The sequence below is a fragment of the Mucilaginibacter sp. genome (assembly GCF_039925265.1).
Lineage (GTDB): Bacteria > Bacteroidota > Bacteroidia > Sphingobacteriales > Sphingobacteriaceae > Mucilaginibacter.
Genome location: NZ_JBDSZG010000014.1, coordinates 173014 through 288356, shown reverse-complemented (window position 1 = coordinate 288356; position 115343 = coordinate 173014). Strand labels below are relative to the sequence as shown.

The 115343-nt window shown below is 46.1% G+C and carries 96 protein-coding genes (2 of these 96 only partly in view); 59 read left to right on the top strand and 37 right to left on the bottom strand.

Going from position 1 to position 115343, the window contains the following annotated elements:
* The 3 genes from ABIX36_RS07535 to ABIX36_RS07525 form a co-directional block, all read left to right on the top strand.
* A protein-coding gene (locus ABIX36_RS07535; RefSeq protein WP_348081552.1) for a phage minor head protein crosses the window boundary here: on the top strand, positions 1–906 show its 3' portion. It extends 372 nt beyond the left edge of the window; 906 of the gene's 1278 nt are visible here — the last part of the coding sequence; its start codon lies off the left edge, out of view; the stop codon is at positions 904–906.
* A gap of 94 nt (positions 907–1000) precedes the next feature.
* Positions 1001–1543, top strand: coding sequence for a phage virion morphogenesis protein (locus tag ABIX36_RS07530; RefSeq protein WP_348081551.1), 543 nt, complete (start codon positions 1001–1003; stop codon positions 1541–1543).
* A complete protein-coding gene (locus tag ABIX36_RS07525) occupies positions 1540–1983 on the top strand; it encodes a hypothetical protein (protein WP_348081550.1) in 444 nt (147 codons plus the stop codon). The genes ABIX36_RS07530 and ABIX36_RS07525 overlap by 4 nt, the downstream gene beginning before the upstream one ends.
* On the opposite strand, the gene ABIX36_RS07520 is transcribed toward ABIX36_RS07525, so the two are convergent.
* The 22 genes from ABIX36_RS07520 to ABIX36_RS07415 form a co-directional block, all read right to left on the bottom strand.
* Positions 1984–2202, bottom strand: coding sequence for a hypothetical protein (locus ABIX36_RS07520; protein ID WP_348081549.1), 219 nt, complete (start codon positions 2200–2202; stop codon positions 1984–1986).
* A 180-nt stretch (positions 2203–2382) separates the two neighbouring features.
* The gene (locus tag ABIX36_RS07515) at positions 2383–2880 is read right to left on the bottom strand and encodes a hypothetical protein (RefSeq protein ID WP_348081548.1); all 498 of its coding nucleotides are present in this window, start codon (positions 2878–2880) and stop codon (positions 2383–2385) included.
* A gap of 9 nt (positions 2881–2889) precedes the next feature.
* Positions 2890–3477, bottom strand: coding sequence for a hypothetical protein (locus ABIX36_RS07510; protein WP_348081547.1), 588 nt, complete (start codon positions 3475–3477; stop codon positions 2890–2892).
* A complete protein-coding gene (locus ABIX36_RS07505) occupies positions 3474–3869 on the bottom strand; it encodes a hypothetical protein (protein WP_348081546.1) in 396 nt (131 codons plus the stop codon). The genes ABIX36_RS07510 and ABIX36_RS07505 overlap by 4 nt, the downstream gene beginning before the upstream one ends.
* The gene (locus ABIX36_RS07500; protein ID WP_348081545.1) at positions 3866–4153 is read right to left on the bottom strand and encodes a hypothetical protein; all 288 of its coding nucleotides are present in this window, start codon (positions 4151–4153) and stop codon (positions 3866–3868) included. Before ABIX36_RS07500 ends, ABIX36_RS07505 begins: the two co-directional genes overlap by 4 nt.
* 1 nt (position 4154) lies before the next feature.
* On the bottom strand, positions 4155–4709 hold the full coding sequence (locus ABIX36_RS07495) for a hypothetical protein (RefSeq protein WP_348081544.1): 555 nt from the start codon (positions 4707–4709) through the stop codon (positions 4155–4157).
* 223 nt (positions 4710–4932) lie between these two features.
* Positions 4933–5964: a reverse transcriptase/maturase family protein gene (locus ABIX36_RS07490; protein ID WP_348081543.1), complete on the bottom strand. Its 1032-nt coding sequence runs from the start codon at positions 5962–5964 to the stop codon at positions 4933–4935.
* Between the two features lie 213 nt (positions 5965–6177).
* Positions 6178–6552, bottom strand: coding sequence for a hypothetical protein (locus ABIX36_RS07485; protein WP_348081542.1), 375 nt, complete (start codon positions 6550–6552; stop codon positions 6178–6180).
* Positions 6553–6557: 5 nt separating this feature from the next.
* Positions 6558–7067, bottom strand: coding sequence for a hypothetical protein (locus ABIX36_RS07480; RefSeq protein WP_348081541.1), 510 nt, complete (start codon positions 7065–7067; stop codon positions 6558–6560).
* A 17-nt stretch (positions 7068–7084) separates the two neighbouring features.
* Complete coding sequence (locus ABIX36_RS07475; RefSeq protein WP_348081540.1) at positions 7085–7426, bottom strand: DUF4406 domain-containing protein; 342 nt, start codon at positions 7424–7426, stop codon at positions 7085–7087.
* Between the two features lie 74 nt (positions 7427–7500).
* On the bottom strand, positions 7501–9126 hold the full coding sequence (locus ABIX36_RS07470; RefSeq protein WP_348081539.1) for a DNA cytosine methyltransferase: 1626 nt from the start codon (positions 9124–9126) through the stop codon (positions 7501–7503).
* The gene (locus ABIX36_RS07465; protein ID WP_348081538.1) at positions 9123–9293 is read right to left on the bottom strand and encodes a hypothetical protein; all 171 of its coding nucleotides are present in this window, start codon (positions 9291–9293) and stop codon (positions 9123–9125) included. The genes ABIX36_RS07470 and ABIX36_RS07465 overlap by 4 nt, the downstream gene beginning before the upstream one ends.
* Positions 9283–9477: a hypothetical protein gene (locus tag ABIX36_RS07460; protein ID WP_348081537.1), complete on the bottom strand. Its 195-nt coding sequence runs from the start codon at positions 9475–9477 to the stop codon at positions 9283–9285. Before ABIX36_RS07460 ends, ABIX36_RS07465 begins: the two co-directional genes overlap by 11 nt.
* 79 nt (positions 9478–9556) lie before the next feature.
* A complete protein-coding gene (locus tag ABIX36_RS07455; RefSeq protein ID WP_348081536.1) occupies positions 9557–9745 on the bottom strand; it encodes a hypothetical protein in 189 nt (62 codons plus the stop codon).
* Positions 9742–10386 (bottom strand): DUF3164 family protein, encoded by a 645-nt coding sequence (locus tag ABIX36_RS07450; RefSeq protein WP_348081535.1) that lies wholly within the window; start codon positions 10384–10386, stop codon positions 9742–9744. The genes ABIX36_RS07455 and ABIX36_RS07450 overlap by 4 nt, the downstream gene beginning before the upstream one ends.
* A gap of 17 nt (positions 10387–10403) precedes the next feature.
* The gene (locus ABIX36_RS07445) at positions 10404–10709 is read right to left on the bottom strand and encodes a hypothetical protein (protein WP_348081534.1); all 306 of its coding nucleotides are present in this window, start codon (positions 10707–10709) and stop codon (positions 10404–10406) included.
* A complete protein-coding gene (locus ABIX36_RS07440; protein ID WP_348081533.1) occupies positions 10706–11083 on the bottom strand; it encodes a helix-turn-helix domain-containing protein in 378 nt (125 codons plus the stop codon). Before ABIX36_RS07440 ends, ABIX36_RS07445 begins: the two co-directional genes overlap by 4 nt.
* Positions 11080–11370: a hypothetical protein gene (locus ABIX36_RS07435; RefSeq protein ID WP_348081532.1), complete on the bottom strand. Its 291-nt coding sequence runs from the start codon at positions 11368–11370 to the stop codon at positions 11080–11082. The genes ABIX36_RS07440 and ABIX36_RS07435 overlap by 4 nt, the downstream gene beginning before the upstream one ends.
* Positions 11367–11759 (bottom strand): hypothetical protein, encoded by a 393-nt coding sequence (locus ABIX36_RS07430; RefSeq protein ID WP_348081531.1) that lies wholly within the window; start codon positions 11757–11759, stop codon positions 11367–11369. Before ABIX36_RS07430 ends, ABIX36_RS07435 begins: the two co-directional genes overlap by 4 nt.
* Positions 11756–12385 (bottom strand): hypothetical protein, encoded by a 630-nt coding sequence (locus tag ABIX36_RS07425; RefSeq protein ID WP_348081530.1) that lies wholly within the window; start codon positions 12383–12385, stop codon positions 11756–11758. The genes ABIX36_RS07430 and ABIX36_RS07425 overlap by 4 nt, the downstream gene beginning before the upstream one ends.
* Positions 12385–13299 carry an AAA family ATPase gene (locus tag ABIX36_RS07420; RefSeq protein WP_348081529.1) on the bottom strand — a complete coding sequence of 305 codons (915 nt, stop codon included), beginning with the start codon at positions 13297–13299 and terminating at the stop codon, positions 12385–12387. The genes ABIX36_RS07425 and ABIX36_RS07420 overlap by 1 nt, the downstream gene beginning before the upstream one ends.
* Before the next feature lie 19 nt (positions 13300–13318).
* Positions 13319–15403, bottom strand: coding sequence for a hypothetical protein (locus ABIX36_RS07415; RefSeq protein ID WP_348081528.1), 2085 nt, complete (start codon positions 15401–15403; stop codon positions 13319–13321).
* A gap of 38 nt (positions 15404–15441) precedes the next feature.
* Here ABIX36_RS07415 and ABIX36_RS07410 point away from each other — a divergent pair, with 38 nt between their 5' ends.
* Positions 15442–15681 (top strand): hypothetical protein, encoded by a 240-nt coding sequence (locus ABIX36_RS07410; RefSeq protein ID WP_348081527.1) that lies wholly within the window; start codon positions 15442–15444, stop codon positions 15679–15681.
* A gap of 168 nt (positions 15682–15849) precedes the next feature.
* Here ABIX36_RS07410 and ABIX36_RS07405 read toward each other — a convergent pair whose 3' ends face one another.
* The 3 genes from ABIX36_RS07405 to ABIX36_RS07395 are packed head-to-tail and all read right to left on the bottom strand — an operon-like array spanning position 15850 to position 16587.
* Complete coding sequence (locus ABIX36_RS07405) at positions 15850–16206, bottom strand: hypothetical protein (RefSeq protein WP_348081526.1); 357 nt, start codon at positions 16204–16206, stop codon at positions 15850–15852.
* A gap of 2 nt (positions 16207–16208) precedes the next feature.
* The gene (locus ABIX36_RS07400) at positions 16209–16340 is read right to left on the bottom strand and encodes a hypothetical protein (protein ID WP_348081525.1); all 132 of its coding nucleotides are present in this window, start codon (positions 16338–16340) and stop codon (positions 16209–16211) included.
* Between the two features lies 1 nt (position 16341).
* A complete protein-coding gene (locus tag ABIX36_RS07395; RefSeq protein ID WP_348081524.1) occupies positions 16342–16587 on the bottom strand; it encodes a hypothetical protein in 246 nt (81 codons plus the stop codon).
* A 122-nt stretch (positions 16588–16709) separates the two neighbouring features.
* Between ABIX36_RS07395 and ABIX36_RS07390 the strand changes: the two genes are divergently transcribed.
* The 28 genes from ABIX36_RS07390 (at position 16710) to ABIX36_RS07255 (ending at position 63254) form a co-directional block, all read left to right on the top strand.
* Complete coding sequence (locus ABIX36_RS07390; protein ID WP_348081523.1) at positions 16710–17471, top strand: hypothetical protein; 762 nt, start codon at positions 16710–16712, stop codon at positions 17469–17471.
* A gap of 12 nt (positions 17472–17483) precedes the next feature.
* Entirely contained in the window at positions 17484–17930 is a 447-nt protein-coding gene (locus tag ABIX36_RS07385) for a hypothetical protein (RefSeq protein ID WP_348081522.1), read from the top strand.
* 672 nt (positions 17931–18602) lie between these two features.
* Positions 18603–19835 (top strand): enolase C-terminal domain-like protein, encoded by a 1233-nt coding sequence (locus ABIX36_RS07380; protein WP_348081521.1) that lies wholly within the window; start codon positions 18603–18605, stop codon positions 19833–19835.
* Positions 19836–19857: 22 nt separating this feature from the next.
* Complete coding sequence (locus ABIX36_RS07375; protein WP_348081520.1) at positions 19858–21510, top strand: sodium:solute symporter; 1653 nt, start codon at positions 19858–19860, stop codon at positions 21508–21510.
* A gap of 630 nt (positions 21511–22140) precedes the next feature.
* Positions 22141–25395, top strand: a complete 3255-nt coding sequence (locus ABIX36_RS07370; RefSeq protein ID WP_348081519.1) for a TonB-dependent receptor — start codon at positions 22141–22143, stop codon at positions 25393–25395.
* Between the two features lie 24 nt (positions 25396–25419).
* Positions 25420–27330, top strand: coding sequence for a RagB/SusD family nutrient uptake outer membrane protein (locus ABIX36_RS07365; RefSeq protein WP_348081518.1), 1911 nt, complete (start codon positions 25420–25422; stop codon positions 27328–27330).
* A gap of 33 nt (positions 27331–27363) precedes the next feature.
* Positions 27364–28608, top strand: coding sequence for a DUF4959 domain-containing protein (locus ABIX36_RS07360; RefSeq protein ID WP_348081517.1), 1245 nt, complete (start codon positions 27364–27366; stop codon positions 28606–28608).
* A 27-nt stretch (positions 28609–28635) separates the two neighbouring features.
* Complete coding sequence (locus tag ABIX36_RS07355) at positions 28636–29862, top strand: DUF4998 domain-containing protein (RefSeq protein WP_348081516.1); 1227 nt, start codon at positions 28636–28638, stop codon at positions 29860–29862.
* A gap of 119 nt (positions 29863–29981) precedes the next feature.
* Positions 29982–31925, top strand: a complete 1944-nt coding sequence (locus ABIX36_RS07350; protein ID WP_348081515.1) for a GDSL-type esterase/lipase family protein — start codon at positions 29982–29984, stop codon at positions 31923–31925.
* Positions 31926–32070: 145 nt separating this feature from the next.
* Complete coding sequence (locus tag ABIX36_RS07345) at positions 32071–34398, top strand: glycoside hydrolase family 95 protein (protein WP_348081514.1); 2328 nt, start codon at positions 32071–32073, stop codon at positions 34396–34398.
* 128 nt (positions 34399–34526) lie between these two features.
* Positions 34527–36554 (top strand): alpha-galactosidase, encoded by a 2028-nt coding sequence (locus tag ABIX36_RS07340; RefSeq protein WP_348081513.1) that lies wholly within the window; start codon positions 34527–34529, stop codon positions 36552–36554.
* Between the two features lie 538 nt (positions 36555–37092).
* Positions 37093–38340, top strand: coding sequence for an HlyD family efflux transporter periplasmic adaptor subunit (locus tag ABIX36_RS07335; protein WP_348081512.1), 1248 nt, complete (start codon positions 37093–37095; stop codon positions 38338–38340).
* Positions 38341–38344: 4 nt separating this feature from the next.
* Positions 38345–39802, top strand: coding sequence for a TolC family protein (locus ABIX36_RS07330; protein WP_348081511.1), 1458 nt, complete (start codon positions 38345–38347; stop codon positions 39800–39802).
* A 154-nt stretch (positions 39803–39956) separates the two neighbouring features.
* Complete coding sequence (locus tag ABIX36_RS07325; RefSeq protein WP_348081510.1) at positions 39957–40622, top strand: ABC transporter ATP-binding protein; 666 nt, start codon at positions 39957–39959, stop codon at positions 40620–40622.
* Between the two features lie 25 nt (positions 40623–40647).
* Complete coding sequence (locus tag ABIX36_RS07320) at positions 40648–41877, top strand: ABC transporter permease (RefSeq protein ID WP_348081509.1); 1230 nt, start codon at positions 40648–40650, stop codon at positions 41875–41877.
* A 32-nt stretch (positions 41878–41909) separates the two neighbouring features.
* Positions 41910–43091, top strand: a complete 1182-nt coding sequence (locus tag ABIX36_RS07315) for an FtsX-like permease family protein (RefSeq protein WP_348081508.1) — start codon at positions 41910–41912, stop codon at positions 43089–43091.
* A gap of 17 nt (positions 43092–43108) precedes the next feature.
* Complete coding sequence (locus ABIX36_RS07310) at positions 43109–44482, top strand: sigma-54 dependent transcriptional regulator (protein ID WP_348081507.1); 1374 nt, start codon at positions 43109–43111, stop codon at positions 44480–44482.
* A complete protein-coding gene (locus ABIX36_RS07305; RefSeq protein ID WP_348081506.1) occupies positions 44466–45767 on the top strand; it encodes an ATP-binding protein in 1302 nt (433 codons plus the stop codon). The genes ABIX36_RS07310 and ABIX36_RS07305 overlap by 17 nt, the downstream gene beginning before the upstream one ends.
* A gap of 220 nt (positions 45768–45987) precedes the next feature.
* Positions 45988–46740, top strand: coding sequence for a hypothetical protein (locus ABIX36_RS07300; protein WP_348081505.1), 753 nt, complete (start codon positions 45988–45990; stop codon positions 46738–46740).
* Between the two features lies 1 nt (position 46741).
* Entirely contained in the window at positions 46742–49513 is a 2772-nt protein-coding gene (locus ABIX36_RS07295) for a TonB-dependent receptor (protein ID WP_348081504.1), read from the top strand.
* Positions 49514–49527: 14 nt separating this feature from the next.
* Positions 49528–50694: a DUF4249 domain-containing protein gene (locus ABIX36_RS07290; RefSeq protein WP_348081503.1), complete on the top strand. Its 1167-nt coding sequence runs from the start codon at positions 49528–49530 to the stop codon at positions 50692–50694.
* Positions 50695–50850: 156 nt separating this feature from the next.
* Positions 50851–52017, top strand: coding sequence for a DUF4249 domain-containing protein (locus ABIX36_RS07285; protein WP_348081502.1), 1167 nt, complete (start codon positions 50851–50853; stop codon positions 52015–52017).
* A 39-nt stretch (positions 52018–52056) separates the two neighbouring features.
* Entirely contained in the window at positions 52057–54444 is a 2388-nt protein-coding gene (locus ABIX36_RS07280) for a hypothetical protein (RefSeq protein WP_348081501.1), read from the top strand.
* Positions 54445–54527: 83 nt separating this feature from the next.
* Positions 54528–55001 (top strand): DinB family protein, encoded by a 474-nt coding sequence (locus ABIX36_RS07275; RefSeq protein WP_348081500.1) that lies wholly within the window; start codon positions 54528–54530, stop codon positions 54999–55001.
* A gap of 791 nt (positions 55002–55792) precedes the next feature.
* A complete protein-coding gene (locus tag ABIX36_RS07270; RefSeq protein WP_348081499.1) occupies positions 55793–57334 on the top strand; it encodes a flavin monoamine oxidase family protein in 1542 nt (513 codons plus the stop codon).
* Positions 57335–57356: 22 nt separating this feature from the next.
* The gene (locus tag ABIX36_RS07265; protein WP_348081498.1) at positions 57357–58529 is read left to right on the top strand and encodes a histidinol-phosphate transaminase; all 1173 of its coding nucleotides are present in this window, start codon (positions 57357–57359) and stop codon (positions 58527–58529) included.
* 169 nt (positions 58530–58698) lie between these two features.
* Positions 58699–59697, top strand: a complete 999-nt coding sequence (locus ABIX36_RS07260; protein WP_348081497.1) for a hypothetical protein — start codon at positions 58699–58701, stop codon at positions 59695–59697.
* Between the two features lie 170 nt (positions 59698–59867).
* Positions 59868–63254, top strand: a complete 3387-nt coding sequence (locus tag ABIX36_RS07255; protein WP_348081496.1) for an SNF2-related protein — start codon at positions 59868–59870, stop codon at positions 63252–63254.
* A 236-nt stretch (positions 63255–63490) separates the two neighbouring features.
* On the opposite strand, the gene ABIX36_RS07250 is transcribed toward ABIX36_RS07255, so the two are convergent.
* Together ABIX36_RS07250 and ABIX36_RS07245 are read right to left on the bottom strand one after the other, a co-directional pair.
* A complete protein-coding gene (locus tag ABIX36_RS07250) occupies positions 63491–64513 on the bottom strand; it encodes a cytochrome d ubiquinol oxidase subunit II (protein WP_348081579.1) in 1023 nt (340 codons plus the stop codon).
* Between the two features lie 15 nt (positions 64514–64528).
* Positions 64529–65854 carry a cytochrome ubiquinol oxidase subunit I gene (locus ABIX36_RS07245; RefSeq protein WP_348081495.1) on the bottom strand — a complete coding sequence of 442 codons (1326 nt, stop codon included), beginning with the start codon at positions 65852–65854 and terminating at the stop codon, positions 64529–64531.
* Positions 65855–66115: 261 nt separating this feature from the next.
* Between ABIX36_RS07245 and ABIX36_RS07240 the strand changes: the two genes are divergently transcribed.
* The 5 genes from ABIX36_RS07240 (at position 66116) to ABIX36_RS07220 (ending at position 74423) form a co-directional block, all read left to right on the top strand.
* Positions 66116–68731, top strand: a complete 2616-nt coding sequence (locus ABIX36_RS07240; RefSeq protein WP_348081494.1) for a hypothetical protein — start codon at positions 66116–66118, stop codon at positions 68729–68731.
* A 3-nt stretch (positions 68732–68734) separates the two neighbouring features.
* Positions 68735–69772, top strand: a complete 1038-nt coding sequence (locus tag ABIX36_RS07235; RefSeq protein WP_348081493.1) for an FAD-dependent oxidoreductase — start codon at positions 68735–68737, stop codon at positions 69770–69772.
* A 134-nt stretch (positions 69773–69906) separates the two neighbouring features.
* A complete protein-coding gene (locus ABIX36_RS07230) occupies positions 69907–71697 on the top strand; it encodes a gliding motility-associated C-terminal domain-containing protein (RefSeq protein WP_348081492.1) in 1791 nt (596 codons plus the stop codon).
* Complete coding sequence (locus ABIX36_RS07225; protein WP_348081491.1) at positions 71698–72672, top strand: type IX secretion system membrane protein PorP/SprF; 975 nt, start codon at positions 71698–71700, stop codon at positions 72670–72672.
* 8 nt (positions 72673–72680) lie between these two features.
* Complete coding sequence (locus ABIX36_RS07220; RefSeq protein ID WP_348081490.1) at positions 72681–74423, top strand: OmpA family protein; 1743 nt, start codon at positions 72681–72683, stop codon at positions 74421–74423.
* A 119-nt stretch (positions 74424–74542) separates the two neighbouring features.
* Here the strand turns inward: ABIX36_RS07220 and ABIX36_RS07215 are convergent, their stop codons facing one another.
* Positions 74543–75733, bottom strand: a complete 1191-nt coding sequence (locus ABIX36_RS07215; protein ID WP_348081489.1) for an aspartyl protease family protein — start codon at positions 75731–75733, stop codon at positions 74543–74545.
* An 81-nt stretch (positions 75734–75814) separates the two neighbouring features.
* Positions 75815–76564: a hypothetical protein gene (locus ABIX36_RS07210; RefSeq protein WP_348081488.1), complete on the bottom strand. Its 750-nt coding sequence runs from the start codon at positions 76562–76564 to the stop codon at positions 75815–75817.
* Positions 76565–76750: 186 nt separating this feature from the next.
* On the opposite strand from ABIX36_RS07210, the gene ABIX36_RS07205 reads away from it, so the two are divergent.
* Positions 76751–78061: a hypothetical protein gene (locus tag ABIX36_RS07205; protein ID WP_348081487.1), complete on the top strand. Its 1311-nt coding sequence runs from the start codon at positions 76751–76753 to the stop codon at positions 78059–78061.
* 159 nt (positions 78062–78220) lie between these two features.
* Here ABIX36_RS07205 and ABIX36_RS07200 read toward each other — a convergent pair whose 3' ends face one another.
* From ABIX36_RS07200 to ABIX36_RS07185, 4 genes are read right to left on the bottom strand one after another with little or no spacing between them, the layout of a single operon-like run.
* Complete coding sequence (locus ABIX36_RS07200) at positions 78221–78877, bottom strand: response regulator transcription factor (RefSeq protein WP_348081486.1); 657 nt, start codon at positions 78875–78877, stop codon at positions 78221–78223.
* A 10-nt stretch (positions 78878–78887) separates the two neighbouring features.
* Entirely contained in the window at positions 78888–79676 is a 789-nt protein-coding gene (locus tag ABIX36_RS07195; protein WP_348081485.1) for an ATP-binding protein, read from the bottom strand.
* The gene (locus tag ABIX36_RS07190) at positions 79643–80302 is read right to left on the bottom strand and encodes a hypothetical protein (protein WP_348081484.1); all 660 of its coding nucleotides are present in this window, start codon (positions 80300–80302) and stop codon (positions 79643–79645) included. Before ABIX36_RS07190 ends, ABIX36_RS07195 begins: the two co-directional genes overlap by 34 nt.
* 21 nt (positions 80303–80323) lie before the next feature.
* Positions 80324–80890: a hypothetical protein gene (locus tag ABIX36_RS07185; protein WP_348081483.1), complete on the bottom strand. Its 567-nt coding sequence runs from the start codon at positions 80888–80890 to the stop codon at positions 80324–80326.
* A 478-nt stretch (positions 80891–81368) separates the two neighbouring features.
* Between ABIX36_RS07185 and ABIX36_RS07180 the strand changes: the two genes are divergently transcribed.
* The 10 genes from ABIX36_RS07180 (at position 81369) to ABIX36_RS07135 (ending at position 98427) form a co-directional block, all read left to right on the top strand.
* Positions 81369–81920: a tail fiber protein gene (locus ABIX36_RS07180; protein WP_348081482.1), complete on the top strand. Its 552-nt coding sequence runs from the start codon at positions 81369–81371 to the stop codon at positions 81918–81920.
* 52 nt (positions 81921–81972) lie between these two features.
* Positions 81973–82524 carry a tail fiber protein gene (locus tag ABIX36_RS07175; protein WP_348081481.1) on the top strand — a complete coding sequence of 184 codons (552 nt, stop codon included), beginning with the start codon at positions 81973–81975 and terminating at the stop codon, positions 82522–82524.
* Positions 82525–82825: 301 nt separating this feature from the next.
* Positions 82826–90757: a cadherin-like beta sandwich domain-containing protein gene (locus ABIX36_RS07170; RefSeq protein WP_348081480.1), complete on the top strand. Its 7932-nt coding sequence runs from the start codon at positions 82826–82828 to the stop codon at positions 90755–90757.
* A 66-nt stretch (positions 90758–90823) separates the two neighbouring features.
* Entirely contained in the window at positions 90824–91765 is a 942-nt protein-coding gene (locus ABIX36_RS07165) for a PorP/SprF family type IX secretion system membrane protein (protein ID WP_348081479.1), read from the top strand.
* Positions 91766–92357: 592 nt separating this feature from the next.
* Positions 92358–92654, top strand: coding sequence for a hypothetical protein (locus ABIX36_RS07160; RefSeq protein ID WP_348081478.1), 297 nt, complete (start codon positions 92358–92360; stop codon positions 92652–92654).
* Positions 92655–92664: 10 nt separating this feature from the next.
* Complete coding sequence (locus ABIX36_RS07155) at positions 92665–95223, top strand: DUF5686 family protein (RefSeq protein WP_348081477.1); 2559 nt, start codon at positions 92665–92667, stop codon at positions 95221–95223.
* Between the two features lie 43 nt (positions 95224–95266).
* Complete coding sequence (locus ABIX36_RS07150) at positions 95267–95743, top strand: MarR family transcriptional regulator (protein WP_348081476.1); 477 nt, start codon at positions 95267–95269, stop codon at positions 95741–95743.
* A 118-nt stretch (positions 95744–95861) separates the two neighbouring features.
* Positions 95862–96443, top strand: coding sequence for a Crp/Fnr family transcriptional regulator (locus ABIX36_RS07145; protein ID WP_348081475.1), 582 nt, complete (start codon positions 95862–95864; stop codon positions 96441–96443).
* A gap of 180 nt (positions 96444–96623) precedes the next feature.
* On the top strand, positions 96624–97493 hold the full coding sequence (locus ABIX36_RS07140) for a pirin family protein (protein WP_348081474.1): 870 nt from the start codon (positions 96624–96626) through the stop codon (positions 97491–97493).
* A 79-nt stretch (positions 97494–97572) separates the two neighbouring features.
* Complete coding sequence (locus tag ABIX36_RS07135; protein ID WP_348081473.1) at positions 97573–98427, top strand: pirin family protein; 855 nt, start codon at positions 97573–97575, stop codon at positions 98425–98427.
* Here the strand turns inward: ABIX36_RS07135 and ABIX36_RS07130 are convergent.
* The 3 genes from ABIX36_RS07130 to ABIX36_RS07120 all read right to left on the bottom strand — a co-directional run bounded on the left by ABIX36_RS07130 (position 98391) and on the right by ABIX36_RS07120 (position 102875).
* Entirely contained in the window at positions 98391–100811 is a 2421-nt protein-coding gene (locus tag ABIX36_RS07130; protein WP_348081472.1) for a GAF domain-containing protein, read from the bottom strand. The genes ABIX36_RS07135 and ABIX36_RS07130 overlap by 37 nt on opposite strands.
* A gap of 39 nt (positions 100812–100850) precedes the next feature.
* The gene (locus ABIX36_RS07125; protein ID WP_348081471.1) at positions 100851–101993 is read right to left on the bottom strand and encodes a putative sensor domain DACNV-containing protein; all 1143 of its coding nucleotides are present in this window, start codon (positions 101991–101993) and stop codon (positions 100851–100853) included.
* A gap of 186 nt (positions 101994–102179) precedes the next feature.
* Positions 102180–102875 (bottom strand): phosphatase PAP2 family protein, encoded by a 696-nt coding sequence (locus tag ABIX36_RS07120; protein WP_348081470.1) that lies wholly within the window; start codon positions 102873–102875, stop codon positions 102180–102182.
* A gap of 136 nt (positions 102876–103011) precedes the next feature.
* Between ABIX36_RS07120 and ABIX36_RS07115 the strand changes: the two genes are divergently transcribed.
* From ABIX36_RS07115 to ABIX36_RS07075, 9 genes are all read left to right on the top strand, one after another.
* Positions 103012–104262, top strand: a complete 1251-nt coding sequence (locus tag ABIX36_RS07115; RefSeq protein ID WP_348081469.1) for a Pycsar system effector family protein — start codon at positions 103012–103014, stop codon at positions 104260–104262.
* 5 nt (positions 104263–104267) lie between these two features.
* Positions 104268–106310, top strand: a complete 2043-nt coding sequence (gene ppk1 / locus ABIX36_RS07110; RefSeq protein WP_348081468.1) for a polyphosphate kinase 1 — start codon at positions 104268–104270, stop codon at positions 106308–106310.
* A gap of 11 nt (positions 106311–106321) precedes the next feature.
* A complete protein-coding gene (locus ABIX36_RS07105) occupies positions 106322–107221 on the top strand; it encodes an SdiA-regulated domain-containing protein (protein WP_348081467.1) in 900 nt (299 codons plus the stop codon).
* A 55-nt stretch (positions 107222–107276) separates the two neighbouring features.
* A complete protein-coding gene (locus ABIX36_RS07100; RefSeq protein ID WP_348081466.1) occupies positions 107277–109856 on the top strand; it encodes a BamA/TamA family outer membrane protein in 2580 nt (859 codons plus the stop codon).
* 793 nt (positions 109857–110649) lie between these two features.
* Positions 110650–111585, top strand: coding sequence for a ring-cleaving dioxygenase (locus tag ABIX36_RS07095; RefSeq protein WP_348081465.1), 936 nt, complete (start codon positions 110650–110652; stop codon positions 111583–111585).
* A 7-nt stretch (positions 111586–111592) separates the two neighbouring features.
* The gene (locus tag ABIX36_RS07090) at positions 111593–112216 is read left to right on the top strand and encodes a dienelactone hydrolase family protein (protein ID WP_348081464.1); all 624 of its coding nucleotides are present in this window, start codon (positions 111593–111595) and stop codon (positions 112214–112216) included.
* A 61-nt stretch (positions 112217–112277) separates the two neighbouring features.
* Positions 112278–112565, top strand: coding sequence for a GNAT family N-acetyltransferase (locus ABIX36_RS07085; protein WP_348081463.1), 288 nt, complete (start codon positions 112278–112280; stop codon positions 112563–112565).
* Positions 112566–112569: 4 nt separating this feature from the next.
* Positions 112570–112923 (top strand): hypothetical protein, encoded by a 354-nt coding sequence (locus ABIX36_RS07080; protein WP_348081462.1) that lies wholly within the window; start codon positions 112570–112572, stop codon positions 112921–112923.
* Positions 112924–112997: 74 nt separating this feature from the next.
* On the top strand, positions 112998–113756 hold the full coding sequence (locus ABIX36_RS07075) for a DUF4352 domain-containing protein (RefSeq protein WP_348081461.1): 759 nt from the start codon (positions 112998–113000) through the stop codon (positions 113754–113756).
* 342 nt (positions 113757–114098) lie between these two features.
* Here ABIX36_RS07075 and ABIX36_RS07070 read toward each other — a convergent pair whose 3' ends face one another.
* A complete protein-coding gene (locus ABIX36_RS07070) occupies positions 114099–114629 on the bottom strand; it encodes a DUF6702 family protein (RefSeq protein ID WP_348081460.1) in 531 nt (176 codons plus the stop codon).
* 66 nt (positions 114630–114695) lie between these two features.
* Between ABIX36_RS07070 and ABIX36_RS07065 the strand changes: the two genes are divergently transcribed.
* Together ABIX36_RS07065 and ABIX36_RS07060 are read left to right on the top strand one after the other, a co-directional pair.
* Entirely contained in the window at positions 114696–115280 is a 585-nt protein-coding gene (locus ABIX36_RS07065; protein WP_348081459.1) for a HupE/UreJ family protein, read from the top strand.
* Between the two features lie 27 nt (positions 115281–115307).
* A protein-coding gene (locus ABIX36_RS07060) for a M1 family metallopeptidase (RefSeq protein ID WP_348081458.1) crosses the window boundary here: on the top strand, positions 115308–115343 show its beginning. 2370 nt of this gene lie beyond the right edge of the window; only the first 36 of its 2406 coding nucleotides appear in the window; it begins with the start codon at positions 115308–115310; its stop codon lies beyond the right edge, outside the window.

Below are 115343 nucleotides of genomic sequence, written 5' to 3'. Positions count from 1 at the left end.
ATCACCGGCGAACAGCTACGCTGGCTCAAAACAGAATATGATACCGCCATAGGCTCGGGACAGGCAGCGGCGCAATGGCTGCAAATACAAGCGGAAAAAGACACCTTCCCGTTTTTGGAGTATGACGCGGTACTGGATGACAGGACATCGCAGATATGCATACACCTGGACGGCATAATAAAAGCCGTAGACGATCCTTTTTGGGATACCTACTACATTCCTAACCATTTTGGCGAACGCAGCGTGATCAGGCGTTTACGCGAAGGAAAGGTAACGCCGGATGACGAGATAGTGCATCCTGAAAAGATGGCCGCCATTTTCAAAAATAACGTCGGCAAGAACGGCTGGGCTTTCTCTCCTGACAGCAACTACTTTGTAGACGCGCCGCCGCACGTGGTAAAAAACGCCACCCTTTACATGCCCGAAAACGACCAGTATGTTATCAGGTACAAAGGCGAAGCCGGCGTGGAGCTGTCTGTTAACCGCAAAACCCTGATAGAAAATAAACCCGATCTGCCGGATATTGAAAAAGCGGGTAAAGCACTTGTTGATAAAGGGCGGTCGGTAGATATCCTTCCCGAGATCCACGCCAAGGAAACAGATCTGCGTAAAGCGCTATTGCCGGATGTCGCTAACGGCAAGAACCCGGACATCCTTTTAGATCGCGCTGATTATGCCGACGTAAAGAAACCGCAGACACCGGCTAACTACAAGACCCTGATGCGTAACGTGGCCGGAGCGGCGCAGCAGGCCGACAGGATAATTGTTTTACTGGAGCAGGAATATGAAAGGGCTTTATTGAAACAGGTGGCCGAACAGCGCTTTAAGGATTTTCCTGATATTTTGGAGATAGGCTTTGTTACCGCCGATGGTGAATATATTGAGTTCCATAGACCTAAAAAATAAGTGAGGCAACCGAACGAATCCGGTTGCCTCACTGCGGACGGGTACGCGGCCCCTCCATTACAAATATACTAACAAATATTATTAATAAGCAAATATGAGCCAGGGGCAGGTAAACGATGTTTTTGCAAAGATCAGGGAGAGACTAAACCAAGCGATAGAGAAGCTCCCGCTGACCATCGGCAACGAGGCCGTGAATTACAGTTTAGATGCATTCCGCAACCAGGCATGGGAAGGCAAGCCCTGGGCAGCCCGCAAAAGCAAGAAGGATGCCGGCCGCAGTATTTTGGTTAAGTCCGGCCGTGGCCGCAGGAGCATCCGGGTGATCAGCACAACGGCTAACTCAGTTCGCTTCGGTACCGATGTGCTTTACATGGTGGCTCACAACAACGGTGCGCAGATCAGCCGCGCGGCCCGGTCGGAAACCTTTGTGCGCAACCGTTATACCAAAGGGCCTAAATCAAAAATGTTCGGCGGAATGGGTGCTTTTAAGAAGGGCACAACAGCCGGAGAAGGGCTTACATTCAAGGCCTCCAGCTTCAATTTACCGCAACGGCAGTTCATCGGTAAAACAGCCGCGTTTGAAACCGCCATGCGCAACGTAGTAAAAAGAGAAATAGCAAAAGCATTAGGATTATGAAAATACCATTTTTAAAAACAAGGGCCTTACTTAAGGAGATCACTTCAGTAAAGTACGCCGATGAAGATACCGGCCAGATAGACAATTACGACACCAAGCCGAGCATCCCCCCCAACAGCGTACTCATTACCATTAACCTTTTAAACACGCAGGATATTTCAGAAACCCGCCAGCTGTGCCGTGTTGCCGTGGTGATGCGCTTTTGGTACGACCCTGTTAAGCAGGAAACATCAAGCCTTGCGCCTGATGCCGCCGTTACGCGTAGCCTGGCACACAACGATACCATCGACGCGATCTATAAGAAGTTCCAGGGCTATTTTGATGATGAGATAGATACGTTCAGCAGGCAAAGCGATGTAAAGGAAACGAGGCGGGATACTCTTTGTATAAGGAAGATGGTGTACACCACCAGTTACATCGACCTGACAGCCGAAGAGTAACTAAACGGCAATTGCAAACAGGTTGAGCTGCTCTGTTTGCAATTCCGAAGGCTTCATTCCTTTGTAGTTCATTAAGGTGCGGTAGCTGATGTGGATGCCTTTCTCGGGGAGTTTTTTGGCGACAATACGGGTATCAGGCACATCAGATTCCTTTAGCCCATTATAGACCTCCAGTATTTGCGCTACCCGGCGCTTATGGTTATTGCTGTTGTATGCCACTGATACAAAAGTAGCACAGGCTTTTCAGATTATTTTCAACACTATTTTGCCGTTGGAAGCATGTAAATAGTTTGATAGGTGTGCAGCGGCTTACCCTGTTCGTGCAATGATTTGCAACCAGCACACTGATATAAAGCATCTGGTATTGGCACCAGCAGCCCCCCACACTCCGGGCAATGTTTATTCTCCATTCTTATCGGTCTCCAAATAAGTGCCAAAGTAATGTTTAAACCAGTTTTCGTTGTCATGCTGCAAATGCTTTATGCGATCCTGTTTTTCCTCGTCTGTTTGCGCATTCTTTTCGGGCCAGCCGCTGCTATAGGTACTAAGTTCCGCAATATAGTTCACCCAAATCTCAGCAGTTGCTTTTCTATCGAACGGCTCCGGCTGTTCGTCAATATCATCCACAACAACCGCGTAGCCATCATCGGTCTTCTGTACATAAAAGTCTTGCCACACCCATTCAGTACCTTTCCATGCAAAATCAATTTCAGCTTTGTAGCGTTCTACACTGCGGTATTTCCTAAAATAGCAGGTAATACTCAAGCTATCGTACATACCAATAAACGACATCGGTATTCTTTCGATGACAGACCGTGCAAGCACAGGTTTTGGGCTGTGCGGTCTCAAAGGGATATCAGCCATAAAAACTGTATCTAAGTGCCTAATCTCTTCCATAAATCAAATTTACTGTTTTTTTACCCAATCTTTTACGTCCCCATTCAACAGATACACCGGCTTTAAACCAATACTGTGCAGGTGACCTATGTAGGCAGCCCTGGCTTTACCATCCAGCTTTGATGCGTGCTTATCACTCCAGTAATCAGGATGAGCCGGTTTCGATGATTTTGCGATCTCTGCCCGCAGTTCGTTGTAATACCTTACCAGGTTACTCACGCTATGCTTATTCTTAAAGATAAAATTTTCGGAGGTGAAGTAAGCAACGAGCATCGGCTCGTCAATGGTGATCAGCTTGATCTTACCGCTGTCGGCCGGGCTAACCTTGTACTTTATCTTTTTGTACAATTCGTACAAGCGGCAAAATAGCGCCAGCTTCTGATTGGCAGGCATGGCAGCAGATACCGTTATGCCGATCTCTTCCAGCTGCCTTACCTGGTGCTCGTGTTGCGTAATGGCTGATATTAACCAGCTAAATTGTTTATCGTTTAAACCCTGTTTAATCGCTATTGAAATGCGAGTTAAAAGGCCGGAGGTATATTCCAGTTCAATGTAACCGTCCAGTTTGCCGGATGTAAGTTTATAGGTATTGTTCATTTGTTAAGCCCTCGCAGATAATCGGGGTACACTTTTGTTTCAAATACGGTTACCATTACGCCCAGTTGTTGCAGGTCAAGCTCCATCAATGGCTTTTCGTATTTCTGTTTAAGCAACCAGCCGTCGATGCTCTCCAGTATCTCGTCGGTGTTTTTACCCCACTTCATTAGTTTAGCTATGGCTATCATCTTCTTGCGTTGCTGATCGCCGGGCGGAGGTGTGTTGAACATCGCTATGCGCCGCACCAGTTCGCTGTATTCGCCATCTGTAAGCGCTCTAAGGCTGTCAGTTTGGCCAGCCGGCCTATGTTCCGTAAACTCGGCAACTACGTCTTTATAATCCTTGCCTATCTTTTTGCAGATGGCAAAAATTTGGCTGTAATCTCGTTTCATAATTGCGGCCCTTCATCGGCTAAAGGGTTAGGTTCATCAGGGTTAGTGAATATTAATGCGATAATTGGTTTTGGTATATAATCGTGTACATCCATATAATATTCCTTCTCATCATCAGTAAGGTTATGGTGCAGTATATCTATGTCGATATCGGCATAGATACCGGCAGAAGTTGGTTCACCACCGCCTTCATTTAAATTTTTAAGGTGGTCAAAAATCCTAACCTCTACCTCATCGCCGCATGGCAACTCCTGCAATGCTTTTATAAATTGTCCTTTAGTCATCTTAATATCGGTTATTAGTCCAATGAATAATTTGTCCTTTAAAATTCGGGAAGTAGTTAACGAAGCCCTCCAGGGTTTCGAACCCATCGTTTATAGCAAGCTGGTATAAACCTTCCGCATTAACATCCTCATCGTGTCCGTAGTGCAGCTGTGCGAATATCCCCCCGTCTATCAGTACTTCAAATGAAGCATGGCCGAACCTATTATTAGTCTCAAACATCTGAAGTCCTGTACAAGGAATAGCTGGTGCGAACTGGAAATGGTTCGGAGATCTGTTGCCAATAACCGGGTGGATCAAATTGCCTGCCTGCCATTGTTTATTGGCCTTTAACCCAGTTGTTTTATTTTTCCAAAACTCTCTGATGGTATGACGTTTTTCCCTGCAATCCTCCCATTCAATATCGTCCCAGTCTCGATTGAATTTTTCGTTGTAGTCAAACCTGTAATTTTGATACGTGGAAATGTCTGATAGCTCGTTTGCCACTAATCCCTTCCATATCTTCTCTACAAAGAAGTTGGGCTTGTTATCTATTTTTTCTGTAAATCCTAAATTCATAATATTTTAATTTTCAAATTTTAACCAATCGTTTTCTCTAATGATCGTCGCTTTGAACGGGAACGCCGTTTTTGGTACTTGTTCTATTTGTTCAATTAGTCCCTTTGAGCCGGTGAAAACCACATAATAGATGTCTCCTATTGATATCTGCAAATGCAGGCAGGATGTTCCTGGTTGTTGCTTGCTATCCGTTATCTTGTAGTCGTGTACGGCTATTTCCCTGTTAAGCAGCCGCTCTGTTTTTATCTTGTCGCCTTTGAAGCTTTTGTTTAATGTGTTTGTGATTATCCCCAAATCTTTGAATAGTAGCATGTAGTAGTTTTTTTTGTAAGTGGCGGCTATTGCAATGTTTAGCCCAACTGTTGTAAGATGCCATTGATGCCTGGCGGGGATTTCCGTACATCATTCGGGCATAATTTTGTTTAATTCGTTTTCGTAGGAGTACATGGGTATGATAGAATACATAGCCCACAAAGTCGATGCCTCTGGCGGCAACAGGGAACACCTGGTAATTGCTCTTAATGGTCAGCTTAAGTTCAGTTTGCAGGTATGCCCGTATATCGGCCAATAAGGCGTGGAGGTAAGACTTACTACCCGACAGTATCACAATGTCGTCGGCGTACCTAAAACAGTACCCTACGCTCTTATCTTCTTTCAGCCAGTGGTCGAATGGCGAAAGCATCAGGTTGGAAAATGTCGCGCTCAGGTAATTGCCGATAGGCAGACCCGGAGCACTGTCTATAATGCCGTCCAGCAGGTTTAACAAGCGCACATCTTTCAGTTTTTTCTTGATGATGTTTTTTAGGATGGCGTGATCTATGCTCGGGTAAAACTTTTGGATATCAAGCTTCAGGCAATAGGTAGTGCCGGCAACATCTTTCAGGGCTTCTTTTACCGCGTTAGCCGCGCCGTGGATGCCGCGCCCTTTAATAGAGCTGTAAGTAAAGGCCGTGAAAGTGGCGTTCCATATCTGTTCGGTATGCAGCATGATAGCGTGATGCACAACTCTGTCCCTGTATGGCAGTATCGAGATCTCTCGTTCTTTTGGCTCATAGATTATCTTGTGCTCGTAAGGCGATGTGCGGTAAGTGCCTGCTGCCAGCTCGTTGTACAGCTGCACCAGGTTGCCTTGCCTGTCTTTATCAAATTCCCTGATGCCGGATTGATTCCCTTTACCCTTACGGGCAATAACATCGGCTGCCCGGAGGTTCTCCAGGCTGATGATGTTATTGTATAAATTTCCGTATCGTTTCATGATGCCTTTGCTTTGTAGGTCGTTTTCCCGTTATGGTACCAACGCCCTTAAGTTTATTCGTGATTTTTTGCCATGTGGGCAGGGCCTGCGCTGCTTATTCTCTTTTGCAAATGTGGGCACCGAGGTTCGTGTTCGTGTTCGTGTAGTTCGTGTTCGAATAGACGAACGCACCAAGCGAAGGAACTACGGCTTTACAGCGCACAGCCTTTCGTTTTATCCTACCCTATGCAGGTCGTTGATCAGGTCGATGTTCTGTTCGGTGAACCGTTTTGCCGTTTCCCGTGTTTTGAACCAAAAGCGGGCACCGAGGCGCGTGTCCGTGCCCGTGTAGAACGTGCCCGAAAAGACGAACGCACCAAGCGAAGGAACCCATTGCAACCAGCCGGTAAATATCATCTGACTCATATCGTTAAAATCAGCTATCCAAACCTTGCCTTTAGTGGTATTGGTCGCCTTTGCTATTATCTCCAGTTTGTAGTCTGCGATGATGCGCTTAGCGGTGATCTGCGGCAGGCCTTCCACGCCGGGTAATAAGTTAGGGTCGGTACCTGTTATTTTGCAGGCTTTTTCAAATGTTAACTTGTCCATGGTAATTATATTTGCGGGTTTAAAAATTCGTTCCATTCCTTACTGAACTTCTTGCCGATATCGGTTCCGAAGTCGTCGTTTTCCGTGCAAAGGCGGGCACCGAGGTCCGTGCCCGTGCGCGTGCAGCTCGTGTACGAAAAGACGAACGCACCAAGCGAAGGAACCCAAACGAAATAGGGACTATACTTCCATTGATCTTTGTTCGCGTAATCTGCCTCCCATAGCTCGTTGTAGTCGTCGCCGGTGCGCTTGTTGTACTCTTCAAAAATGGTCTCCAGTTTGAAAGCCCCGTTTAACGAAACTTCCTTTTTTGTTTTTGCCTGCTGGTATGGCAGTAATAGCTGCGGGTCTATGCCGGCCGCCGCGCAGATGTCCGCCCAGCTGTCGAATAGCTCCGTTGGGTTTTGGCTGAGCACCTCCACTCCAAACAACGTACCCAGCACCCCTTTAACTTCGCCCTGTGCCTGGTTGTAGGCTTTAATGGCGTTCCCTTTGTCGATAGTAATTGTTTCCATTATTTATTGTTTAATTGTTAATCCTGTATTACACCTAAGCCCAGTTTCATGGCAAGCGCCCGTTCAACTGTTGCGCCGTCGCTATCGTGCCAGTCGGGCAACAGGCAGACGTACCGCGCACATGCGAGCGCTATTACCGATATCTTCATGGCAAGCTGCCACTTGCAATCGGAAGCTACCAGGTCGCAGGGGTTCAGTACGAAAAACCCTAACTCCTCCAGCTCTATTTGCTTCTTTTTAAATTTGGCATATACCTCGTCGTACTTAAGGCCGGTTACTTTTCCGGCGATATACACCATTACCTTGTCCTCGGTATTTTCAGCCACCTTAGCGGCTATCTTGCTTACTTCTTGTTTCATATAGTTTAATTAAGGGTTGCTGATGTTTATTCAATGAGCCAGGCCATAGGCGGCGGGGTAACGGCGTTACCACACTATTTTACCTGTGCTTTGGCATCACCTAATATTTTGTAGTCCTTGTCGAAGGCCATACCGAGCTTTACCTCATGCGCCCGCAACGTGCGGTAATAACTATCCTCGTAAACAGGTTCTTTAAAGTTGACCAACCCGCAGGTGTCTGTAGTGCCCTGTGTACCTAATGCCTTGGTGATGTGACTACTCACGTCAGAGCCGCCGTATTGATAGTCGAGGAATGATTTAAAGGACTCTCTGGTCAATACGCCGTGTGATGTGTGGGTTGTAACGCAGCTGAGCGCTTCAGCGCTGCTACGCGCATTGGATTGCCCTTTGTTCTCAACTATTACCGGCATAAGCAATCCCTGATTGATACCGCCTGCCGTAAAAGTTGACAATGGTTCTGATGCTGCTTTCGCTTTGCCGGAGCTATTCAGTTCAATGATCATCGGCTCGCCAGTGAGTATGCCCATTGTTTGGCGGGTTGCCTGTGTTTGCAAGGCTGCGTTTATCGGCTTTACATAACCCTCCTGTTGTGAGTGTTCGCCTTTTATAATTAATGGCATGGGCACCGCTAAACCGAAGTTTGCCTGTGTAGAACAGGTAGATAACACACTATCAATAGTGCCTTTTATCCGGTTATCCGCCTCATCGCTTTGCTGGTTGTTAATAATGAATGGCTGTTGTACCACGCCCTGCATCTCGTAAGTGGTTTGGGTATACAAAGCATTAGATATGCTTCTGACATCCCCACGGGCGGTATCGCCGTATGCAGACAGTATTAAAAACGGATTTGGCGCGTGCAGCTTCAGCCCTTTTTTTATCCTTCGTTGTGTGTTTTCAGCAAGCGGATTCTTTCTGTCACCTATGCGCTTGCCCGGAATGCTCCAGTCGATGCAATTGAAAGCGGCGTAGTAATAAGGTTCTACAATGGTGGTGCAGGCGGGGCAGCAATAAACATAACCTGTTTTATACTTCCAGCTTTTTTGATTGGCTTTCCAGCTTTGAATACCGTTAACGTCGCATTCGCATTTAGGGCACCTGGCCAGCGGCATATAGTTTAGGTCAGGCGCTTTGTTTCCTTTTTTCCAGAACACCACATACATCCTGTCGCGGCTCTGCGGGGTAGGCCAAAAGTGCATACTGTTTAAAAAGCATGGCTTGTGTTCGTATCCCAAAGCCTTCATAGCATATATCCATGCATCGTACATTATCCACTTACGGGCATCTACCACATTTTCGGTGATGATGATCTCATATTTGTGAAACTCAGCGAACCTTACCACATCCCACATCGTGGCCCTGCTGCGCTCGCCGGATGCATCAGCCTTGCCGGTATTAAACAGATCCATTTGCGCCTTTACCTGCTTTTTGCCATTGGCTACCGAATGGTTTGTGCATTCGGGCGAGGTGATGAGTATGTGAGTGCTCGGATAGCGCCTCGGGTCGCAGGCGGAGATATCGGTACAATCATGAATGGTATCTGGGAAATTGGTATTGTGCGTTTCTATGGCAAGCTTCCAGTGGTTAAGTGCCAACTTTACTTCAATGCCGCCGCCCATCTTACGGGAAAAATTACGCACGCCCTGGCTGCTGCCACCGGCTCCGCAAAACTGATCTGTAACTGTTAGGTAACTATTCTTCATTTTAAAACGCTTCTATCTGTTATCTCTGAATGTTCAATGTCGACCGGTATACTGTCGCGGGTTTCTTTACTGTGCTGGTAAGCGGTGTAATTGGCTACGAATACCACCAGCCAGGTAAGCATCATAGCTGCTATTACCACCACTACAAAAAATTTATTATTCTTCATGCCTGATCTCCTTTCTCAGGTCTTTAGCAGCCAGATAGAGCAGACGCACCAGGATGAATAGCAGAATGGTAAGTACGCTATAGTAACATGGCTGGAATAACTCCACGTAGCCGATGTTACTAATGCCTCCTATCAGCAGGATAGCGCAGGCTATGATCAGGACGTTTCTTGTTGTTGTACTCATTGGTTTAATAATTAGGTTTTATGAACCCGGAGGGGAAGCGAACCCCTGCCTTGCTCCAGTAGCGGGTTAATTTATTTGGTTATTTAAAAAGTTCGGGATTATGTTCTCTGCAACTCACTGTTGCTACGATTCGCTGCGCATCATGAATTGCTTTCCTGAAATCCACATCGTCATCTGGGTGAATGGTTTTGTTGGGGTCATCTTCCAACATGCACCAGGAGTTCCATGCTGATGTAAGCAAGTTCATCACCTCCTTTTCCCTCGTCATATTGATGAAAAATTAAGTTGAACACTTTTGTACTGGCCATCTGTGCCGCGCACCCAAACGCGGTGGTACTTTTTGCTGGTAGGGCGGTTGATGGCTTTATCAATAAAATCCATCGCCTTATCGTACTGTGGCTTAATATGCTCCGGCACCCGGAAAGCATGTTTCTTAAGGGCAAGCACCTTATCGGTATCCAGCTCGCCCCTTTTCTTTTCGAAGGCATCTGTTATAATTCCCTTCACCCATGTTTCGGCATCTTTTAAGGCATTACGCAAAACATCATCAAGCTCAGCCTTGGCGAGTTTGATATACTCTTCGTCGAACCGGATAGGCTCACTTACCGATACTTCCAGTTTAATAGAGCGGTCGAAATTGTAGAGCGTAACATTGCCCTTTCCCTTGCCCTGTAAGCCGTTATTTGTTTTTACAAACTCCTGGTATAGCATCTCTGCTGTTTCGTCTATAAAGGCTTTAAAAATGTTCAGCTTGGCATTGATAGCAATGGCCTCTTTGGCCAGCTTGCTAATGTTACTTTCTGCTTTCCGCTCGTATGGGGTAGTACGGTCGTAAGGGATCACGTTGCCCTGCTCGTCCAGCCATTTTTTATCTGCCGGTTTTTGTTGATTGAATGTTAATGTGCTCATATCTTAAATTTTATCGTTTATGCGTATTGTTTATCAAGTTCCAGAATATGCCTGTCTATGAAATTCTGTTCGTAAAGCCATCCAAGGCCCAAATGCCGCTGTTGAAAGTAGATGTAGTAAGCCATCGCCTCGGTGTCGGTTAACGCCAGGCTGTAACCGTCTTTAACTTTGCTTTCAAGCTTGTTTCTAAGCTTTTTAAATATTGCGGTCATTAAGTGCTTCACCAGTTTTTCCGCTACGTCGGCAGGCTCTTCCGGGTTAATTACATTGATGAAAAGATGTTCAAGTGCTTTTGCCTGGTCGTATGTTAGTTTGATGGTCATGCTGTAGCCCTTTCCATTTTTCTTAGTTGGCAATTAATCGCATTGAATTTTTGTCGGTAAGTCCTATCATATTTTATCAGGTCGTTTGCGGTATCAATCGCATATATTACCGTAGAGTGGTCTCTATTGAAAAATTCACCAATTTTCTTAAGCGTAAATTTTGGTTCATAATAGCGTATCAGCTTCATAGCCATTTGCCTTGCTTCAACTACCATCCTATGCTTGTCAATGCCTTTCATTTTATCCTCACTTATGCCGGTTTCGTTGATAACCGCCGTCATTATAGTTTCTAAATTACTGCCAGCCCTTGGTGCCACTTTATCAAAAGATGGTATTACCACTAACTGAAAAGGCGTTGTATTACAAAATCTCATTTCTTTTCCTCCATATCTGCCATGCGTTCGCCGCTGGCCTTGTATATTTTTTTAAACTCCGGGTCGTTCTCCAAAAGGTGTCCCGCCTCGTTAATGGCGTTGTAAGTGGTAGTCCGTTCAATATTCAGGGCGGCGGCTATGGCGGTATTAGCATAACCAAACTCGTCCATCAGCACAATGGCCAGGTACCTTGCATTGGTTTGCGCCAGGTTGCCCTTACGGCCCAGGTAATCTACCCGTACACCCGTTATCTCCCTCACCAGTTCAATTACCTCCGCTATGGTCATATCAGCCTCCTTACGTGTTCGTACCGTATCAAAAAAGCGTCATCGTTCAATAGCGCCTCGTGGTCATTCAGCAGGCGGTATTCTTCCAGCATCTGCCACTTATCGTATTTGATGTCGTAAGCGAATGGCAAGAACTCGTGCTGGTTCCTGTGGCTCCACTCATTGTTCCAGAACCCGCGAAACACCGGCGAGTACTCAATCTCTTTCCGCACCATCGGCCAGCCTTTGCACAGTTCCCACACAAACATCTGGTACTGGTAAAATTGGTAGTCGGTGTACTGGTCTATGGTCCAGCCAAGCAGGTCGCACACTTCGCCCATCTGGCTGGTATTGGTTTCCCTAACCTCTGCTATATGTGTTCTCCTGATTTTAAATACCTTGGTGTTCATATTCCTTTTTTCTGTTGTCCGTGATATAATTCCGCTCCTTCTTTCCAAACTACTTTTTGCCCGCCGTTCGGCCCTATGTAGCGGCCTTTGCTGAAGGCGGTGTGGCCTTCTACAAATATTTTCAGGTCTGCATCATACATTACCGATTCGGCTGCCGAGCCTTTTGGGTTTTTACCCGTTGCCTGGCTTATAAAAATGATAAGCTTATCCGGGTGCTTTTCTTTAAATAACAGGTACTTGTCGTAGTTAAGCCGCGTATACTGGAAGCTGTCAACCACCCAAAAATCAGGGCTTTTTGGCAGCGACATCCGGTAACTCATTTCGCTTATCGACTCCTTGAGCACCACCATCCGCTTTTTAACCTGCATCATGTTCGAGCGGCGTATCGCGTTCTGGAAGCTCTTTCTGCCGGCCTCTTCCAGGCTGTTGTAAGCAAGCCTGCCAAACCGGCACAGCTCTTTGCATAGCTCCATCACAAAAGTGGTTTTACCGCTGCCGCTGCTGCCCCAAATGAACCACACACCGCACATCTCCGGGTGCTCAAACGCTTCGTACCATTCCCCATCGAACTGAAAACACCTGAATTTTTGCTTATCTATATTGCTGATAGATTGCGCTTTCTTCATCAGGCCGCGTTAAGTATCAGCAGCGTTTTTGCTTGTCGCAAGCCACCTATTTTATTCCCCTCATCATCGTTAACCTCATCTGTACTCAGGCATTTTTTAATGATCCTGTTCATCAGGCGCATATCTTTCATATTCATGCTCAGCACATCTTTAACCAGCTTCTCGTAAAATAGCACCCTGTCTGCCTTACCATCGGGGGTAACCTTCATAAACTTATTCCCGTAACGGTTAAAGAACTCGCGGTAGCCGGGTACATCGTTCTTAATGCCGCGCTCTATCACCTTCCTGAAACCCTCCGCGCCCATCATATACCAACCGCAGATACCGTTAGCGGTAGCGTTCCACAGCTCCTGTAAAAACTGCACTATCGCCTTGTTCACAAAGCCGCCTTCATCTATGATCACCATAGGTTTATTGAGTACCGAAAGCGCGTATTTAATGCGTTGTACAACTTTAATCAGGCGGTCGGTATACTTTACACCTATCACCTTTGCCAGCGTCCGCACAAAGGCATCTTTCTGCCCGCACTGGCTCAGGTCTATGTAAAAGCAGTTCTCCAGTGTTTTACTGCAATTTTTGCCGGTGAAGGTTTTACCTATGCCGCAATCATCTACCATGATCATGGCCTGCCCTTGTTCCTTGCAAAATTTGATATCATTGCTGATAGCCTCGTATACTTCTGTTTCGGCCTTTATAAATTCAAAGCCGGCGTTGCTTACCTCCAGATCCTGCCCCATGGTTATCCACTGGTCTTCGCTGATCACTTTGTCTATCTCTCCATTTTTAACGCGGCTCCATACCGAGCTGTTAATGTCCCATTGTTTGGCAAATGCCGCGTCGCTGCCACCGTATAGCTTGCGTGCCTCTTTCAGGGCAGCTACCACTTTTAGTTTGTAATCGTTCTCCAGTTTCATATCAATAGGGTATTAATTGTTAAAATCTGCTCGCTGTGTCCAGCCTGTAGGTTGCTTTCTTTTCCATCACTTCCACATCATCTACCTGTGCCACTTCCAATGCACCGGCAGGCTCACCGTTTGGTATATACCTTTTCACGCCTGGCATTTTAAATCGGGTTGATACCGGCTGCGGCCTGTCTATAATGGTGATGCGTTCTATCTCGGCAGCGTTCCTGCGTATGTAACCCTGCACAGTAGCGGCATATGCGCTGGTTAGCGTCCTGTTTTCAAGGTCAGAATCTGTTTGCTCCAGCGTAGCCCTGCTGTATTCCAGGTCGCTAAGCAACTCGCATATAAGCGAACCATCTTTCAAGTCATACACAAAAGACTTTAGCACATCGCCGTCGTTGTCTTCCATCCATTTTATCATTACGCGCTGTCCCTCAATTCTTTTCATTACGGCAATAAGTGTTTCGCCAAGGGCAACCTTGCCATCAAAGCCTACAACCCGGTGTTTACCTTGCAACTCTATTCTACCGGCTTTCATTGTTGATTTTTGCGATTCTCCAAGGTGAGGGAGTATGCCTGCCCAATTGGTTGCTACAAGGTTAGGGTGTTGCTTATCCATAAACACATCCCATCGCGTCATACCAGGGTGCAGTTCCTGGTCGCTGTGCAGAGAATTGTTCCAGGTTTGAATATCGATCAGGCAGCCCTCTATAATTTCTCTTTTGGTTAAATACTCCTTTTTACCATTATGCGCCTGGTTGCTTTCGGCTAAGGCAAACGGCCTCGCCAGCCAACCCATGCGCAGTTTCTCCAGCCCGTATCTTAGTTTCTTGTAAAAAGATTCTATCTTTTTACCCCTCGCGTTATTGGCCTCGATACGCACCCGCTGGAACATAGCGCCATTCTCTAAAAAGGTAGAGGTAAACGAGCTATTAAGCGATGCCTCTCCCTCCAGCTCATGCGGCATAGGCACCTTAAACTCGGCGTAGTTCTTCACCAGCTGCTTGTAGAAATCAAGTATGATGCCTTCCTTGGTTTCGCCGTAAACCCAGCAGGTAAACGCTTCGCTGCCCAGGTCAATAGCATTGTAAAACCACATGCGTTTACCGGGCGCGTATTCAAACGGCGGCTGCCTATCATCCACGCTGATGATACTTCCTGCAAACTCCGGTTGTTTCAGTTTATGGTACGGCTCGTAAATGCCTTTAAATTTCTGCCGGTCGCCGCTCCGCAGGCTATGCGTTACCGCCCTGTTTTCCCATAGTTCCTGGTAGCTATAAACCGTTCCTTCGCTGGCCGCCCTATAGCATTCGGCGGTATGGTCGTAAACTTCGCCGGTAAGGTTGTTGATGATATCCGCCTGCCCGGCTAAAAACTGGTTGTATTTTACCGATACCTCAAAGTAGGTTGGCTTGTGGTTTTTCTGCCCGGCGAAAATGTCCTTCCACAGTTTTATCATCTCTGGAGTTACCACCTGGGCGTTGGTATTGTTGTTCCTGCCATCAATCAAAGCGTCATAACTGCATTTTAAATAGGCATTAAACCGCCTTGCAAGGCTGCGCTGGTTATTGGGTAAGGTGTGTTGAATATTATGCTTGCTTTTAAGGTAATCGTTAAACAGGAGCGTATCTTGTGTGAGTGAGCGCCAAAGTCCTTTCAGGCTGCCGTTCTTGCTTCTGCGCTGTCCCTCACGGTTTATTTTAAGTGCCTTCAGCGCGTTCAGTACCGACGCGTTAATGCTGTACCGCTTCTTTTGAGCAGGGGTAAGATATTCTCCGCTGCCCTCAAACTGAAACTGGTCGTAATAGCGTTTTGCTTCGGCATCCATCGTAAAAAACCTGCCCATAGGGCTCGTCTCAGGCATCGGGTTACCAAATCGGGCAATGCATTGCTTTTGCCAATCATCAGGCATCCTGTCCCAGGCGATCAGCACTTCGTTACCAGGACCTAAACCAGCTCGCAGCTTGAAGTCTTTGCACCGGTCTACTTTGCTTTTATAAGCTGTATAACTCATCACCGCCAGGCTGTTATCGGTACACCTGTCCATATCGCTTAGCAGGTAGCTTAGCCTTACGCCTATTTTGTTATTGTAATGCTCGTATGCGCTTTGCATGGGTGTATTAATTAGGGGGATTATTATATATTTACCTTATGGATAAAGATTTACAAGAAGCTCAACGGCTTTATAGCATTGGCGATAAAGCAGAGGCCTTAAAACTGGGCCTATCATTCATCAGAAGCAGCCTTACGCCGCAACAGCTTGACCCTATTGAGGATATTGAACCGGCCATTCGCGCCGCTTTTGATGTATCTGGTGCCGATATCAGCCAGTTTGTTCTTGAATTTATTAAGCTGGCTAAGCATAACCGCATAAAAAAACGTAACGGGTAGGTATGGTACGCCTATTACTTCTTTGAATGCCTCCGGGGCTATATCATAGAACCTCGATATGATTTTCATGTTCCGGTACCAGCTGCGGGTTAGTTCTTGCTTTTTCATTGTTAAATTTTTGCTCCCGGCAGGCTGCGATCACCTGCTTACGCATTCGGGCTGGGGTTACTATTGTTCTTTTATTACCATCACTGCCTCGTGCAGATCGGCGAAGTTTTCGCCAAAAAAATCGCTTTCGGTTTCCGTGTTGAAGTCAAGGCGGGCACCGAGGGTCGTGAACGTGTACGAGGAGTCCGTGCCCGAAAAGACGAACGCACCAAGCGAATTGAATACAGGAAACCAGTGACGGTCTTTAGGGCCAGGGTGCTTCCCCCCTTTAATGGCCTCGGCGATGATCAGCCGTTTATTGGCAGCTAAAGTGTATGCCTGCAAATGCTCCGGCATCTTGCTTACATCAGGCAATGCGGTTGCCTGGTCGTAGCCTTGCATTTCGCAGGCTTGTTCAAATGAGTCTGGTTTTTTCATGATTATTTTTTTAATAGTGGTGGCAGGATGATCAGGACAGCTACGTAAGAGATAGCCAATAATGACCAGGTTACAAATAGCATCTGACCGAAGGTCAGCTCGTTGTTTTTGACAGCGTTGTAAAGCTTTTTCATTTTATTGTTGATTGATGGTTTCTGATTGAACTGCATCAGGGAGACGCCAAACGTTAATGCCTTCGCCAACTTTGCCGGTTATAAACCTGTAAAGAGTTTTTTTATGAAGCTGCGAAATGATTGTTCGTACGCTTGATACATCGCCCTGCTTAACATGGAGCGCTTTATCTGATGATATGGGGAGCGATTTTAGCTGCCCTGTCTTTGTACCCGTGAAATCACCCATTTTTGCCTTGACTACTTGCATTGTATTATCGTTTTGTATCTTTGTTAAGTTTGATTAAACAAATGTAGATATTAATTCTACACTTCCAAATCAAATGTATAATTAATTGTATATTTTTTTTCAACAGAATTTAACTGTAGATAATGCACGATGGGATTGTTCTAAAAGATTTTATAGAGTCAAATAGTGTTGATGTTACTGATCTTTCAAAAAAGTTAGGTATACACAGGACTACTATTTACTCTCACTACAATCGTGATGAGTTTAAAAGAGAGTTGAAAAACAAGTATACATCTACGTTTGGTGTAGATATTTTCTCTACTAAAATAACTACACTCCCTAAAAGATCAATTCCAAAATTACAAGCTAAGCCCTTGCACCTGGCAGCGGACCCCAGCGATTTCGATAATGATGGTTCACGTTTTGAAGAACTCGGAGATGGAACGCTCAGGATGAGGGTTCCAATTATACCTCAACGCGCTTTTGCTGGTTACTTGGTAGGCTTTCAAGACAAAGAATATTACGAAGACTTAGAATACACATCAATTGAAGTATTCAAACAACATCGCGGTCACTATTTGGCATTTGAAGTAAGCGGCGACAGCATGACTACTTTAGAGCCTGAACATTTTAGACGTAGTATTTTTGATGGTGTTAAAGTGGTTGGAAGAGAACTTCCACAGCATCAATGGAAGTACAAGTTACATACTCATAATTGGGGAGCTTGGGTTATTGTACATAGAACAGAGGGAATATTAATTAAGCAGATCAGTAAGCACGATGTAGAAAATGGTATTATTACCATACACTCATTAAACCCTGACAAAGACAGATTCCCTGATCAGGACTTGCATCTTGATGATATTGAACAAATTTTTAATATAGTAAAAAAAATTGACGACTAATAAATCTATAAAATGAAACATATTTATTTTCTTATTGCAGTAATTACGCTTGCAACTTCTTGTAAAAAGGATGGGAGTTATAATGTTAAGACTACCCTTTCGGCCACTGCTTATATAACAGATTATAAGGGAGAAACTCGCCGGGCACTTGTTGACATGTATCTAATTAAACCAGAAGATCGAGGCGACTTAAAAAATGTAAATACTGTTTCCGAAAACTGCCCTAACCATTCAATAATTGCGTTTACCAGTCGTGCCACCTCTTACTACAAAAATGACGTTCCTACCGGAGATTATATATTGGTTATGCAAGTATCACCGCTTGAAGAAGATTGGAACTGGTTTCGATATAGCTACAAAGAGATTTCTATATCCAAAGGTGATGAATTAAATGAAGTAATGGTATTTTCATACGGAGGCAAAGCAACAAGTCCAGAACCCTGGAATAGCAATAAATAAAAAAAACAGCCAACGCCTTTGCACGCATTTTAGGTCAAAAACAACCTGAAAATGTGCCTCCATAAGGTGCTTTGTTGTAAGAATAATAAAAAAATAAAATAAGGCAATTTTACAAAAAACTAAAAATCAGTTAGTTATCTATATTTACTATACTTTAAACGCATATTAGGGGGGGGGCTATAGTGCCAAAAACAGCGTTTAAACCGCTCAAAAATGGTATTACGAGGGGGTGTATAGCCACTTTTTAAGTACTGTTTTGCAACCCTAACTGCAACCCTAATAGCCACCCTAATTACAACAAATTGCAAAAAAAGGCTGCTTTAAACGCAACTAAGCCCCGAAAAAGTTATATCCTTTGCGGGGCTTATGCTATATTTAACCGGCTATTAAAACAGCTTTAAATGGCGTTTAAAGGCCTTTTTTTCTATATTTATAGTAGTAATCCAGGCAATACAGCCGGTTGCTGTACATTAAGCGGTAAGTAAATGGTAAGTAATGGTAGCTGTATTTTTCGTTTGTTAAACCACCATGCTACAAAACACAACAAAAACAGCCTCCACGCTATCAAAAACGCCGTTTTTTCTCATTTTGCCGTTTTCTGTCCTATGTACTTTTAGTTTAACCCCCTATAGATGGGATTGTATTACCTATAGATACAAAAGCTAATGAACTATGATCAGGAAGATAACTATTGATGATGTGCGCTTTCCGCTGGAAGGCAATGCCGGCAGCGACGCCATTCATCGCGACCCTATATATTCTTATGCGGTAACCCGTCTGCACGATGACAGCGGCATTACCGGCACCGGCTTTGCCTTCACACTGAGCGAGGGAAATGATTTGGTTTGCAAAGCTGCCGAGTATTACACCAGGCAGTTACAGGGCAAGGATATTGAAGAAGTGATGGCTAATTTTGGCGACCTGTTTAAACAGCTCAGCAACGACCAGCAGTTCCGCTGGCTGGGACCGCATAAGGGTATAGTCCATTTGGCGCTGGCATCGGTTACTAATGCCTGTTACGATCTTTGGGCAAAAAAACGCGGTGTGCCACTTTGGAAATTGCTGATAGACCTCTCGCCGGAGCAAATCGTCAACACGCTGGACTTATCCTATTTAGAGGATGAATTAACCACCGGGCAGGCGTTGGATCTGCTAAAAACACAGCAATCCACCAGGGCGGAGCGAATACCGGTTTTAGAACAAGGCTACCCCGGTTACGATACTTCAATAGGTTGGTTTAATTACCCCGATGAGTTAGTGCGCGAGAACTGCAAAAAAGCATTGGCCGAAGGCTTTACCGCCATGAAGCTAAAGGTTGGTTCTGCCGATCCGGAGCGCGACATCCGCCGGGCACACATCGTACGCGAAGTTGCCGGGTCCGATGTAAAGGTGATGCTTGATGCCAACCAGCAATGGAACCTGCCGCAGGCTATCCAAATTTGTAATCAACTAAAAAGCATCAACCCATACTGGATAGAAGAGCCCACTCACCCGGATGATGTAAACGCGCATGCCACGCTGGCGAAAGCCATAGCTCCCGTTAAATTGGCGCTGGGCGAGCATGTGCCTAATAAGATCATCTTTAAAAATTACCTGCAATCGGGCTCCGCTTCGTTTATCCAAGTAGATGCTGTAAGAGTAGGCGGTGTAAGCGAGTTTATTACCGTGAGCCTGCTTTGCAAAAAGTTTGGCGTACCGGTGGTGCCGCACGTAGGGGATATGGGGCAGTTGCACCAGCACCTGGTATTGTTTAACCACATTGCCATGGGCCACGATGCTTTGTTTTTGGAGCATATCCCGCACCTGCAAAAGCATTTTGTAAACCCAGCGCAAATTATAAGCGGCGTTTACAAAACACCACAAGTACCCGGCAGCAGTTGCGACCTCCTTGTTTTAAAAGATTAATTTTACAGTAGTATATATTATCATGATAGGTTCTTTTGATGCCACGGTGAGTATTTTATATGTGCTGGTGATATTGGCCATTGGCTTGTATACCGGGCTGCGGCATCGTTCGGCAAATAAAAAGAACGCGGCGAGCAGTTACTTTTTGGCCGGCAAAAGTTTAAAGTGGCCCATGATAGGGCTGGCCCTGTTTGCCACCAATATTTCTTGCGTGCATTTGGTTAGCCTGGCCCAAAGTGGTTTTGATACCGGCCTGCTCAACGGAACTTTCGAGTGGATGGCATCGTTCACGCTGATCTTATTGGCCCTGTTCTTTGTGCCTTTTTATATCAAATCGGGCGTATCAACGCTGCCCGATTTTTTGGAGAAACGCTATAACCGCGCCAGCAGGGATTGGCTGGCTTTTATCTCCATACTTTCAGCCATTATCATTCACATTTCCTTCTCCTTATTGGCGGGTGGCATTGTATTGCAAACGCTGTTTGGGGTAAACATGTACACCAGTGTGATCATCATAGCAGTTATCACCACAATTTATACGGTTGTGGGGGGATTGAAAGCGGTAGTAGTTACCGAATCGATACAAACGGTTGTGCTATTATCGGGTGCGGTGATCATGAGTGTGGTTGCCTATCAAAAAATGGGCGGCTGGGACGATATGGTACACGTGCTGCAACAGAAAAACGAACTGAATAAACTCTCGATGATGCGCCCGCATGGCGATGCAAGCGGCTTACCCTGGTATGCCGTACTATTAGGTTACCCCGTGCTGGGTATCTGGTACTGGTGTGCTGATCAAACTATTGTACAACGTGTATTGGGCGCTAAGGACGAGAACCACGCCAGGGTAGGGCCTTTGTTCTGCGGTTTTATTAAAATATTACCGGTATTTATTTTTGTGATGCCCGGCCTGTTCGCGTACGCGTTGTATCAAACCGGGCATTTAGATGTGGGCAGCCTTAAAACGGTTGATGCCGCAGGTAAAGAGGTGGTGAACAGTAAAGGCATATATACCCTAATGATACTACAGCTGATTCCAAAGGGCTTGGCCGGTGTATTGGTAGCCGCCTTATTATCCGGGTTAATGAGCCAGATCTCGGGCGCGCTAAATTCCATCTCCACCCTGGCCAGCTACGATATTTATAAACGCTATAAACCCGGAGCCAGCGACGATAAGTTGGTGCGCGCCGGTAAAATAGCCGCGGGCATCTCTTTTATCGTGTCCTTATTATTATTACCGCTATTAAATAACTACGAAAGTATTTTTAACGGACTGAACGATATCATAGCCCATATTGCGCCGCCCATTACCTGCGTGTTTTTATTAGGCGTATTTTGGAAAAAAGCTTCAGCGATATCGGCACAGCTTACCTTATACATTGGCTCGGCAGCCGGTGTTTTGATCTTTATCTACAGCAAAACTTTACCGCACTCTGTAATTGGACAGGTACCTTTTATGATGATGGCATTTTACCTGTTCGTTTTTTGTGTTTTACTGCAGGTGTCGCTCTCCTTTATCTACAAGGTGCAGCATACCGCCGAAAGCGACGTGCTCTACTGGCGATCGCCCCTGGAATCGCTTAATAGTCCGGGCTGGGCAGGAGTGGGGAATTACAAATTTCTTTCGCTGCTGCTTATTGTAATAATGGCTGCTTTATTCTGGCTCTTCCGGTGATAAAATAATATCAGTTCCTGCATCCCTCCGCCGGTTACAAAAAAAGGTGCAATTACAGCACTATTTGCCAACATGGAAACAAATTACGCCTAAAATCACCTGTGTTGTAAAAAGCAATCCATTGCTTTTTAAGAGGTTGTCAGGACAGGCTATAATATGTCAAAAATACAGTTGTTTTTGTCCATACAATATCGCTGAATGCTTGGATAATAACATAAAATTATCGTTGGTGCAGATATATGTTATTTGTAAAAGCCAATACAAAACTCAAAGGAATAAATAATACGATTGTCCATCACCTTTAAAGGTTTATCCATTTTAAAGCCGTTGTGAACATTCTAAATTTATCCAACCAATTAACCAATTCTTATAATTATGAAACATTATTACAAAACGCAGGCAGCAAAACTGCTTTCCCCGTTCAAGGCGAAGGATAAGCCCCGATCCCGCCCATCTTCCAAAAGGTTATTTCCCAGGTCCCTGCAGCTGGCATAAACACGCTTTATAATCAGCGTATTTTACAACTGGGGTTTGTGATTTTTTACACTGAGATACGGTGGGTGGATACCTATGCCTCCTAAAAAATCAAAAACGATTCAACGAACTAAAACCAATTATGACAAAATATTTATGAGACCATTTTACGAACGCATAAAAAGCCATTGGTTACCAAAAAATGTTCAGGGCAAACTGGCTGCGATATGTTGCATAATAGTATTATGCGGCATCAGCAGCACGGCATCGGCACAAACAAAGGTGACCATTACCGGTACAGTAGCAGATACTACGGGCCTGAAAATTATAGGCGCCAACTTAACCGCCGAAAACCGCAAGAACACTGGTACGGTGACCGATGTTAACGGTAACTTTGTTATCAACGCAGAGCCGGGTACCGTGTTTCGTGTTACCTATGTGGGTTACAAAGAAACCACCTTTACTGTTTTGGCAGGTAAACTTGTTTACCCCATAATTATAAGGGAAGCTAAGAACGAATTTAGCGACGTAGTTGTTACGGCATACGGCCGCAAGCAGCGCAAGGAAGCCGTAGTAGGATCGGTAACCACCGTAACGCCCGGCGATCTTAAAATTCCGGCGAGTAACTTAACCAACGCTTTAGCAGGCCAGGTTGCGGGTGTAATTGCCTACCAGCCAAGCGGCCAGCCCGGGCAGGATAACGCTTCCTTCTTTATCCGCGGGGTTACCACTTTCGGTTACAAAAAAGACCCATTGATACTGATAGATAACGTGGAACTTTCCACATCAGATCTTGCCCGTTTGCAGGTAGATGATATCGCCAGCTTCTCTATCCTTAAGGATGCCAGTGCTACAGCCCTATATGGCGCGCGTGGTGCAAACGGTGTTATTTTGGTTACCACCAAAGAAGGTAAAGTAGGCAAACCGGTGATAAACGCGAGGGTGGAGAACTCTACATCACAATCGATAAAAAACCTCGAACTGGCCGATCCTATTACTTATATGCGTCTGTTTAACGAGGCTACTATCGCCCGCCCGCCGTATAGTAAATTGCCTTTCAGCCAAAACGATATTTTAAACCGCGAGGCTACAATAGCCAATGCACCGGGCAGCAACAAATATGTTTACCCCGCGGTAGACTGGATAAAAACCCTGTTTAAAGACCGCACCAACACCCAGCGTGCAGATATGAGCGTAAGCGGCGGCGGCGGTGTGGCCCGTTATTATGTATCCGGCTCGTACAATATCGATCACGGTATTCTGCGTGAGGATATTAACAACAACAATAACAACAATGTTAACTTCCGTAATTACCAGATACGCTCAAACGTTAACGTGAACCTAAGCAAAAGCACCGAACTGATTGTAAGGCTTGTGGGTAGTTTTAACGAATACAATGGCCCGCTTACGGCTGATGCATCGTTCTCTACCGATTTGTACAACATAGCTATGCACACCAGCCCGGTACTGTTCCCGGCTTTTTACCCGGCAGATGTAGCTAACCAGAACACACAGCATATCTTATTCGGTAACTCGCCCGATCCCGGCAGCAACAATTCAAACGCTACGGCCTATTTAAACCCGTATGCAGCGCTGCTAAGGGGGCATAAAAACTTCTCACAGTCGCGCATGTCGGCACAATTGGAGTTGAACCAAAACCTCGATTTTGTAACCACCGGGTTAAATTTTCACGGGTTGTTCCACACCAACAGGTTCTCGTATTTCGAATCATCAATGGGGTATAAGCCTTTTTACTACAACATTGGCTCGTACGATAAACCTACTAATGATTATACCCTCAACTGGTTAAACTCAAAGCCAGGCGATGCTACCGAATACCTTATTTATGATCGCAACGCCAATAACACGCAAGCCAATACTTACCTGTTTTTCCAGGGGGTGATGGATTACTCCAGGCGTTTTGGTAACCATAATATCAGCGGTTCGTTGATAGGCACGCAGCAGCAAACCTTATACGGCAACACCGGCGATCTGTTCAGTTCATTGCCATATCGTAACTTAACGGTAGCCGGCCGTGCAACTTACTCGTTCAAAAGCCGCTACTTTTTAGAATTCAACTTTGGCTATAACGGTACCGAGCGTTTCTCCTCAAACCACCGCTACGGATTTTTCCCAACCATCGGCGGTTCGTGGATCGTGTCCGACGAGAAATTCTGGGGTAATAGCATATACAGCGTTATCTCCCGCATGAAACTGAGGGCCAGCTATGGTACCGTAGGTAACGACCAGATAGGCTCAGAGCGTTTCTATTATCTGTCGAGGCTTGATCTCAACGGTGGCAACCCGGCTACTTTTGGTACCAACAACGGTTACAGCCGTAACGGGGTTACCATTTTCAATTACCCTAATGCCGATATTACCTGGGAAACTTCGCGCCAGCTGAATATAGGCATGGAGCTTACCCTGTTTAAAAACTGGAACATTGTGGCCGAGGTTTACAAATACCACCGCTACAATATTTTACAGCAGCGTTCGGCCATCCCAACCACTATGGGGCTGGAAGCAAACGTGAGCGCCAACTTTGGTACGGCAAACTCGAAAGGTATCGATCTGCAGACAGATTACAAACAAAGTTTAGGCGGCTCCGGCTGGATCCAGGCAAGGGGTAACTTAACCATTGCTAAAAGCGACTACGATAAATACGAAGAGCCGCAGTATGCCGAAGCTTATCGCTACCAATCGGGCCAGCCTATTAACCGTAACTACGGTTATATAGCCGAGCGTTTGTTTGTTGATGATAACGAGGCGGCAAACTCGCCAAGCCAGATCTTCTCATCCAATGGCGTACCGCCAAGGGGCGGCGATATTAAATATCGCGACTTAAACGGTGATGGTAAAATTGATGGTGCCGACCAAACATTCATCGGTTATCCAACCGTTCCGCAAATAGTTTATGGTTACGGTGTATCCGGCGGGTATAAAGGTTTCGATCTTTCTGCATTCTTCCAGGGCCAGGCGCAGGTTAGCTTCTTTATCGATCCGAGCCGTACCAGTCCGTTCATCCAAAGCCCCGATGGCGCTTACGCAAGCGGTAATACACAATTGCTTAAGGCATTTGCAGACGACCACTGGAGCGAAGATAACCAAAACCTTTACGCGCAATATCCGCGTTTAGGAGTAACCGGTAACCAGATTGAAAACAACAGGCAGGGCAGCACCTGGTGGATGCGCGATGGCAGCTTCCTACGCTTAAAATCGGTAGAGTTTGGCTACAGCCTTCCTGCCAGTTTAACAAAGAAGTTGGGCATGACCAAAGCACGCGTATACTTTAACGGCCTGAACTTACTTACCTGGAGCCCCTTCAAATTATGGGATCCCGAAATTGGCGGTAACGGTTTTTCTTACCCGATACAAAAGGTATTTAATATAGGCCTTAATGTCAATTTATAATCAGCACCATTTACACATAGTAACATGAAAAAAATATCAAAATTTGTATGCGTTATAGTAGTTCTGCTACTTGGCGGATCGTGCAAAAAGTACCTGGATGTTGCGCCGGATAACACTGGAACGCTGGAGTATGCTTTCCGCAACCGCAACGAGGCCGAGAACTACCTGTTCACCTGCTACGCAACCCTGCAGCAATTGTACGATGCAACGGCCAACGCGGGTTTCACCACCTCGGGCGAAATTGTATACCCAAACAACTTAACCAAACACCCGCTTGATGAAACCGGCTTTGCTTTGCTGCGTGGTACGCAAAATAGCAATAACCCCGGCTTAAACTTTTGGGATGGCCAAAACCACGGCCAGGCTATCTTCCGTTCTATCCGCAGATGTAATATCATGCTGGAGAACATCGATAAGCCTACCGATCTGTCCGTAACCGAAAAGAAACGCTGGATAGCCGAGGTTAAGTTTTTAAAAGCTTACTACCACTACTATTTGCTGCGCTTGTACGGACCAATACCATTAATAAAAACCAATTTGGATATCACCGCCTCTACCGAAGAAATAAAGGTAAAGCGCGCGCCATTGGATGAGTGTTTTGCCTACATCGTAAGCTTGCTGGATGAGTCGGCTGTAGACCTGCCGCCGGCAATTACCAATCAGGTGCAGGAATTGGGCCGCATAACCAGGCCTATCGCGCTATCAATCAAAGCAGAGGTATTGGCAACAGCCGCGAGCCCTCTGTTTAACGGTAACCCCGACTATAATAGTTTGAAGAATAAGGATGGCATCGCGCTATTCCCGGCTGCTTACGATGCTAACAAATGGAAGTTAGCGGCCGATGCAGCCAAGGTAGCTATTACCGAGTGCGAGGCAGCCGGTATGTCGCTGCATAGCTTTATACCACCGGCAAATATCACCGTATTGCCCGATTCTTTGCGTAAAGTGCTTTCTGTACAAACCGCCGTTACCGAAAAATGGGAGTTAAATACCGAGCTGATTTGGGCGCTTAACCCAACGTTCCCTTTCCAGGGATATGCTACGCCGCGTTTAACCAACAAATCGGTAATCAATATCTTCAGCAACCCGTCGCTGTTCGCGGTGCCGTTGGCTACACAGGAGATGTTTTACAGCGATAAAGGCGTCCCTATAAACGAGGATAAAACCTTTGATTATGCCGGCCGCTATTCCATCAAAACAGGCGACAACGCCAGCCGCTTTTACATAGCGCAGAATTACGCCACCGTAAAAGAGCACTTTAACCGCGAGCCGCGTATGTATGCCAACATTGGTTTTGATGGTGGTATATGGTTTGGTAACGGCAAGGTGAACCTGGGCGATCTTTTCCATGTGGAAGCACGCGGTATAGAAACCTTTGCAGGCCCTAAGGATATCAACACCTTAAACATCACTGGTTACTGGCCAAAAAAACTCGTTAACTATTTATCAGTTTATGATGACGGTTTTATCGAATCGAGCTACCGTTTGCCTTTAATGAGGCTTGCAGGCTTGTACCTTTTATATTCTGAGTGTGCAAATGAAGTAAACGGCCCGACAGGCGATGCCATAACGTATATAGATAAAGTGCGCACAAGGGCAGGTATACCGGGCGTAGTTAGCGCATGGACAAACTACTCTAACACCCCGGGTAAAGTAACCACAAAAGATGGTTTCCGCCAGATAGTACACCAGGAGCGCCGTATCGAGCTTTGTTTTGAAGCACAAAGCGGCTGGGACCTGCGCAGGTGGAAAGAGTTGCAAAACGTATTAAGCCAACCTATACAAGGGTGGAGCGTTTACGAAAGCCAGCCAGCCAACTATTACCAGCCGCACACCGTATTTACATCGGTATTTGGGTTGAGAAATTACCTGTGGCCTATTAAAGACCAGGACATTACGGTTAACAGCAACCTGGTACAAAATACTTACTGGTAAAATTTAAACGGAACATCTAAAAGTATTAGATATATGAAAAAGATAAACAAATATTCAACAAAAACAGGGCTTTGGGCATTGGCCATGGCGCTGGTTTGTATCATCGGTTCGTGCAAAAAGAACCATGGCTACAACAAAGAGCCGGTAAGTACCGATAAAGCAAAGCCGGGTGTGGTTACCAATGTACAGGTAAAAAACTTTAACGGCGGCGCTTACATTACGTACGACCTGCCCAACTCAGAGAACATTTTATATGTACTGGCCAAGTATAATATAAATGATAAGACCGGGCGCGAAACCAAATCGAGCTATTACACCGACACGGTTACCGTTGATGGTTTTGCCGATGTAAAGGATTATGAAGTAACCCTTACCACAATAAGCCGCGCCAACGTGGCATCAGACCCGGTAAAGGTTACCGTGCACCCCAATACGCCGTTTTACAAACTGGTAAAACCATCGGTTACCATAGCAACAGATTTTGGCGGCGTGGCTATAAACGCGCTAAACCCCAACCGGAAAGACCTGGGCGTAATATTAATAGCCCTGGATAATTCTACCAAAGCGTTGGAAGTTGCCGACCAGCATTACACCAATACCGATACCATTAGCTATACGGTGCGCGGGTTCCCTTCGATACCCACCAAGTTTGGCGTATACCTTACCGATAAATTCGGCAACCTTTCTGATACTACCATTGTAACCCTTACGCCACTGTTTGAAACCCAGCTTGATAAAACTAAGTTCTCGGTTTACAAAAAGGCAAGCGATAGCGATATTGGTTACGGCTGGGAGCTGCCCTATTTATGGGATGGTAAAACAGATGGCTACTCTAACGGATGGCATACGCAGCCGGGTACAGGCAAGCCTTTGCAATGTACATTTGGCTTAGGCGTGCTTACACAGCTGAGCCGTATCAAAATTTGGGAGCGCCCGCTGGAGTACGCGTTCTTCCATGGTAACCCTAAAACCTTCACCTTCTGGGGTTCAAGTAAGGAGTCACCTGCTGATGTAGTGCTGCCGCAATCGGCTCCGGTGGGTACTGTGGTTGGCGATTGGGTTAACCTTTCTAACTACCGTTATCCAAATCCGCCATCGGGTTTGCAGCCGGGCTTTACCAATGGTGCCGACGAAAAATTTGTTGCGGCAGGGGTAGACTTCGTGGTGCCAACATCGGCGCCGCCGGTAAAATACCTGCGCTTGCTGGTACACGATACCTGGGGCAAGGGCGATGTAACGCACTTAATGGAAGTTTCGGTTTACGGGAAACCGCAGTAGTATTCATCAATATTTAAAAAAGAAATTATGAAAAGCCTTTTTAATATTTGTCTGTTTTCCTGTGTGATGCTTGGCTTATTCAGCTGCGGAAACAAGGATAAAGACTTTAAAAACTTCCTTAACAATAAGGAAGTAACCTACCCGGGTTTGGTGGGTAAAATACACGCCAAAAGCGGTAACCTGCGCGCGGCCCTGGTTTGGAACCCAAGCCCGGATCCAAGCATAAGCAAGTATGTGATCTTTTGGAACAACAAAGCCGATTCGGTTACTTTAACATCAACCAACCATAATACAACTGATTCCATAACGGCGGTTATCCCGGGACTTAATGAGTATATTTATTCGTTCACTATTTATTCCTATGATGCAAAGGGCAATCGCTCTATTCCGTTGGATATTAACAATGTGAAGGTATATGGCCCAATTTACCAATCGGGTTTGCTAAATCGTACTTACGATGCAGCCAATCCGTTTTCGGTGAGCGATAATGGTAACATCAGGCTCAACTTTTTGCCGCGCGATACCAGCGTAGTAAACATTGGTACCGATATAAAATACACCAATCGGAATGGGGTAGAAGTGGTAAAGCAATTGAAGCCGGATAGTTTGGGCATCACGTTAACCGATTACAAATCGGGCGTACCTGTGCAATTCCGCTCGTCATTCGTACCTATTAAAAATTCCATCGACACCTTTTACGTGGCAAACTATGGCACTTTCCCGGCTATTACCGGCATAGCGCAGTGTAGCAAATCGTTATTCAAAGAGAATAAGTTATCGGGAGATGCCGGTACTTACGAAGGGCAAACCAGCGTAAGCAAACTCTGGGATGGTTCTAACGGTCCGCAGGGTTATCCAAATATCTTCCATAGCGATGGCGACCACGGCATGCCGCATACCATCACTTTTGACATGGGTAAGGTTTATAAAAAACTTACTTCGATAGAAGAAACGGGCCGTAACTGCTGTAACAACCCGGATCAGTTTGAAATTTGGGGCATAGCCGATATCAGCGGCGCAGCCACAAACCTATCGCCACACGATGGCGGCTGGTCGGCAGAGATGGTTGCCAAAGGCTGGACACTGTTGAAAGACATCAAACGAACCGACGATGGCCAGCAAGCTCAGAAATACGATTTTGGGACGGTGCCACCGGTAAGGTACATCCGTGTGCGTATCAAACACGTAACCACCGGTGATGGTAACTACAGTAACATCAGCGAGATGACTTTCTGGAACGACGTTCTTAACTAAACTTATCATTGCCAATACAAATAGCAATAAACCATTCTTTGCAAAAGGGATGGTTTATTGGTTTTAAACATCTTATTTTCGTTGATACATGGCCGCCATTCAGGCCAAACCACAAACCGATGTTGAAATACTATTTTACTTTTTGTGTTTTACTTTGTTTTATGCTGTCGGCCAAGGCGCAGCAGGCTAAACCCGCCCATACCAAATGGAAGGGGTTTGAGCGGGTGAATTTTGCTATTGACGGGCATGCCGCGTACTATGTAAAACCAAATAGACCCCTGCCGGGCAATCCATGGGCCTGGCGTTCCTCGTTTGCAGATTGGCATACCGACGCGGATAGTATTTTACTTTCGCGCGGCATGTATGTGGCTTATATCGATGTAGACGATCAATACGGCAGTCCACAGGCCATGCAGGTTTGGGATAAGTTCTACGCGTATTTGCTAAAAAACGCGTCGTTCAGCACAAAACCGGCGCTGGAAGCCGTGAGCCGTGGCGGTTTATACGCCTATGCATGGGCTAAGCGCAATCCCGATAAAGTGAGCTGCATTTATGGCGAAACCCCGGTTTCCGATATTAAAAGCTGGCCGGGAGGGAAGGGAACAAGCATGGGCGATACCACATCATGGAAACAGTTTAAAAAGGTTTTTGGCTTTACCGAGGAGCAGGCTTTGGCCTTTAAAGATAACCCGATCGACAATTTGGAGGGACTGGCAGCTTTCCATGTGCCCATACTACATTACATCAGCAACGCGGATAAATTAGTGCCCGTTACCGAGAACTCCAACGTCCTCGTAAAGAAGTATAGAGTATTGGGCGGCCCGGCTACCGAGGTAGTGATAGATAAGCAGCCACAGGAATTATCCGGCCATCATTTTATCATAGAACACCCGGAAAATATCGCGGATTTTTTGATGAGTAACGCTTATCCGGTGAAGTCGGTTTTGCCTTATGCCGATTATTATAAAGTGAGGGGAGGGGTAAACAATTTCCTGTTCAACGTTAATAAAAAGAAAAAAGCGACGGTGGCCTTTTTAGGTGGTTCCATCACTTTTAACCCCGGCTGGCGTGATAAGGTAATGTATTACTTAAGAGAGCGTTACCCCAATACACAATTCAGGTTTATTGCCGCAGGCATCCCATCGTTGGGGAGTTTACCGCATGCCTTCCGCCTGAAACGCGATCTGCTGGATTCCGGCAAGATAGACCTGCTGTTTTTAGAAGCGGCTGTTAACGACCGGGCAAACAGCACCGATAGTTTAACCCAGGCGCGCGATCTGGAGGGCATCGTGCTCCATGCAAAACGCGTAAATCCGCAGATCGATATTGTAATGATGTCCTTCGCCGATTCGGATAAGAACCGGGATTATGCATCGGGCAAAACTCCTGTGGAAGTGGCTAACCACGAGTTGGTGGCATCACGCTATGGCCTGCCATCCATTAATATTGCCAAAGAGGTTTACGATAAAATTAAGAACAAGGAATTTGATTGGGATAAGGATTTTAAAGACTTGCACCCCGCGCCGTTTGGGCAGGAGTTGTACTTCGCTAATATAAAGGCCCTGCTGCAGGCGTGTAGCGATAGTGTTAATAAACGTCTCCACCCGGAGCTTCACCCTAAAAGATTGAACGCGGTCAGTTTTGTAAAAGGTAATTATTACAACATTAACAATGCAAAACTTGATGCCAATTGGAGCATTAACCCAAATTGGACACCTAAAGATGGTTTGGGTACACGTCCCGGCTTTGTGAACGTGCCTGTCCTCTCCGCAGAGAAACCCGGCGCGGAACTAACATTGAACTTTACAGGAACAGCAATTGGTATAGCCATCGTTTCGGGTGGTGACGCAGGTATGGTTTCTTATATGATAGATGGTAGATCCTATAAAAATATCGACCTGTACACCCAATGGAGCGGCGGCTTGCACCTTCCCTGGTATATTTTGTTCGATGGTGATTTAAAGCCGGGAAAACATGTGTTGAAACTGAAAATAGCAGATCAGCATAACGCAAACAGTAAGGGCCATGCCTGCCGTATCGTCAATTTTCTGAGGAGTGAATAATCCATTCTTTTTGTGGTTTTATCCATTTTATAGCCGGGGATAAGCGTTTATTTTTAATGCAGCCAATAGAATTAAACAAATGTTAAAACAGCCCTGCTAAAGCCGCTTGTTTTAACCGCCCGCTGAGGGCGCTAAGCCAAAAAGAATGAAAAGATACTGCTACCTGCTTACACTTGTTTCTGTTTTTATAGCATTTAATACCTTCGCGCAAAATAAGCCGCTAAGGCTTTGGTACGATAAACCCGCCGCCCGCTGGGAAGAAACCCTGGCATTGGGTAACGGCCGTTTAGGCATGATGCCCACCAGCGGTGTCGGTGAAGATAACATCACCCTGAATGATATAACCCTGTGGAGCGGTGCCCCGCAGGATGCGAATAACTACGAAGCCTATAAAAGCCTGCCCGAGATTCGCAGGCTGCTGGCCGAAGGGAAAAATGATGAAGCACAAATGCTGGTTGATAAGAATTTTATATGCAAGGGCATTGGCTCGGGCGGTGTACCGTTTGGCTGTTACCAAACCCTGGGCAACCTGCAATTAAAATTCAACTACGCCGATGATAAAGCAGTCCCTACAGATTATAAACGCGAACTTTCTTTAGATAACGCGGTTGCTTCTGCATCCTTTAAAGTAAACGGCGTTTTATATAAACGCGAGTATTTCACCAGCTTTGGCAGCGATGTGAGTATTATTAAACTCAGCACAGATCATCCCGGGATGCTTAATTTCAGTATCAACTTATCCCGCCCCGAGCGCGCAACCATCAGCGGGCAATTCGACGAATTGGAGATGGCCGGTCAGTTAGCCAGCGGCATAGATGCAGGTGGAATGAAATACCTGGCCAAAGTAAAAACGGTGTTAAAAGGCGGTGAGCTTAGTAACGACGGCCATCAAATTACCATTAAAAACGCCACCGAAGCTATCATCTACCTATCGGCAGGTACCGACTTTAAGGGGGCAGATTTTAAAGCGAATGTAAATACCAAACTCAACGCCGCTTTAAAAACGCCATACGCGACAGAAAAGGCCAGCCATATTGCTAAATATCAAAAATTATTCAAAAGGGTTTCGGTTGATTTAGGTGTAAACACATCTCCCGAAGAAACTACTGATAAGCGTTTGCTCACTTTCCATCAAAACCCCAATGCAGATAAACTTTTGCCTGTACTGTTTTATCAGTTTGGCAGATATTTAAGCATTTGCAGCACCCGGGTGGGGCTGCTGCCACCAAACTTGCAGGGCCTTTGGGCAAACCAAATTCAAACCCCATGGAACGGTGATTACCACCTCGATGTGAACATCCAAATGAACCAATGGCCGGTAGAGGTATCTAACCTGTCCGAACTAAACCTGCCCCTTGCCGACCTGGTAAAAGGTCTGGTAAAACCCGGCGAGCGTACCGCAAAGGCCTATTACAATGCAGACGGCTGGGTGGCGCATGTGATCACTAACATTTGGGGCTTTACCGAGCCAGGCGAAAGTGCGTCATGGGGTGTAACCAAGGCAGGTTCGGGTTGGTTATGTAATAACTTGTGGGATCATTACGCTTTCTCGCAGGATAAAAAATACCTCAACGATATCTACCCCATACTAAAAGGCTCGGCGCAATTTTATAGCAGTATGCTGAATAAGGACGAGAAAACCGGTTGGCTGGTTACCTCGCCCTCCTCATCGCCCGAGAATACCTTTTACCTGCCCAATGGTAAAACCGCCAGCATCTGCGTAGCGCCAACCATCGATAATCAAATCATCCGGGAACTTTTTGGTAACGTAATTACCGCATCTAAACTCCTGGGAAAGGATGATGCCTTCGCCAAAACTTTAGCCGAAAAATTAAAGCAGCTGCCACCCGCCGGGCAAATAGCCAAAGATGGCCGCCTGATGGAATGGCTGGAAGAGTACAAAGAAACCGACCCGCAGCACAGGCATATCTCGCATTTATACGGGCTGTATCCGGCATCGCTGATCACGCCGGAAGCCACGCCCGCATTGGCCGAAGCCTGCAAAAAATCCCTGGACGTGAGGGGAGACGACGGACCAAGCTGGTCGATAGCCTATAAATTATTGTTTTGGGCACGCCTGAAAGACGGCAACCGCGCCTATAAACTGTTTACGGAGATCATGAAACCCACCACACGTACCGATATCAACTACGGCGCGGGTGGGGGCATCTATCCAAACTTGTTATCAGCAGGGCCACCGTTCCAGATAGACGGCAACTTTGGCACGGCCGCCGGCATAGCAGAAATGCTGATACAAAGCCACGCCGGTTTTATTGAGCTGTTGCCGGCAATACCCGATAGCTGGAAAGCATCGGGCCAGGTTAAGGGTGTGAAAGCCCGGGGGAATTATATAGTAGACTTTAGTTGGTTAAACGGGAAGGTGATTAGCTGTAAAATAATCTCTTCCCACCCCCGGAAAGTGAAGATAAAGATGAATGGTTTGCTAAAAACGCTTAATACGGTAAAAAGCTAAGCGCTTATTTTAGCCTCATCTCAACCCTTCTCCAAAAGAGAAGGGCTAAGAAATAAAACATAAAGCCTTTTAGGCCCTCTCCTTTGGAGAGGATTTAGGTGAGGCCAACTAAAAACCAAAAATACATCATGCTTAAAATTTATATCTGCTACGTAGCAAGCATCCTGTTTGCCTTTGTTTTTATATTTAACGCAGGGGCAAAAACGCCCGTGGTTGTCAATATCGCTTTTGGCGATGCTGGCAGCATCCGTTACAATTTAAAAACGGGCACGTTCAACGTTATCCAAAACGGGCACGAGGTGTTTATGGATATTTACGCCGTTGCTACCGTAAATGCCGATACCCTCAGTACAAAAAACTACGAGATACGGCAGTATAATAAAATAGCCATAGCCGATGGTTTTGGTAAAGGCATAAAGCATACTATTGTGTTAACTGCAGCCGGCAAGCCCATGATGAAACAAGTGTTTTATACCTACACAGGCCGTAATTATTTCCTTACGGAGATCTGTTTTACGGGCGCACTGCTAAAAACTAATTATATGATGCCGCTGATAGGGCATTTTAAGCCGCTTACGAGAAGCGATCTACGTAGCCTTTTTGTGCCTTTTGATAACGATACCTTCATTAGCTATAATTCAAAACCGTTTACCACGACGGCGGGAATGAGCGCCGAAGTTGGGACGGTTTACGTTAATGACAGCCGGAACGGTATCATAATCGGCTCGGTAGAGCATGAGGTTTGGAAAACCGGCGTCGAAACCCAATCGAGCGCCACAGCAGGGCAACTCAAAGTTTGGGCCGGTTACACAGAAGAGTCCGTTACCCGCGATAAAATTCCGCACGGCTTCATTAGCGGTAATACGGTTAGGTCGCCAAAGATATTTGTAGGTAGTTTTGGCGATTGGCGCAGCGGTATGGAAGCGTACAGCAAGGCGAACCGTATTGCCGAGCCACCTTTTGTTTTTAACTGGACCAAACCAACCCCCGTAGGGTGGAACAGCTGGGGCGTGATACAGGAGCACATTAACTTTGATAAAACCGTTAAAGTCGCCAATTTTTTTGCCGATAGCATCCCTGCCTTCCGCACCGGGAATGCGGCCTATATCGACCTGGATTCATACTGGGATATGATGGTGTCGCATGGCGATTACAGTAAACTAAAAGAACTTGCCGATTATTGCAAAAGCAAAGGGTTGGAACCCGGCGTATACTGGGCACCCTTTACCGATTGGGGCCATGGCGGCGGGCCGGACAGGATTGCCGATGGAGGTAACTACAAATTTGGCGATATGTGGACAAAAACCGGCAACGGCTACCACGATTTGGATGGTGCCCGCGCGCTCGACCCAACCCATCCCGGTACCAAAGCGCGCATTGCCTTTGTTATCGGCAAGCTAAAGGCCTGCGGTTTTACGATGATCAAAATTGATTTTCTGGGCCATGGCGCTATCGAGGCAAACCACTTTTACGACCCTAAAGTAACCACTGGGATGCAGGCCTATAAAGCCGGCATGGAATACCTGATACAACATTTGGGCAGCCAGATGCTGATTTATGCTGCCATATCGCCAAGTATGGCCTCAGGCCGTTACGTGCACATGCGCCGCATTGCCTGCGATGCCTTTAAGAGTATTGATAACACACAGTACACGCTCAACAGCGTAAGCTACGGCTGGTGGCAAACCTATTTGTACAACTACATTGATGCCGACCACGTGGTATTTAACGACGAAAAAATTGGCGCCAACCGTGCGCGCCTGTTATCTGCCCTGGTAACCGGCACCTTGATCAGCGGAGATGACTTCTCCAAAACCGGGCAATGGACCGAGCGCGTAAAAAAATACTACCAGGATAAAGACCTGCTGGAACTGGTAAAAAACGGTAAAGCGTTCCGCCCGGTGGAAGGGAATACCGGCACCGGCGCATCGGAGGTGTTTACTAAACAGGTGGGTAAGACACTGTACCTGGCGGTGTTCAACTATTCTAAAAACGAAAAGGCTTATGCGCTCAACTACCAGCGTTTAGGATTAGTGGCCACCAAAATTACCGCGGTAAAAGAGGTTTTGCAGGATAATACGATCGGGTTGAATAACAGTATCGACCTGAAACTTAATGCGGAAGATGCCGCGTTGTATAAGTTTACGCTGAAGTAGGTTATAATGATAAAGCGCTCGGCGAGTGGACTCAGCCCGGGTACGCTTCGCTGCCCGACCCTCTCTGCTTCGCAAAGAAGGTAAGAAATTAGAAATAAAAAGATCCAACCGCTACACTTACCTCAAGCGGCTGCAATTGAACTGATTTAGGGGGCTCCGCTGGAGCCTGAGAGGCTTGTTTTTGTTTTCTATAAACACGATGCTCCTAACGGGGCGTTTTGTTCTCGTGAAAAAGCAAATTGGCTCCAGCGGAGCCACGTGTTTATAGAAGAAGTTTGTTGAGGTTTTTAGGCTCCAGCGGAGCCTCCTAACAACGATTGATTTTGAAGAAGTCGCCAGTTAATACGAGGCTAAAGTGGATTTTTTGTTAAAATCAAATTTACCCTTCCTCTAAAGAACACCATTCTTCCCGCTATTGAAATGCTTTGTCCGATATCGGGCACTTTTTTATAGCTTGTTTTTTATAATATCCTTATTATCAATATTTTAACTTTGGTACAGCCATTGCAAAGTCCTGTGCATATAACATTGTCACAAAATGGATCAGCTGATAGAACAGGAAGTAACCGCCCGTAAAAAGAAAAAGGGCATTTTAATAGGGGGCATCGCCATACTGGCGCTGGCCGCATCAGTTTGGCTGCTGCGCACCACGCTAAAATCGAGCATAAAAAGAGCCGACATTACCACCGCTGTCGTGGAGATCGGCAGCGTAGAAAATACGCTGAACGCCACCGGCGAAGTACTGCCCGAGTTTGAAGAGATCTTAACCAGCCCCATCAATGCCTCTATCAAAAATGTGGTGATGGATGCCGGTAATAAGGTGAATGCGGGTCAGTCTATCCTCACCCTGGATAAATCGGCATCGCAAACGGAGTTTGAGAAGATCAACTTCCAGATGCAGAGCAAACGCAACGAGATTGCCAAGCTAAAACTCGACCTCAACAAAAGCTTTTTCGATATCCAATCCAACAATGATATCAAACAACTGCGCATCAGCAACCTGGCCGATGCCGTAGAAAACGCCAAACGCCTGTTTAAAGCAGGCGGCGGTACCCGCGAAGGTATTGAGCAGGCAGAATTGAACCTTAAAGTTGCCCAACTGGAAAAGAAACAGCTGGAGAACGAGATAAAAAGCAAGCAGCAAACCATGCAGATAGAGATAAAGGAAGCCGAAATTGCTTTGGCCATCCAACAGAACGATCTGAACGGTTTGCAGCGCAAATTACAGCTGGCCAGTATTATTGCAACCCGCAGCGGGGTGGTTACCTACGTTAACAAAAACATTGGCGCAACCGTGCACGAAGGTGACGCCCTTGCCCGCATTGCCGATCTCAGCAGCTTTAAGGTGAATGGCAGCATTTCTGATAGCTATATGGATCAGTTGCACGCCGGAATGCCGGTTGTTGTCCGCATAAACGAGGTACAGATGAAGGGCCACGTGGTGAACGTGTACCCATCGGTACAAAATAGCATTGTAAGCTTTGATGTGCAGTTGGATGAGCGTAACAACAAGCAACTGCGCCCCAACATGAAGGTGGATGTTTATGTGGTTACCGACGTGCGCAGCAAAACCATACGCGTAGCCAACGGTGCGGCGTTTAAAGGCCCGGCAGAGCAGGATATTTTTGTGCTGAACGGCGGCAAAGCCGAACGCAGGGCGGTACATATCGGCTTAAGCAATTTCGATTTTGTAGAGATAAAAGACGGTGTAAAACCCGGCGACGTGGTGATCACATCTGACATGAGCGAGTATAAGAACACCAAAGAGCTCACTATTAAAGATTAAGGCCATGAAATATTTATATATACTCATCTGCATATTTTCGGGCATCAAAGCCTCTGCCAACGCCGGCGGGGATACCGTAAGGCTGAGCTTACAGCAGGTGGTTGATATGGCCAAAGGCAATTCTATAGCCGCTAAGCAAGCCGTTACTCAGCGCGAAACCAAATACTGGCAGTGGCGTACATTTAAATCAAACTATCAGCCACAGCTATCTTTAAGCGGTATTTTGCCGGGCTACAGTAAAACAACACAGCCTGTATTGCAGCCCGATGGTACTATCATTTTCCAGCCGGTGCATAACGATAATTCGTCGCTACAACTCGATTTTAGCCAAAGCATTACCGCGACAGGCGGCACGGTGTACGGCACTACCTCCATGCAGCGCTTTTACGATTTCGACAGGAAGAACGAGCTGTTTAACGGTGTGCCATACGCCATTGGGTACAGTCAGCCGCTTTTTCAGTTTAACGCTTTGCGCTGGGATAAAAAGATAGAACCCCTGAAGTTTAACGAGAGCAAGCAGGCTTACATCGAATCACAGGAGCAGATCTCCATTACAGTTACCGGTTACTTCTTCGATCTGCTGCTGGCGCAGGTGAACTACCAGATGGCCCAAACTAACTTTACCAATACCGAGAAGATCCTCACCATTGCCAAAGTAAAGTTCGACTTGGGGAAGATCTCTAAAAACGAGATCCTGCAGCTACAGTTAGAGCGCCTTAACGCCCAAAAAGCTGTAGGTACCGCTAAGCGCGATATGGAGATAGCCACCCTGAACCTGCGTACCTATACCGGTGCGGAAGGGGAGGATAAGATAGCGCTGGAGCTACCAGGCTCAACTATCAATATGGAGGTATCTGCCGATAAGGTTTTGGCAGAGGCTTTTGCCAACCGTAGCGATGCTATAGCATTTGTCCGCAAAATTGCGGAGGCCAAACGCGATGTGGCCAAAGCCAAGGGCCAAAGTGGGTTGGTAGCAACCTTAACCGCAAACATTGGTTTTTCTAACACGGCCAGGAACATCCCCGATGTTTACCGTAACCCGCAAAACCAGCAACTGCTGCAATTGCAGTTCAGCATCCCGGTGTTGGATTGGGGGCGCTCTAAATCGCGCGTGAAAACGGCCCAGGCCAACGAGCAATTTATTGAATACGCGGTGGAGCAGGATAAGCAAACTTTTAAACAACAGATAGTAACCCAGGTAACGCTGTTCAATATGATGAAAGACCAGCTGGTGTTCACCGCGCAGGCCGACAGCATCGCTTCAGAAAAATACAAAATAGCCCGCGATCGCTACGTATTAGGCGACCTGAGTATCACCGACCTCAGCATCGCCTTCCAGGAGAACGACCAAGCCAAACGCGATTACGTAGCCGCCCTGCGCGATTTCTGGGGAGCGTATTACCAGTTGAGGTACCTGAGCCTGTACGATTTTGAGAGGAAAGAAAAGATAAATTATAAATAGAGCGGCCTCACCCCAACTCTCTCTAAAGGAGAGGGGGCACATAATTTAAAAGTCCTCTCCTTTGGAGAGGACTTAGGTGAGGCTGAAAAAGCGACTAACAAACAACAAAATAAACAACATACAAAAATCACTAAATCAATAATTCACAACTAAAATGATACGATTACAAAACATTGAAAAGGTGTACCGTACAGACACCATCCAAACTTTAGCATTAAACAGCATTAACCTTGATATAGAAAAAGGCGAGTTTTTGTCCATTATGGGCCCATCGGGCTGCGGCAAAAGTACGCTGCTGAACATTATGGGTCTGCTGGATATGCCTTCAAAAGGCAGCATCAACATCGATTCGCAAATTACCGACAATTTTTCTGATAAGCAGCTGGCGGCGTTCCGTAATAAAAAGCTTGGGTTTATCTTCCAGAGCTACCATTTAATAAACGATCTGCAGGTGCTGGACAACGTGGAATTACCGCTGCTTTACCGCGATACCACGGCAAAGGAACGTAAGCAACTGGCTACCGAGGCTTTGGAAAAGGTCGGCCTTAGCAACCGCATTAAACACTTCCCTACGCAGCTATCGGGCGGGCAGCGCCAGCGTGTGGCCATTGCAAGGGCCATTGTGGGCAGGCCGGAGATCATACTGGCGGATGAGCCAACGGGTAACCTGGACAGCGCCATGGGTAATGAGATCATGGATATCCTTTTACAGCTTAACCGCGACGAAGGCACTACCATAGTAATGGTAACACACGATGAGCATATGGCTAAAAAAACGCATCGTTTGGTGAGGTTGTTCGATGGGTCGCAGGTTCAATAATTTATCAGCCTAAAACATTAATATCATGCTAAAAAATTATTTCAAAATAGCCATAGCGGTGCTCAAACGCCGCAAGTTCTTCACTTTTATCAGCTTGTTTGGCATCAGCTTTACACTCACCATATTGCTGGTGATGACCGCCTTTATAGATAAAGTGGTGAACGATGATTACCCCGATAAAAAGCGCGACCGCTCCCTGTACATCAGTCACATCGAGCTGCGCGGAAAAGAATCTATGAACTCCAGCGGCTTGAGTTATTCTTATATCAGCCGCTTTGTAAACAAAATGAAAACGCCTGTTAAAATCGCTGTTTCATCAGGTTTCGGCTCCACCAACACTTATGTAAATAACCGTAAGATAGTGATCAATTACAAGTACGCCAATGCCGCATTTTGGGAAGTGCTCGACTTTGAATTTGTAGAGGGCAAAGCCATCAGCAAACAACAAACAGATAATGCCGAGCGGGTTACGGTGATATCTGAAGATATGAAAAAGGAGTACTTTGGCGACGACAACAGCCCGGCTGTGGGCAAGTACATTGAGGCCGACAATATTAAATACCGGGTATGCGGGGTTGTAAAAAGCCTGCCAATAACCTCTTACACGCTTTATTCGGATATATACCTGCCTATCACCACCTCCAAAACAAAGCTGGATGCAGATAAGGGTTATATGGGCAATTACTCGGCTATCGTACTGGCAGAAAACAGCAGCGACGTGCCAAAAATGAAAAAGGAGTATGATAACATTGTAGCTAAACTACCCATCCCCGGTAAGGAGTGGGACCACCTCTACAGCCACGCAGATACCTATATTGAAGGTTATGTGCGTACCGGGAATGAAAAAAGTTCGGGCATGGTGTACGCGTTTACAGCCATAACGCTGTTTGCCCTATTTGTGATGCTGTTGCCTACCCTCAACCTGGTGAACGTAAACATTACCCGTATTATGGAGCGCTCATCAGAAATTGGAGTGCGCAAGGCTTTTGGGGCATCATCAAAAACACTGGTATACCAGTTTATTGTAGAGAACCTGATCCTGACGTTTTTGGGTGGGATAATAGGCGTGGTGCTCTCAGTAGTAGTAATGTATTTCATCAATGATGCTAAGCTGATTGCCAACCTTAATTTAAGCCTAAACTTTACGGTACTGGCTTACGCGCTGTTTACCTGTGTGTTTTTCGGCCTGCTATCGGGTGTTTACCCTGCCTGGCGCATGTCTAAACTCAACATCGTACTGGCTTTAAAGGCCTAAATAATTTTATCAACCTTAAAATTCAACATATTATGTTCAAGCATTTATTTAAAATGATCTGGAATAAAAAGAAGCAAAACTCCCTGCTTATTGTGGAGATCTTGCTTTCGTTCATGGTCATATTTGGGGTGTTCAGCTTCGCGCTCAACTCCTATAACAACTACGCCAAACCCATGGGTTTTAATTATAACCACGTTTGGGCTATCAGTTATAATCATACCTTAGAAACCCAAAACCCCGATTCGGTTACTTTAGTTTACCAAACCCTGCTGCGCAACATCAAATCGATGCCGCAGGTGGTAAATGCCGGGTATCATAGTGGTAACGTTCCGTTCGCTAACAATCACAGCACCACTGGCCTAACGCAAAAAGGCGTAGAGGTTACCGGCATAAACAACTTTTTTGCAGATGAAAATTACATAAACACCATGGGCACTACCATGTTCAGTGGTCGTTGGTATAATAAAACCGATCCTGTGATCAAGTCGGAAGTAATTGTTATCAATAAAATGCTGGCCGAAAAACTTTTTGGCAAGGCCGATGCCGTTGGCAAAATGCTTGGCGATAACGTTAAAACCAGGCAAAGGATCATTGGTGTAATAAATGATATAAAAACCGATGGTGATTACCAGCGCCCTGCCTACGCGCTTTATAACCGGCATGATACGGCTGCTTACAAATGGATGGGCAAAATATTGGTAAAAGTTACGCCAGATGCCGATGCTGCTTTTGAGGGGAAGCTTTACAAGCTGATGGCGAACACGTTTAAAAACTCTAATATCGAGATAGAGCACCTGGATAATAGACTGGTGGCTTATAACAAGTTTACACTGGTGCCGCTTATCATCCTTTCTATCGTAGCCGCTTTCCTGATCATCAATGTAGCGCTGGGCATATTCGGCGTGCTTTGGTACAACATCAACAAACGCCGGGGCGAAATTGGCTTGCGCAGGGCAGTAGGAGCCCCGGGAGCCGCGGTATCTTTACAGCTGGTTAGCGAGGCCATGATCCTGGCAACCTTGTCGCTTATTATCGGGGCGTTCTTCGCGGTGCAATTTCCTTTATTAAACGTATTTGATTTACCTGCAAGTGTTTACCTGTTTGCTATGTTGTTCGCGGTTATATTTATTTACCTGTTGGTGCTGGTATGCTCACTTTACCCCGGCAAACAGGCCGCGGCAATTTATCCCGCGGTTGCTTTACATGAGGAATAAAAATTTAGCTTTGGCATATGATACTGGTTATTGATGATGATATTGCGGTACGCACCTCGCTGCAGCTTTTGCTGAAAAGCGAGGGTTACGCCGTAACCGGTGCCGAAACGCCGGGCGAGGCTTTGCGTATCATAAAAGAGGATGCCCCGGAGCTGATCATCCTCGACCTTAATTTTTCTATCAGCACTACGGGCGAGGAGGGGATGCATCTGCTGGGCGATATTAAAAAGCTGAACGCTGCTCTCCCGGTGATACTGATCACCGGTTGGGGGAGCATAGCGCTGGCCGTGCAGGGAATGAAAATGGGCGCGAATGATTTCATCAACAAGCCCTGGGATAACGGGCATTTGCTGCAATCGGTAAAAACCTTGTTAGACCTGCGCGAGGACGCCGCCGTAAACCGTACCCGCAAACAGTTGGATAAAGAATATAATTTTAAACACATCATAGGAGAAGATCCGCAGATGCTGCAGATATTGGAAACTATTGGTCGTGTGGCCGGTACCGATGCCTCTATCCTGATCATGGGGGAAAGCGGTACCGGTAAGGAGCTGATAGCCGAGGCCGTGCATCATAACAGCCTCCGCCGCAACCGGCCATTTATAAAAGTAAATTTGGGCGGCATCTCTACTTCTTTATTCGAGAGTGAGATGTTCGGGCATATCCGCGGGGCCTTTACCGATGCACGGTTTGACAGGGCGGGCCGCTTCGAGATGGCCAACAAAGGCACCATTTTTTTAGATGAGATAGGTGATCTGGATGCCGGGAGTCAGGTGAAATTGCTTAGGGTACTGCAAGACAGGACCTACGAGGTATTAGGTAGCAGCCGCACAAAAACAGTGGATGTGCGTGTAGTTTGTGCCACCAACAAAAACCTTACAACTATGGCCAATAGCGGCACTTTCAGGGAGGACTTGTTGTACCGCATCAACCTGATAACCGTAACCCTGCCCGCCCTGCGCGAGCGGCCGAAAGATATTCCTTTACTGGTGGAGTTTTTTATCAACAACCTCAAGCAGATCTACAACCGGCCCGAACTTACGGTAAGTAAAAGCGCCATGAAGTGGCTGCAGCAGCTACCGCTGCCGGGCAATATCCGCCAGTTAAAAAACCTGGTGGAGCGTTCTATCCTGGTAAGTAAAAAGAACGTGCTGGAAATAGATGATTTTAAATCGCAGTTGGAGCTGTCGCCGCAAAAGAACGGCAACACCAAATGGCCGGGTGTTGGTACCGTAACGCTGGAGGAGATGGAAATTGAAATGATAAAACGTGCCATGGCCTTCCATAAGAACCGGGTAAGCAAGGCGGCAACGGCATTAGGCTTAACCCGTAGCGCGCTATACCGGCGGCTTGATAAATTTGAGATCCCTTACGATGAAGCTGAGGACTAAGTACATCATATTTGTAGTAATACTGCACGCGCTCGCGCTTGCGCTCAGCTTTTATATTTTCGATAAAGACAGGGTTTATTTTATTGTTTCGGAGGTGTTTATTATCATCTCGGTGATTATTGCCGTGCAGCTTTACCAGCAACTGATACGCCCCATAAAGATGCTGCTGCAAGGGATAGAAGCCATAAAGGACCAGGATTTTAATGTGAAATTTTTGCCAACCGGCAAACACGAAGTTGATGAACTGATAAACGTTTATAACCACATGATAGACGCATTGAGAGATGAGCGGACCCGGCAGGAAGAACAGCACTTTTTTTTGGAGAAGCTGATTCACACCTCGCCAACCGGCATTGTAATACTGGACCATGATAACCGCGTACAGCAGCTTAACCCCAAAGCCGCCCAAATACTCGGCCTAACCGAAAAGGTACTGATAGGGCAGGAGATAGGCCTCATGCAAAGCCCGCTGTTAACACAGGCCGCAAGCCTTAAAGCTGGGGAAACCATCACTGTAAAACCCGATGGCATTAATACCTACAAATTGCAGCGCTCACATTTTGTGGACAGGGGTTTCCAACGCGGGTTTTTAATGATAGAAGAACTCACCGCCGAAATATTAGCCGCCGAAAAGAACGCTTACGGTAAAGTGATCCGCATGATGGCGCACGAGGTGAACAACACCATTGGCCCGGTTAATTCTATTTTGCAATCGGCCCTGCGTACCGATAGCCTTTGGCAAACACAAACCGACGGCCAACTGAACAATGCCCTGCAGGTAGCTTTCGACCGTAATCAAAACCTGAACCACTTTATGCGCAACTTTGCCGACCTGGTGAAGCTGCCGCCCGCCAACAAAAAGCAAACCGACCTTAACCTGTTGCTAAAAGCGGTTATTGAGCTGATGCAGATAAAAGCGCTGGGCAAAAATGTGCAGCTGATATTTAACCCCGACCCCAAACCCCGCATTATTAGCGCTGACGTAGAGCAATTGGAGCAGGCCCTTATCAACATCGTGAAAAATGCCATCGAAGCCATTGAAGCAGGTGGTGAGGTAAGTTTTAATGTCGATGCAAAAAAACGCCTGCTCACCATCACCGATAATGGTAAAGGCATTACCGACGAAGAAAGCGCCCAGCTTTTTTCACCCTTCTTTAGCACCAAAAAGGACGGACAGGGGATAGGGCTCACCCTCGTTCGCGAGATCATGCTGAACCACGGCTATGAGTTTTCCCTAAAAACTATTGGCGAGCGCCGTACGGTTTTTTCCATCAATTTTAATTGATACCTATATAATATCCCGTCTCCCCGGGAGGCTAACTCACCGCTTTTCAATCTATTACAAAAAAATCGCTTCGGAATTTTTCGGTGATACCTGTCGTGTTTTAAATATCTGATTCGTAATAAAGTCGTTACAATTAAATTATTAGCTGATTTTTCGGGTAACGCATTGATTTTTAACTAAAACTATGTAAATTCAAATTCCAATATATTACCCAAATTCAATGACCAGAACCTTATACCAAAATGCACTTGGCTGCTTTGCCTTCCTTGTGATCAGCATAAACAGTTTCGGGCAAAATGCCGATAGCGATACAAGTGCCAGGCAAACCCAGATAGACAACGTAGTTGCCGGATATTACAAGAACATTGGTGAGCAATCGCGGCTGTTTAACGGTCCCGAGTATAATTTTTACTCCAAAATGCTCAAAGGCAGCGCCTACTTTACCGAATCGCCGGAGTTTACCAACGGTACCGTAGAGTACGATGGGTTTGTGTATAAAAACCTGCAAGTGATGTACGACCTTTATAAAGGATCGGTAGTGATGCAGCTGCCCAGCAAAATTGCGAGTATTGAACTGCTAAGTAACAGGGTGCAGAGTTTCGACGTATTTGGGCACCACTTTTTTAGGATGGACGCCGTAACGCAGGTAAAAGGCCCCAACCTTATCGCAGGCTTTTACGACCTGATGTATAATGGTAAAACGCAATTTATCATCCAGCGCGAAAAAACCATCCAGTCCAATACTTCGGCAACGCTGGATAGCTATTTTACAGACGAAGCACGAAAAATGTATCTCAAAATGAGCGATGGCACTTATCGGATCTTCAGCAGCCAAAAATCGTTACTCGAAGCTTTGAAAGATAAAAAGCCCGAATTGAAAAAATTCATTAAGGATAATCACGTCAGTTTCCGCGACGAAAAAGAACAGGCAATGGTTAGGGTAATAGCCTATTACGACCAAATAAATAACTAATATGAAGAAATTTTACTTGTTTGGCATCTGCTGTTTATTTATTGCACAATATGTAAAAGCGCAGCAGTCGGCCGGCTCTGTCATTAGCGTAAATTTTCAGCAGGCAACTATACAAACCGTAGTTGCCGATATTGAAAGTAAAAGCAATTATCATTTTTACTATGATGCCGCTCAGTTTGATAGCCTGAAGGTAACCCTGCAGGCCACGGATAAAACCGTACCGGCTATATTGGACCTCGCTTTTAACGGCACCGATTTCCATTACGCGCTAAACGGGCAGCAAGTGTTCCTAACCAAGGGAAAGATTTTGCAAACAACGCTGGCACCGGGTTTCTTTGGTATCAAGGCAACGCCGGGTGTTCCGGTTGCTGCGGTTAACACGGTAAGCGCTTTTGTTAGTGAGGGCGATAAAATAATTCCGGAGGCTACTACCGAAAATAAGCTGTACGAGATTGGGGTTAAAACCAATACCATACAAACGGGCAGGGCAACGTTGTCCGGTTATATCCGCGATATTAAATCTGGAGAGGCCGTTACAGGGGCCAGCATTTACATTACCGCGCAAAAAACCGGCGTGGCTACAGACCAGTATGGCTATTTTACCATTAGCCTGCCAAAGGGGCGGCATTTGCTTAGCATCCGCGGCGTGGGCATGCGCGATACCCGCCGCCAGATCATTCTGTATTCTGATGGCAAGATCATCATAGAGATGATGGAGCAGGTTACCAGCTTAAAAGAAGTAAAAATATCTGCCGATAAGGTTGCCAATGTAAGGTCGGTTGAGCTTGGAGTAACAAGGTTGGATATTAAAAGCATAAAACAGGTGCCAACCGTATTTGGCGAGGCCGATATATTAAGGGTGGTTTTAACCCTGCCCGGTGTGCAAAGCGTGGGCGAAGCCTCAACAGGCTTTAACGTTCGCGGTGGCTCGGCAGATCAGAACCTTATCTTACTGAACGATGCTACCATTTACAATCCATCGCACTTTTTTGGCTTCTTCTCAGCCTTTAACCCCGATATTGTAAAAGGGGTGGAGCTGTACAAAAGCAGCATCCCCGAAAAATTTGGCGGCAGGGTATCATCTATATTGGATGTTACCGATAGGGAGGGTAATAAAAAGAAATTTGCCGGTAGCGCGGGTATAGGTTTAATAACCAGCAGGTTTAACATAGAGGGGCCTATTATTAAAGATAAGACCTCCTTTATCTTCGGCGCCCGTGGAACCTATTCAGACTGGCTGCTTAAACTGCTGCCCGGGGCTTACAAAAATAGCCAGGCGTCCTTTTACGATTTTAACCTGGATATAAGCCACCAGATAGACGATAAGAACAACATTTACATCACCAGCTACATCAGTCGCGATAAATTTAAACTGAACAGCGATACATCTTACAGCTATAGCAACCGCAACGTAAACATTAAGTGGAAGCATAATTTTAATAATAAGCTATTTGGCTTGTTTTTGGCAGGCAGCGACAGGTATCAGTACGATATAGCCAGTTTTGATAACCCGGTAAATGCCTACAAGCTCAAATTCGATATCAACCAAACCAACTTTAAGTCGGATTTTACCTACTACCTCAACACCAGCAATACCATTACCTTTGGGTTAAACAGTATTTATTACAAACTGCACCCGGGCAGCTACGGGCCAAACGACCCTAAATCCCTGGCCTTGCCTGATGTGGTACCGGCTCAGCAAGCCTTGGAGAGCGCCTTGTACCTGGGCGATAAATACGACGTGAACGACGACTTATCGGTAAGCTTTGGCGTACGTTATTCCTTATACAACTTCCTTGGCCCGCAATCCGTTAATAACTACGCGCCGGGTACACCACGCAGCAGCACCAGTCTTATTGATAGCACCAACTACAGCAGTGGCAAGATCATTAAAACCTATGGCGGCCCGGAGATAAGGCTATCAGCTCGTTACAACCTGGGCGATAATCTGTCTATTAAAGGCGGGTACAATACACTCAGGCAGTATATCCACCTGTTATCAAACACAACGGCCATTGCACCTACCGATGTTTGGCAGTTAAGCAACCCCAATATTAAACCTCAATACGGCGACCAGGTGTCGCTGGGGATCTACAAAAACTTAAAGTCAAACACTATCGAAACTTCGGTAGAGGTGTATTACAAAAGGCTGAAAGACTACCTGGATTACCGCAGCGGCGCTACATTGGTGCTAAATCACCACATCGAAACGGACGTGATCAATACAAGGGGCAAAGCTTACGGTGTTGAATTTATGATCCGCAAGAACACAGGTTCGGCAAATGGGTGGATCAGCTACGCTTACTCCCGCACATTTTTAAAACAGGATGACCCTAACGTTGGCCAGCCGGTAAACGGTGGCAGCTTTTACCCGGCTAACTATGATAAGCCGCACAGCTTTAACTTTGTGGGCAACTACCGCTTTACACACCGTTTTAGCCTGTCGTTAAACGTAACTTATAGCACCGGGCGGCCTATTACCTTGCCAACCGGTAAATACTACTATGCGGGTTCGGAAAGGGTATATTATTCCGACAGGAATGCCTATCGCATTCCCGATTATTTCCGCAGCGATTTTTCGATGAACATTGATGGCAACCACAAGGTGCACCAGTTAACGCATAACTCGTTCACCATTGGTGTTTACAACCTTACCGGCAGGCAAAATGCCTATTCAACCTATTTTACACAGGAGGCCGGGGTGATCACCGGGTATAAGCTGTCCATCTTTGCAAAACCAATTCCGTTTATCAATTACAATATAAGGTTCTGATAACAATGTGCGATATGAAGGGGCGTAACATTTGTATTTGTATTTTAGGTTTAGGGGCGGCTGTTGCAGGCTGCAGGAAAACCTATGCCCCTCAGGTTGTATCCAGCGGTAATACTTTACTGGTAGTAGAGGGAGTAATCGATCCGGGGAGCGATTCTACCTTCATCAAACTCAGCCATACGGTAAAAATATCCGACACCACCAAGGTAGCAGCCGAAAAGGGGGCCACACTAACTGTGGAAGGTAACGGCTTGTCCGTCCCGCTTACAGAGCTGAGGCCGGGCGTTTATGCTTGCCCGCCTTTAAATGCAGATGCAACGCAAAAGTACCGTTTACGTGTAAAACTAAGCAACGGTAAAGAGTATCTGTCAGACGATGAGGAGGCGAAAGTTACACCGCCGATAGACACCATAACTTACGAGCCGACTTTTAGGGGCTTAAAAATAAGCGCAAGCGCGCACGATCCTTCGGGAAAAACGCGCTACTACCGTTGGGACTATGACGAGGACTGGCGTTTTAATGCAAAGTTCTTTTCGAGTTATAAAGTAGTAAACGGAGTAATTTTTCCACGTACGCCTGCAGATTTAAGATTCTCTTGCTTTTCGAGCCACGCTTCAACGGTTGTTGTTTTAGGTTCATCGGTAAAACTCGCGCAGGATGTGATATCAGATCAACCGATATTGACTATCGATTCAACGTCGGAAAAAATAAGCATCCGGTATAGTATACTTTTAAAGCAGTATGCCCTTTCCAAGGCAGCATTTGGTTTTTACGAGAATATAAAAAAGAACACCGAGCAATTGGGGAGCATATTTGATGCCCAGCCATCAGAAATTGCCGGTAATGTGCACAGCACTACTAACCCTGCCGAACCGGTTATTGGGTATGTAAGTGTATGCACAGTTCAATCGAAAAGGATCTTTATAGATAAAACAGAACTACCGGCAAAATGGATAACCAAATACCCTTACGATTGCAGGCAGGACACAACCTGGTTTAGTAATCCCATTACCGGCGCACCAGAAGTGAAGGCCTTTATTTTAACAAACCTTACACTACCCACCCAGGAAATTGCTGGCGTAGGCACGGCACTTTTAGGTTATTACAGAACAGATTTTATTTGCGGAGATTGTACATTAAGAGGCACACAAAAACGCCCGGTATTTTGGAAAGATAAATAATGAGGGTGGGGGAATATATATCGGGAGGCACTTATGCAGCTGTTTGCTGGATCTGTCCCGTTTTGGGCGAATTGAAGGAGTTTGATCATACCAGATCCTTTCACGCAGATTGTGCTTCGAAAGGTCTTATAAAAGAATTACTATTTTAGAATGAACATGCTTAAAAATATAAAACATCTTACTTGTCTGGGTTTATTGCTGGTAGCTTTTAGTTGTAAAAAACCTTATTACCCGGTTTTAGCGGCTAACGAAAGCAATTATCTGGTTGTGGAAGGATTTATCGATAGTGGTAACGATTCTACCTTTATCAAACTCAGCCACACCGTTAAACTTACCGATTCGGTGGGTATAAGCGCGGAGCGGAACGCCGGTGTAACGGTGGAAGGGAATGGCAAAACCTATCAGTTGAACGAAATAAGGGCCGGCGTATACTCGGCTTTGCCGCTGAATTTGGATGGCTCGCAAAAATACCGCCTGCGTATAAAATTAACCAGCGGAAAAGAGTACCTGTCTGATGAAGGCGAGGTGAAGGTAACCCCTCCGGTAGATACTATTACCTACCAAACAAAAAACGATGGACTACACATTAACGTCAGCGCTCATGATCCAACCAGCAAAACGCAATATTACCGCTGGGATTACGATGAGACCTGGAAGTTCCACAGCCGTTATATTTCAAATTATAAAGTAGTGAATGGCGATATATTGCCCCGCCAGGTAGAAGACCAAATATTTACTTGTTTTGCCAATCACGCTTCGAGCACAGTTTTACTGGCATCTACGGCAAAACTTGGTTCAGCTGTGGTTAGCGAAGCGCCTATAACCAATATTATACCCAGTTCAGAAAAAATTAGTATGCGTTACAGCATATTAATAAAGCAATATGCCCTCAACAAAGAGGCGTTTGATTTTTGGGAAAATTTGAGAAAGAACACCGAATCGTTAGGAAGCATATTTGATGCTTTACCTTCAGAAATTAAGGGTAACATTCATAACACGGCAAACGCCAACGAGCCGGTAATTGGCTTTATCAGCGTAGGTACCATGACCTCTAAGCGGATCTTTATTAATAAAGAGGAGTTGCCTAACGAATGGATCTTACAATACCCGTACGATTGCCGCCAGGATTCCACCTTGTATAAAAATCCAATAACCCAGGCTAACGATGTTGCCTCTTTTATTATCAGCGGTATATATCTGCCCACCTATGTTATAACAGGCCCTAAAGGAGGCCCGGCTATCGGGTACGGCAGGTCGAGCCCCCAATGTACCGATTGTACATTGAGAGGCGTTAAAAGACGCCCCGATTTTTGGAGGGATTAATAGAATGTGCTGTACCAACAAAATAACCATTTGAAAAAAATGAACAGTAAAAAAAAATTGAACATGCTTAAAAATACGCTACTTGCATCGGTAGCATTGCTTGCGTTTGTTTCGCAAAGCAATGCGCAGGACTTGCAGCAGGTGCAAAATGCCTTTAATAAGTACAGCCAAACGGCGCTGCAGGAAAAGGTATTTGTGCATACCGATAAAAGCACCTACCTGGCCGGCGAGATCATCTGGTTTAAAATTTACTGTGTAGATGGTGCCCTCAACAAACCGCTTACGCTAAGCAAAGTAGTTTACGTTGATATTTTAGATAACGCGCAGGTAAGCGTTATGCAGGCAAAAATTGCCATGATAAACGGCATGGGGAGCGGCTCGCTGGTGATACCGCCATCGGTGGCTAATGGTAATTATAAACTACGGGCATATACCAACTGGATGAAGAATTTTGGCCCCGAGAGCTTCTTCGAAAAAAAGATAACGATTGTTAACGCCTTAAGATCGCCGGATGCGACGGCCAAAGCCAAAACGCCAGATTACGACATACAGTTTTTCCCCGAGGGTGGTTATTTGGTTAGCGGCCTGGCCGCCAATGTAGCCTTTAAAGCAGTTGCCAAAAATGGCTTGGGTATAAGCTTCAAAGGCGCTATTGTGAACGACGATAACGATACGGTGGCCCGCTTTCAACCATTAAAGTTTGGGATGGGACATTTTACATTTACACCGGCCGCAAATAACACCTATAAGGCCATTATAAAAATTGGAAGCGATAAACCCATAGTTACCAACCTGCCTGCCGTAAAAAGTAACGGCTATACCATGCAGGTAACCGATGGCGGTAATGGCGGCATCAATGTAAAGGTAAACAGCAACACCGGCGACCAGCAACTTTACCTTTTTGCACATACCAGGGGAGTAGCCAAATTAGTGCAGACCGCTGTGAGCAGTAACGGGGCAGCACAGTTTGCGGTTAGCAAGGATAAGCTGGGCGAAGGGATCTCGTACCTCACCATATTTGATGGCGGCAAGCAGCCCGTTTGCGAACGATTGTACTTTAAACGGCCTAAGCAATCCTTATTTATTAATGCAGATGCCGATGCCAGGCAATATGCTGCCCGGAAAAAAGTAAGCGTTACTGTGGCCGCTAAAAACGCTGCCGATAAAATGATCAACTCCGGCTTGTCTATGTCGGTTTACCGGGTAGATTCCTTGCAAACGGTAGATCAGGATGATATCGCGAGCTATTTTTGGCTTGGTGCCGATTTAAAAGGGAGTATCGAATCGCCGGGTTATTACTTAAAAACCACTACCGCCGAAGCTGATGAAGCCACCGATAACCTGTTGCTTACCCAGGGTTGGAGGCGTTTCCGCTGGGACGAGATCTTGCAGCCTAATCAGGCAGCATTTAAATATCTGCCCGAGTTTAACGGGCATATGGTTATTGGCAAGCTTACCGACTCGGCAAAAAACATTGCGAAGGACGTGATAGCCTACCTGGCCGTGCCGGGCAAACGTGTGCAGGTTTATGCTGCAAAAAGCGATGCGGAAGGTAAGCTGTACTTCAATACCAAAGAGTTTTACGGCGCTAACGAAATTGTTGTGCAAACCAATACCGAGCGCGATACTTCGCATAAGATAGAGATCGTTAGCCCCTTCTCTGAGCAGTATTCAAAAACGGCGTTACCCGCATTCGGGCTTACACCGGGGATGCAGACTTCCTTACAGCAGCAAAGCCTGGGTATGCAGGTGCAAAACATTTACGCGGCTAATAAGCTTAAGCATTACTTCGAGCCGGTGGTGGATAGCACCGGATTTTTTGGGAACCCATATAAAACCTATAAGCTGGATGATTTTACCCGCTTTGTTACTATGGAAGAAGTAGTACGCGAATATGTGCGCGAAGCAAGCGTATCCAGGTCTCGTGGCAGGTCCCACATTACGCTGATAGACGAGAAGGTAATGCTCACCGGCGACCCTTTGGTTATGCTTGATGGTGTGCCGGTATTTAATATTGATAAAGTAATGGCGATAGATCCGCTTAAAGTGCAAAGGTTGCAGGTAGTGCGCAGCCGCTACTTCTGGGGCCCGTCGGCATTCGAGGGTATTATGAACTATACCACCTATAAAGGTGACCTTGGCGGTGCCGAAATGGACCCGCACGCCGTGGTGATAGATTACGAAGGGATGCAGATCCAGCGCGAATTTTACTCGCCTGTTTACGAGACCGATGAGCAGGCGAAAAGCCGTATGCCCGATTTCAGGAACCTGTTGTTTTGGGCGCCCGATATCAAAACAGGGCCAATAAGCGCCAATAAGCTTACCTTTTACACTTCAGACCAAACCGGGAAATACTTTGGAATAGTGCAGGGCATCACCTCTAATGGCGACGTAGCCTCGCAATCATTTACTTTTGAAGTGAAATAAACAGGCAACCGTCAACCGCTGGTCAATTTTGGCGGGATGTTACCAAAAATATAATTGTTGATCCATCTTTACCGAAAAAAAAGATGGATCAGCAATTGTTTGTAAAGATGGCGCTGCAGGGCTGGAACACCCAGGTAGCCCGCGCCGAAAAATATTTCAACGCGCTTAGCGAAGCCGATTTTCAAAAGACGGTAGCACCAGGTAAGAACCGTATCATATATCTGTATGGTCACCTTACCAGCTACCATGGCTTGCTGAGCGAAACCTTAGGTTTGGGTGAAGCCTTTTACCCGGAACTCGCCCCGGTATTCCTCCGCTCGCCCGATGGTACTGCTGTTAATGCCTACCCCGTAGAAAAATTAAAACAATACTGGCATGAGGTGCACGCCCGGTTAACAGAGCTATTTAACGCCCTGCCCGCCGAAGACTGGTTCAAACGCCACAACGCCATGACAGACGAAGATTTCGCCGACGACCCCACCCGAAACCGCCTCAGTGTACTACTAAGCCGCACCAATCATATTGCCTATCATTTTGGGCAGTTGGTTTTGGTGTAATCGCAGGATAATTTACACCAAGCGTTTATCGTCCTAAGGCGCATGGTCCTCTGCCGGGAGACCATGCGTGGGCAAAAAATTGCTGAAGGCGCGGGAGCTAAGCAGCTTATAATTCCCTCCCGGGGGGAGAACAATAGCCCATCAGAAGACAGTGGTTGTTAAATTTCCTTGCGGTTTCGTAATAAAGATTTAGGATTTATGGTGACCTTATTATGGGAAAATATGTTAACCCTGTGTTTTTTTTATGTTGCTGATTATCAGGTTTTTAAAAAATATTTATTGAAATTGTGTTAACTTTTGTTAACCCTAAATCCCACGTGTAATTGAGGTGCAAAGCAATCTCATAACCGTACATTGCCGACCGTCCTATCTGGAGATTGCTTCGTGCCTTGCAATGGTGGGTTTGTTTAATGCGCGGCAAACTCTCCACTACGTCATCCTATGCAAACATAGGATGACGTAGTGGAGAAGCTAAATAAATAACACACCTCCTTACCCACCTAAACCCGATGGCAGCGGCACAACGTAAAGCGAACAGCGGGGCTGCCGCAACCCAAAACGCACCATGCCCTGCTTTTCTCACAAAAAGGTGTATCATTTTTATGGATGTTGATAATTTAATTGGCTTTCTTTTAAAAAACAGGTAAATTCCCGCTGTAAATGGTCTTTAATGCTTTTTGGACTATTTATCTCTTATGGATCTTTTAAAAAGGGCGCTACGGAGCAATCACCTATCACTGATCGTTACATTGGAAAATTTAACCCGCAGAAATTTTTTAAGCAAAGGGGCCATGCTGGCAGGAGGCACCTATCCGGCTATGCTGGCACTGGGCATGCTCAAATCTGCACCCGCGCACGCCTTTAACCTTACCGGCAGCGGTAACGGCAAACACATTATTATTTTAGGCGGAGGATTGGCCGGGATGGCATCGGCATACGAACTGAATAAGCTTGGCTATAAAACTACCATTTTAGAGGCACGTGAAAGGGCAGGGGGGCGATGTTGGAGCATCCGCAATGGGAGCACCAATACCGAAACCGGGATGCCAACCGCTACCGCTAAATTCGACGATGGGCTGTATTTTAACGCGGGTCCATCGCGCATACCCCACCACCACCAGCTTACGCTGCACTACTGCAAAGAACTGGGCGTACCCATACAGGTTTACAACAACGTAAACGAAGGCGCGTACTACTTCGCCGAGGGCAAGGGCCCGCTATCCAATAAAAAGATCCGTGCCCGCGAGGTACACAACGATGTACGCGGCTACATGGCGGAGCTGCTGAGCAAAAGTGTTGACCACAGCGCTTTAGACGCCGCCCTCACGAAAGAAGATACCCAAAAAGTACTGGAATACCTGGCTGCCGAAGGTGGTTTGGATATTGATAAGCTCTACAAGGCATCTGCCCGCAGGGGGTATGCCGAATTGCCGGGGGCGGGAAACAAGCCCGGCAAAATAGCGGAGGCGAATAAACTGGCGGATATAATCCAGTCGGGCCTGCTGGACCCTGATTTTTACAACGTGGCCGAATATACCTACGAGTTGCAGATGACGATGTTCCAGGCCGTAGGCGGGATGGATATGATTGCCAAAGCGCTGCAAAAGCAGGTGGCACTTTCTCTTAAATTAGGCGCCGAGGTAAGCAATATTACCAACCTCGCCGAGGGTGTAAAAGTAACATATAAGGACGCCACCGGCGAACACGTTTTACAGGGCGACCTGTGCATTTGCACCTTGCCGCTGCCGGTGCTCAGCAATATTAACAACAATTTTTCGGGCGATGTAAGCCGGGCTATCGATTATATCGGCTACATCCAAACGGGCAAAATAGGCTTGCAGTTTAAGCGGAGGTTTTGGGAGGAGGATGATCATATTTACGGGGGTATCACGCACACCAACAATGATTTAACGCAGATATTTTACCCGAGTTATGATTATTTAAGTAAAAAGGGTATCTTAATAGGATATTATAATTTTAACGAAAAAGCACTACGCACGGGCGACTTAAGCTACGCCGAACGCGAAAAGCTTGCCCTGCAAAAAGGCAGGCTGATACACCCGCAGTACGATACGGAGTTTGAACGGTCGTTCTCGGTAAGCTGGCACAAAACCAAGTACAATTTAGGCGGATGGGCGCTCTATAATAACGAGACCCGTAAAACCCAGTACCCGGTTTTGTTAAAGCCCGATAAGCAGGTGTATTTTGCCGGCGAGCATTTAACATACCTCAACGCCTGGATGGCGGGGGCCTTTGAATCGGCAAGGAGCGTGGTGGCGCAGGTACATGCCCGTGTAACCGAGCAGCGGGTGAGCTACCCGGCAAATAAGTAAGAGAAAACTAAAATTAAACGATATGTCAAATTCACTAAACCGCAGAAACTGGATAAAAAGCAGCGCCCTGATGGCAGGCGGCGTGGCTTTTTTAACAGGTACGATGAATAAGCTGGCTGCGATGCCGGTTATCGGCAAAATGCGCGCAGGCAATACCATGCTTGCCGAAGAAGCCGCGATAATGCAGGCACCTGCCGGACTCAAAGCACGCCTGATGGCTAACGAAAACCCTTTCGGCCCATCGGCAGCTGCAAAAAAAGCGATAATCGATTCATTGGATACAGGTTACCAGTACACTTTCGCGTCAATGTTTACCATGCGTGGTAAAATAGCTACCTACGAGGGTGTTAAGGGAACTAATATACTGATGTCTTCGGGGTCGTCGCCATTGCTGCAGGCTGCTGCCATGTATTATAGCAAAGGCGGTAAAAGCATCATCACTGCTGACCCGTCATACGATGACCTGCCTACCCAGGCTGAGCACTTTGATGGCAAATGGGTAAAAGTGCCTTTAGCGGCAGATTACAAGCTGGATCTCGACGCCATGGAAGCAAAGGTAGATGGCAACACCGGGCTGGTTTATATTTGTAACCCCAATAACCCTACGGCTACTATTGTAGATACGGAAAAACTGAAAGGCTTTTGCGAGCGCGTATCTAAAAAAACGGTTGTTTTGGTGGATGAGGCCTATATTGATTATTTGCCCGACCCTAAAGCATCCAGCATGATGGATTGTATTAAAGCCGGGCATAATGTGATCATCGCGCGCACGTTCTCTAAATTATATGGTTTTGCGGGCTTACGCTTTGGCTATATGGTGGGCCAGCCCGATACGCTTAAAGAACTGGGCATGTATACACCGGCCTGGGCCTGTTTATCATCTACCGCGCTTGCGGCGGCTCTTGCATCATACCGCGAAACCGACTACCTTGCAGATGCGCTGAAGAAAACTAACGCATCGAAAGAGTTTTTATACGAAACGCTGAAGAAGGAAAACTATACCTACATCCCGTCGTCTGCAAATTTTGTGATGTTTCAACTAAAGATGGATGGTAAAAAATTTAGTGAGGAGATGAATAAACGCGGTGTGGCCCTGCGCGACTGGAAACTGAACGGCCAGGATTGGTGCCGCATCAGCATCGGCCGTATGGACGAAATGGAAGCCTTTGCCGCTGCGTTTAAAGAGATATCGTAAACTAATGAAAAACTGTTGTTGGTGACAACACCAAAAGCGGTAAATAAATAACAAAGGCCCGTCATCCCGAATTTATTTCGGGACCCCACCGGACAAGTTTGCCGAGCGATCGCAAACACGTGAGGTGCCGAAATAAATTCGGCATGACGATTACCATAATGTACTACTAATGCGCAAATTACTTTTTACAATTTCTATCGCCCTGCTAACCACGGCGAGCTTCGCTCAGGAAAAAACCGTTAACCCGCGCCCGCTTACGCTGGCAGAATATACCAAAGCAAAAACTTATGCCATTGCCAACCTGGACCAGGATACTTATGTAAAGTTTGATAACGCCTATGTGCTGGACAGGTACGAAGGGCGAAAACCCTACTTTATCACCGGCAGCGATAACCTTAAAAAGCGCATCGATCTTTATAAACTGGTGGCTAAAGAGGGAATGCAGGAAATTGGCACCATGGTATTCTACACCAGCGAAACCGGCAAGAAATACCAGGCCCTGGTACCAGATTTTACCGCCGATGCCAAAGTATGGGCAGCCTATTTCCAGGATATTGACGATATCAACAAGGTGGAAAAAAACTTCATCCTGAAGCTCTCCTACGTGCTATCCAAAGAACTGAGCTTTCAGCAATACAAGGTGCTGAACAACGGTAAGGATATGAAGGAAGAATCGGCCACATATGGTAACGATATCTGTTTCCCGGGTGATGAAATGGTTACCATGGGTAACGGCAGCAAAAAACTGCTGAAGGATATTAAAAGTGGCGATGAAGTGATCACCCTCGACCCGGTAACCCGCAAGCCATCTGCCACCAAAGTAAAAGAGCTTACCGTACATGCTGCCAAAAACTACGCGCTTACCCAACTGGTGCTGGTATCGGCAAAGGAAAACAACACCGCTGAGGGTACCAATGTAAACCTGCGCGTCAAAGTGTTAAAGGCTACACCAAATCACCCCATGCTGACCAAAGAAGGCAACTTTAAAATAGGGGAGATAACCCTGGGCCAGCAGGTGCTTTGCCTGAATGATAAAACCGGCAAGTATGAAGCCTACACCGTGCTCCAAAAAAACGAGCAGGCAGGCGGCGTACAAAACGTGTACAACATCGTCGCCGAAAAAGGCAGCACCATTTTGATGAATGGGGTAATGGTGATGCAAAAGTAGGGCGTAGCCCTTTGATGTAGAGACGCAATATTTTGCGTCTCTCGTATGCAAATCCATAAGCATAGCCGTCTTGCGTAGGTGCAGTATCGTCACCTATCCTACGGGAGACGCAAGATTTTGCGTCTCTACGGTTAGCAGCCTCGTCAATTTATCGTAATTTGCCGCTATCAATGGAGAACGTTTTTACCGCGAATGATGGACAAAAAAATGACGGAATTTATATCCTGAAAGATAAAAGCATCGCTCAATTAAACGCGGTGACGATCGCGCAGCATTCGCCTGTATCTGCTTATGAAGAGTTAGGGGAAGAAGCTTTGACTCCGATTGAATTTAGCATCAATAAAGCAAAATTTACCGGGCGGGATGGGTTGCAAATTATTGATATACAGATAGTTCAGGAGCTGGATTGTTTGGTGCTCTATTGCGGATGCCGCCAGTCCAAAACCAAACTTTGCGGTCATCAGTCCTCGGCTTTGTTGCAGATTATCAGCAACGAGAATTACCTTGTTTTCTTTGATAATAAGCTGAGGGATATCAAATTAAGAAAATTCGCCACAGACTACGGGCTTGCCGGTGAACCCGACCTGGACGCGTACTTTGTCTCCGAACTACGAGATAATCGCCTGATTATCAAACCAAAAAATAAATCACTTTTTCCGGTTACCAGCGCCAGCCTCAGTAATATGGAGCAGCAGCTGATGTTGGGGCAAATGCCAGATCTTGCAAAGAAATCAGACATTAATGAATTGATTAAAAGGGTTTTAGTATTTAAGCAACGCAGATTCTACAAACACCTCATCGTAGAATTGTATGATGCTGCCATGGCGAAGGATGGACGGATTAAAAATCCTTTATCGCCGGTTGCACCCCTGCAGTTGGTTACAGAGACCAATGACCCGCTGGAGCTGAAATTTTATACCGCGGTATCCCGTTTCCAGCAAAACATAGATGCCAAAATAAACCAATCCAACCTGGACGGGTTGAAAGCTATCGTTAAAAATCCGCTAAATTTGGAATGTTATTTACTTGATAATGAGGTTTCTGAAAAAGTGTCGGCAAATGCCTTGCAGCTGGTTACCCTGCGAAATATCAATAAAGGCCTACAGCTCACCGTGGAGGAAAAAGGCGATTTCTACGAGGTTTCGGGCGAACTGCACATTGGGGAGGAACGCTACACGTTAAACAATCTTGAAACGATTTTCGGTTATTTTATACGGCTGGATAACACGCTTTATTTAGTGAAGGATCTGCAGATGATGGGTGCTATCGGGCTGTTCAGATCGGGTGGGGAGAATTTGCTGATCCACCAGTCGCAGTTTAAAGAGTTTCGCTCGAGGATTCTTAATAAGCTGGAAGAGAGTATGTTAATTAGTTATCCTTTCGTTCTGAAAGCCACCCCCGCGCAGGTTAAAAAATACAATTTTGATAAAAACGAACAGATCATCTACCTGTCGGATTTTGGGCAACATGTAATGATTTTGCCCGTAATGCGCTATGGGGAGGCCGAGATCCCCATCAGAAAGGATACGCAGATCTACGCCCCTGATGGTAAAGGCAAAGAGTTTTTGGTACAACGGAATGATGCTACCGAAAAGATTTTTAATAAACTCATTATTCAGCAACATCCTTATTTTGAGGAACAAACAGGCGATGAGATCCAATATTTCTATCTCCACAAAAAGCGCTTTTTAGATGAAAACTGGTTTTTAGACGCCTTTGAAGCCTGGAACAAAGCGGGCATCACCATTTTGGGTTTTAACGAACTCAGTGGCAATAAGCTCAATCCCAATAAGATCAATATTACAATAAAGATCTTAAGTGGCATCAACTGGTTCAATGCGCATATTGTTGCCAAATTTGGCAAACGGCAGGCTTCGTTAAAGCACCTGCACAAAGCTATCCGCAACAAAACCAAGTTTGTACAGCTCGATGATGGCACCATGGGTATCCTGCCCGAAGCATGGATGGAGAAATTCGCGGCCTATTTCCAATCGGGCGAAATTTGGGACGACGAACTCCGCATCCCTAAAACCAACTACGAAACCATAGAACAGCTGTTTGAAAAACAAATGCTGGATGAGCAGGTAAAGCTGGAGATCAAGGATTTTCGCCGCAAGTTCGAAGATTTTGAATCGATACAGGAAGTGGAAGTGCCTGGTACATTGCTTACTACCCTGCGCCCTTACCAAAAGCAGGGCTTGAACTGGCTCAACTTCCTGGATGATTTTAACTTTGGTGGTTGCCTGGCGGATGATATGGGACTTGGCAAAACCATACAAATACTGGCGTTTATTCTGTCGCAACGCATAAAGGTTGAGCAAAATACCAATTTGTTGGTTGTACCTACGTCGTTAATCTTCAACTGGCAGGCAGAGGTGACTAAATTCGCCCCATCGCTGAAGATCCATACCATTTATGGTGCCGACAGGATAAAAAGCACAGCAGATTTTGATAATTATGAGCTGGTTTTAACCTCCTATGGCACGTTGTTATCTGATGTTAACTTCCTGAAGGACTATACTTTCAATTACATCTTCCTGGATGAATCTCAAAATATAAAAAACCCTGTTTCTCAACGTTATAAGGCGGTGAAGCTCCTGAAAGCGAGAAACCGGATTGCCATCACCGGAACGCCGATTGAGAACAATACTTTCGATATTTATGGGCAATTATCGTTTGCCTGCCCGGGTTTGCTGGGTACACACCAGTATTTTAAAGAGATTTACGCTGTGCCCATCGATCAGTTTAAAGTAAGCAAACGCTCGCGCGAACTGCATAATAAGATAAGTCCGTTTATCCTGCGCCGTACCAAGCAGGAGGTAGCATCTGAGCTACCCGAAAAAACCGAAATGGTGCTGCATTGCCCTATGCAAGAGCAGCAGAGGGGCATTTATCTGGCTTATGAAAAGGAGTTTAGAGAATACATCTCGGCCACCACGCAGGAGGAGTTGCCCAAACGTTCGATGCATGTTTTAAAGGGTTTGACGAAACTACGCCAGATCTGCGATTCGCCGCAATTATTGGATGGCGTGCGGGTGCCGGGTAATCAATCATCCAAAATTGATACATTGGTGGCCGAAATTGAAGGCAAGTCGGCTAATCATAAGATTCTGGTATTTTCGCAATTTGTGGGCATGCTCGATCTGGTAAAAAAGGAATTGATCAGGCGCAATATCGGCTTTGCTTACCTTACCGGTGCCACCCGCAACCGCGAGCAGGTGGTGAACGATTTTCAGGGTAATATCAATACCCGGGTATTTCTGGTGAGCCTGAAAGCAGGCGGTACCGGGCTAAATCTCACCGCCGCCGATTACATTTACCTGGTAGACCCCTGGTGGAACCCCGCCATCGAAAATCAGGCTATCGACAGGGTGTACCGCATCGGCCAAACCAAAAACGTGGTAGCCGTAAGGCTGATATGCCCAGATACCATTGAGGAAAAGATCATTGTATTACAGGAAACCAAAAAGGAACTGGCAGGCAAGCTGATCTCATCGGATACGATATTTCAGTCGCTTACAAAAACGGATTTGCTTGGGTTGCTGTCGTCGCCGTGATAGTTTGTCTATAATAGCCAACAGTGTATTCTGCTCCATAGGAGCTACCTGTTTGTTGAAATTTCAAGCAATTTTTTTGTGCGCTGTAGGTGCTACCCTACACCAGCAGGTTAGCCGCTTTATCGATGGGTAGCACCTACGGCGCAAAGGAATCTTTTATTTTTTGCTACAAACAGGTAGTCCCTAACGGGACAAATCATAAAAAATGTAAGGCAAGGAGTGGTTGATTGGATCCCTCAATGCTCCGCCACATCTCCCTTATCCTTCCGCTGAAAACTATAAATAAGATAGCCAAGCGCAGGTAAAATAAACAAACTCCCTATCAACAAAGCAATGCCTAAACCCTCAATAGCTTTATCTGCGCCACGGTCGGCAATAAGGGAAAGATAGCCGCCATTTTTCAGGATAACGATATTGGGGTAGTGCTTGTAGGTGGTGGTGAGCAATATCATCGTAACCTGAAAACCGGCCAAAACACGGATGATAAACCGTTTGCCTTTTACAATAAGGTACCACATCACTATCAACGAAATACTGGCGGCGCTCACCGCTAAAACGCCAATAATACTACCGAAAACCCATTCTACCAATGGGATTTTCTCGGTAACAGAAGCGATAAAAACCAGCCCACCGGCTACCACAGCCGCTATATTCATAAACCTGGCCTTGCGGATAAAGCTTTTGGTTTCGGCCTCGTCGTTAGCTTCGCCAATCAGATAAATTGCCGCCAGGAAACCGCAAAGTGCCACCGTGAAAAAGCCAATGGCTACGGAGAACAAATTGAGCCAGCTATACACATAGGCCGATAGAAAATCGGTTGCCCCGGTATCTATTCGGCCACTAACGGCGCTGCCCGCGATTATACCCAGGAACAGCGGCGTAATAAAGCTGGAGTACACAAATATCTTATTGTAAACGCGCTGCATATTGTCCGTCACCGCGTCGTAATTACGGAAGGTGAGGGCGGTGCCGCGGGCGATGATGCCCATCAGCATGATCACCAGCGGGATGTGCAGGTAGGTAGACATGGTGGTGTAGATCACCGGGAAACCTACGAACAAGATTACAATGGCGATGATGAGCCACATGTGGTTGGCCTCCCAAATAGGACCGATGGCGTTGTACATGATCTTGCGCGTACGCGATTTATTGGCGTTGGAAGTAAACAATTCGATGATACCCGCGCCAAAATCGGCACCGCCCATTACCAGGTACAGCAGCAGCGCCAGCCATAAGAAACCCATCACTACGTAGATCATCATAAGCCTTATATTTTAATGTGTTAAGGGTTCTGTATTATCATAAAGTACGGGTACCATCTTTATTTGCCGGTACAGCAAAAAGGTAACCGCTATGCTCAGCGTAAAATACACGGCAGTAAACAAGTAAAACGAGTAGCCTATGCCCGGCATCGGCGTAACGGCATCGGCAGTGCGCATAACGCCCTGTATTATCCAGGGCTGGCGACCAACTTCGGTAACGGTCCAGCCAGCCTCAACGGCAATAAAGCCAAGCGGTGTAGCGGCGATAAAGAGTTTTAAAAACCAGCGTTTAGTAAACCAGCTTTTCTTTTTTGCTAACGCGATGAGGTAGATAACGCCCAATGCCATCATGGCCATGCCGAGGCCCACCATTAATTGAAAGGCATAATGCGTTACCGCGATCGGGGGCTGATCTGCCAGCGGGATCTGGTCGAGGCCTTTTACGGGCGTTTTAAAGTCATCATACACCATAAAACTGAGTATACCGGGCAGTTCGAGGGCGTAATCTACTTTCTTTTTTTTTACATCGGGAATGCCACCGATGATGAGGGGCGAATACGGTTCGGTTTTAAAATGAGCTTCCATTGCGGCAAGTTTTGCAGGCTGCTGTTTGGCTACCATCTTGGCAGAAATATCGCCGCTCAGGGGCTGCAGAATAGCCGCCACCACACCAAATATAGCCGCGATGCGGAAGGACCGCATGTGGAAATCAACGTTTCGTTTTCTTAATATCATTAACGCGTGGACGCCCGCTACAGCAAAGCCCGTGGCTGCAAAGGCAGCTACCGACATGTGCAGCGCCTGCGAGAACCAGGCCGGGTTAAACATAGCCTTTATCGGGTCGATATTGGTATATTTTCCGTTCACCAAGTCGAAACCCGAGGGGCTGTTCATCCAGGCATTGGCGGCTACTACTAATATGCCCGATGCAAGTCCGCTGATGCCAACCACTACGCCGGTAAACCAATGGAACCATTTATTGAACCGCCCCCAGCCGTAAAGGAAGAATCCTAAAGCTATCGCTTCAATAAAGAAAGCGGTGCCTTCCAGCGAAAAGGGCATCCCGAAGATCGGCCCTGCATGCTTCATAAAGGTGGGCCAAAGCAAGCCCAGCTCAAAGGATAATACCGTGCCGGATACCGCGCCCGTGGCAAAAAAGATGGCCACGCCCTTACTCCAGGCCTTGGTTACATTCCGGTAGATGGGGTTATGGGTTTTGAGGTACATAAAGTGCGATACCGCCATAAAAAAGGGCATCACCATACCAATACATGAAAATATAATGTGAAAGCCGAGGGACAATGCCATCTGCGAGCGCGCGGCCATAAAATTATCCATGCCGTAAATTTACGCAAATGATAATTTAACTATATTCCTATCAAGTATTTATGCTAATTTAAAATGAATATGTATTAATATTTTAATTGCTTTTCTAAGGCATTTCAATCTGAATGTCTCCCGTAGATAAAATAGCTAAAAACCCCCTTGTAAAACAGCGGTTTATACCCTTTTGTCGCTGTGCTATTTTGCCGTACTTTCCAATAAATATTATATATTTATTGGGCCTACTACTCAACCTATTATCTAACCTTACCGATTATGAAACGCAGGGATTTTATCACTAAAACCGCCTTGACAACCTTTTTGCTGAGCGAACTTTCTTCGTTCAATATACTGGCGTCACCAGGCAGCTCTTTAAAGGATGTTGATTTCGATAAAGTAAACGCGGCGCTTTTAACTGAAGATGCTTCTGCCAAGTTTAAGGTCTTACTGAAATGGATGCTGGATAATGGATGGATAGATTACCTCAACAAAACTTTATCGCTTAATATAAACCCAGCCAACGCGGATATTGCAGCTTACACCAAAAATCAAACTTTTGCCAAAGCAAAGGGCTTTGACGATTTTATGGGGGAGAAGCTGATAGAACCCGGTTATCCTGCCGGTAGCTTACTTTACCATGCGCTGGCAAGCCCAAGGGTGAGGCCGGCTATTGGCACCGGCAATTATCCTTCGGTAGAGATCATCGACTCGCTGGAAGACGTCATATATGGCCTGAGGGCTTTTACTGCCGACGAGATGACGGATATGGTGCTGGCCGTGTTTGCTTACGAATACCGCCCCGCCTATAAAACGCCGCATCATTTACACGCCGATATGGTTTTCTCCCGTACCGGGATCTCGCGCATTGGTGATTGCGAAATGAATTACGATGCGCTGAACCGTTGCTACACCAATAAACCGGCCGACCCAGCCAAAGTGAAGAATATAGCAGTAACACCCGCCCGCTTTGGTTTATTCCTGGCTAAAAAAGTAACCGGCGAAGCGGGCATTACGCTGATGGGCAAGGCAAAGGATGGCGAAGACGGAACACGCACGTTCCTGCAACCCATCCGCAAGATCTTTAAAGGGGATGCCCTGCTGGATACCAAAGAACTCAGCTTTAGCGAATACCATGTTAACGAGAAGCTAAACAGCCTGGTAAAAACCTTTTCCGATCATTTTAACAACCCGATTGATGCCGCCGGCAAACACCTGTTCGATATCAACAAACCGCCTTTCAGGGTAGATTCGCGTAACTCCGCAACTTTGGTAAAAAGCATCGGTACGGGCTCGTCGGTGCTTATAAAATCGGTACCGGGCGCACTGGTGCGCTGGGCAAAGCAAAACGGCAAACAAGCGTATTACACCGTTAAAAAGCAGGACAGCGCCTACTTCGCCGCCATGAATACCGCCTATGTGGGCAACGAAGAGGTTTTGGTTTTCGATGACCTGGATAAGCAGGTTTACCGCGAAGTAAACCCTTATGATGTGCCCCGCAACACGCCCATGTTTGTAAATGCCAAGTTTAAAAAAGATGGGGCAATGCCCGGTTTTATCCATTTGGAACGCAACCCCCGTGGCAATTATTTGGCCGCTTTGTTTGAGGATAGCATTTGCGATGGCTGTGTGACCGTTGATACGCAAAACTGGAGCAGCAGGCTTTTGCCCGATCATGTTTCGCATAATTGCCTGCCTGCGTTCTCTATCATCACCGCGCCCGATTTTTTCCCGCTGGTAGATAATTACGATCTGGCAGGCTTTGATTTTGAGGATAATACTTCCAACTTTTTCGAGGGCGGGCTCTACAGTTTCTGTGCCGAACGTACCCGGCCAAACCAAACCATGGAGAACCCGATTACCAAAAAACAGGCTTTTGACACGCACGGCGATACCTTTACCGCCGTATTCTCTGAAAGTAAGAACATCAAAGTTATATCGGGAAATAAGTATACTGAAACGAGCAAGCGTGAATACCAATCGAGCAGTTTCCTGCCAGATGTATGTTCGGGTGTGTTTGCGCCGGGATGGGATATCACCTATGCCAATGATACCAGGAAAGCCGATGGCACATATGAAAAGGTAGACAGCTACCTGAGCACCCGGGGGCTGGGTTCGCCTTTTGCGGAGGATATGAAGCTTTGCGCCGCCATGAATGGGATGTGGCCCGCCGCCTCGCCCGATGCCGCGCGTACCTACCAGGGATCGATGGATACCGATTACCGCAACCCTACCGCTGTGCCGCTGATGGATAAAGAGATAGGCCTGCACAAAGATTCACCGGCCTGTAAGGAACTGCACCTTTTTGAAAGTACCGGCTGGGATGGCGAACAGGGCCCTTTTCTGGAAAGGGTGTACAATAACGTTTTTGTGAACTTTACCGATCTGGCCTGCGCGGATTATATCCAAAACGCCATGAACGGGCAGATGGATATGTCGGTACTGCGGAATTTAACCAGCGCGGAGTTACGGTCGCGGATGGCCTGCTTAAAACTATGTATCAATAAACTCCCGCAAACCAATTTCGACCAGGAGATAATTGACGATAATAAGCAAAAAATGGTTGGCCTAACCGGCCTGTGGCTGGTAAGCGCCGAAAAGGTAGACGATTGGGGTAAGGGCGCGAAGGGGCTGGGTATCCCCGCTGACCTTGTAGGCGATAATATCAACTGGGCCATCAGGGCCCGTAAAGGCATCAGCGGGCCGGGTTACCTGTACGTTTTTGCCAATACCGATAAAGCCAAGCCCATTATGGCCGATAATTTATCAACCAAGCGCCGCATCCAGGGCTGCCTTAAACTCTATGTTTGCCAGGTTACCGAAAGCGGCATCGCATGGACAATGATCTATGGTGACCGCCTCACCCCGGCGCAAAAACTGGTTTGGAACGCTTAAAGTATGGTTGTTGCTGATGTAATAGTAATAGGCGGAGGCCCCGCAGGTGTCGCGGCAGCTATTACCTGCGTGCAGGGAGGGCTGAGTGTTGTGCTATTAACCGATCAGCCCGAAATGGAGTTGACCGATACCGAAATGCAGCATCCCGAGCCTTTGCAAAGCCTGCATCCCGGTGTGCAAACCTTGTTGAAGCAATTACAGATGGACGGGGCGACGGCCTTTGCATCCAAAGGAATTTATACCGGTATAAAAACAGGTGCCAACGTATCGCCTTTAAGTAAAGTGGAAGGGGAGACCTGGGAGGGCCATCACATCGCACCGGGGCCTTTCTCGGCATATGGTCTTCTGAAAGCAAAAGAACTTGGCGTAGAGGTACGGTTTGTAAGCCGGGCAAACGAAATAGTTTGCAGCGAGGATGCGGTAACAGGTGTTGTACTGGCTGACGGAACAGCGCTTAATTGTGCTTATTTGATAGATGCCAGCGGGCGCAGTCGTTTTGCCGGGCGGCACTTGAAAATTGATGAAGAGTTGCTCAGTCGCCCTTTGCTATCATGGACAGGCATAAGCAAGGATAATCCAGATGAAAATCCCGACCGCGAATTAGCACACTTTGAGCCAAACCCGCATGGCTGGACATGGACCGCCTACAGCAGCAAAGGCTACTACACCTGGACAAAACTCGCCGATAAAAGAAACAGCGATGCTTTCTTAAAAGAATTGTCGGCATCGTCGCAAGCCGCCACTATCAAGGCTGCTAATATGCAGTGGCGCGTTTTTAGGCCGCTGGCCTGCCCCGGGCTGTTGCTCGCCGGGGATGCTGCCGGTATTTTAGATCCCGCAGCAGGGCAGGGGATACTAAGCGGCCTCATGTCGGGCATTATGGCGGGGGAAACGGTGCTCAGCTGTATAACCAATGCACAACTTCCCAACTGGTACCTTTCGCGTTACGATAACTGGTTTATGGAGCATTTTAACCATAAAAAGAATGCTCTAACCAAACGCTACCAGGAGATGGGTATAGATGTGAGCGTGCAGAAATAAATCTGCCTGAAGCCACGGCAACCGTTGCTTGAATGATTGTTTTACGCCGGATTTTTTTACTTTTAATGGCGGATATTTTTTGCTGTTAAATATTTCCGGGACTGAGCATGGGCGTAATATTTAAAAAACTTTCTATGGGTAAATGGTTGTGCTGCTGCTCGGTTTTAAGCCTGTTATTATCATCCGCAAAAATAGCGCTGGCCGAGGGGAGTAAAGAACTCGCTGCCAACGGCGGCAACCGCGCCTACTTGCTTTCCACAACAACAACCAACCCTTCATACCCTTTCCCAACATTAGGCACCATGAAGGTGTACGTAAAGGCCGGAGAAACTATTTATGTAGGCTCAAGTGCGCAGGGGCAGGGATCGGGCACCATGAACATGCGTGCGCCGGATGGTTCGGTCTACACCAGCGGCACATCTGCCACTATTGGTTTTATAGGTAGCCGGGCACAGGAACTTGCGGGGCCGCTGCCCAACACTGGCGGCTACCAAGCCTTTAGCAAAACAGTTATTGCCGGGCAGGAGGGTATTTGGGAGATCGACTTTATTTCGCCTACCGATGGTACCGATTTTGGCGGTAACCCGCCTGCCATAGCGGTGAACGCGCAATGGATCCAGCCCACCAACCGGTATGTGGCCGCGTTTGATGTATCTGTGCGGAATAGTACTAATACCGCATTTTTAACCGGGCGCGTGTTTACCAATGTATTGTCGGGCATACTGGGTACTTTTAATGTCGGCTTTAATGCCATATTAAATATCCTCACCAAGGATGGCTACCGTTATACGTTAGATAATAACGGGCAGGCTGGTAATGGCTTTACGTTTTTTGTGAACAATAAAGGTTTCCGCAACGCAGATGGTACGGCATCCTACAAAAGCGTGGATAACACCAATAACCCTAATGCTTATAGCCCGGTTAACAACGATACCCCTTCCGATGTCACCCACAAAATATTCTTCAATGCCCCCTCAGCAGATCTCCCGGCTACCGCCAATACGCCGGGCGGTGGTACTACCTGGCTCATAAATGTGCCGGTTGTGCCTGCCTTAACCAATATAGGCTTTACCGGTGCCGATGGAATGGACGGAGTAGCCGGAACCGCCCTGCCCGGCGGTAAAATAAAATTTACGGCTACCGGCAACGGAACTTACGCCATTAATATTGATGTAAACCATAATAACATTTTTACCGATGCGATAGACCGGCAGCTTACCGGCACTGTTAACGCAGGAGGCAACCAGGTAAGTTGGGATGGTTTGGACGGAGCGGGTAACCAGGCAAAGCCGAGCGCGGCAAGCTACGCCATTAATATTACGGTATCGCTATTTGCGGCAGAGGTGCACTTTCCGTTTTTTGATGTGGAACGAAACCTCAACGGCATATTACTCACCCGTATCAACGGCAGTAATTCGCCGGATAACACCATTTACTGGGACGACAGCGACATTACCGAAGTGGGGGTGCCATCGAACCCGGTAAAGAACACCACCGGGCTAAGCAGTTTAGTTAATGGCCATAAATGGGGCAAACCCGCTGCCAATATTAACGATGCTGATGATTTTGGGAACGAACGCAGTATTGACACCTGGGCCTATGTGATAAGCCCGGCGCTAAAGGCTACTGTGGATATCAGGGTGCAAAGTCCCGATCCGAGTAACATTAAGGTTCCCAATATTATTACCCCAAACAGCGATGGTAAAAACGATGTGTTTGAAGTGATTGGCATAGCAAGTTACCCCGGGAGCCGCCTGCTGATATTTAACCGCTGGGGTAACCAGGTTTACAAATCGGAAGATTACCATAATAACTGGGATGGCACCGGCCTTGCCGATGGGACCTATTATTACCTGCTGGAACTGAATACAGGTGCGGACAAGCCTACCGTTTACAAAGGATGGATCTATATAAACAGACGATAGATGAAGAGGCTGAAGAAATATATCCTGCTGCTGATAATGAGTGCTGCCCTCCAAAATGGCTATGCGCAGCAAACCGTGCAATTTAGCCAGTATATGTTTAACGGCCTGGTGGTGAACCCCGCTTATGCCGGTTATAAAGAGGACTGGACGCTTAACCTGAGCAGCCGTCTGCAATGGGCGGGGATAGATGGCGCGCCACGCACCAATACTATATCTATAGATGGTGTGCTGAATCCCGATAATAAAAACGTTGCATTTGGCTTTTTAGCTACCAACGACAGGCTGGGGCCGGAGAACAATACCTCGTTTTACGCCAATTATGCTTACCGCCTGCGGCTGGACGATGAGGATACCAAACGCCTAAGTTTCGGCTTTGGCGCGGGGCTGGTACAGTACCGTATAGACGCCTCGAAATTTAACGCGAACGACCCGACAGATGGAAGGATCATCGGCAATGAGAATACGCTGATGGCCGATTTTAGGCTGGGGGTTTACTACACTACGCCGTCGTTTTATGTTGGGGCATCGGTGCTTAACTTGTTTTCTAAGCCGGTATCGGGTGGCAATACGCTGGTCATCAACCCGGTACCGCATGGGTATTTAACAATGGGTACCGTAATCGCGTTGAGCAATACTATCGATATAAAACCTTCGGTGATGCTAAAAGGCGATCTTAAAAGCCCCGCCGGGTTGGACCTTACTACATACCTGCTTTTTGATAAAAAACTCTGGCTGGGAGCTTCGTACAATACAGGCGTTAATATCAAGCGATCCGGGCAGTATAAAGGGCTCGATAAAAGCAACACTGTAACTGGGATAGCGCAGTTTAACATTAGCGACTTTCTGCGGTTTGGATATTCGTACGATTTCAGCACGAGCGCGCTGGGCACTTACCAAAGTGGTACGCACGAGGTATCGTTAAGTCTATCGTTCAGGAGGAAGCAGCCCCGGGTAATAAGCCCACGGTTTTTTTAATAAGCTATATGAAGAAAATACTAATAATAGCCTTATTGTTGACTTGCCGGTTGGTTGCAACCGCACAGGAGCAGCTGAGTAAAAAACAACTGGCGGATAAGCTTTTCGAGCGTTACGAGTATTTTAAAGCACTAAACCTTTACCTGCCGCTTGCTGATAAAAATAACCCCAACGTACAGGTGGTAGAACGAATAGCCGAGTGCTACCGGTTAATAAACGACAGTAAAAATGCCGAAAACTGGTACGCCAGTGCCATTTCTGATGAGAAATCCGCTGATATGGACTGGTATTATTATGCCGAATCGCTGCTCCGCAACAATAAATTAAAGGAAGCGAAAGTGCAGTACCAGGCCTATTACGCCAAAGTAAATAACCCCGAACAGCTGCTTTTTAAACTGGCCACCTGCGATTCTGCCGCCAAATGGATGGCCGCGCCGCGTAAAGATTATACCGTGAGTTTGGATAAAAAGCTCAATAGCATTTATTCGGACTGGAGCACAAACTATTACGGAGAAAATGGGATCGTGTTCACGTCCGACAGAGTAACAGGATACGACGACAGCGGCAAGCAAACCGATAACCGCACCGGGAACGGCTATTTTAAACTATACTACGCTATTAAGGATAGCGTAGTATTGCTCCCGGTAAGTACCGATGCCGGCAAAATATTCAACGGCAATTATCATGCAGGGCCTGCGCTTTTCAACGCTGCTGCTGATACGGCCTGGATTACGGTAACAACCAGCGTTCCGCGCGGCAACCTGCCCGTCGACAAAAAAGAAAAAGGCAGCCACCAGCGCCTGTATACCCGCAGGCTGATGCTGGTGATGGCCACCAAAACTGACGGCGTTTGGGGCAATTTTAAAAACTTCGCATATAATAATATTAAAGAGTACTCGGTAGGGCACGCGGCTTTATCTTATAATGGCGGTATCTTATATTTTACATCTGATATGCCCGGTGGGGAAGGTAAAACAGATATTTGGTACTGCCTCAAACAAGCGGACGGGAACTGGGGTGAGCCTGTTAATTGTGGTAAAACCATCAACACAAAAGATGAAGAAGCATTCCCGGTAACAATGGGCGATGTATTACTATTTGCTTCAAAGGGGCATGCCGGTATGGGTGGTTTTGATATTTTCGCGACAAAGGGTGGGCGTGCTCAATGGTCGGTGCTGTCAAACGGGAAATTCCCTATAAATAGCACAGCCGATGACTTTTATATGCTGACTAAAGACGGGGCAACGGGCTACTTTTCCTCTAACCGTGATGGCGGCACTGGTAACGATGATATTTATAGTTTTAAATACGAAAGCCTTCCTGAGCCGGTGAAACAAATACAGCCGCCCGTTCCTGTAATAGCGGGCCCGCCAAAACAATCCTTTAAGCCTGAGGACTTACATGCAATTATTTATTATGATTTGGATAAGGCAAACATCAGGTCGGACGCGGCATCGGAACTGGACAGGCTTGTTCTCCTGTTAAAGGCCAATCCATTGGTAAAAGTAAAACTGGCATCTTATACCGATGTACGTGCATCCGGAAGTTATAATATCGGGCTGTCCAAGCGCCGCTCGGAAGCAGCGATAGCATATTTGGTTAGCCAGGGTATTTTGCGCAGCAGGTTATCTGCGGGCTGGTTTGGTAAACAAAACCTGGTAAATAATTGCCCGGATCGTGCATCGTGTACCGAAACAGAAGATCAGCTTAACCGGAGGACGGAAGTTGTATACGATGGGTTGTCTAATTAGCGCGTTTTTATTACGAGTACGAAACATCCCCCTGTTCACATTAGTCATACAATTCCCCGCGTCCTCACCTGTATCTCCTGCACTTGGGGAAATTGTACGCACTAACACCTCAACGTATCTTAGATCCTTCTTTTTAAAGTTAATATCACCCTGGTGAATTGCTTGTCGTGGTAGATCTCCAGCAACAAACCCCTGCCATCGCCCGAGCGGAAAATGTGATCGAGTTCTTCCAAACTCATATTTGCCACAGGCTTAAAATTTACCGACAGGATCTCATCATCCTTAGCCAGCCCTAAGTCATCGCTTGCGGAGCCAGGTTCCACGCGGCTTATTACGATACGCTTAAGCTCATCGCCCCCCGCGTAATATTCCAAACCGCTCATGTCGCGTTCAAAGGCTTCCTTCAGGTTGGTTCTCGGTTTAACATAGAGTAAACCGTTACTGTAATCAAATATCAGGATAAACCGCTTCAGCACATCCAAACCCAAATTGCCGTCACGCTCGGCAATAAAGGTGTCATCGCCACGCTTAGCAGGAAAGGACGAGAGGACATTGGTGAAGCTATATTTGCCAATATCCAACTGCCGTACGCGGCTTATTTCGCCGCTTATGGGCCCGGTTAAACCCATGCCCAGGTTAGCGGCAATAGTTTTTTGGGTAGGCCAGGGGTTGGCGTTATTATCATCGAGCGATAGCGGGTGCCCCGCGCCAATGTCAACAATAAGCTTGCATTTGCGTTCGCTGTTGTCGCAAAAACGCACGCAGGTTTTCAAAAATGGCTTGTTGCTCTCTATAGTTATCGGCAGGGCTTCGTACTTTCTTGGGGTCTTCATTTTGCCCGGGCGATAGGCGGTTAGTGTGCTATCATTAAAGTTAATTTTAACAACCAGCCTGTTAAAAAACTCGTAGCCCAATAAACCGTGAATTGGCATCCCTGCATAATTGGATAAGCCAAAATGGTCTTTTTTAAATATAGCAGCACTAACGCCTACGCTGTTTATCCCGGGAATCTCTATGTTTAAGGGTGAAGTGTAAAAAGCATCAAAGTCATCTCCTTCGCCAAGCCCTGCCAGTTTTAGCGTGCGCCGGTCCAGTATGTTCAGGCTATCTACCAGGCTTGGTTCTGTTATCACCATAAAGCCTACGCCTGTATCCAAAATAAAATTATAGGGCCCGTTATTATTAATTTTTAGCCTGATAATAACCATATTCCGTACCACTTTAAAAGGCACGCTAACCTGGTTACGCCCTTCGGTTAGCTGAAAAAATTGCGCATAACCCCGTCCGCTGCAGCCAAAAATAATTAGCATCAGTAGTAAAAAAGGGTAATATAAAATGCGGCCCGGCATATAGCTGGAGGTTTACAACAAGTGGTTATATAAATGTACGCATTACTTGGTTATTAGGTTGCTACTTTGGCTGGGTTTATAATAAACGGCAGGTAAAGCCGCCGCAATAAATGCCCCGCCTACTATGGCAATATCCAGCATTGCACCCGTCCATTGCTGGCCGTTGTGTGCATCGGCCAGGAGCAAGGGCACATGGTACAGCAGGGCAAAGGTTAAAAGCAAAAGGGCAAGTATCAACGCCGGTGCGCCCATATAGCGGTTGGTAATAATGCCAATTGCCGCAATAGCCATAACCACGCCAACAATGTAGTCCCAAACTTCTACAGCAGGGAACCATGCGGGCACCTTTGCGGTAACAAAGCTTGCATGTGTAAAATGCTGTAGTGCCAAAATGATAATGGGCACAGCAAACAAATATTTGCCGGCGGTTTGCAGCTTTAACTCGCCGGTAACCATAAGCGCTGTGCCCATAATTACCACATCCTGCAGCGCACGTGTCCAGCGCTGAGGCTCTTGCGGATGGCTCACCAGGTTTGGAATATGTATCAATACAATAAACATCGCCAGTATAATGCCCAATAGCACACTGGAGAATAATGCATATTTATTAATGATGATACTAATGGATGCCAGTATAAAGGCAACGCCCACAAAATACGCCCAGAACAATTTCAAGGGGATCCATGCGGGTACGAGGGTAGCCACAAATTGGGCGTACATAAAGTGCTGTATACCAAATATGATAAACGCAGCGGCATAAAACCATTTGCCCGTAATTGTTAGCTTATCCATAAAAAATATAAGAGAGATTTGGTTATTTAGCCGGGTACATTTTATAACTTGCATATTGGCTGGCTGATACAAATGTAGCTGCGCCGAAACCATTTTGTACGTGCCGCGGCTGTACAAGTTGGTACAAGTTGATACAAGCCCGAACAAATCAATAGCGATATTAATTTTGCATTAAGGAGATCGCACATGCCTTTTGATGAACTTATAGAAACGCTTAAACAACAGTACGAAACCGAAACCGGCTGGGGCGACAGCCGCGGCTGGACCAACCAGGATTTTATTAACCTGAGCGAGCGCATACACCAGCGCACCGGCGTTACTTTAAGCCATGTTACCCTAAAACGCATTTGGGGCAAGGTGAAATATGATAGCCTGCCCAATACCTACACGCTGGATACTCTTGCCCATTATATTGGTTTTAGCGGCTGGAGGAGTTTTGTTACCGCACACCAAAAAAACGGCGGCACCAACGTCGCCATATTAGAAGATGTAATAGTCACCCCCGAGCCCGGGCAGATCCCCGCGCCTAAACAGGTTGTTTCCTTAAACCCAACCAATAAGCGCATCTGGCAAATGACTGCCGGGATAGCGCTCATCACAGGCATTGTGATCACCTACTTAAGTATTAATAAAAACCCGCCGCCGGTGGTGGATGCCGATTATACCTTTAGCAGTAAAACGGTAGTTACGGAGGGGGTACCCAACTCGGTTATTTTTAACTACAACGCTGCAAAAGCGCCCGGCGATTCGGTTATTATACAGCAATCCTGGGACGTTAAACTGCGCCAGAAGGTTTCCAAACAGGACAAGCAGCACACCTCTATTTATTACTACCCCGATTACTACCTCGCCAAGCTTATTGTAAATAACCGCATTGTAAAACAGCACGATCTGCTCATCAAATCAAACGGATGGGTTACAGCGGTCACCCTTAGCCCGGTGCCGGTGTATTTTGATAGCGTAGATGTAATGAAGGACGGCAAAATGAGCTTGCCTATGCAGCAGATAATGGCGCATAATATTAAAACAGAGCCTGTTGCGCCATACGTGCTTTTTAGTAACGTGAAAGATTTTGGCGAGATCTACAGCGACGATTTTGTTTTTGAAACCCTCCTGAAAAACGATTACAGCGGAGGCGCCAACGCCTGCCAGCAAACCCATATCTACATTTTATGCAAGGGAACGGCGGTAGGCATCCCGCTTTGCGCAAAGGGCTGTGTATCAAACGTCGATTTTATTTTTACTAACTATTTTAAATCGGGTAAGAAGCAGGATTTATCCATGTTTGGGGCCGATTTTAGCAAATTTGTGAAGGTTAGGGTAGAATCGCATAACCGGGTGGCTAAAATTTATATGGATGACAAGTTGGTTTACACCGTAAACAGCGGCATTATCCGCTCCAAAATTATTGGTATCGATTTTAGTTTTCAGGGCACCGGCTCGGTAGATTATGTGAAGCTTTCCAACGGAAAAGTGAACTACGAGGACAATTTTTAGATAAAAAATCGTTCAAAAACTATATAGAAAACATTCTTTTTTTGCTTTTTTTGACCAAAACGCGTCTTTTGACTCCTTTTTTCACACCAATTTTGCCGATTCTTTTTTTGCCCGTTAGCGGGTTGGGCAGGGGCAAGATCTCAGTCTCAATTTGAAACGCTAAATTTTTATCAACCCATTTTTCAACGCCGATATTACCAGGGCTGTGCGCGATTTGGTCTCAAACTTTTGGAACAGCGATTCGCGGTAATTATCAATGGTGTGGGGGCTCAGGTTCATCTGGTCGGCAATTTGTTTGTAGGTGAGGTCGGAGCAACAAAGTTCCAGGAAACGGAGTTCGTTGGAGTTTAGGTCCGAGAAGTCGTTTTTAACGGTTTGCTTGTTTTGGATGTTGCGCAGCAACTTGCCAGATACCAGTTCGTTAATATAAAACGCGTGTTCGTTGATGCCGGCAATGGCGTTCACCAAATCGGCTACTTTCGATTGTTTAAGCATGTACCCACCCGCGCCGCTTTTAAGCATCTCAATAATGGGTTTATCCTCTTCAAACATACTCAGGGCCAGTACATTTATTTCGGGGTGGTTTTGTTTAAGCCATTTGGTGGTTTCGTAGCCATCCATTATTGGCATGGTAATATCCATCAGTATAACGCCTGGCAGGGCTTGCTTGCCTATCTTTTGGATCATATCTGCGCCGTTACTGGCATCGAACAATACATTTATGCGGCCGCTTTCGGTGAGGAGGCCAACCAGGCCCTGGCGAAAGAGGGTGTGGTCGTCAACTATGGCAATATCTATTTTGTCGGGGGAGGACATGGTAATTGTATTAATAAGGTACTGTAATGGTTATAACAGAACCGGCACCACGCGTAGAATCTATTGAAGCGGTTCCATTTATAATGGCAGCGCGTTTTTTAATATTATACAGGCCCATACCGGTTTTTCGTTTCAGGGTCGCGTCTACATCAAAACCAACGCCGTTATCGCGGATGGTTAACTTTAACGAACTCTCAACCTGCTCCAAAGTAACAAATATTTCTGTTGCCTTTGAGTGCTGAATAATATTATTTATAATTTCCTGGAAAAGACGGAACATGATGGTCTCTTTACCTGCATCTTCCGTAAAAGATTCAAACTTTGGTTTTTTAAAGTTGATGGTAAAACGGTCGCTGCGTTTCATCCAGTCCAGCTCAAATTCAATAGCCGAGAACAGACCCCTGCTTAGTAATTCCTCGCTGTGCAGCATCCGCGAGAGGGCTTTCACCTCTTTGGTGGAGCGGGCGGTAAGATCTTCCACCAGAGCAATTTTCTCGGCGGTTTTTACTTTATCATCCAGGTTAATAGAACTGAGGGTAATGGTGGTGAGGCTTAGCAGCTGGCCAATATTATCGTGCAGATCATACGCGATGGTTTTAAGCGTTTGCTCCTGTACCTCCATTTGGGTACGCAGCAGTTCGGTTTCCAGTGTTTTTACCATAGCTAATTTTTCTTCTTCGTGTTTTTTCTTTTTGCGATTATACAGCAGTACGTACCGTATCAGGAAGATAGGGGCGATGAGGAAAACGATGGAAGTTAGTCCAATTAACGAAACGATTTCCTTTGGCGATATCGGCATACGGATGAAAATGACCAGAATGAGTACAATATAATATTTAGTACATTAAAAATAATATACCTGATGGAACTATTGTAGGTAGATACCTCGTTTTGCTTAAGGTAATCAAAAAAGATATTGCAGGCGGTACTACCAAAGTAAAAGAACAGCGCGCCGCTTACCCACCAAAATTCGGCCGACTGCAACAAGGGTTCGTACCGTTCGTCGGTAAGTTTTAGGTAGTAGAACCACATGCAGGCCAATACAAATACAATAGACATTATGGATGCTGTTACGGCTACAAAATCGGCAAACTGCACGTAAAACAACTCGCTAATGTACATTACCGTAAATAAAGCCAGCCAGCCAAAAAGCCATTTCATGCTGTAGCCGTATGGCTTAAAAAGCGTGTAGAAAAAATAACTGGTAAAAAAGCACTCTACCACCACAAAAGTGTTATATACCGGCAGGTTGGGCGATAAAAACACCTTGCGAATAACAAGGCCCGTTGTTTCGGCAGCAAAGGTGAGCAGCAGGTAAACAATTAGCAACCTCCAGGCCGCGCTTTTATCCCGGTAAAGGAATATAAGCGCAACCAGGAAGCAGATAAGTTCGGCTACCGTGTTCAGGGTAAATAATTTGCTCAACGGAACAGATCCCATTTTTTATTATGGGATAAGCGTTGCACCAATTGCAGGGCAGTTACTTGGCGGCGGGCACATTTCACCACGATTTTCCGGACCGGCACCTACCATAATGATACCCCCTTTAACGCCTGGTTTAGTATAGCTATCCCAATGCAGGCCTTTTTGGCCAAGGGTATCTTTATTAACGGTTGATACCATAATGAGTGTGTTATAACCTGCGTACTTTGGGTCGGGACTGTTGCCGGTAGGTACGCCCAGTTTTGGGTCATAAGCGGCAAAGTAAAAGCGTACGCCGTCGCCTTTCTCTCCTCTCATGCTTTCCAGCATGGCCTCTAATTTTGCTTTGCTAAACCAAATGGCACGTGAATTTGGCAACGGTACATGTTTACCATCTGCCTGGATAGAATCTACGGTGCCGGCTCTATAGTTAGCCACATAGCGTTTGGCTGTGTCTAAGCTCAGCAGGTCGGTAGGGTCTACAGCGGTTAGTTTATCCGCAGTTTCGGCCGGCTCGGCGGTTTTGGTTTGGCAAGATGCAAGGCCGAAACCTGCGAAAGCCAATAACATGAGGGTGTGTTTGATTGTCATAACGTTTTAATTTTAAGGTTATCGAAAGTGGGTATTTACACGCGCAATCACAAAAAGTATCCAGCCTTTTTTCACCCTTAAATTACCCCCTTAAAAAAGCTGTTTACACCCTGTACCGGTTTTAAACTTCCATATACATTTGGATCGTAATAAATAATTAATGTTAAGGGAACCAGCGACCATATATAGCCGGGAACAAAGTACCGGCTATATTCTGGTCGGTTCATAGTAATAATTGATAACTGGTATACCTAAATAAATTAATTGGTTGTTAAAAAATATTCCTGAAAGGGATAAGTTATATATGTAAAAACCGTATACAAAATGTATGCAATACACAAATAAAGCACTGTTTATTAGTAGTTTAAATAATTAACAACGAGCTTTTAATATTTAATATTTCTTTTACTAACAATTAAATATAATATATTTACCCAACAATTATAAACCTTAACAATAACCCTAAATAATTACAACCATGGAACCTATTTTAGCTGAAGTTAAAATTTTTGCCGGCCTGTTTGCACCACAAGGCTGGTTTTTTTGCGATGGCGCCTTATTATCTATTGCTCAATACTCCGCACTGTTTTCCCTAATTGGTACCACCTATGGCGGCGACGGCGTGCAAACCTTTGCATTGCCAGATCTTAGGGGCCGCGCGCCTATCCATGCAGGTAATGGGCAAGGAAGAGGTGTATCGCAATACTTCCCGGGGCAAATAGGCGGTGTGGAAAACGTTACATTGTCGGTACAACAAATGCCTGCGCACAGCCACCAGGTGCTTACCATTGCATCGGCAGCTGACCAAATTTCTCCTGAGAATAATTTCCTTGCGATAGGTGTAGGCGAAACCAGCGGTAATGCAGAATCTAATTACCAGGATTTTGTGGACACAACACTGCCACAAACTTATTTAAATCAAAAAACTATTACGGCTACCGGTAACAGCCAGCCGCTTAACGTAGTTACGCCATATTTAGGTATCAACTTTATCATTGCCTGGCAAGGTGTTTATCCGTCAAGACCATAACTCAAACACAAACTAATCACTATAAACCCTAAAACCTAATTAATTTATAACTATGAACGATCAGTTAATGGCATCCATCACTCTTTTTGCGGGTACGTTTGCGCCAAGAGGTTGGTTTTTTTGCGATGGAACCTTATTGTCCATACGACAGTACGAGACGTTGTACTCATTGCTTGGCACCACCTATGGAGGCGATGGCCAAAATACCTTTGCGCTACCGGATCTGAGGGGCCGCGCACCGGTACAACCGGGACAGGGCAGGGGCTCGTCCCAAAAGTATGACCTGGGGCAGATGGCCGGTTCTGAAAGCGTAACTATAACGCAGCAGCAAATGCCATCACACACACATGCGATGCATGGGCTAACTACCGCGGCCAACCAGTCGGACCCGCTTAACAATTTTATCTCGGTACCTATTGATGGTAGCAGTGGTAACCCTCTTTCTACCTACAACGATGGTACCGATCCTGTATTTGCGCTTGCGGCATTAAATCCAAAAAGTGTTTCTTATACTGGTGGTAACCAGCCGGTATCAACTATCGCACCGATATTGGCCATAAACTATATTATTTGCTGGGACGGAATATACCCAAGCAGGCCATAATTAAATATTAGCAGCAGCGCCTTCTTCAAATAATGGGGCGCTGCTTTTCACTTAGCATTAGTTGCGAGGCTCCTAAGCCCTTGCAATTTAGCCATTATGCACCCGGCCGAACGGCCGATACTATTAACTCGCAAATAACAAGTTTTATACCGCCCGTATTAATAAACGGTGACAGGCAAAACTTTATAGATATGATACCTGCACCACGGCCCGGCTTGCAGTTTTTAAGGTTGAAACGGGCAAATATTATATTAAAATACAGCGGCGTTGCCGTAAAAAACGGACTATTTAAGTGAACATTATGAAAACAAATTTACTCTTATTAAAAAGCAGCTTACTAAGAACCTCCGGCGTTTTTAAGGCTGCCTTTTTGCTATTAGTATTATTGCTGATTGGCACAGCTACCCGTGCCCAGGTTGTTTACAGCATGGGCGAACCGGGTAACACCAGCGCCGCTATCGCGGGCGATTTGATCAAAAAAATGAACTACGACGGCACCAACGTAAGTACCGTTATTACAGGTGCCAACGCCGGGCTGATACAACCGTTCGCCGTTGCGTTGGATGGTAATAACAACCGCATCTTCGTATCCGAGGGTAACTTAAGCGGTAATGTTATCAAAGTTATTACCGGTAGCTCGGTGACAAGTACCATTACCAGCGCCAATTCTGCTTATATAAAGGATATAAATTACGATGTGGTTGGTAACTGGCTGTATTATATTACCGAAGGCGGCGATATTACGCAAGTTACTGCAAATGATGCCCTTTACCGGGTACACCCGGACGGTACCGGTTTGCAAACCCTGGCTACATCGATAACAAAAAACCCCTACAGGCTTGAAGTGGATGCGGCTAATAATAAAGTGTACGTAGTTGATGTATCTTTTAGCGGCAGAAGCATAAAAACCGTGGACCTGGCCAATAGCAACGCCGTTACTTCGCGCGCCTTTGCCACATCATTGAACTCGGTTTATGATGTCGCCTTAGATAAGGTTACCGGGTATTTGTACTATTGTGCCGAAGGGGGGAGTGCTGCTACACTTTCGGCCACCGACCAGGTAAGAAGACAAAATATCGACGGTACCAACGATGTTCAAATAGCTGCGTCAGTTTGTAATTCGCCTTTTCGCTTAGGCCTTGATGCGGGCAATAACCGCCTCTACGTTGGCGATGCTTACTATGGCACGGGAAAAATCGTTGCCATAAACCTCACAAATAACACGTTCAGTACGACACTCAATTTCACAACCGGCCAAAATACGCCACAGATATATGATTTTGGAGTACCTGACCGGCCAACGGTAACCACAGCGGCTGCAAGTTCCGTTGTGGCAACATCGGCAACCTTAGGTGGTACATTAGTATATGGTTATGGGCTTAGTACAGAACGTGGCGTTGTATATAGCTCTACTAATTCAACCCCAACCGTAAGCGATACTAAAGCAGCAAACGCTACCGTAACTACAAATGGCGCATATTCGGCAAGCGTTACCGGCTTAAGCGCGTCTACCACTTATTATGCACGGGCTTACGCTATAAACGGCGCAGGTACAACTTATGGCTCGGTGGTTAGCTTTTCAACACCATCAAATGATGCTAATTTATCTGCGTTTAATATAAGCAGTGGTACATTAAACCCAACATTTGCCGCAGGCACTATTACTTATACGGCAAGCGTTACCAATGCAACAAGCACCATTACGGTAACACCAACCATTAATCAGGCCAATGCCACTGTAAAAGTTAACGGCACTGCGGTCGCATCCGGTTCGGCATCGGGCAATATCAGTTTAGGTATCGGCGCTAATACCGTTACCACCATAGTAACCGCGCAAGATGGTACAACAACTAAAACCTATACGCTTACGGTAAACAGGCCAAAAGCAGCGCAAACCATCACCTTTGCGTCAACAAATTCAAAAACTTATGGCGATGCAGATTTTGCACCGGGCGGCAGCGCAAGCAGCAGCTTAACCGTAAGCTACGCCAGTAGCAACACCGCGGTAGCTACCATAGTAAGCGGGCAAATCCACATTGTAGGGGCGGGCACTGCCAATATCACCGCTTCACAAGCAGGCAATGCCAGCTATTTAGCTGCTACAGATGTGGTACAGGTATTAACGGTAAATAAAGCATCACAAACAATAACCTTTGGCGCTTTACCCGCAAAAACCTACGGCAACGCTGATTTTGCACCTGGCGCAACTGTAGGAAACGGGTTGACCGTTACTTATGCGAGCGATAACACTGCTGTTGCCACCATTGTAAGCAACCAGGTACACATAGTAGGGCAGGGTACTGCCAATATCACGGCTTCGCAGACGGGCAATACCAACTACAACGCCGCTGCAAACGTGGTACAAAGCCTTACGGTAAATAAAGCAAACCTTACCATAACGGCCGCTGCCAAAACTAAAGTTTACGGCGACAGCGACCCTGCGTTTACTTACACCGCAACAGGTGTGGTAGGTTCTGATGCGCCTACAGGTGCATTAAGCCGGGTGTTGCCAAACGAAAATAAGTTTATTGGCACTTATACTATTGATCAGAGCACCCTTAGTTATGGTAGCAATTATAATGTTACCTATGTAGGCGCAAACCTTACAATAAACAAAAGGCCCGTCACTGTTTTACCCGTAGGCAAAACCAAAGTGTATGGCGAGGCTGATCCGTTCTTAAATCAGTTTCAGATCATAGCAGGATCATTGGCCCCCGGGGATGCAACAGGTGACCAATTTGGGCGTGCTCCCGGCGAAAACGTGGGCACTTATCTGATGACCTTGGGTACCAAGAAATTCTATAGCAACGGCAGCTCCGGCTTGATAGAGATTACCTCTAATTACGACGTAACCGTTCAAACGGCTTATGTAACCATAACAGCAAAACCTGTAACCGTTACAGCCAGTGCCCAAACCAAAACCTACGGCGATGCCGACCCTGCATTAACTTATAATACAAGCACAGGTTTGGCGTTTAGCGATACATTCACGGGCTCTTTAACCCGTGCGCCGGGCGAGAGCTTTGGCACCTACGCTATCAATCAAGGTACGCTTGCCTTAACCAGCAACTATGCTTTAACTTATGCAGGCGCTAACTTAACAATCGGTAAGAAGACCATAAACGTTACTGCCGCTGCCAAAAATAAAACTTACGGCGATACCGATCCTGCCTTAACCTATACGGCAGATGCATTGGTAAGCGGCGATAGCTTTACGGGTGCAATTTCCAGGGCAGCGGGCGAAACCTACGGCACTTACGCTATCAGCCAGAATACACTTGCTTTAAACAGCAATTACACGCTAAGTTTTACCGGTGCAAATTTCACTATCGATAAAAAGGCGATCAATGTTACAGCCGTTGCAAACAGCAAAACCTTTGGCGACACCGACCCGGCCTTAACTTACACTGCAGACGCCTTAGTATCGGGTGACACCTACAGCGGCAACGTTGAACGTTCCACAGGCGAAACCGCTGGCGATTATGCCATAGGGCAGGGCACACTTGCGGTAAGCAATGCAGGCAGCTATACGCTTAACTACTCTCCTGCAAACTTTACCATTAACAAACGTACTATTGATATTAATACCTTAAGCCAGGATGTGCAATTTGGTAACCCAGACCCAGGTATTGGTTACTCCTACACCGGCACATTAGCCAGCGGGGATGTACTATCGGGTTCACCAGACCGCACCTCAGGCACGGCTGTTGGCTCGTATGCAACAACGTTAGGTACGTTAGCGATAACCAATGGTGCAAGTTACGACCTTATTTTCCATAGCGCCCCTTACAATATTATACAGCGGGAAGTTGTGGTATCGGGCGGTTCTACCATAAAAATATATGGCGATGCCGACCCTGCAATCAACTACAGCATTGTATCGGGCTCATTACTTGGCGGTACCACCATTACCGGTGCTTTAGCACGTGATGCCGGCGAAACAGCGGGCCCCTATAACGTAACCCAAGGTACTTTAGCCATAAACGACAGCAACTATAAGCTAACGTTCCAGGGTGGTTATTTTGAGGTTGACCGTGCGCCGTTAACCTTTACTATCGATAATAAAACAAAAGTTGCTACCAAACCAAACCCGGCGCTTACTTATAGCGTAAGCGGGTTTAAAAATGGCGATACTGAGGCGACCGCGTTTACATCGGCCATTCAACTAACAACAGATGCAACCATCAATTCGGGTGCAGGTGATTACAATATATACCCCATTGGTAGTGTAACCGCCATTAATTATAATATCACCCAGGTAGGCGGTACCATGACCGTAACGCCTGCTTCAAGCATCAATACACTGGCAAGCGCGACGCTAAACGGCGGCGGCTTTAACGAGCCTTTTGACCCGGCAACTGATTTTTACACGGTAAGTACGCCAAACGGGGTTACTTCGGCAACATTGATAGCAACAGTAACCGATCCGCTTTCAACTATGGCAATAGGAGCTTACCCTGCAGTTGCTGTTCCAATTGCATCGGGCACGCCTTATACCATAAACTTTACTAACAATAACACCGAGCAGGTTGGCGTACACGTAACCGCAGAAGACGGGTCCATAAAATCTTATTACTTCAATGTATCGCCAATACCTTCCGATTCTAAATTATCAAACCTGGTTACCAGCGTGGGCATCATAAGCCCGTCGTTCAATCCAGACATCAGGACTTACAACCTTGATGTTAGCGCCGAAACAGATTCGGTAACCATCACCCCAACCACACACGATCCGCTGGCAACAGCCCGCGTAAGTGGTGGTGAAGGCGGCAGCACCGGGCCAAAGAAAGTTGCCCTGTTTGAAGGTACCAACGTTAAAAGCATATCTGCTAAATCTGAAGATGGTACCAGCACCACGTTATACAGCCTGGTGATCAAACGTCCGATCAGGTTAAAAACACTTACGCTTAGCGCCGGCAACTTAAGCCCTGCTTTCGATCCGAATGTTACCAGCTACGTAGCAAAGGTAGATCTGAATATTCCGGCTATTACGGTAACGCCTATGGGCAACAAAACCTATTACCAAATGCTGGTAAATGGTGATTACGTAAACTATGGCGATGCATCTGCACCTATAACTATAGCGGAAGATGGTTCCACCACTATTGCCGTAAAAATTACAGCAGGCGACGGCGAAACTTCTAAAACGTATACCATTAATGTACAGCATGCGTCAACTGATGCCACGCTTGCTGGCATAGCGTTAAGCACCGGCAGTTTAAACCCTGCGTTTAACGGTGCCGATACAACTTATAATGTTTACCTGCCAAATGCAACCACATCTGTGTCGTTTACTCCGGCGGCAACGGAAACGAATGCAACGGTAAAAGTAAATAACGCGCCGCTTGCAGCAGGTGCATCCGTTACTAACAGCAGCTTAACGGTAGGTGTTCACAATTACTATATTGAAGTAACAGCTGCGGACGGAGTAACCAACAGGACTTATACCTTATCCGTCACCCGTGCACCATCAAGTGAAGCAGGCCTGTCGAATATTTTAGTGAGTGGAGGTACCCTTTCCCCGGTATTTGACCAGATGGCGGGTAATTCTTACGATGTAGCTGTACCCAATGAAGTATCATCTATAGATGTCACACCGATACTTATAGATACCACGGGTAGTATGTCGGCCAGGCTTAATGGCCATAACATCACACTAACCGGAGGTGTAATTACCGCTCCGCTTAACGTTGGCACCAACTCCGTTATCATCACCAGTGTAGCGCAGGATGGTGCCACGATGGCCGTTAACAGCGTACAAGTTACACGCGCTGCGGATGCGACCCTCAGCAGCCTTACACTGAGTGCAGGCACCTTAAGCCCGGGTTTCAATAAAAACACCTTTAATTATACCGCGACCGTAGCCAATGCTATAAGCACAATTACACTCACCCCAACAGCGGGTGATGCACTGGCCACCGTAAAGGTGAATGGTACCATCAGCACCAGCGGGGTAGCATCAGCCCCGGTTACGTTGGCTACCGGCGCCAATATCATCCCTGTGGAGATAACAGGAACAGACGGCTCTGTAAAAACCTATACGGTAACGGTGAGCAAAACCGGCTCGAGCAATGCCTACCTGAGCAAGATAACGCTCACACCTTATGCAGGCCTAACCCAGGTAAGCGGCCCCGCAAACCTCAACTACGTTGCATCGGTTGCGCCCTCCACCAGTTCCGTAAAGCTTAACCTTATTGTGCAGGAAGCGGGGGCTGTGATTCGCCTGAACGGAGATATCATAGCAAATGGTGTAGATTCGGCACCGGTTACGCTGAGCAACCCCTCTACGGTAGTCGATATCCAAATAACGGCAGAAGATGGAGTAACAGTAAAAAATTACAAAGTAACAGTTAACAAAACTGGCTCGGGGAATGCTTTTTTGAGCAAGGTAGCCCTGGTGCCTTATGCCGCTATAACTCAGGTAAGCGGTACGGCCGACCTGAACTATGTTGCCGGGGTTTCGTCTTCCGCAAGTTCTATAAAACTTAATCTTACCGCGCAGGATGCCGGGGCAGTGATCCGCCTGAACGGAGATATCATAGCAAGTGGTGTAGATTCGGCACCGGTTACACTGACAGGCCCCGCTACAATCATCAATATCAGGGTAACTGCAGAAGACGGAGTAACGGTAAAAACGTATAAGATAACAGTTAACAAAACAGTTTCGGGTAATGCTTACCTGAGCAAGGTAGCCGTTGTGCCTTATGCGACGTTAACACAGATAAGCGGCCCGGCCGACCTGAATTATAGTGTATCGGTTGCATCCGCTGCGGGTTCGGTAAAACTTAACCTTACCGCACAGGATGCCGGGGCGGTGATCCGCCTGAACGGTGCGATAGTGGCCAGCGGGGTAGATTCTGCACCGGTTACACTAAGCGGCCCCATTACAACCGTCAACATACAGGTAACAGCAGAAGATGGTGTAACGGTAAAAACCTACACGGTAACGGTGAACAAAACTGGTTCCAGCAACGCTTACTTGAGCAAGATAGCTATTTTGCCTTATGCGGCGCTCACCCAGATAAGTGGTACAGCAGATTTTAATTACAGTGTATCGGTTGCATCCGCTGTGGGTTCAGTAAAGCTTAACCTCACTGTACAGGATGTTGCGGCGGTGATCCGCCTGAACGGAGATATTGTAACCAGTGGTGTAGATTCAGCACCGGTTACACTTAGCGGCCCCTCTACAGTGGTCAATATCCAGGTAACAGCAGAAGACGGAATAACGGTAAAAACTTACAAGGTAACAGTTAACAAAACAGGCTCGGGGAACGCTTATTTAAGCAAGGTAGCTTTAGTGCCTTATGCAGCCCTGACCCGGGTAAGCGGCCCCGCTGACCTTAACTATACCGCTGCGGTTTCATCTTCGGCAAGTTCTGTAAAGCTTAACCTTACCGCACAGGATGCCGGGTCGGTGATTCGCTTGAACGGTAATGTAGTAGCCAGCGGTGCAGACTCTGCACCGGTTACGCTTACCGGCCCTGCTACAACCATCAATATACAGGTAACGGCAGAAGATGGGGTGGCGGTAAAAACTTATAAGATAACCGTAAACAAAACAGGCAGCAGCAATGCATACTTAAGCAAAATAATATTTACACCGTTGGCGCCGCTAACTCAGGTAAGCGGCCCGGCCGATCTTAACTACACGGCATCGGTATCATCCTCTACAAACAGTGTAAAACTTACCCTGATAACACAGGATGCCGGTGCGGTGATCCGCCAGGGGGACACGGTAGTAGCCAGTGGCACTACTTCCTCTCCTATTATCCTGAGTGGCCCGGCTACTGTGTTCAACATCCGGGTAACAGCAGAAGATGGTGTAACGGTAAAAACCTACGAGGTAACCCTGAATAAGGCCACACCGCCGGTAATAGCTGCAGTAGGGAAGAACAAAGACCAGTTAAGTGTACTGCAAAAACCAGAGCCATCAATAGACCCGCAGGCCATAGACCTGGTGGTTAAACAGGCGGTATCTCCAAACGGAGACGGTATTAACGACAGGTTGACCATACAGGGCATCAATGCTTACCCGGAAAACACAGTCCGCATCATGAACCGAAACGGCGACGTGGTTTACGAAGCTAAAGGCTACGATAATGAAAGCAAGGCCTTTGACGGGCACAGCAGCAAGGGTACCCTGCAGCAGGCCGGCACCTACTTCTACTCGGTAGAGTACAAGAAGGGAACCGAAACCAAACGCAAGACGGGGTATATCGTTGTTAAATACTAATAAAAAAAGAAAAGGCGTAGCGCTTATTAACGATTATATTTAGCGCATACAACAAGAGCTAACGCAATGCTAACTAAACAACTAATAACAACAGCCCGGGCTGTAGCAAACAGTGTAACATTATTAGGCATAACCCTGCTGCTTTTAACAAGCGGCAGGGCACTTGCCCAGCAAAATACTTTTAGCTACAATCAGTACGCAGATAACCTTACGCCCGTAAACCCGGCCTATTCATTACTGGATAAAGCGGGTAATGTAAACATTCTGGGCAGAAGGCAGTTTGTAGGGCTGGATGGCGCGCCAACCAGTTTACTGATGAGTGCCAGTTTTCCTTTAGAGTCGATAGGGGCCACTGCAGGGCTGTTTTTAGTGAACGATAAGTTTGCGGTGGAAAACCAAACAGAGGTTAACGCCTTCTTTGCCAAATCTATCCAGTTGGCCAGCTCATCATACCTGTCGGTATCTATTAACGCCGGGATCAGGAACTACGTGGCCAATTACTCCACCCTCGACCCAAATGACCCGGTGTTTAGCCAGGACGTTAGGGAAACAAAACCGAATATTGGCTTTGGTGTAATGTTCTACAGCGATAATTATTACATAGGCGTTTCGGTGCCGGAACTTAGCTTTCGCAACCTGGGTACAGCATCGGTACAGCAGGCCAATTACCTGCGCAGCCATTATTATTTCTGCGGTGGCGCATTAATAAAACTGAACGACGACGTGCAATTTAAGCCCGCTTCACTGGTATCGTACCTGCAGGGCTCGCCCGTAATAGCAGATTTCTCGGGCACTATCTATTTAAAAGAACAATTAGGCCTGGGAGTGAACTACCGCACCAACAAGCAAGTGGCCGGGATAATATCTGTAAACGCCAACAGCTTTAAAGTTGGCTATAGTTACCAGTTTGGCACATCATCATCAAATTTGGGTGGCTATAATAATGCCACTCACGAGGTAAGCATCAGCTATCGCTGGGGTAACGACTTGCAAAGAAAACTCTTGTAATATCTTCTAAATCAGGCTTTTACTCAATATAAGTGGACGCAATACCGAAACCCGGCCTATAAACATCGCCGTTTATTATATCATTTTGCCGGACTACCCGCATAGTAGTATTTCTATTCCCCTGATATCAAAGCCTTGTTCATAACCGAACGGGGCTTTTTTTATTGAGAGCTGTTTGGCTGCCCCAAACTAAATTTAGCGAAAGTCGTCCTCAATTATCGAAATATCGTTTGTTTAGTTTTGCTTCCATTGTATAAGTAATTGATTGTCAATTTATTGATGGGTTGGTATGCTATTGGTATAACTGGTTGCATATCAATAACAAAAGCAAACGTGTTACACTCAATGATCAAAACAACATCCTTCTGCGCCTCGCCACCACCGCACGGACATTCTCATCTTAGTGTCATAAACACACTTGGCTTGAAATGTTTGTCCAGCATGGTCGTCTGCAATCGTATGTGGGTAAATAAGCAGAATATCTACAATTTTCATTTTAGTGTCACAAACACACTAACTAACAAAAATATCGTAAACTAAGTTGACTAATATAGTCAACTTAGTTTACCTTTGTATCATCATCTATAAAGTCATGAAAACTGAAAGCCTATATAAAACAAATACTAATACAGCCGGTAACATACCGGTTGCTAATACCGCGTTCTTAAAAAGCTCTACCAGGTATGTTATCGAAGCATTGGGCGAAGGCCTTAAGCAAAGCCTTAACGGTCTGGACATTAATACCGAGTTTTTAACCCTTACCGCACGCAGCCTGGTACAAACATCAAGCAAAACGGTAAAACACGTGGTTGCAAAATACAGCGCCGCGGGCCGCCAGTTGGCTCAAAAACGCTTTCAATACAATAATACCACCCTATCGCATTCTTAATATCACAACAATGAAAAACCTACAACCGCTTTTTAAAAGCATCATAATTTTACTGCTCTCGTTAGGAGCTGTTAACCAGCTGCACGCCCAGAGCACAGTGGTACGCGGTACCATTACCGATGCTAAAACACACCAGGCAATGCCTTACGTTAGCGTAACCTTTGCCAATAGCACTATAGGCAGCGGTACCAATACCCAGGGCCGTTACAGCATTAGCACAACAGGCAAATACACCCAGATACAGGTAACCTTTGTGGGCTTTAAAACCGCTACCCGCACCATAGAGCCGGGTAAAGAGCAGGAAATAAACATAGCCCTTATTGAAGATAACCAGGCGCTAAGCGAGGTTGTTGTAAAATCGGGCAAGAAGAAAAAATATACCAATAAGGATAACCCTGCTGTGGAGCTGATCCGCAAGGTTATTGCCCATAAAGAGCAAAACCAGTTGGAGAACTACAACTTTGCCGAATACAAACAATACGAGCGCATGAGCTTTGCGCTGAGTAACCTGAGCGAAAAATTCAAAACTAAACGCATCTTTAAAAATTACCAGTTTTTATTCCGCGAGCAGGATTCTACTGCTATTGGCGGTAAAACATTGTTGCCGTTATACCAGGAAGAAAAATTATCTGATAACTATTACCGTAAGTCGCCATATGCGAAAAAGCAGGTGATATCTGCTAATAAGCAGGTGAAATACGATGAGAGCTTTGTTGACAACCAGGGGCTTACTTCATACTTTAACCGGATGTATCAGGATATCAACATCTATGATAACAACGTGTCCCTGTTGAGCAACCAGTTACTGAGCCCGATAGCCGATCACTCGCCCGATTTCTACAAATTCTTTATTACCGATACATTAAAAGATCAGCAGCCAAACCTGATAGAGCTGAGCTTTACGCCGCGCAATACCAATGGTTTACTGTTTGAAGGCAAGATCTACATTACCATGGATGGCAACTATGCCGTGCAAAACGCTCAGTTAAACGTAAACAAAAATATCAACCTTAACTTTGTAAGGCAGATGCAGGCTACGCTTGCTTTTGAGAAGAACAGCGATGGCAAATACCATTTAAGCCAAAGCGACCTTAAAATTGAGTTCGGTATAAACAAAAATAAAGGCGGTGGCGTATATGGCGAGCGTTTGGTATCGGTAAACAACTTCGTGGTAAATTCACCTCGTACCGATGATACCTACAAAGGCCCCGCTCAAGTTATCGCTTCCAACGCATCCGAAAAAGATGATACCTACTGGTTGATGAGCCGCCCCGATACACTGGATGCCGCTGCAGCCAGCATCTATAAAAACATTGACAGCCTGCAAACCATCCCATCGTTTAAAAAAACGATGGATATTGCTACGCTGGTGCTTGCCGGTTACAAAAACTACGGCACATTTGAAGTTGGCCCCGCCAACACATTTTACAGCTTTAACCCGGTAGAAGGTTTGCGTTTACGCTTTGGCGGCCGCAGCACCCCGTTGTTAAGCAAACGTTACTATTTTGAAACTTACGGCGCTTACGGTACTAAAGATAAAGAGTGGAAATACTTTTTAAGCAGTACCTATTCGCTCAACAATAAATCTATCTACTCGTTCCCGCAGAATTATATCCGCGCAAGCTTCCAGCACGATACAAAAGTACCGGGCCAGGAGTTGCAGTTTGTACAGGAAAGTAACTTCCTGCTATCCTTTAAACGTGGCGCGAATGATATGTGGCTGTACAACGATATTTTCCGCTTGGATTATGTGCACGAGTTTAGCAACCACTTATCGTACTCATTAGGTTTCAAAAAATGGAACCAAAACGCCGCAGGTGCCTTACAATTCCAAAACCTGCTGCCAAACGGCACGCTGAATGATGTAGGTACAATTCACACAGCAGAATTATCAGGCTCTTTACGCTGGGCACCGCATGAAAAATTTTATCAGGGTAAGCTTTACCGCACCCCAATACCTGACAAATACCCGGTATTTACCCTGAGCTACACACAGGGCATTAAAGGCCTGGCAGGTGGCGATTACAACTACCAAAACGTAACCGGTAACATCAGCAAGCGTTTTTATTTATCGCAGTTAGGCTTTACTGATGTCAGTACCGAAGGTGGCTACTTGTTTGGCCAGGTGCCGTTCCCGTTGTTGGATATACACCATGCTAACCAAACTTACGCGTTCCAGCTATACTCTTATAACCTGATGAACTTCCAGGAGTTTGTGAGCGACCATTACGCCAGCATCGCTATCGACCATAACTTCAATGGCTTTTTGTTTAATCGTGTGCCGTTGTTAAAGAAACTGAAACTGCGCGAGATCATCGATTTTAAAGCCCTTTGGGGTGGCGTACGCAGCGAGAACGACCCGATGAACCATGCTAATCTGTTACGTTTCCCTTCGGGAGCTAACGGCGGCACTTATGCGTTGGGCTCAACACCTTACATTGAAGGAAGCGTTGCGGTAGGTAATATATTTAAAGTACTGCGTATAGATTTTGTAAAACGCTTTACTTATTTAGATCATCCGGGTGCGCCTGAATACGGTGTACGCGCATTTGTTAAGTTCGATTTTTAACGTAAATTCGTAAACCAGGTAAGCCTTTAATCGTTATACTATCATGGCAGATTGCAATACAATTGAGGATTCGAAACGGATCACCTGTAAACTGGTGTACCTGCTTAAACGTTCTATAGACGACTGGAGCATGAAAAAGCTCTGCCGTATGAACCATTTAGATTTTAATAACGCGCACCTGCCGTTTTTTATGAGCATTGGCACTACGGGTATCACCAATAACGCACTGGCAGCAAAAATGAGCGTAAGCAAACAGGCCGCCAGTAAAATTGTAAAAGAACTGGAAGCCACCAATATGGTGCGCAGTGAAAAGAGCGCAGACGATGCACGCGCATCTATGCTTTACTTAACGCCCGATGGCGAAAAATTTTACCAGCACCTTAAAACGCAGGTAGAGAACCTGGAGAACGAATATAAAAAAGTAGTAGGCGTAAAAAATTACGAAGCCGCTATAGATGTGATGCTGAAGCTGGTAAAATTCCACGAGGAATACAATTGCACGGGAGAACCGGTGGTATAATTGAGTTTGAATACAAGGAGCGAATATATATATTTCGCAAAGGCCATAGGGATCATCCTTGTGGCCTTTGATTTTGATAGACAAAAATTAGTGTATTAATTTTATACTTGTAACAGCTATGGATTACGCGCCTATTTTAAACAATGTTGCCAAATACGTTACCCTTACCGAGGAGGAAGAAATTTACTTTACCTCCTTTTTGCACTATAAAAAAGTAAAGCGTAAACAATACTTGCTGGAAGCGGGTGATGTTAATACCAAAATAGCATTTGTTACCAACGGCTGCCTGCGCAGCTACGCGGTTGATAAAAATGGCGGCGAGCATGTTTTACAATTCGCGCCGCCCGGCTGGTGGATAGTGGATATGCGTAGCCTGCTTACCCACGAGCCGGCTCGCCTTAACATAGACGCCATTGAGGAAACCGAGCTATTCTACATCCTGAAACCCGATCTGGATGCACTGCAACTCAAATACCCAAAATTCGAGCGCTTTGGCCGAATGCTGGCCGAGAACGCCATGGCAACCTACCAGCACCGGCAGATAGATAATATGATCCTGAACGCTATGGAGCGCTACTCCAACTTTTGTACGCTTTATCCCTCGCTTATACTTTCCCTTCCTCAAAAACAGGTAGCATCCTATATCGGCGTTACGCCGGAGTTTTTAAGCAAGATGCTAAATACGGTAGTGATAAAATAGGGGGGAGATGAGTGATAAGTAATGAGTGGTGAGTTTTTGGTAAGCTCCTTAAACTACTCACAACTCATCACCCACTACTTACTCTCCCTTAATCTACATTAACAATTCCCCTTAACCTACCTTATTCGATGCCTTTGCTTTGTTGCCTACCTTTATATTATTAAACAGGAGCAAATTAAAATGAAAAAGTCGATTGAAAGAATAATTCCCCGCCCTGCGCGGCCAGGTATGGTTGGCGACGGTTTTAGGGTTTATAATATGATACCTGGCGCGGGGATCTCGCAGCAACGTATTAGTCCGTTTTTATTGCTTGATTTTAACGCCGAATTTGATTTTGGTCCGTCGGAGCATTTACGGGGCGTGGATGTGCATCCGCATAAGGGGTTTGAAACGGTTACCATTGCCTACAAAGGCAGCGTTGCCCATCATGATAGCGCAGGTAACAGCGGGATCATAAATCCCGGCGATGTACAATGGATGACAGCCGGTGCAGGCATCCTGCACAAAGAATACCACGAGCAGGAGTTTTCACGCAAAGGTGGGCTATTTGAAATGGTGCAGCTTTGGGTTAATTTGCCTAAAAAGGATAAATCGGCACAGCCGGGATATCAGGGTATCACTTCGGCACAAATGGGTAAAGTTCAACTACCTAATGATGCTGGTTTGGTAAACGTAATTGCCGGTACCTACAACAGTATAACAGGCCCGGCCAGTACCTTTACGCCGGTAAATTTGTTCGATATCAAATTAAAGCAAGGCGGCGCGGCAGATTTTACCGTTCCCGCAGGGCATAATACAGCCTTGTTGGTGATCAATGGCAACGTAACCGTGAATGACGAACAAGCTAATGAACACAGCTTTATATTGTTTAAAAACGATGGTGAGGAGATCAGCATAAAAGCTGATACCGAAAGTGTTATATTAGTGCTAAGCGGCGAACCCATTAACGAACCAATTGCCAGTTATGGCCCGTTTGTAATGAACACCCAGCAGGAAATTGCGGAGGCCATACAAGATTTTCAGTCGGGTAAGTATGGGGTGTTGAATTAAATAATATGGACACGAATTTCACGAATGGAGCGAATTTCACGAATTCGCCTTAATTCGTGTTATTTAAAGTATCAGTAACATGAAAAAGAAGATCCAGCATATCCTTTTAGGCCGCGAAAAGCAGATCACCAAGGAAGAGACCGTTAGGCAGCCGCTGCCGCATATGGATTTTAGGTTTGCCAATCCTTTTATTGTACTGCACCACATGCCAGCAAAAGAAATTGCGCGGGGGCAAACGTTGCGTATCCATCCGCACCCGCACCGCGGCTTTGCGCCGGTTACATTTATGCTGCAGGGCGAGGGTTACCATAAAGACAGCGCCGGGCACAACGAAATTGTAAAAGCCGGGGATGCCCAATGGATGTTTGCCGGCAAAGGCATCCTGCACAGCGAAGGGCCAGGCGAACGCCTTTTAAAAGATGGCGGCGTGCAGGAACTATTGCAGCTTTGGGTGAATGTGCCGAAGGCCAATAAATTTGATGAACCAACCTATCAATCGGCTACCAAAGAACAGCAGCCATTGGTTTTGGAGCAGGAAGGCGTAAACCTGCGGCTGGCGAGCGGTGAGTTTGATGGTAAAACCGGTCCCCTGAAAAGTATTACGCCAGTAATATCCGTAGTTGGCGAAATTGAAAAAGGAAAAACGGTTCAGTTTAACGCTACACCCAGTTACTGGACCTTGCTTTACATTGCCAAAGGCAGCGTTTGCATCAACCAGGAAACGGTAGCGCAATACAACCTCATTGTTTTTGAAAAAGAGAACGAAGAAATTATCCTGACTGCTGAGCAAGATACCCAAATACTATTTCTATCGGCCGAACCTATAGATGAGCCTGTTGCCGCGAAAGATAACTTTGTAATGAATACTGCCGAAGAAATAAACCAGGCCATGGCCGATTACTCTACCGGCGTATTTGGTTCGTTAGCTTTTTGATACTTCATCTCTTCGGGGTCTATTTCTTGCAATAGTTCGTTGTAAGTGTAGCATTTTTTTGAAGGTAGACTGCTATCGTAAAGGATTTTTACCCTGATGGCTTTGAGGCCCGAGATGCCTTGCAGGTCTTCCACATCCAGCATTTCTATTTCTTCTTCCAGCATCCCTTTCGACTGTAAAAAGCGGATGTAGGTTAAATACTCAATTTCCTCATCGTGGTTGGTGTAAACTATGGTTAACTTGCCAATGCCGGTAATGCGGTCGGTGGTGCCTTTTATGCAGGCTTTGTCGATACGTTTTTTTACGATCTCGAAGCGGGCGTTGTACGTACCATCCACATCAAAACGTTTCTCATCCATCCTGAACCTGATAGATAAAGGCGAACTAAAAGCCAGTATCAGCGAGGTAACTTCCAGCGGATAGGGCAGTATTTCCCTGTTGAAATGATGCTCCAGCTCCATCTCGCATAAAACCTGGATCTGCCACAGGCGCAGGTTGTACACGTATTCCATCTCGAACGGCTTATTTGGCGCAATTTTTTCACCTATGTACAGGTTGTGCTCCACGCCGTCGGTTTTAAAGCGCTCGTAATAATGGGGGTAGGCAGACTGGGCTTCTACCTGCCACCTATCCAGCATGGTTGCCATGCGTTCGTTAATAATGGCAACAGTAGTTTCGTATTTGCGGCGCTGTAAATGAAAATCGCCCATCTTTTCGGCATCTTCAAAGTATTTGGTAATGGCGGGGCAGTTGTCAATTTCTAAAACCAGTGCCTGTTTAAAAATAGGGTGCACCTGTTGCTCCAGGTACTGTTGCATCTGTTGCTCGGTATCTGCCTTCAGCGCCGAGTCAAGTTCTATTTCGTAAGATCTTAATCGCTGCGAAACCGCGTCGAGTGATTCGATACCCGACGAAACGCTTAATTTTTCTACCAAGGCTATTGCCGCGCAAAGCTGGTTCTTCAGATCGGTTTGCAGGCTGTTGTTGCGTGTTTCTGATGAACCTTTTATATCAACCTGCCCGTACAGCGGGTATACGTTGTTAAAGGTTACCTCTTTTAAATTGTATTGTTTATGCTGGCCTTTAAGTAGCAGATACTTATCTACTTCTTTCTTGAATTTCCAGTAAACACTTGGGTGGATGCTGGTGTATTCGTCCTGTATAATAGCCTGCACACGGTTTTGCATGTCAGTAAACTTGCGGTCAATAGTGTCGGTAATAAACGGCATAACCACGTCCAGTTGATTAGCGTTGATGCTGTTCAACTCACCTTTATGGCCCGAAACCAACTCAATGATCCCCAGCATTTTTCCGTTTTTGATAACCGGGGCTAAAATAAGACTGTTGATGCCCTGTTCCTTAAAGCGCTTAGCCATAATGCTGGTTGGGTTCTCAGCCACGTATTTTTTAACATCGGAGATCGCAAAATAGATCTTTTCGTTTACAACGGTGGCAAGCGAGTGCGTGCAAAGGGTATCAGAACAAAGCTCCGCCTCAATTTCTTCGGGCAATAAAAAACTTTTCAGCTGCTCGTTAAACGGGGCAAGCGAAAAAGTGTTCTCATCCGGGTCGAAAGCAAGGAAGCCCACGCGCAGATCGGGTATGCGGTATATCGAGCGGAAAACGTCTTCAATCTCTTCATGCACGTTAGCATTCCCCTCATCGCGGCCAAGCAGCGTGCCTTTTAAGGATGATACGGCGCTTTCCACCGTCGCGTCAAATAAGGACATGAGGCCAAATCCCCGCAGTTCCCAGCTGCCAACCGGGAATTTTTCTTTCCATAAGTCGATGTTGTTAAAATTATCCATCAGCAGGTCAATATCCTCCTGGGTTAATTTTACAGCCTTATCCGTAGGGGTGAGTTCTAAAAAATCGGCGTTATAAAGTATGCGGTAGTGTTTTAGTACACCATCGGCAGTTGGTATATCGTAGTAAAGCGGTTTAGAAAAATTAAGGTGCGTGCCATAAGCGTCATCCAGAATGATACAACAGGCCATCACATAAAATTGGTGCTCGTTATAATCCCTGAAAGCGATATTAAACTCTTCGCCGGCAGATGCTAAAATGCCCTGGAAACGTTTGGTTTGGTTAAAAAGAATATCCTGATAAGGGACGCTTACCGCCTTAATTTCGTTATTGGTTAATATTTCAGGGAAGAGCCCCTCCAGCAAATGGCTGATAACCTCCGTATTGTTTATGATCTGGTTTTTGTTGCTGATGCCGTTCCTTAGTTCGGGGAAGGGCTCAACCTCTTTTAGTACCGAGCGCGCATAATCCGCCTTCGGCCCTGCTTGGGTGGCCGCTATCTCCTCAAAATGCTCTATCAGTTTATGGAACGAGATATGGAGGGTGAAAGGACTTTCGGTTAATGCATTTAAATTCATATATGTTATAGTACGGTAGACGAAGCTACGATCAATTTGTTACAGTAATAGCACATCTATACGGTGTGCATGTACCATCTGCATCTCTACAGACCAGGCAAAAACAGTGAATTGCCCATCCTGCGATGCGACCAGTGCAATGGCGTCATTTTGGTCGTACACAAATTGTGCCGCGGCCAGGTGGCGGGTGCCTCCGTTCTGCGCGGGGTGCACTTTTGTCGCTTTTGCTTCCGCAAGTGGCTCAGTCAGGACAATTTGTCCAATTCGGGCGCTGTTTTCTGCACGGGTAAGCTTGGCGCCAAAAGCAAGCAGATCATATTTATTGGTGATGATGGTTGCACCATCAACAGCTGTAAAACCGCCAATGAGGTCTATGGCTTGTAAAAGGGCTTCCTGCCATTCCAGTTTATTTCGTTCGGTTTCGCTAAGGGCCAGCAGTTCGGGTATAGCGCTGTAGGCAGGCGTAACCGGGTATTTTATGGGATGCACAACCGATTCGCGGTATTTTTCGCTACCAACGGGCACTATAGCCACCAGTCCACCTTTGCCATGCACCCGCATAGAGGCCGCTAATTGCACCAATACGTTAAACGATTCGCCCATGAAAGAGGGCAGGGGCATATTCGCCAGCGATTTCAGCAGCACCGGGCAATCGGCAACACCCATGGTTACTTCGTCCAAAACCTTTATCTGGTCGCCCTGCAAAACGGCAATGTTTACAAATTTGCCAAAACCATCTACCCGGCGGTGTTTAATTACCAGCAGCCCCGGTTCTACAACCTCCAGCACAAAACAAATGGATGGGATGCTGTGCGTAGTGCCCCAGATGAACAGGTCGTCGCCCTCGGGCCATACGCCAAGGTGAATGCCCGGTTGCTCCACGGCAGGTGCCAGTTTTATTAAATTTTGCGGCGTAAGCCTTAATTTTTGCCCGAATATGAGCGGTTTTGCAGATTGCTCCGGGCTAAGCAGTGCCAATGATATTTTTGGCGAATGCCCTTCCTCGCGGCGCAGGCTTGCCCAAAAACCAATGTCTATTACGGCCTCTATAATAGTGCTATCAGGAGCGGTGGCCAAATTTACACCCTTAATGCCCTGGGCTTCCAGCAGGTGCTTTTTAAAGTGCGCCTCTATGACGGGTGCAACAATACGGGCCGGAAGGTAGGTAGGTTCTGATAACATTGGGGCTGATAGAATTATAAATACGAAAATAATAATTTTATGCCCTTTTAGAGGGATAAAATATTCTTTATGACTTAATTAGGAGGGAAGGATGTACGAATCAGAATTTACAAAATTAAAGGATTTTCAGAATAAGTTGCTCAAATTCTGTTAATTCTAAAATGGTGTAAATTATGATTCAGATAATTAAAACGCCGGCTTCAACAGTAAGGCTGTGCCGCTGCCCAGTACCGCGCCTCCCAAAACATCGGTTGGGTAATGCACGCCCAGGTACATACGGGAGTAACCGGTAGCGCCTGCCCATAAAAACGACGGAGCTATCACATACCATTTTGGATAAGCCCTTGATACAGCCATCGCCGTAGAAAAACTGGTTGAGGTATGCCCCGATGGGAACGAACTTTCGCCGGGGATATAAACCGGCACTATTTTTAAATTGCGGATGAACGGCCGCGGGCGCCCCACGAGTTTTTTAATAAGATAGGTTGCTACAAAGCTAATAGCGGTGCTGCTGGCAACGTACCCGGCGTTCTCACGCATGTTACGGTCTTTGGTGATAATGCCGCCGATCAACAGGCCGGCGGGCACGCCAATATTGCCATACATCAGGTTGCGGGATAGGAAACTCATGGTAGGGGTAGCCTCGGGTGTACGATGCAGGGCAAGGCTGATCATGGTGCGGTCGTCAAACCGTTGTACAAAGTTATCGGCCTTGGGTACCACAACAGCTACCTTTGGTTTGGGGGCGGGTAAAACGGCAACAGTATCCTTTGCTGGCACAACTACGGTTTGTGCAAATAATTTTGCACCGCCACCAAAAAAGGTAAATAGCTGTAATACAATCAATAGCTTAAATAAGCGCTCGCAAAAAAAATATTTCATTGGTGTGCAGCTATGTTTTAATATTTATATTTATGCCAAAACGGACATTGCTTTAAGCAAAGTACCTAATAAATTGTTTTTGTACCTAACGCAAATGCACACAATTTTATAAAAAGGTTGTTAACTCAACATCTATATGAACTACCAGAATCTGCTAAAGCAGGTTAACGAATATGTGTTAGCCTACTATAAAACCCATGCCGACCCGCGCCTTGTTTACCACGATAAACAGCATACCGAAAATATGGTTAACCGGGCAATAGAAATTGCCAACCATTACCAGGTGAACGACCGCGACTATTTTGTTGTAGTAGCTTCCGGCTGGTTCCACGATACCGGCTATATGATTGATATGGCCAACCATGAGGAAGAGAGCTCGAAACTTGCCGGCACCTACCTTAAAAACATAGGCGTTACAGAAGAAGACATAGCCGATATAAAAGGCTGTATTATGGCTACCCGGATGCCGCAATCGCCCTTAAGTTTATTGGAAAAGATCATTTGCGATGCCGACCTGTACCATTTAGGTACCGATGATTTTTTTGATACCGATAAATTGTTGCGCAAAGAAACGGAAACCCTTCATGATAAGGAGATAAAAAAATTGGATTGGTGGCGTAAAAGCATTGCTTTTTTATCCGCGCATCAGTACCATACCGATTATTGCCAGGTATTGCTCAACAGTACCAAGGAACAGAACATCCAGGAGCTTAAAAATAAAGTGGCAAAAGCCGATGATAAAGCAACGGCCCAAAAAGCTACCGAAGTTAAGCCGCAAGTAACGCCTATAACCCCAGCCCCCGTGAAAAAAGATAAACAAAAAGAAGATAAAGAAAAACAGGAGGAACCTAAAAAAGGTATCGAAACCATGTTTAGGATCAGTTCGGCCAATCACCAGCGGCTGAGCGATATGGCCGATAATAAGGCACATATCATGATCACCGTGAACTCCATTATCCTGTCGGCCATTATCAGTTTGGTGCTGCGCAGGTTAAGTGAGAATGAGTTCCTGATCATTCCAACCTTTATATTACTTACCATAAGTTTGCTGGCCATTACTTTTTCCATCCTCGCCACCAGGCCGTCTATCCCAAAAGGAGTGTTTACGCGGGAGGATGTAGATACCAAAAACGTAAACCTGCTGTTCTTCGGCAACTTTTATAAAATGTCGCTGGAGGAATACACCTACGGCATGGAAAAGATGATGGATGATAGGGAATTCCTGTACGGCAGTTTGATAAAGGATGTATACGCACAGGGCGTAGTGCTCGGTAAAAAATACCGCTTGCTGCGTATCGCTTATAACATCTTCATGTTCGGACTCATTACATCGGTACTGGCATTTATTGTTTTTTCGGCGTTTTTTGCAGATAAACCTATATTATAAGGTGTATGCTTCAATATTTCAACCGAGACCTTAGCTGGCTCACCTTTAACCAGCGTGTGCTGGAAGAGGCCGCTAACTCAGCCGCGCCTTTGATCGAGCGGATCAGGTTTTTGTCCATCTATTCGTCCAACCTGGATGAGTTTTACCGCGTGCGGATGCCGGTTTTGCGCGCGCTCCAAAAAATTGGTGAGAAAAAAAGCAGCGATGTTGACAGTGTAAAGCAATCTGACATCCTGCAGCAGGCGTCGGCCATGATCCTTGCGCAGCAGCAACACTTTGGCGAGATCCTGACTACGCAGCTTATCCCGCTTTTGCGGAAAGAGAAAGTAAACCTGCTTTACAACCAACCCTTGCCCCAGGCTTTGCACGAGGAGGTTAGCAGTTATTTCCTTTCGGAGGTGCTGGCGTTTTTACAACCACTTACTTTGGACGAAAAACACGGTTTCTTTCCGGAGAATAACAAACTGTATTTTTTGATTGAGCTAACGGAAGGCAAGGATGATAAACTGGTTCTTTTAAATATCCCTTCAGATAGCCTTCCCCGCTTTTTTTCGGCAAAGGCCGATGGGGAGCAGTATATCCTCTTTTTAGATGATGTGATCCGCTTTAACCTGGATAAGCTGTTTGGGAAAGCAGAGATCAAAAACTGTTACAGCTTTAAAATAACCCGCGACGCGGAGCTTGACCTGAAAGATGAATACTCGGGTGACCTCTCTGAGCAAATTGAGAAACAGCTCAACAAACGCGACCTCGGTTTCGCCACCCGCTTTTTATACCAGGCCGATATGCCGCTACGGATATTAGACAGTTTGAGCACCTACCTTAACCTCAACAACCCCACAGCGGTGGAAGGCGGCAGGTATCACAACCTGAAGGATTTCTTCGCGCTGCCAGTAGGTGGCGATAAGCTGGTTTATGAAAAGTGGTCCGCAGGTAAACTTGCCGATGTTTCTACAGAAGAACCGCTGGCTGCTGTAATCGCCAAAAAGGATTTGTTGGTGAGTACGCCCTACCAATCTTACGATACCATCCTTCGTTTTTTTAACGAGGCCGCCAATAACCCCGATGTTACCGAGATCAACGTAACCCTATACCGCGTAGCCAGCGATTCCAAAATAGTGAACGCACTGATCAGCGCAGCAAAAAACGGCAAAAAGGTACGGGTAGTGGTGGAGCTGAAAGCCCGCTTTGACGAAGCCAACAACATCAAATGGGCAAAAAAGATGAAAGCTGTCGGGGTGGATATTATTTACAGTGTAACTGCCCTTAAGGTACATGCCAAAATTGCCCTCGTAAAAACAAAAAAAGGGGATAGGATAGTCTACTCGGGCTTGTTGGCCACCGGCAATTTTAACGAAGGTACCGCTAAGTTTTATACCGACCATATCCTGCTGACCACCAACCATAAGCTGCTGCGCGAGGTGGAACTGTTGTTTATCTTTTTAGCAAAGCGCGAGAAACCCTCGCCGGAAAACCATATCAAGTTTAAGCACATCCTGGTGGCGCAGTTTAACCTGCAAACCCGCTTTATGGAATTGATAGACCGGGAGATAGCTTTTGCCAAACAGGGTCTGCCAGCCAGTATCATTATTAAAATGAACAACCTGGAGGAAAATGAGATGATCAAAAAACTTTACGAGGCGTCACAGGCGGGTGTAAAGGTCTCGCTCATCATCCGCAGCATTTGCTGTTTGATGCCCGGTGTAAAGGGCATGAGCGAAAATATTGCGGTACGGCGCATTGTGGATAGGTTTTTAGAGCATCCCCGCGTATTTATTTTCGGCAATAATGGCGACAAGGAAATATTTATGGGCTCGGCCGACTGGATGAACCGCAATATTTATCATCGGATAGAAGTATGTTTCCCGGTGTATGATAAAATGATACAGGAACAACTTTCAGAAATAATTCAGTTTCAGCTAAACGATAATGTGCAGGCCGTGTTAATAGATACCCATCTTAACAACATAAAGCCGGAATTGACAGGTAAGCCGGTACGTTCGCAGGAGGCTATTTACAGGCATTTGACTAAAAAGGATACTGTTTAACCCACATAACCATGAGAAAAATTACCATTTCGTTTTCGATATTATTAATAGGCATGATCGCAGTATCCTGCGGACAGGGAAAAAATAAAGGCAAGAAAAAAGACAAAAAGAAGAACGATACAGAAGAAGCAGCCGCGCAAAACCCGCCGGGTTACGATCTTAGTAACCCTGTTGAGTATAAAATGCCGCATGAATTGCTGGAAATATCAGGAATCGCCTTTAATAAAGGTGATGATAATGTAATTTATGCCGAACAAGACGAAGACGGCAATATCTACTACCTGCATCCGGGTGATAAACAAACAAAAAGTGCTAAATTTGCTAAACACGGCGACTACGAAGACATAGCCATTGGCAATGGCCAGGTGGTTATTCTGCGCAGCGATGGCGAATTTCATAGTTTCCCGTTAACAGAGGTAGCAGGCGGCCAGATAAAAAGCCAAAAAGTAAAAAACCTGATGCCCGCCGGCGAGTATGAGGGAATGCACTTTGATAACGATACCAAAAAGCTATACATTTTATGTAAGCAATGCGATATTGATAAATCTACCGATAATAACAGCGGGTATATTTTTGACCTGGGCAAAGATGGCACCGTCACCAAAACAGGTGATTTTACCCTCGATGTAAGAGATATTGATGCCAGTGGCGAGATGAAAAAATTCAAGTTCCGCCCATCGGCGCTGGCTAAAAATCCGCTTACGAAGCAATGGTTTATTTTATCATCAATAAACAAACTTTTGGTAGTAACCGACGATAAATGGAAGGTGCAGGGCAGCTACATGCTAAAGGGTTTTTTACAACCCGAAGGCATGGCATTTGACAGTAAGGGTAACCTGTATATCTCCAACGAAGGCGACGAAATAGCAAGCGGTAATATCCTGCTGTTTAAATATGCCAAACCCAAATAACGCCGATAACCGGCGGCTATTTGCCGCCGAATAACATACTTAATACCCCTTACCTATGCGCAAAAAGCTACTTATCCTCTCCGCGATTTTTATCACCGCTACAGCAGCCTACGCGCAGCAAACAACGGTTGAAGAATTACCCGCGCCTAAGTTTAAAGATAGCATTACCGTTAAAGTCCATCCATCTTACAACGATGTTACCGGGATACATAAATGGCTTTTCGGCGAAAATTACCGTAAGGAGTGGGCGGTGCCTGTTAAGCTGCCAGTTATAAGGTTAAGCGAAGTTTATGGCGGGCTTACACCCGATAAAGAGGGCGGAGGCTACCAATCAAAATCATTAAGGCTTAAGGATAAAAAGGGCCGAGAATGGGTAATCCGCAGTGTGGAGAAATCGCCGGATAAGCTGCTTCCGCCAAATTTTGCCGGCACCTTTGCGGTAGATTGGCTGGACGATGCCATCAGCGGGCAGCACCCGTTCTCGGCACTGATCGTTGGCCCCATGGCCGAGGCTGCCAATGTGCCGCATTCAAACCCCGTTATTGGCGTTGTGGCCGATGACCCTGCGCTGGGCAAATACCGCCAAAAGTTTGCTAACACCATTTGCCTGTTGGAAGAGCGCGAACCGGGTGGTGAATCTGACAATACCCCAAAAGCATTGGGCAAAATTATTGAAGATAACGATAACCATTTTGATGGCGAGGCTTTCCTGCGTGCCCGTTTGCTGGACCTGCTGGTAGCAGACTGGGACAGACACGAAGACCAATGGCGCTGGCTGGACAGGCAAAAAGGCAACGGTAAAATGTATATTGGCGTTCCCCGCGACCGCGACCAGGTGCTACACGTTGCCGAAGGCCTGTTCCCGAGCATTGCTTCCTTGCCATTTATCACGCCCGCTATTGATAATTTCAGCGGAGAGATACCGCGCGTAAAATACTCCATTTTTAAAACCCGCTTTATAAAGCCATATACCGATGCCCAGATAACTTTTGAGGATTGGATGCGCGTTACCAATGCCTTTGTAGCCGCCGAAACGGATGCCGTGCTGGAAGCCGGATTACGCCGGATGCCTGTTGAAGCGTATAAGATAAGGCACGATGAATTACTTGCCGGGTTGAAACAACGCCGTGATAATATCCCCAAAGCGATGGAGGAATATTACCGTTTTATAAACCGCCTGGTGGATATCCGCACGAGCGATAAAAATGAGCAGGTAACCATTACTGATGCGCCGGATAACGGAATGCGGGTGCTTATCCAAAAGATATCTAAAGACGGGAAACTGAGCGATACGCTCTTAGATATGGTGTACAAGGCTGACATCACCAAAGAGATAAGGCTGTATGTATCCGGTGGTGACGATCACGTTACCATCAATACTGCTACTTCCAATATAAATCTGCGTGTTGTAGGCGGGCGTGGGAATAAAATTTACGAGGGGATAAAATCAAACGGCAGGGTAAAACTTTATGACAAGCCCGACAGCCTAAAATTTATAGGCGATGAAGGCATATTTCGCAAACACCTTTCGCGCGATACCTTAAACACTAAGTTTGTACCTACTTATCCTTACAATGTTTGGATGCCGCTGGCCACCGCAGCGCTCAATGTTGACGATGGTTTCCTACTTGGCGGTGGCTTTAAATATACCAAGTACGACGGATTCCGTAAACTGCCTTACACCAGTGTACAGCAACTGCTGATAAGTCATTCTTTTTCTACCGATGCTTACCGCATAAGGTACAGCGGCGAGTGGATCCACGCCTTTGGCAAGGCCGACCTGCTGATAAAAACCTATATACAGGCACCTGATAATACGCAAAACTTTTTTGGTTTCGGCAACAACACGCCACTGGTGAAGGGGCCGGATTACCGCCGGTTTTACCGCACCCGCTTTGATACCTACCAGTTCGACCCTGCCCTGCGCTGGAGGCTGGATAGTGTGAAAAGTATCAGCGTGGGCCCGTCATTTCAGTATTATCATTTTGATGCTGATGGCAATGCAGGTCGTCTCATTACTAACCCGCCGCTCATTAACTCTTACGACAGCCTCATCGTAGACAAGGATAAGGTACATGTGGGTATAATGGTTAACTATATAGATAACCAGCGCAAAGGCGGCGTATTTCCTAACGACGGGCATTATTTTACCATAACCCTCACAGGTTACCGTGGGATGAACGGCTATTCAAAATCGTACGGGCAGCTTCGCTCGGAGTTTACGTTTTATAAAAAATTAACCCAACATGGCGCATTGGTATTGAGCGACAGGATTGGGGGCGGTGTCACCGTTGGTCGCCCTGCGTTTTACCAGGGCATGTTTTTAGGCGGGCAGGGCAACCTGTTGGGCTATCTGCAAAACCGCTTCGCGGGCAAGCATATAATCTATAACAATTTCCAGGCGAGGCTTAAACTGGCCAACATTAAGGGCTACCTTTTACCCGGTCAGTTGGGCATCAGCGGCTTTTATGATGCAGGCAGGGTATGGGCCGATAACTACAACGCAGGCGGTATACACCACGGCGTAGGCGGCGGCGCGTACTTTTCACCTGCGGCACTTATTGTAGTGCAGGTATTGGCCGGGCATTCTGTTGAGGGCTGGTACCCTTATGTTTCGCTGAATTTTAGGCTGTAGCACACGATTATAGGATTTAACGATTGAACAGGATTTTTCCCTTGCCGTTATGTCTCGTTAACCGAAACATTGCGGCTACTTGTCCTGCTTATTGACTCACCCCGACTACGCTACGCTGGTCGACCCTCTCTACCTGCGGTAAAGAGGGTAAGGAACTATTGGAACAAAAAACATGACATTACACGAATTATATATCAAACTTCAGGAATCAGGCTAGCTGAAGACAAGTATTATTTGCATGGGCTTTATGGCGGCTCTACCAATGATGATGAAAAACTTTCTTTAGTAATGAGAAAAGGGAAATATACGCTCGAGTATAAAGTGTACTATAAAGAAAGAGGGAGCGAATCTGCTATAAAAATATTTATATCAGAAGATGAGGCTTGTCAGTACATGTACAAGCAATTGCGGGAAAGTAAAGAATGGGAAGATAAACATACGAAGTAAGCATTTCAGCTATGACGTAGATGATAGACTCACTTACCTGCGTTAGCGATAAAAGCGGATACCGGCCCCTGCGCCTAAGGCCCCGCGCGCGTATGAGCGGTTAGCGCGGGGCAAAGCCAACGCCCTAAATAAAGCCTCACTTAATCCTGTCCAAAGGAGAGGACTTAAAAAATGTTATTAAGGTTTTAGAACCCCCTCCCCTGGAGAGGGCAGGGTGAGGCTTCTTCCTCTTAACCTACATTAACTTTCCGCTTTAACCTACATTAAGTTGAAATGCTGTGTTTATACCGACATTTGATATCAACAAACAAGGAACAAAAACACAAACATTTAAAACAACAACATCATGGAAAATACAATCAACGGCATCCACCACATTACTGCAATAGCTGGCAATGCCAAACGCAATTATAATTTTTACACTAATGTTTTGGGCCAGCGCCTGGTTAAAAAAACCGTTAACTTCGATGACCCCGAAACTTACCACTTATACTACGGCGATCAAAACGGAACGCCCGGCAGCATCCTTACGTTCTTCCCCTGGGAAGGCATCCAAACCGGCAGGAGAGGCGCAAGGCAGGCTACCGAAATTGGTTACTCGGTACCAAAAGGCAGTCTTGATTTTTGGGTGAACCGTTTCGAAAAACATAACGTGATCTATAATAAGGTAGCCGAAAAATTTGGCGAAGAATACTTAACCGTGTTAGACCCTGATGGCTTGAAACTGGAGTTGACAGCATCAAAAACTGCCGATACCCGCTTACCATGGGAAACAGATGAAGTTAAAGCAGAGAACGCTATTAAAGGTTTCCACAACGTAACCATCACCACCAACAAAATGCAGGCTACCGCCGATATTTTAACCGGTATATTTGGCTACAAATTGTTGGAGCAACATGTAAACCGTTACCGTTTTGTAACAGACGCGGTTGAAAACGCCAACATTGTAGACCTGGTTGAGGTAGCCGGCGAAGTTGCAGGGCATGTAGCCGGTGGCAGCGTACACCACGTAGCCTTTAGGGTAGCAAACGAGGAGATATTGATGCAATACCGCGAAAAGATAGCGGCTTTGGGTTTGCATATTACCGATAAGATAGACCGTAACTACTTCTACTCTTTATACTTCCGCGAACCGGGAGGTGTATTGTTCGAAATTGCTACCGATAACCCGGGCTTTGCAGTTGACGAAGCGGTTGAAGAATTGGGCCAGAACCTTAAATTGCCTGAACAACACGAGCGGTTTAGGTCGGCATTGGAAAAATCATTACCAAAACTGTTCTAACTAAATTATGTACAGTCACACAAAACAAATAAAAACGGCGGGTGCAGCACCCGCCGTTGCCAAAGGCGCATTAATACTGTTACACGGCAGGGGTGGCACCGCTGCCAATATTATTGGCATTGCCAACGAACTGGATGTAGATGGTTTTGCCATTTATGCGCCTCAAGCCACCAACAACAGCTGGTATCCGCTGAGCTTTTTAGCACCCGATGCACAGAACCAACCCGCTTTAGATTCGGCACTGGAAATGGTTGATGAAACCGTAAAACAGGCATTGGCAGACGGTATCCCGGTACATAAGATCTACTTCCTCGGCTTTTCGCAGGGCGCGTGTTTAACACTGGAGTACATCACCCGCCATGCACAGCCCTTTGGCGGCGCGGTTGCGTTTACGGGCGGACTGATAGGAGAACGGGTGAATCTGGACAACTACAAAGGCGATTTTATAGGGATGCCGGTATTGATAACCACCGGTAACCCAGACCCGCATGTGCCGCTTACCCGCGTAGAGGAAAGCGTAAAAGTGTTAAAGAGCATGGACGCAGCGGTTACGCTTAAAGTTTACAACGGCAGGACGCATTCCATTAGTCAGGAAGAAATTGAACTGGCCAACAGCACTATATTTATATGAACAAACTGATAGCATGGCTGTTGGCCTTATGGACCGCCAGCAATTTTAAAAAGCTAAAACAATGAACTACGACGATATCGAACTGATCAACAACGAAGCTATCCACAATTTTGAATTGTTTGTGGATGGGCAACGCGCCTTTATAGATTACAAAACTAAGGATAACAAGATCTACCTCATCCATACCGAAGTCCCTAAAGAACTGCAAGGCCAGGGCGTTGCCGAAGCTATTGTAGAAAAGGCATTCAAATATATAGAAGCGCATAAGCTGGTGCTGATCCCGCTTTGCAGCTACATAGAAGTGTTTTTAAGGAAACACCCGGAATGGGACAGGCTTTTAGCCGCATAATTAAATGGAACAGTTTAAAGTAACCCGCGTGTATGCCGATGAAAACGGCGAAAGCCATTTTGATGAAGTGTTTTATCCATTAACCGGTGGTGGCACAATTGGGCACCTATCCCAAAGCGTTGCGGTGAAAGAAGTTGTGTTTAGGAAAGTTCCCGCGGGGTACAACGATCTGCATAATGCTCCTCAAAAGCAATATGTAGTGTTATTAGATGGCGGCGTAGAAATAGAAACCTCCCTCGGCGAAAAGCGAGTGTTTGAGCAGGGTGAGATCTTGTTGATGGAAGACACTACCGGCAAAGGCCACCGAAGTAGTAATGTGGAGCAACGGGAGCGGAGTTCGTTGTTTATTATATTTTAACAAATCTTTAAATAAGGACTTTTTTCTTTTGGGCCATATACAGTGTTTAGAAATAATGTTATTAAATTTATAACATGGCAAATTTCTTTTGTGGAAAATGTGGTTTCCTAAATTCATCTGAAAATAATTTTTGTAATAATTGCGGCTCAAAACTTCGGATTTCAGATGTTGACAATCACTTTCCACAAGTGGACGAAATAAATTATAATGAGGAAGAACAAGTTGCCAATCATGAAACCACTGTTATCGAAGAGGAATCTATTGAGGGTATCGCTCCCATTGAATTAGCACATAAAAATAATGATACCAGAAATATCACGCTGTTCGTACTTCTCTTAATTGGGATGATTGTTTTTTATAATTACTACACTACAAGTTCTCCGTCAAAAACCAGCAATTCATACACCTCGGATAATCATTATCATGCACAAACAAGTGTAGGCGAGACCCTTACTACAAGTATGTTTGATATTACAGTCAATAAAGTTGATGTAACAGACTACATAGATGTTGGGAATGAATTTTTAAATCTTAAAAAGGAAGATGAAATTTATTATTTGACAATAAACGTAACCTTTAAAAATGTAGATAGCGAAAGTCGTATGATAGTTGATGGAGAACTATTGATAAATTTCAATGGACAAGACTATAAGTTTGACAAATCTGAAATTATAGCAGCCAACGGATGGGGTTTGCTACTTGACCAAATTAATCCTTTGACTTCAAAAACCACCAATTTGGTTTTTAAAATCCCCAAAGATTTAAAAGGTAAAATTTTCTGGCATCCTGGTCGCACAGATGACGGCGAAACTATTTATCTCGGGGAAATATAAAAGTTACTTATTGTTGATAAAGCCGCACCTTAAAACCCGCCCATCCAAGCATCCATGTCTTGATGCAAACATTTGTAAGCGTCCAGGCGATCAAGTGTGGATCATTGACTGGGCGATAATTTATAATATAAACAAAATTAGCGACAAGAAAAAGTGAATTATATGTTAACCCTGTTTAAATATAAATTATTGATTATGAGTATTTTATAAAAATATTTTTCGAATTGTGTTAAGTTATGTTAACCCTGATTGCTCCCCGCAGAAATAGCAAAAACGCATATTTTAGCCTTGTTTAGTCAGGGAATTAAATTCGTGTAATTAGCCTAATTCGTGAAATTTGTGTTAATTGAACTCCTGCGTAATCTTCCGCGCCGGGCTATCCAGCTTGGCGCTTTTGCGTACACCGGCAACCGTCATGTGTACTATGTTCAGCTGATCTTCGTACAAGTTTTGCAGCAGGCTTACGTCGGCATCTATCTTTTTTGGGGAGGCTATCTTAGGCGATTCCAGGTACACATTCACCGCTTCTTTGTTGATCTCGAAGCCAAGGTAAGTTAATGGCAAAGCAGCCCCCCCGCCTGCTCTTACCTGCAGGTGGCCGGCTGTGTATTTTTTCACCAGCTCATCCATGGCGGCGTGCATGTCTGCCTTACTCAAATCGGCTTTGGTGTTGAATTGCCGTTGTAGAGCGCTTTCAAAATCATCCGTAAAAATGGTCAGGATAACTTCCATTTGCCCGTCCTTCACATTATAGCTGATATCGGAGGTGCTTACGTGCAGCGGGTGAAACTTAGCTGGCGCGGGCTTCTCCGCCCAAAACGTACCCAGTAAAATGTAACAATATAATAGCGGTTTGGCTAATAAAGCAGTCATAACAGTGCCCGGTTTTATTTATAATTAAAACCTGCTAAATTTACGCTTTCAACGCCTTTTTATTGCATGTCTGATTTTGTTTTTTATTTCGGCTTAGGGTGGAAACACATCATCAGCCTTGACGCGCTCGACCATCAGCTTTTTATCCTCGCCCTGGCAGCCGTCTACACCTTTAAAAACATCAGGCAGGTTTTAATACTCGTAACCGCTTTTACCATCGGGCACAGTCTTACATTGGCCCTGAGCGTGCTGGATGTGATCAGGTTCAGCAGCAAATGGGTGGAATTTTTAATACCCTGTACCATTTTTATTACTGCCCTCAACAATATTTTACGGGTTGATAAAAAGGAAGGCAGCGCCCGGGTTAACTATTACCTGGCCTTGGGCTTTGGGCTCATCCACGGGATGGGTTTTGCCAACAGCATCCGCATAATGCTGGCACAGGGGCAGGGGATAGGCATGGGGCTTTTCGGCTTCAATATCGGGCTGGAAGCCGGGCAGATCATGGTTGTCGCCGTCATCCTAATTGTTGGCTGGCTGTTCATGAATTTGCTGCGGGTGCGGCGCAGGGACTGGATATTTTTTTTATCTTCGGGAGTGTTTGCACTGGCCATTAAAATGGCTATAGAGCGCCTCCCTTTTTTACACTGAAAAACTATTAATCACTAAAACAGAAATATGAAGCGGATCTTTACAGGAATCTTATTCGTGATG

Excerpts from the sequence above, each read along its gene's own strand:
- ABIX36_RS07530 (WP_348081551.1), top strand. The coding sequence starts at position 1,001 with ATGAGCCAGGGGCAGGTAAACGATGTTTTTGCAAAGATCAGGGAGAGA.
- ABIX36_RS07525 (WP_348081550.1), top strand. The coding sequence starts at position 1,540 with ATGAAAATACCATTTTTAAAAACAAGGGCCTTACTTAAGGAGATCACT.
- ABIX36_RS07515 (WP_348081548.1), bottom strand. The coding sequence starts at position 2,880 with ATGGAAGAGATTAGGCACTTAGATACAGTTTTTATGGCTGATATCCCT.
- ABIX36_RS07510 (WP_348081547.1), bottom strand. The coding sequence starts at position 3,477 with ATGAACAATACCTATAAACTTACATCCGGCAAACTGGACGGTTACATT.
- ABIX36_RS07505 (WP_348081546.1), bottom strand. The coding sequence starts at position 3,869 with ATGAAACGAGATTACAGCCAAATTTTTGCCATCTGCAAAAAGATAGGC.
- ABIX36_RS07500 (WP_348081545.1), bottom strand. The coding sequence starts at position 4,153 with ATGACTAAAGGACAATTTATAAAAGCATTGCAGGAGTTGCCATGCGGC.
- ABIX36_RS07495 (WP_348081544.1), bottom strand. The coding sequence starts at position 4,709 with ATGAATTTAGGATTTACAGAAAAAATAGATAACAAGCCCAACTTCTTT.
- ABIX36_RS07490 (WP_348081543.1), bottom strand. The coding sequence starts at position 5,964 with ATGAAACGATACGGAAATTTATACAATAACATCATCAGCCTGGAGAAC.
- ABIX36_RS07485 (WP_348081542.1), bottom strand. The coding sequence starts at position 6,552 with ATGGACAAGTTAACATTTGAAAAAGCCTGCAAAATAACAGGTACCGAC.
- ABIX36_RS07480 (WP_348081541.1), bottom strand. The coding sequence starts at position 7,067 with ATGGAAACAATTACTATCGACAAAGGGAACGCCATTAAAGCCTACAAC.
- ABIX36_RS07475 (WP_348081540.1), bottom strand. The coding sequence starts at position 7,426 with ATGAAACAAGAAGTAAGCAAGATAGCCGCTAAGGTGGCTGAAAATACC.
- ABIX36_RS07470 (WP_348081539.1), bottom strand. The coding sequence starts at position 9,126 with ATGAAGAATAGTTACCTAACAGTTACAGATCAGTTTTGCGGAGCCGGT.
- ABIX36_RS07465 (WP_348081538.1), bottom strand. The coding sequence starts at position 9,293 with ATGAAGAATAATAAATTTTTTGTAGTGGTGGTAATAGCAGCTATGATG.
- ABIX36_RS07460 (WP_348081537.1), bottom strand. The coding sequence starts at position 9,477 with ATGAGTACAACAACAAGAAACGTCCTGATCATAGCCTGCGCTATCCTG.
- ABIX36_RS07455 (WP_348081536.1), bottom strand. The coding sequence starts at position 9,745 with ATGACGAGGGAAAAGGAGGTGATGAACTTGCTTACATCAGCATGGAAC.
- ABIX36_RS07450 (WP_348081535.1), bottom strand. The coding sequence starts at position 10,386 with ATGAGCACATTAACATTCAATCAACAAAAACCGGCAGATAAAAAATGG.
- ABIX36_RS07445 (WP_348081534.1), bottom strand. The coding sequence starts at position 10,709 with ATGACCATCAAACTAACATACGACCAGGCAAAAGCACTTGAACATCTT.
- ABIX36_RS07440 (WP_348081533.1), bottom strand. The coding sequence starts at position 11,083 with ATGAGATTTTGTAATACAACGCCTTTTCAGTTAGTGGTAATACCATCT.
- ABIX36_RS07435 (WP_348081532.1), bottom strand. The coding sequence starts at position 11,370 with ATGACCATAGCGGAGGTAATTGAACTGGTGAGGGAGATAACGGGTGTA.
- ABIX36_RS07430 (WP_348081531.1), bottom strand. The coding sequence starts at position 11,759 with ATGAACACCAAGGTATTTAAAATCAGGAGAACACATATAGCAGAGGTT.
- ABIX36_RS07425 (WP_348081530.1), bottom strand. The coding sequence starts at position 12,385 with ATGAAGAAAGCGCAATCTATCAGCAATATAGATAAGCAAAAATTCAGG.
- ABIX36_RS07420 (WP_348081529.1), bottom strand. The coding sequence starts at position 13,299 with ATGAAACTGGAGAACGATTACAAACTAAAAGTGGTAGCTGCCCTGAAA.
- ABIX36_RS07415 (WP_348081528.1), bottom strand. The coding sequence starts at position 15,403 with ATGCAAAGCGCATACGAGCATTACAATAACAAAATAGGCGTAAGGCTA.
- ABIX36_RS07410 (WP_348081527.1), top strand. The coding sequence starts at position 15,442 with ATGGATAAAGATTTACAAGAAGCTCAACGGCTTTATAGCATTGGCGAT.
- ABIX36_RS07405 (WP_348081526.1), bottom strand. The coding sequence starts at position 16,206 with ATGAAAAAACCAGACTCATTTGAACAAGCCTGCGAAATGCAAGGCTAC.
- ABIX36_RS07400 (WP_348081525.1), bottom strand. The coding sequence starts at position 16,340 with ATGAAAAAGCTTTACAACGCTGTCAAAAACAACGAGCTGACCTTCGGT.
- ABIX36_RS07395 (WP_348081524.1), bottom strand. The coding sequence starts at position 16,587 with ATGCAAGTAGTCAAGGCAAAAATGGGTGATTTCACGGGTACAAAGACA.
- ABIX36_RS07390 (WP_348081523.1), top strand. The coding sequence starts at position 16,710 with ATGCACGATGGGATTGTTCTAAAAGATTTTATAGAGTCAAATAGTGTT.
- ABIX36_RS07385 (WP_348081522.1), top strand. The coding sequence starts at position 17,484 with ATGAAACATATTTATTTTCTTATTGCAGTAATTACGCTTGCAACTTCT.
- ABIX36_RS07380 (WP_348081521.1), top strand. The coding sequence starts at position 18,603 with ATGATCAGGAAGATAACTATTGATGATGTGCGCTTTCCGCTGGAAGGC.
- ABIX36_RS07375 (WP_348081520.1), top strand. The coding sequence starts at position 19,858 with ATGATAGGTTCTTTTGATGCCACGGTGAGTATTTTATATGTGCTGGTG.
- ABIX36_RS07370 (WP_348081519.1), top strand. The coding sequence starts at position 22,141 with ATGAGACCATTTTACGAACGCATAAAAAGCCATTGGTTACCAAAAAAT.
- ABIX36_RS07365 (WP_348081518.1), top strand. The coding sequence starts at position 25,420 with ATGAAAAAAATATCAAAATTTGTATGCGTTATAGTAGTTCTGCTACTT.
- ABIX36_RS07360 (WP_348081517.1), top strand. The coding sequence starts at position 27,364 with ATGAAAAAGATAAACAAATATTCAACAAAAACAGGGCTTTGGGCATTG.
- ABIX36_RS07355 (WP_348081516.1), top strand. The coding sequence starts at position 28,636 with ATGAAAAGCCTTTTTAATATTTGTCTGTTTTCCTGTGTGATGCTTGGC.
- ABIX36_RS07350 (WP_348081515.1), top strand. The coding sequence starts at position 29,982 with ATGTTGAAATACTATTTTACTTTTTGTGTTTTACTTTGTTTTATGCTG.
- ABIX36_RS07345 (WP_348081514.1), top strand. The coding sequence starts at position 32,071 with ATGAAAAGATACTGCTACCTGCTTACACTTGTTTCTGTTTTTATAGCA.
- ABIX36_RS07340 (WP_348081513.1), top strand. The coding sequence starts at position 34,527 with ATGCTTAAAATTTATATCTGCTACGTAGCAAGCATCCTGTTTGCCTTT.
- ABIX36_RS07335 (WP_348081512.1), top strand. The coding sequence starts at position 37,093 with ATGGATCAGCTGATAGAACAGGAAGTAACCGCCCGTAAAAAGAAAAAG.
- ABIX36_RS07330 (WP_348081511.1), top strand. The coding sequence starts at position 38,345 with ATGAAATATTTATATATACTCATCTGCATATTTTCGGGCATCAAAGCC.
- ABIX36_RS07325 (WP_348081510.1), top strand. The coding sequence starts at position 39,957 with ATGATACGATTACAAAACATTGAAAAGGTGTACCGTACAGACACCATC.
- ABIX36_RS07320 (WP_348081509.1), top strand. The coding sequence starts at position 40,648 with ATGCTAAAAAATTATTTCAAAATAGCCATAGCGGTGCTCAAACGCCGC.
- ABIX36_RS07315 (WP_348081508.1), top strand. The coding sequence starts at position 41,910 with ATGTTCAAGCATTTATTTAAAATGATCTGGAATAAAAAGAAGCAAAAC.
- ABIX36_RS07310 (WP_348081507.1), top strand. The coding sequence starts at position 43,109 with ATGATACTGGTTATTGATGATGATATTGCGGTACGCACCTCGCTGCAG.
- ABIX36_RS07305 (WP_348081506.1), top strand. The coding sequence starts at position 44,466 with ATGAAGCTGAGGACTAAGTACATCATATTTGTAGTAATACTGCACGCG.
- ABIX36_RS07300 (WP_348081505.1), top strand. The coding sequence starts at position 45,988 with ATGACCAGAACCTTATACCAAAATGCACTTGGCTGCTTTGCCTTCCTT.
- ABIX36_RS07295 (WP_348081504.1), top strand. The coding sequence starts at position 46,742 with ATGAAGAAATTTTACTTGTTTGGCATCTGCTGTTTATTTATTGCACAA.
- ABIX36_RS07290 (WP_348081503.1), top strand. The coding sequence starts at position 49,528 with ATGAAGGGGCGTAACATTTGTATTTGTATTTTAGGTTTAGGGGCGGCT.
- ABIX36_RS07285 (WP_348081502.1), top strand. The coding sequence starts at position 50,851 with ATGCTTAAAAATATAAAACATCTTACTTGTCTGGGTTTATTGCTGGTA.
- ABIX36_RS07280 (WP_348081501.1), top strand. The coding sequence starts at position 52,057 with ATGAACAGTAAAAAAAAATTGAACATGCTTAAAAATACGCTACTTGCA.
- ABIX36_RS07275 (WP_348081500.1), top strand. The coding sequence starts at position 54,528 with ATGGATCAGCAATTGTTTGTAAAGATGGCGCTGCAGGGCTGGAACACC.
- ABIX36_RS07270 (WP_348081499.1), top strand. The coding sequence starts at position 55,793 with ATGCTGGCAGGAGGCACCTATCCGGCTATGCTGGCACTGGGCATGCTC.
- ABIX36_RS07265 (WP_348081498.1), top strand. The coding sequence starts at position 57,357 with ATGTCAAATTCACTAAACCGCAGAAACTGGATAAAAAGCAGCGCCCTG.
- ABIX36_RS07260 (WP_348081497.1), top strand. The coding sequence starts at position 58,699 with ATGCGCAAATTACTTTTTACAATTTCTATCGCCCTGCTAACCACGGCG.
- ABIX36_RS07255 (WP_348081496.1), top strand. The coding sequence starts at position 59,868 with ATGGAGAACGTTTTTACCGCGAATGATGGACAAAAAAATGACGGAATT.
- ABIX36_RS07250 (WP_348081579.1), bottom strand. The coding sequence starts at position 64,513 with ATGATCTACGTAGTGATGGGTTTCTTATGGCTGGCGCTGCTGCTGTAC.
- ABIX36_RS07245 (WP_348081495.1), bottom strand. The coding sequence starts at position 65,854 with ATGGATAATTTTATGGCCGCGCGCTCGCAGATGGCATTGTCCCTCGGC.
- ABIX36_RS07240 (WP_348081494.1), top strand. The coding sequence starts at position 66,116 with ATGAAACGCAGGGATTTTATCACTAAAACCGCCTTGACAACCTTTTTG.
- ABIX36_RS07235 (WP_348081493.1), top strand. The coding sequence starts at position 68,735 with ATGGTTGTTGCTGATGTAATAGTAATAGGCGGAGGCCCCGCAGGTGTC.
- ABIX36_RS07230 (WP_348081492.1), top strand. The coding sequence starts at position 69,907 with ATGGGTAAATGGTTGTGCTGCTGCTCGGTTTTAAGCCTGTTATTATCA.
- ABIX36_RS07225 (WP_348081491.1), top strand. The coding sequence starts at position 71,698 with ATGAAGAGGCTGAAGAAATATATCCTGCTGCTGATAATGAGTGCTGCC.
- ABIX36_RS07220 (WP_348081490.1), top strand. The coding sequence starts at position 72,681 with ATGAAGAAAATACTAATAATAGCCTTATTGTTGACTTGCCGGTTGGTT.
- ABIX36_RS07215 (WP_348081489.1), bottom strand. The coding sequence starts at position 75,733 with ATGCTAATTATTTTTGGCTGCAGCGGACGGGGTTATGCGCAATTTTTT.
- ABIX36_RS07210 (WP_348081488.1), bottom strand. The coding sequence starts at position 76,564 with ATGGATAAGCTAACAATTACGGGCAAATGGTTTTATGCCGCTGCGTTT.
- ABIX36_RS07205 (WP_348081487.1), top strand. The coding sequence starts at position 76,751 with ATGCCTTTTGATGAACTTATAGAAACGCTTAAACAACAGTACGAAACC.
- ABIX36_RS07200 (WP_348081486.1), bottom strand. The coding sequence starts at position 78,877 with ATGTCCTCCCCCGACAAAATAGATATTGCCATAGTTGACGACCACACC.
- ABIX36_RS07195 (WP_348081485.1), bottom strand. The coding sequence starts at position 79,676 with ATGCCGATATCGCCAAAGGAAATCGTTTCGTTAATTGGACTAACTTCC.
- ABIX36_RS07185 (WP_348081483.1), bottom strand. The coding sequence starts at position 80,890 with ATGACAATCAAACACACCCTCATGTTATTGGCTTTCGCAGGTTTCGGC.
- ABIX36_RS07180 (WP_348081482.1), top strand. The coding sequence starts at position 81,369 with ATGGAACCTATTTTAGCTGAAGTTAAAATTTTTGCCGGCCTGTTTGCA.
- ABIX36_RS07175 (WP_348081481.1), top strand. The coding sequence starts at position 81,973 with ATGAACGATCAGTTAATGGCATCCATCACTCTTTTTGCGGGTACGTTT.
- ABIX36_RS07170 (WP_348081480.1), top strand. The coding sequence starts at position 82,826 with ATGAAAACAAATTTACTCTTATTAAAAAGCAGCTTACTAAGAACCTCC.
- ABIX36_RS07165 (WP_348081479.1), top strand. The coding sequence starts at position 90,824 with ATGCTAACTAAACAACTAATAACAACAGCCCGGGCTGTAGCAAACAGT.
- ABIX36_RS07160 (WP_348081478.1), top strand. The coding sequence starts at position 92,358 with ATGAAAACTGAAAGCCTATATAAAACAAATACTAATACAGCCGGTAAC.
- ABIX36_RS07155 (WP_348081477.1), top strand. The coding sequence starts at position 92,665 with ATGAAAAACCTACAACCGCTTTTTAAAAGCATCATAATTTTACTGCTC.
- ABIX36_RS07150 (WP_348081476.1), top strand. The coding sequence starts at position 95,267 with ATGGCAGATTGCAATACAATTGAGGATTCGAAACGGATCACCTGTAAA.
- ABIX36_RS07145 (WP_348081475.1), top strand. The coding sequence starts at position 95,862 with ATGGATTACGCGCCTATTTTAAACAATGTTGCCAAATACGTTACCCTT.
- ABIX36_RS07140 (WP_348081474.1), top strand. The coding sequence starts at position 96,624 with ATGAAAAAGTCGATTGAAAGAATAATTCCCCGCCCTGCGCGGCCAGGT.
- ABIX36_RS07135 (WP_348081473.1), top strand. The coding sequence starts at position 97,573 with ATGAAAAAGAAGATCCAGCATATCCTTTTAGGCCGCGAAAAGCAGATC.
- ABIX36_RS07130 (WP_348081472.1), bottom strand. The coding sequence starts at position 100,811 with ATGAATTTAAATGCATTAACCGAAAGTCCTTTCACCCTCCATATCTCG.
- ABIX36_RS07125 (WP_348081471.1), bottom strand. The coding sequence starts at position 101,993 with ATGTTATCAGAACCTACCTACCTTCCGGCCCGTATTGTTGCACCCGTC.
- ABIX36_RS07120 (WP_348081470.1), bottom strand. The coding sequence starts at position 102,875 with ATGAAATATTTTTTTTGCGAGCGCTTATTTAAGCTATTGATTGTATTA.
- ABIX36_RS07115 (WP_348081469.1), top strand. The coding sequence starts at position 103,012 with ATGAACTACCAGAATCTGCTAAAGCAGGTTAACGAATATGTGTTAGCC.
- ppk1 (WP_348081468.1), top strand. The coding sequence starts at position 104,268 with ATGCTTCAATATTTCAACCGAGACCTTAGCTGGCTCACCTTTAACCAG.
- ABIX36_RS07105 (WP_348081467.1), top strand. The coding sequence starts at position 106,322 with ATGAGAAAAATTACCATTTCGTTTTCGATATTATTAATAGGCATGATC.
- ABIX36_RS07100 (WP_348081466.1), top strand. The coding sequence starts at position 107,277 with ATGCGCAAAAAGCTACTTATCCTCTCCGCGATTTTTATCACCGCTACA.
- ABIX36_RS07095 (WP_348081465.1), top strand. The coding sequence starts at position 110,650 with ATGGAAAATACAATCAACGGCATCCACCACATTACTGCAATAGCTGGC.
- ABIX36_RS07090 (WP_348081464.1), top strand. The coding sequence starts at position 111,593 with ATGTACAGTCACACAAAACAAATAAAAACGGCGGGTGCAGCACCCGCC.
- ABIX36_RS07085 (WP_348081463.1), top strand. The coding sequence starts at position 112,278 with ATGAACTACGACGATATCGAACTGATCAACAACGAAGCTATCCACAAT.
- ABIX36_RS07080 (WP_348081462.1), top strand. The coding sequence starts at position 112,570 with ATGGAACAGTTTAAAGTAACCCGCGTGTATGCCGATGAAAACGGCGAA.
- ABIX36_RS07075 (WP_348081461.1), top strand. The coding sequence starts at position 112,998 with ATGGCAAATTTCTTTTGTGGAAAATGTGGTTTCCTAAATTCATCTGAA.
- ABIX36_RS07070 (WP_348081460.1), bottom strand. The coding sequence starts at position 114,629 with ATGACTGCTTTATTAGCCAAACCGCTATTATATTGTTACATTTTACTG.
- ABIX36_RS07065 (WP_348081459.1), top strand. The coding sequence starts at position 114,696 with ATGTCTGATTTTGTTTTTTATTTCGGCTTAGGGTGGAAACACATCATC.